Source organism: Vibrio cyclitrophicus (assembly GCA_023206055.1).
GTDB classification, from domain to species: Bacteria; Pseudomonadota; Gammaproteobacteria; order Enterobacterales; family Vibrionaceae; genus Vibrio; species Vibrio cyclitrophicus_A.
In genome coordinates, this window is record CP065366.1 from 519,043 (window position 1) to 634,385 (window position 115,343).

A 115,343-nucleotide genomic window follows, 5' to 3' on the forward strand; every position below is an offset into this window, starting at 1 on the left:
ATCGAACATTTAGATCGCAAGCATTACCGCACTAAAGTACTCCATGTAGTCAAAACAGAAAGTGGCGAGCTAAAGAGCATCATGATACCAGCTAAGACGAAGAACTCATGGCATGTGTCTAACTATGAATTGCTTATGCAAGCGCAAACATCACCTGTTATCGCCAAGCGTGACGTTATAGCTAAGGTTTACGAGGCGCATAAAGCAACAGGTATTACACCAATTGTTATTACCGATGAAGATGTACAGCAAGCTTACGCTAACGCATTCGGTCAATATGAAATTGCTGACCTCAATCACCCTGCACTAGTCGGAAAATTAAAAAACAGTCCAACGATTGACGCTGTCGACGAACCTGAGATTGAACTACTCGACGACACCGACGCGGTAGAGGCTAATTTGCCTAAATCTGGTTCCCTTGAAGAATTACAGGAGATTCAGCAGCCTGTCAGTTCAGTTAAAAATGAACTCGAACTTGAAGACATATACCTTGATGAGGATGAGCTAGAGTTTGAAGAGATTTCACTTGATGATATTGATATCAACGAAGAAGCGGCATGAATCATAGCTGCAAGACATTGCATTGAAGGTAAGCCACATGCTTACGTGCTATCAAGACAACTTAATGTCGCTCTGGCACGTAAGGTGGTTCCTCAACATGTAGTGCAACAAGTATCTGCATTCGGGGAAACAATCCCTTGTGCGGTACTGGTGAATATTAAACGGTATCTAGCTCATGTTAATCACCGTCCTGCAATTCGCATTGATGTTGATTACCTCAATCGAAAGATAGCGAAATACAGTAAGAAAAAGTCAAACCGAAGCCTAGCTCTAGTGAGTCAGCTAGTCGGATTTAAAGCTAGCCTGATTCATGATTTAAGCGGTGATTGGCACCGCCAAGTAGTGAATGTCTTCGGTACTAAAACAGGCAGAGATACCACATCAGGAAGTGCCTTAAATCTGATACCAAAACAGCATTGGCAAGGCTTACTGAGCCCCCAACAAGGATATTGTTATGTGCTCTTAGATTATGACCAACAAGAGCCAATGATAGCCGCGCAGAAAGCAAAGTGCATGAAATTACTTAACTTATATGAACAAGGCGATATTTATGAATTACTCATAGAAACAGTAACGGGCAATGCATTAACACGCACGGAATTAAAGACATTAATAGTCATGCAGCTTTACGGAGCGAGCATAAAGCGTATAGCGCACGAGCTATCTCAACCACAATCAAACGTCATGAACTGGCTGATGGTGCTTAAGAAAACCCTAAGCCCAATTGATTATTACCTTGACGGTGAAGCCTTAAAAGCCAAGCGGCAAGGCGAGATACGCTCATTAGATTGGCGCATGGGAATTACCCAAGAAATTAACACGCTAACAATACGCAATTGGCCTATACAGGCGACAGGTGCGGACATTATGCGGCGAGCTTGCTTCAACCTAGACAAGGCCAAGCTCCCCGTACTACTGACCAACCATGATTCATTCTTGGTGCAGTTAGAAACCGATAAATACGACTATCAACTTAGGCAAGCGAAAAAGGCGTTAACCGACGCCAGCGCCGAGGTATTGGATGGATTTAAATTAAATGTGCAGGTGGAAATGCAACTACCCGCGATGATCAGAGATGAATGAAATGAGTAAATCAAAAAACACAATATCAATGGACGACATTATTGAAGCCGTAAACCCAGAGCAAAACTTGTGTGTAGATGAGAAAGATCAAGTTTATATGTTGGTAAGAAAAGGTGCATCAACAGAGGCTATAAACATTAAGAGTAAGAAATTCAAGCCTGTACTTCGCAAGATTGCTCGTAACCTTGGAGCGCGCCTTAAGGCAGCAGATATTGATGAAATTATTGAAGAACTAGAGAGTATGGTATGGGACTATGAAAAAGCACCGATTACCATTGAAATTCGCAATGCACTGTCCAAAGATAAAGCGTCAGTAATAATCGACCTGTGTAATGATAAAGGTGAAATCATCAACCTTTCGGCAGGTAATGTAGAAGTACTGAGTAAACCTAATGCTAAAACAAAATCAGTGGTATTTAGTCGCCCTAAAGACATGAAACCTATGGTGACTCCTGAATTCACTTCGATTAAAAGTGGCATTGCACGGCTAAAACCGTTCATTAATACAGACCAAAACACATTCTTTCAGTTAGTGGCTTACATGACTTACATCTTGGCCCATCCGAAAGAATGCGGTGTCCCTTATCCAATATTGCTTATTCAAGGCGAAAAGGGCTCAGGCAAAAGTTTCTTCTCCAACAGTGTCACGCGTACTTTATTGGACCCAAGTAGCCTTGATGGATTGCGAATGCCAAGACGTGAACAAGACTTTGCCATTCAAGTTAACAGTATGTTTTTAGGTGTGTATGACAACTTACGTAAGCTCACGAAAGACCAAAGTGATATGCTCTGTACGACTGCAACTAAGGGTAATATTGCTTCTCGTACCTTGTATTCCGATGATGGATTAACTTCACTACTCTTACATGCTCCTTTATTGCTTAATGGTATTCATAATTTTGTGACCGAATCAGATTTGGCCTCACGTTGCTTTAAGGTCGCGCTTGTTCCTATGGAAGAGGACAAACGTAAGCCCGAAGGTTTACTAAAACAGGAGTTAGAAGCAGCATTACCTGAAATTTTTGGTTCACTGTTGACGTTGGCGTCGAAAACATTGGTTGAAGAGAAAAGTGCTAAAGTGAAGTATCCGGCTCGTATGATGGACTTTGCAAAGTGGCTTGCTGCGATTGAGAAAGTGCTGGGGTTAGGTGAGGGCAAGTTACAGAAAGCCTATAAGTTGAATGTGAGAAATATCATGGCCTCAGGTACAGAAGATGACAGCCTTACGGTTGCTATGCAAAAGCTCATCAAATCAGCAGCGAACGATAAAATTTGGAAAGCAACTCCATCTCGCTTATTGGAAACATTGCAGCATCATGAAAACCCGATGTACTTACCACGAGGCGCTGCTGCACTAACAAGCAAGCTTAAAGCTCAAGAAAGCAGTCTTAATGCCAACGGAATTTATTTTAAGATAGGTCGAGATACCGAGCGTTATGTGATGGTGTCAGGTAAGCCTCTAGCTGCTTAATCGTAACCTTGAACATCATATTGATTGAAGCCCATTCTAATGCTGAGTGGGCTTTTTTGTATCTGAATCGTGAGAGGTTTTTCCTGTCGACAACGACACGATTTATCAAATGATTTTTTATAATACTTAATTTATATGTTGGATTGCTGTCACGTATTGGTTGTGTGTACGGTTGTATATTGGTTTTTTAAATCAATATAGAGGTAATTATGGCAAGATATTATGTTAATAAAAATCAGCAAGCTAATGGCGACCATGAAGTTCATAAGCTAGGTTGTTCTCGTATGCCATTGGAGCACAATAGGCATTATTTGGGTGACTTTGTTTCGTGCAGTCCTGCAGTACAAGCTGCCAAAAGGATTTACCCAAAATCAAATGGTTGCTTTTATTGCTCGAACGCATGTCATACGAGTTAGCAAGTGCTATAAATAGGTAGTTTTAGGGATCAAGATAAAGATCCCTTTACAGGAGTTTCTATTAATTTACTACTCTTAGGGTCGGTTGAGTTGTATGACTTGAAATAGAAGCTTTTTGACTTTTAACTTTTGAGACAACCGTCTGAAGCATAAAAAATGGATTGTTGAATGTTAGAGCTGAGAGTTCATCCTGAGGCAGCTTTAGTTCACTCAATATTTCGTTGCGCGATACATTCTTTTCTCTCAATTTATTGAAAACCTTTTGAAGTACCAGAGAGGTTTCCCTGCTTTCTAGACCTTCGGGCTCTGATTTTCTCCCGTAAGAATTTGATAACTCGATATTTAGTTGACGATAATGCCATTCAGAAGATAGTCCCAAGTCGAAAGTTCTTCGAATGAGAGCTGCTAATGAAACCTTCCAATGCTTTTTTAACTTTAAAAGTTGGCTTAGCGAAGGGTATGAAGGGACTTTTGCCAGAATGCTTCCCTTAGGCATTAGAAATGCTGATGCGAATCGATCAGCTTGTTCTTCAGCTTGGCGTCCATTATTAGATGCATGCTTGTGTAGCACTAAATGCCCTAGCTCATGGGCTGCATCGAAACGACTGCGTTCTGGGGTTTTCATAGTATTAAGAAAGACAAAAGGCTTTTCGTCTAACCAAAATGAGAAAGCATCTACCTCGACACAGTTTTCTGTTAGAGAAAATACGCGAACTCCTTTCGACTCTAATAGGTGGATTATATTGGAAATCGATAGTTCACCTAACCCCCAATGTTCACGTAACAATTGGGCTGCGCTTTCTGGATCAGCAAAATCTTCGTTACTGCAATCTAAAATATCATGTTGTTTCAAATTGAACCGACTTTCTAACCATGTGTTAAATTCAACAGCTAATGTACCCGCACTTAGGGCTGCATCCCTTTTAGATGCACTCAGTTTAGTCATAGCGCGAAAGCTTACGCCTTCTTTTACTATTTGTTCAGGATTATCAGCATAGAAGAATTCAATAGGGTAATTGAGAATGTCTGCTATTCGATTTACTAAAGTTGAGTCTGTTGTATCTAGAAGGCCACTGTTTTCATATGTAGAAAGTGTTCTCGTTGTGATCCCTGTGAATTCGGCTAACGCCTTTTTTGTTAATCCTCTTCTTTCTCTAGCAATTTTTAGTCTTAATGAGTTAAACATTGTCGTTACTTACTTCTTCGATATCAAAGTCAATTTCATCATTAAAATCAACCTGTGAATCAACGATGTCTTCGTTGTCCATGTCAATAATTATACGATTTTCAAGATCAAATCCTGTCACGTAACCTCTCTTATTATAGGATACAGGTCTTACTAATTCAGCGGAAACCTTATTGTTATTTTTATCAAAATAATGAAGGAGGAACCAAACTTCACTATTTAGCTTATTATTTGGATTTGATTCAGGGAGTGTTTCTGGAAACAGATCATAGTTGAGACTTTCTTCGAACTTAAGGTTTAGTAGGTCAAGAGTAAAATCACCTTTGTCTGTAACAGATTGAGGGAAGCCTGCTGAGTTTCCTGTTTGATCACACGCACTGCAAAGGTAGATTGCAATCCCTTGCTCTTGATTGATAGTCAGCTCAACATTCCGAATTGATTCCCTAACATATCCATATGGTTTTAGCAGTTCGCGCAGAGCACGAATTGTATCCCCATAAAAATATTGGCCACCACTGGTAAGTGGGTTGTTTTCAGTCATTCTTTTTCGGGCACTTAAACCACGTAGCAAAGCTTCCTTTATGTGTAGGATGTTAGCTATTAAGTGCGATCGATTAGTATTTTCGACTTCAAGGGTCGGTTCGTTTTGAATGTTATTTGCTAGCGCTGAGTTCATATCGTTTCCTTTAATCTCATTTCCTATATTATAACCTCGATCGAGGTTGTAAAACAAGAAATGAAGTAATCCTGTCTTTCCACCCAACTTTAACCCCATAACCTCGTCGGCGTCGTCGTACTAAGTCATCCCCTCCAACCCCATAATCCCCGTCGTCGACGTCAGAGAAATCTTGCGGATAATCAGGTGATGTGATTCTGCTGGTGGATTTCAGAGTGATTCGGGGCAGGGTTACTATGTTGATTACAGGACTGAAGCTTGGCTCATAATCGTTCGGTCCCCAGTTCAAATCTGGGAGGGGCCACCAAATTCCGATAAGGCTCATGAAGAAATTCATGGGCCTTTATCTTTTCTAGTCCTTTCCATATCCGGTCTTTGATTACTTCCTGTAAGCACGATTCCATTAGCACCACTAAAACACTCCACCTAATCACCACAGAACCCATAAATCTACCTCAGGCTAATATCAACCATCAGTAACCTCTCTTATCTGTACGACACGATTCTGCGCTAGATACATACCACTCAACACCAGAACAGAACCCCAGAAAAATTTCCCGACTAAACCAACAAAAATATAACCAACATTCCGTTCCATTAGGTTCAGTAATTTATATAGATATAAATGAGATACCTAGATGGAGTTCTAGCTGAGATCAGTCAGGAGACTCAGCACCGAAGATTAGAACCAGATGACTGTTGAACAATGATGACCGATTACCCTCAGGGGTAATCGGTCTGATATCTCTTAAGTGATTTAGGTTAGTCGTCAGCAGCAGTGAACCACAGAACCAGAAACGAAGGCTAATCACTGGACTGGTATTTATACTGGAATCAGTAGTCTCAACGCTAGGAGTGGTTCTAGGGTGAATCTCGTATGTGTTAGGGGGAGAAGTTGGGTTGAGGGAATGGGTTAGTGGAATCAGATGAAAATCTAGTGTGGCTATCCCGTCGACGACGACGGCAAACTGGACAGAAAACCTAAATAGGAAATTTAAATAGGGTTGGTGTCCACTCTTTGGGTTCTAAAATCAGGGTGAAAGACCGGACTAGGACCGGACCGACGACGCCGTCAACAAAACCTAGGGAAAGTAATTACTGATGAAGTCAGGTAGAACAAGGGCTAGGGAGAGATTACAGGGCCAGTCTAGAGAGACCGACCCAGCGACTTAGGATTTTAGGTTGAGTGATGGGGAGGTTGGGGAAGTTAAATTTTCCAATCAGGTACTTGGCCAAATATTTCTTGTCCTGACCTAGATGTTCGTGGCAAGCCATGTAGAAACTCACTATCTACAGGTTGCGTTTTTAGATCAAAACTTCCTCTATGTTGGTAGATCTCATAAAAAGACACACCGTCAGTTCTCCCTTCTAGCGCAGCTATAACAGCATGCTTAACGCCGCTGGAACAACGTAACCCAAAAGTAATATCTTTGAGAGCCAATGGTGAATCTTGAATCCCTCGTTTACTCAATAGACGCCATTCTTCTTCGTAACTCCATGGCAGAGCTTTCCGTAAAAGTACATTTTTATCGAGTTCCTCCCTGTAGTCATTCCGACCTTCCACAATTGCTTTTAATATTAAGCTTGTATGAATAATTCTATTTCCACCGTAAGTTACTTTATGGAGGTTGGGCTTGGGAGTTCGATTCAAATCATACCCTACACAAATCCCATGGTGCTGATCCCCGTAATGGCTCCAAAGTAAAGGGTTTAAATCAGACGAAGAGAAACAACAAATCCCTCTATCGTATTCCTTTAGAAGTTCTCTCTGTATCGCAAAAGTCAGCAAGTTACATTCCGCTTCATATTGGCCATTAGTATAATCAGGGTTAGTTGCGTGATATCTAATGTCCTCTAACTCGCGTTCTACATACTGTTCAACAACACTTAAAGCATGTAAATGTGCACTTTTCCCTTCTAAATTAGCCTTTTTCAACGAAGCTAATGTCTCAGACTCAACTCGTTTCTCTAACTGTCTACGATAAATTAAGCGTAATTCATCAAGGTTAGAGTCAGACTCTACACATGGTTGGCAGTCTAAAGGATCGTTGAAAGCAGCAGGATCAGAGAAAAATAATTGGTCAAGACATAGAGCCTCTAAGCTCAATTCACTAAATTTTTGGTACCTGTATACTTTCTTGGGGGGCTCCAACATAAGTAAACCTCTATTAGTCGTTAAGATACATACGTTACCACACTGAACTTATCTATCATTGCCGAATCATCAATAAAATCAAGATCATATTAACCATATGTTACCCATAACATGGAGTTAATTATGCTCAAAATAACCAACCTTCAACAAATCATAACCCTACCAACCACTACAACTCTGCAAGAACAAATCAAATCCATACTCACCGAACCATTCCACGATGACGCTGAAACCCAACAGGCATGGGATGAACTGCAATGTGAACTCTGGTTCCTCACCTCGATTAATGAGCTAAACGCTGTCGTCGTCGACGATATCGAACTGCTGAAGCGAGCCCTAGCCTATACCGAATTCGAAGATGATCTAGATTACGGAGCTTCTATATCCCTAAGCATTGTCGAGGACAGTGGCAAGGGGCTCTACCTACTGATGCTTAAGACACTCCGCACTGAATTACACCAGCATTTCTCAATCTCAGATGAGTAAGGGGGATTGATGCAATCACGTAAGTTCAAATTCAATAAACGCCAACTTGATTCACTACCGCCGACGCCGTCGACAAGTCGAAGCAAAGAAACGGAGTACACGGATGAGCTCTGTAGTGGTCTAAAAATTATAATCAACAGACAAGGGAGGCGCAGGTTCCTATTCAGGTACACCTATTTTGGTAAAAAAAAATCTGTTCAATTAGGTGAATATCCTGCGTTAGATATCAACACTGCTAGGCAGATAGCTAATGACCACAAGCGAGATATCGCACTAGGCAATGACCCAAAGGCTATGAGGGATGAAAAATCCAATGTACTAACCTTCTTCGAGTTTGCGGAAGAGCACTACTTACCCTATGCCCGAATGAACAAACTCACTGCTAAGAATGATATTGGTAACTTAAAGCTTCATTTCTACCCCAAATGGGGCAAGAAAAGTATCACCGATATCAGCCAACAAGACATTCAAAAGCTACTCGATGGGGTCCTAGAAACAAGGAAACCATCAACAGTGAATAGATTACGTTCCTTAGCCCTTAGAATGTTCAGATTAGCGATGGAGTGGGGATTCGTGGACAAGAATCCGGGGCAATACGTAAGGAAGCTTAAGGAGAATAATTTAAGAAACAGATTCCTGAACCGCAAAGAGGTTTCATCCTTCATCAAGGCATGTAACGAAGAACCCAATCGTACCCAAGGGAATGCCTTAAAATTCGCACTGCTTACCGGGATGAGAATTGGTGAAATAACTAACTCTAAGTGGGACTGTCTTACCGTCGACGACGACGGCAATTGGAGCCTATTCCTACCCCACACTAAATCGGGGTTATCAAGGACGGTTTTACTCAATAATTTAGCTAAGGAGGTAATACATGACCAACGACGATTTCAGATACGTAAGAACCCCTACATCTTTGCCGGAGATGCACCCGGTAGACCTATCGCACATCCGAAGAAGGCATTCGCCCGAATCAAGAAAGCAGCAGGCATCTACGATGATTTCCGTATACACGACCTCAGGCACTCATTCGCTTCGATCCTTATAAACAGCGGAAATGCGACGCTCTATGATGTTCAGCATCTACTTGGGCACCAGAGCCCTCAAACTTCGACTAGGTATGCTCATTTGGCTAGTTCTAGGTTGAGAGAGGTAAGTGCTAATGTGTCAGAGTTGGTAGGGGATGTGAGTAGTTAGGAAAGAAAGCAGTGAACATTTAGGGCACTGCTTTTTTAAAACACCATTATTTTATACCACGTTTGGGATCTATTAATGATACCAATGGTTTAGTTGCATATTGTTTGAGAGTATAATCAGGTACATCTTTCTTTGAGGTTAAATATGAATATTCAACAAGTTATCTCTGAGTGGAATACGCCTTTGGGGTTTATTGCGGCACTTATAGCTATTGGAGGGCTTATTTGGGGAGTAGTGAGATTCTGCCTATATAAGTATAAAAAGTTTAAAGAACCAGTTGATGTTCACGGGTATTTGAAGTCACTTAAGTTAAGGAAAGAGTACAAGATCGCCATTGTTGATGATGAAATTGATGATTTTCCTATCCAGTATCTACGAAGCCTTGATTATAAAGTATCTACTTTTGAATCAATCTCACTCAACGAAGTAGATAAGTTACTCAACTTTGACATGATCTTCCTTGATGTAAAAGGTGTAGTACAAGAGGACATGGAAACAGGTGGCGCGAAGTTATTGAAGCTAATCAAGAAGGCAAAACCAAGTATCATGGTCATAGCTGTATCTTCAGGAAAATATCAATTAAACCTCAATTCCTTTTTTGAAAACTCTGATGACGTACTAAATAAACCCATTAGAGAAGAGAACATAGAACGATCTATCTCTGATTTGATTGATAGCAATATTGATGTGGATATGATGACCGAGAAGTTGTCGGATATGATTGCTTGTTCAAAATCCAAGCAAGAAAAATTGATAAACAAATGCTTAATTAAATTCTTTTCTGGTGCGGTTACTCATGAAGAGTTGTGCAACACAATTCACGTGAATACAAATCATAAGTATTCAGAAAAAATATCGACTATCGCAGATAAAATAGTGAAGAGGATAAATTTTGATTCGTGATTTCCTAAAGGATGGGTTGATTAGTCATAACTTCCCCATAATAGTTAATGGGAAGATTTATGACGGGAACAAAATTAAACGCAATGGTATTTGTACAGAGGATTGTTACAAAAATGAACACCTTAACATTATAAAGCCTGTAGTATGCACTCATGGATTTACCCACTATCTTAAAAAGGTCAATGGTCTAGATGTAGCTATCGTTGATGTCATCTCAGATAACAGTAGGCTATCAAAAAAATATCGTGGACGAAGTGTCACCTTAGAGTATGCACAAAAATGGTTTAGCTATCTAAATACTTTTAGTAACCGCCTCGATCAACTTGTCTTTCAAAAAGCTAGTGAAGACTTTGATAAATTTCATGAAGTAACTAAGTGGTGTGATCAAATACACCATTATTCAGATAAAATTCTTCGTAATTATGGTGATACCCCAAAAGACGCTGAAAAAAAAGCGCCAAAAAATGTAAAAAGCCTCTACAAATCTTCAGTAATGCTCAAAGATTCGTTGGAAACAACAGGGATTTACTTCAATCCTAATGCTGCAAAATACGGAAGAAAACGCTCTACTGATATCTATCGAATGATAGATAAGATTGTGCGTGTGGTTGAACACTCAGAGGCTAGTGCTTTTAACAAGAAAATCCGGCTAAGTGGCCGAGTAGATAAAAATTATGATATCTATGAGTCATTTAAGATCATCCCATTGTCATTTCTACAAAATGCGATTAAGTACTCGTCAAGTGATGAAATCAAGGTAAGGTTTGAAGAGTTTTCTAACTCACTAACCATAAACGTGATTTCTACAGGGAATTTCATCCCAAATACTCAATTAGAGAAGTTATTTGATAGAGGGTATAGAACTCCTTGGGCTCGAAAGACACACCATGATGGAAAAGGGTTAGGCCTTTACGTATCTAACATTGTAGCGGAGGCTCATAGTTTCGAGATTGGGGCTAAAAGCATGAAACTAAACTATGACTACAACGATCTACCTCAAGCTGAAAATCTATTTTTTTTGAAAATTACAGATAAATAACTCCCCATCACTCAACCTAAAATCCTAAGTCGCTGGGTCGGTCTCTCTAGACTGGCCCTGTAATCTCTCCCTAGCCCTTGTTCTACCTGACTTCATCAGTAATTACTTTCCCTAGGTTTTGTTGACGGCGTCGTCGGTCCGGTCCTAGTCCGGTCTTTCACCCTGATTTTAGAACCCAAAGAGTGGACACCAACCCTATTTAAATTTCCTATTTAGGTTTTCTGTCCAGTTTGCCGTCGTCGTCGACGGGATAGCCACACTAGATTTTCATCTGATTCCACTAACCCATTCCCTCAACCCAACTTCTCCCCCTAACACATACGAGATTCACCCTAGAACCACTCCTAGCGTTGAGACTACTGATTCCAGTATAAATACCAGTCCAGTGATTAGCCTTCGTTTCTGGTTCTGTGGTTCACTGCTGCTGACGACTAACCTAAATCACTTAAGAGATATCAGACCGATTACCCCTGAGGGTAATCGGTCATCATTGTTCAACAGTCATCTGGTTCTAATCTTCGGTGCTGAGTCTCCTGACTGATCTCAGCTAGAACTCCATCTAGGTATCTCATTTATATCTATATAAATTACTGAACCTAATGGAACGGAATGTTGGTTATATTTTTGTTGGTTTAGTCGGGAAATTTTTCTGGGGTTCTGTTCTGGTGTTGAGTGGTATGTATCTAGCGCAGAATCGTGTCGTACAGATAAGAGAGGTTACTGATGGTTGATATTAGCCTGAGGTAGATTTATGGGTTCTGTGGTGATTAGGTGGAGTGTTTTAGTGGTGCTAATGGAATCGTGCTTACAGGAAGTAATCAAAGACCGGATATGGAAAGGACTAGAAAAGATAAAGGCCCATGAATTTCTTCATGAGCCTTATCGGAATTTGGTGGCCCCTCCCAGATTTGAACTGGGGACCGAACGATTATGAGCGAAGTCCCGACCCCATACGCAGTGGAATCAACATAGCAACGCTGCCCCGAACCTAACCTGGAAACTCTCTCTAGCCTTACTTCGCAATCACTTATCGAAATTCAGAGCTTAATCTACTGTCGCCACCGTCGCGGAAATTCAGAAAATGATTGGGTTGAGAGTGTTCAGAAAGACCGGAGTGGGACCGGAAAAGACAGGAAGAATTCTTAGACGTAATAAGTGTCGATATGAACTTATATTATTGAATTGTAAGGCCCCTTGCTAGATTAGACTGGCGAGGGGCTTTCTTATTTCTAACTAAATAAGTTCAAGGAATCGCTATGAAGAAGCCAAAAATAAATGAGAAAAATACTCAGGTAGATAATAAAGATGATCCCGCAACAGATAATCCATTTTCTAACGTACTGAAATCAGGAGAAGTTCCCAAGTTGGGGGCGAGGTCTAAAGGCTCGGTGATTTATGAAATTGCTCAGACCAGTAAAGACCAACAACTTTATTTTCGTATTGCAGGGCAATCTGGTGGGGCAGGATTGCACTCTAAACACTGGATTCAATTATCTCAGCTACTAGCACTAATAGAGTCTCAAGGTGATAAGCCGTGGAAAAGCCAGTTGTATAAAGAATTGTATGAAAAAGGCTCAGCGAACAATCAAGGATTCTGCGCTGCTATAGTGCGTGGCCTTGGTCTAGCGACGAGAGCCGGAGCTTCTATGTATCAACATGTGGTATCTGAAAAGTACCAAGAGAACAGAGATGCGTTACTGCTCTTAGTGAAAGACCAACAAAGCTGACATGAGAGGAATCAGTAGAATTTTGGTCTTTGATGGCTTGTGTAGCAATCACATTTAATCAGGGCGAGATCAGCAGTGATATCGCCTTTTTTCATATCTGCAATATAGGAAAATACATGATGAAAAATAACGCACTTTCAGTTTATGACCCATCGGTAAAAAAGCCGAATAAGTACGAGGTTGAGTTTAGTGTCGAGGGGGCTAAACGGGGCTGTGTAATTGGAGGCATGATTGGCTCTAGAGTCCCTCATCCATTTGGTACACCTATTGGAGCAGTTGTTGGCGGAGTGTTAGGGGCCGTGTTTGGCAAGGTCGATTAGCACTAGAGAGAGTAGGGATAAACATCTCTACTTTTTTTGATGATAAGAAACAAAATGGAAAGGCTGAGTGTTAGTGAACAATATGGTGGGAGGTGTTGCGATTCTTGACCATATCAATGAGCATGTCGAAACTTAAATTACTAAATCAAGCTCTGTAAAAAATGCATCCGTATTATCGTTACTTGGTCCATTTACACTCTCAAACAAGCGACTACAACATAGGTTGTCTGTGTAAGGGGTACCAGTGCCGTATTTTTTCTCACTAGAGTAGCTAAGTGATGCGATACCTGCGGAAAGCAAGCTAGCCAGTTCCATATCTGCCAGTTCTAAAATATTTTCATCACATAGAGATTGGAACACTTCGCAAATACATGGGGGTAAACTAAATTGCTCCTCTGTGATAAAATCTATCGTTGATGTTGCTTCATAACTCAAGCGCAGCTCGCCTGAGATAGTCGCGATTTTATCAGCAAGCATAGGGTGGACATCTTTTAGTAACGCTAGGCTAAGTGAGGCTTTAACTGTTAAGTAAGTGTAATCAGGTGAGTCTAGATGCTCTGGATTAAGCCAACCGATGGATATTACTTCTACTTTGAAAGCAGCCATTAATTGGTTAGCTATCTCAATGGCATTAGGTGAAGCCGCACCTCCCCAACTTTCAGGAATAAAGATATCGGGGAAGTATTCATTTCCCATGTTGATGGTGTCTAGTCCCCCGCAATATTCATCATAATGTGAGTTGTTAATTTCGATGCATTTATTGATAGCAATATCATAGTTATTCGATTTCATTGTGTATCTCCTTAATAGTATAGATTTTTAAACGGTTGATTAACCAAGCATCTCGCAAACACGGCGGTTTGCTTCTTCTTGGTCGATTGGAGTATCAGATTCGTCATTTGGAATGTCGTCATTAGTGTCATCGTCAAATGAATCATCTTCAACATCGTCCCAAATATTTGGGCTTGGGATGTATGGTGATTCGCTAATGCTTTCACTATGAGCCTCGTCGGTGTCGATGATTTCTAGTGGTTGAACAATGAGCTTACGACCATTAGTGCCACGATTTCCGCCTGAAATAACCTCTACACCTTGCTTGGCTAGTTGGTCTACAAGGCGGTTTAGCTTGTTGGACATGGCAGATGCATTAAGAGGCCATTGTTTAGGTAAACGGCCTAATGTCTCTGCATAGCTCGTAAGTTGTTTATGTACCTCCGTGGGATTTCCTTCAAATTTGCCGTATTCGCCGACGATGGCGACGATAGTTGCAAGCACGTCATCATGGTCAAGCGCTTGATGTTTGATTGCATCTTGCTGTACTTGATGGACGTGTTTTTGAAGCTGTTGTTCTTCAATTCCTACAGCTGATTCAAAAGCAGCAAGCCAATGACAGAAATCACCGGCACGATGCTTCAGAATTGGTTCGACTAAGCCTTTGAGATTCATTGCGCTTGCCGATGTTTCTAGCAACCAACTTTGTGCTTCCGTTAACATAGAATCTAGAACGCGGAAAATTTCGGTATCGCTCGAATAGCTGATAGCGGGTTTATCTGCTTTTAAGAAGAGTGAACGAGTGGTTAAGTCGTACTGCTTTGCAAATTCAATTGATGTCAATATTAGAGGTTGGTGCAATTGCGTGTTAACTTCTTCGTTGTTTGTATGCAACCTACGGTCAGATACCGTATTTCCTGTAGCGACACCGCATAATGCGTTTGATAGTTCAGCATTGATTGAACCGCAGTTGTCAAAGCACAAAACGTAATTGTGCGCTGCACTAGCTACGAGATCTTTCGTTGATTTTGGTTGAGATTTAACGCTGGTTTCTCCCAAGCCGAGAAGCTTTGTGATCAGACGTGCGACTGTTGTTTTGCCTGTTCCAGCCTCACCATATAAGTAGAAGATAGGGAACGTTAGCCCGTTACTACGAGGGTGGGTTAGGATAAACGAAGCGTAGGCCATTGTGAGCATGAACTTTTCATACGATAGATTGCTGAATAGCTCATGCAGTTTTGTGGGTGTGTCTTTGGTACTAGCCTCCTTGTTATAAGTTAAAGCGCCATTATTCGGAGCCCATTTGAACGTGACCTCAGTCACTTCATTGACGTAATCAACACTGCCATTAGTGATAGATAGCGCAGTTCCATCGGGACAATTAGTATTTAGTATCACGCCTTGTTCTGGAAAATCGTCATTAATGTAACTATTGAACACTGAAATATGAGCTTCATCCCCCTGAATTGTGGCGTTCAGTTTGAGAGCATCAATGGCACTACTTAAATCGCGTTGAGTAAGAGAAATTGCACCCGAAGAACGGGCTGCTTGCAAAAAGATCCCTTGTGCTTCTTTACTATCAAGTGGAATGGCGTAGTTCACCGCATCGCCACCAATGAGTAATGCTCCTTGTCCGTCATGTAGTGCTATAGCGCAATGGTTACTTGCTTGCTCTAGTGCTTGTTCTACTGCCTCCCCTGAAATTTTGTTGCTGTTAGATTTGATGGTTTGCGTTAAATGGACACTAATGATTTTTGCTAGACGGCTAAATGGTGTCGTATTCGTTACGCTATTTTTCTTTTTGAATTTCATGATTGTTCTCTAATTCTAATGTGGTGTAGATACCTCATCTTCACGTTCACTGAGTAACTGGAAACCTGAGCCTAAGACAGATTCTGATACGTCAGCCATAGCTTGTTTTGCCATGATTTCAGTGTTCATATCGTCAATGTCGGCTTCGATACCTATTGCATCGTGAATAGCGAAAATGAGGGGAATGTGAAGTTGATTTAGCTTGATACAAAGCAGCCAGAGCATTCGTGCGCAGGTGGCCTGAACGAAGAAGTTGCGAATAGAAGTTTGCTTGGTGTCAGCCGTTATGGTTCGCTTAAAGCCTGTGACTTCGGCATACCCAAGGGAGCGAGCTTCATTTACTTTGTGGTCGAGGTATTGGTTGACCTTAAAGAAAATGCGTTTGAGTTCGTTATCCCAAACCGTCGCCACCGTCGGCGTTACCTGAAACTTTTTTGCTATTCCGTGTGGTGTGCAGCCATAGAGATGACTGATACACAGCACTTTAAACTGCTTTCGGTCTAGGTCCGAAAATAGCTTGGAACGGCGTTGAAGTTCGGTATAAAGATCGCCCTTGAGATAAGCATTCCAAAGTTCTGTGTCGCCAGCGAGTGCAGCGAGTGACGCAGGTTCTTGAGAGCACCAATCTAAGGTAATGATCTTTTTGCCTTTGAGTGGCTTTAACAAATAGTGGCGAGCATCTTTAGGTAGATAGATGAACGAACCACCTTTTGGGGCTTCTCGTCCACTGGATGCAGCGAATGGGTTAGGGTAGTCAAAGTGCATTCCCCGGTGATTTACATTAAAGCGAAGTAAACTCCGATATCTGTAAAAAGAGAGGGCGCGATATAACTTCTGAGCGAGTGCTACTGGTGCGTGTTGAAGCGGTTCCCTTTCGACACTTAACGAACCATTGTTAGACTTGGGCCATTTAGACCACTCAGAGGGCAACAGATAAGGGGTAGGGTCCTCAATTGTTATCTCCTGATGTTGGTTTATGTATATTAGCCCTAGTTCTAGCAGTTCATCGTGGTCTGCTTTGAAACGTTCAATACGGCTTTGGCACTTGAGCAAACGACCAATGTGTATTGGTATTCCACGTTGGTAGCGTTCTACACAGCTAAAAATATAAGCCTTGGCATCCTCATCAAATACATCTGATTTGTGCTTGGTGTATTCGCTCAACTGCTTCGTTAAAGTCGTTGATGGTATATCTTTGCAGTCATCGTATGAAGCAACGAGTCGGCATAACTCGTTTGCTAATGATGTATTTTCTGGTGGATGGCAGACAGAAAGATGTTTTGCGAGTGCGAACTTATACGCTGCTTGCTTTGCGCTGTTCAACTTCATAGAATTAGAGAACTCAGCATCGCAATGATACTGAGGTTCTTTAGCATGATTAGATTGCATTGAATCCTCTATAACTTCATTGGTTCTCGACGCCAATCATTAACCAATGAAGCATTATTCAGCCTTTCCAAATTGTTAAAGAGCTTTGGATTTTTAAGGGAGTTACAGCTCCCTTTTAAGTCCAATGTCTATGCATTTCTGCGTTGACGGATTAGATTATTTAACACTTATCTCTATTGGTCAAAGATAAAAATAGCCTTTAAAAACAGTGCCTTTTATCGATTGACACACGCCTTTTTTACGGCCGATAGCTCTAATACGCTCTAAAACCCCTTTAAACAGGGGGATGGGTGTAATGTGATTTTTTTTCGGGTATAAAATCAGGTAAACGCCCGTTTTAAGCCGTTTTAGAAAGCCTTAAATTACAGTAAATGTGATATATTTCTCGTTTTGGTATTTTGATTTGGTCCCACTCCGGTCTTTCTGAACACTCTCAACCCAATCATTTTCTGAATTTCCGCGACGGTGGCGACAGTAGATTAAGCTCTGAATTTCGATAAGTGATTGCGAAGTAAGGCTAGAGAGAGTTTCCAGGTTAGGTTCGGGGCAGCGTTGCTATGTTGATTCCACTGCGTATGGGGTCGGGACTTCGCTCATAATCGTTCGGTCCCCAGTTCAAATCTGGGAGGGGCCACCAAATTCCGATAAGGCTCATGGAGAAATCCATGGGCCTTTATCTTTTTTAGTCCTTTCCATATCCGGTCTTCGATTACTTCCTGTAAGCACCATTCCATTAGCACCAGTGAAACACTCCACCTAATCACCACAGAACCCGTAAATCTATCTCAGGCTGATATCAACCATCAGTAACCTCTCTTATCTGTACAGCAAGATTCTTCGCTAAATACATACCACTCAACACCAGAACAGAACCCCAGAAAAACTTCCCGACTAAACCAACAAAAATATAACCAACATTCCGTTCCATTAGGTTCAGTAATTTATATAGATATAAATGAGATACCTAAATGGAGTTCTAGCTGAGATCAGTCAGGAGACTCAGCACCGAAGATTAGAACCAGATGACTGTTGAACAATGATGACCAATTACCCTCAGTGGTAATTGGTCTGATATCTCTTAAGTGATTTAGGTTAGTAGTCAGCAGCAGTGAACCTCAGAGCTAGAAACGAAGGCTAATCACTGGACTGGTATTTATACTGGAATCGGTAATCTCAAGGCTAGGAGTGGTTCTAGGGCGAATCTCGTATGCATTAGGGTGAGAAGTTGGGGTAGTCGAATAGGATGTGAATCTGGCTGATTACTGTCCGGACTGTCAGAACCGTCGGCATTGTCATGACTGTCGCAACTGTCAGGGCAACATAAAAAAATACATCTACTGCCGCCGCCGTCAGGAGAAATGCACAACTCAAATAATCCTAAAATCAGGGTGAAAGACCGGACTAGGACCGGACCGACGACGCCGTCAACGAAACCTAGGAAAAGTAATTACTGAAGAAATCAGGTAGAGCAAGGGCTAGAGGAAGATTACAGGGCCAGTCTAGAGAGACCGACCCAGCGACTTAGGATTTTAGGTTGGTTGTTCTGGGGGGTTAAGAAATCTTCTCTCGTGGCGTTAGCAGCTTTTCAGTGAAGCCAGAATGATTCCAGCCCACAACATTCGCTCCGTAAAAATACTCATTGCAATACCTAATGGTATGCTTGGCTAAACCATCTAATGCAAATCTATAGGCAAGTTGATGGCCTTCATTTGAGAATGATTCTTTTACAAGCTCGGTCGATGGAAGCCAGTCATATATATATCTACATGTGTCAAACACTACTACATCCAGAAACATCTCTGTTTGTTTACCATCTGCGACATAAGAAAAACGCTTTGTTTGCTCGACGTTAAAATGAGACGGGTAAGAAAACTGAGATATAACAGAATATAGAGCTAATTCAGCAGACGGTACATCACAGAACATGTACATACTCTGCATATATTTATACCCTGATAGCAACTCACTGAACTCATCCAAACAGTAACTTTCATCGATTCTAATAACGTTGTAAGCGTCTAACGAAGTTTGCATATTGACACTTGGAGAAGGTAATCCACCTAGTTCACTAAACCATTTATCAACTAGTTTTGCTGACGCTTCATCTAAACTGGGGTAGTTTAGATCTGCAGTTTCTCTTTTTTCCATCGCAGTAGCCGTCCAACCCAAAGAAAACATGGTCGCATCACAGATGTAATCTCCTCCATTTCCTTCAGAATCAAAGTACTTAAGTGAAGAAGCATGTTTGGCTATATCTACTGCTCTCTCTTTAAAAAGAGACTTCCACATCTCAGAGTTTGCAAATCTACCCATGGGCGCTATGAATGAACTAATATCAAAGATTTGCCTAGTAATATATTGACCGTAGTAATTTCTGAAGTCAGCCCTGACTTGGTGAAAAAAAGATTCACTTTCCTTTTTTCCTTTAGGCTCAAAGCCCTTAGCAATCGCACCATCATCAAGATTCCAATCAAGATTTCCTGATTCAAGGCTTCTTTTGGAGTATAAATAGTTGGATACAAGGTCGCTGTATGAGTTAAGTTGTTCTTGTTTACTTGTGTCTGGCAAAGCAAAATTAGTTATTAACACGCCTAGTGGACTCAATCGCTGATAGCGGAATATGTTTAGAACCGTTCTTAAGGTTGCTTGAGAGTTACTTGGTAGAGGACCACAAGCATCAAAATAGATTATATCGAAAACAACGGGTACTGCCTGTAAATACTGTTCTAGCGACGTTTTGATTATTTTTAGTAATGGGTATTTATTGACCTTGACAGAGTGTAGAGCATCGTTAAATGTTTTTTTGTCAGACTCGAAAGCATAAATATTATGTGGATGTACACCTAGCTCCACTAATACGTTAAAGTCATTCAATGGATTCGGGCCTGCTAGATATGCTACGACTAAATCATTAGGAGATTTAATCCCATTCTTTCCTTGCCAAAAAGATTCCCAAAGCTTACACGTTTCCTCATTACAAATATCAGCAGCTTTATTGTCTGATATGATCTCTGACTTCTCTAGGTGCGTTTTTACTTTTCTAATATAGTTTTTAGGTACTACCGAGGCCTCTTCTCTTTTAGATGTCAGAATATCCACTGCGTGAGTAAGAGCTCTTTTTCTAGCTTCGATTTTCTGAGGTTGATCATACATATTTGTCTTTTCCATTTCACAGAAGGTTTTGAGGTAAGGTTTACTCCCCAATCATTGGGATATACTTTAGCAAAGCTATGGGTATCAATTTGTTACATCTACCTCACTTACTAACTACGGCATATTGGCCCCGCTTCCCCCTCGCCTCGTTGAAGTCAAATGAGCATACCTCGTATGTTTTGTGGCAATTGATGTGCTAACAAATGATGGACATCATAAAAAGTGATATTTTTAGTATGACTAACCTTACGATCTAGGATTTATTGGTGCGGCTTAAATGTGTAAAGTGGATAGCATATTATTTCTTTAAGTAGGTCCATTGAATCTTATAGTCATTAATAAAATCAGGATGGTTAGAGTCGAATTCCTCATCATCTTCGTTAAAATCATCATACTCATTATTTCCAGCAGAGAAATTCCTGCTTGCTTTAGAGGCTGTTTTAGGTGGTTTCCTATTTGGTTCGGTAAAATACCTTTCAAGCTCCCGATCGCAACGGTAATGTATTGGACCACCATGAGTGCCATTAGCATAGTACACAGACGAAGGGTAATAATTTTCAATGAACCACATCAGATAGTTTTTCATATCATCAGGGTTACAAACAAAGCACTCACTTTTTTCTCCAGTGCTAAAGTGATCAATCCCTTCATATTCTGTTTCCAACTCACTAAGCAAATGTTCTTCTATTTCATGAATTGACCCATGTTTTATCTGAAATGCAAAATAAATCACATATCGTGGATTTTGAGATGAAGTAGATCTTGTTGATAGCTTGTTTTTAGTCTTCCCTACTTTGGACCAATTCTTATCATTTATATCAGCCCCTACATAGATCCAGCTTTTCCCGTCATCTACAAAACATCCATCTTTGTCAATTTTCATATTTATACCTGTATTAAGTTATGACTTACATAAATCTAGCCGTAATAACGTTAAAAACAAAACCATATTAACTCCATGATATCAATACCATGGAGTTAATCATGCTCAAAATAACCAACCTTCAACAAATCATAACCCTACCAACCACTATAACTCTGCAAGACCAAGTCAAAGTTATACTCACTGAACCATTTCACGATGAAGCTGAGACCCAACAGGCATGGGATGAGTTGCAATGTGAACTCTGGTTCCTCACCTCAATTCATGAGCTAAACGCTGTCGTCGTCGACGATATCGAACTACTGAAACGAGCCCTAACCTATACCGAATTCGACGATGAGCTAGATTACGGATCTTCTATATCCCTAAGCATTGTCGAGGACAGTGGTAAAGGCCTCTACCTATTAATGTCTAAGACACTCCGCACTGAGTTACACCAGCATTTCTCAATCTCTGATGAGTAAGGAGGACTGATGCAATCACGTAAATTCAAATTCAATAAACGCCAACTTGATTCACTACCGCCAACGCCGTCGACAAGCCGAAGCAAAGAAACGGAGTACACGGATGAGCTCTGTAGTGGTCTAAAAATTATAATCAACAGACAAGGGAGACGCAGGTTCCTATTCAGGTACACCTATTTTGGCAAAAAAAAGTCTGTTCAATTAGGCGAATATCCTGCGTTAGATATCAACACCGCTAGACAGATAGCTAATGACCACAAGCGAGAGATAGCTCTAGGTAATGACCCCAAGGCTATGAGGGATGAGAAATCTAATGTACTCACGTTTCAAGAATTTGCGGAGCTGCATTATCTACCCTACGCCCGAATGAACAAACTCACCGCTAAGAATGATGTCGGTAACTTGAAGCTACATTTCTACCCTAAATGGGGCAAGAAAAGCATCACCGATATCAGCCAACAAGACATTCAAAAGCTACTCGATGGAGTCCTAGAAACAAGGAAACCATCAACAGTGAATAGATTGCGGTCCCTAGTTCTTAGGATCTTTAGATTAGCAATGGAGTGGGGATTCGTGGACAAGAATCCGGGGCAGTACATAAGGAAGCTTAAGGAGAATAATTTAAGAAACAGATTCCTGAATCGTAAAGAGGTTTCATCTTTCATCAAGGCATGTAACGAGGAACCTAATCGCACCCAAGGCAATGCTTTAAAATTCGCCCTGCTTACAGGGATGAGAATTGGTGAAATTACTAACTCTAAGTGGGACTGTCTTACCGTCGACGACGACGGCAATTGGAGCTTATTCCTACCGCATACAAAATCGGGGTTATCTAGGACGGTTCTGCTCAATAATTTAGCTAAGGAGGTAATACATGACCAACGACGATTTCAGATACGTAAGAACCCCTATATCTTTGCCGGAGATGCACCCGGTAGACCTATCGCACATCCAAAGAAAGCATTCGCTCGAATCAAGAAAGCAGCAGGGATCTATGATGATCTGCGCATTCATGACTTAAGGCATAGCTTTGCTTCAATTTTAATCAATAGTGGTAATGCCACGCTCTATGATGTTCAGCATTTGCTTGGGCACCAGTCCCCCCAAACTTCGACTCGTTATGCTCATTTAGCTAGCTCTAGGCTAAGAGAGGTAAGTGCTAATGTGTCTGCGTTGGTGGGAGATGTAAGTCGTTAGGAGAGAAAACAGCTGACTGGCTGTTTTCTTTTTCATTAATACGCCTTAACTCTAAACATAGATAGTTGTCTTATCAAAATTAGAATTCAAGTTTTCTTAAGCGACTGATAGTATGAACTAAATACTACAGGTGAGAGCTAATGCTTTGGATGCACGTTTAGAACAATACATAAACAGACTGGATGAAAAGTTAAAAGTAAAATTCAAGAAAAACAGGTTGTATTTTTATGTATCTGAAGACTTATGTGTTTATTACGGACAAAGGGGTTATACCCTTAATTTTCTGAGCAATATCGCATACACCATCTGGGAGTTAAAACAAAAAGTTCATATTGATCTGTCTAAGTGCTCAAAAATATCAGCATCCGCTTTGGTTATGCTTTTTGCAGAAGTTAGTCGGGCGAGAATGGGAAAAGAAGACGATGATGTGATCACGTTGACAATGTCTGATACTTTTAAGGATCCTAAATGGAAGGAAGCCATTGAGTTAGGCCACCGTCAATATTCGCGGCTCTTTGATGAAGATCATACATTTCAAACAGTAAGCGACCCAAATAAAGCTCTCGCGTCAATATTGAAGTTAATGCATAACTGTGGTGTTAAGCTTGCCCGGCCTGAATCTAAGATATTCACAAAAGGGATTAACGAAGCTATGCTAAATGTTATAAATCATGCTTATGATGATCAAGAGGATCCATTGGGTGGCATAGGAAGACGTTGGTGGCAAGCATGCTGGTTACAACCAACCGGAGGCGGTAAATATAGTTTAGTGTATATTATATATGACTTAGGTTGTGGAATGCTCAACTCTTTGCCAAAAGCGTCAGAACAAGAAACCATAGCCGAACATATTACTAGAGCAATGGCTCACGGTACAACTCGAACTGGTATCCCAGGTCGAGGGAAAGGTACGAAGAATATGGAAGATGCTGCGGAAATTAGAGCAAAATCGACTCTTTTCGTTGGTACAAATAGTGTGAGTTATTGTAAGGTAGAAGGTAAAGATGCAATTGTAGAGCCCTGTCTTCTTCCTTTTAACGGTACTTTGGTTGAATGGCAAATCTGCATATAAGTGAGATTAATATGATGCATACAATTGATTTAGCAAAAGACTTTTCAGAATTTCCATTTGGTCGAAGATCTCCAGAAGATGGGGAGTTTTCTGGGGCGAAGTTTAGAGACTCCATTCTAAAGCCTATTATCGAAAAGCTACAAGATGGTGATAAAATAAACGTGGATCTTAATGGAGTTCCTGTTGGTATCGGTTCCTCATTTCTTTCGGAGAGCTTTGGTGGTGTAGTTACTAAAGGGTACTTAACAAAAGAGAAATTTTTGGACGCCCTCATTATTACTTGTGACGATGATCTCTACGAAGAAGAAATAGTGGAATATATCAATGAGTCAGAGGCCGAAGTGGCGTGAGTGATGTTAGCAATGTATTAATATCTGCAGCTATATCATTTACTATTTCAGGGATTGGTTGGTACTTATTAGATAAGAGAGCGAATCGCTCATCTAAGAGAAGCGAAACGTTCTCGCTAATTACACCTACAATCTCATTACTTAATGACTTATCTGAAATGGCAGAAAATAGTTTTAATGAGAGAAAAGGCTGGGACCAAGAAAAGCAGCAGCTCTTTGAAGTCAAGTTTCATGCTAAATTTAGTTTACTTAGAACTAAATTAGAACAACTTCAAAGCAGAAAAGTACCTATATCTAATGCTAGGCTTATCGACTTAAGAAAAGCATATACTCTAGGTGCAATCAACTCGATCACAAGCTTCAACAATGCATTAAATGCCTCCCAAGCCATTGAGGTCGATTTATATTCAGCTTTTGAACGAGAGCATAATTCCAGATAAATACACTCCCCCAAATCCTCATCTCCCCAACCTAAAATCCTAAGTCGCTGGGTCGGTCTCTCTAGACTGGCCCTGTAATCTTCCTCTAGCCCTTGCTCTACCTGATTTCTTCAGTAATTACTTTTCCTAGGTTTCGTTGACGGCGTCGTCGGTCCGGTCCTAGTCCGGTCTTTCACCCTGATTTTAGGATTATTTGAGTTGTGCATTTCTCCTGACGGCGGCGGCAGTAGATGTATTTTTTTATGTTGCCCTGACAGTTGCGACAGTCATGACAATGCCGACGGTTCTGACAGTCCGGACAGTAATCAGCCAGATTCACATCCTATTCGACTACCCCAACTTCTCACCCTAATGCATACGAGATTCGCCCTAGAACCACTCCTAGCCTTGAGATTACCGATTCCAGTATAAATACCAGTCCAGTGATTAGCCTTCGTTTCTAGCTCTGAGGTTCACTGCTGCTGACTACTAACCTAAATCACTTAAGAGATATCAGACCAATTACCACTGAGGGTAATTGGTCATCATTGTTCAACAGTCATCTGGTTCTAATCTTCGGTGCTGAGTCTCCTGACTGATCTCAGCTAGAACTCCATTTAGGTATCTCATTTATATCTATATAAATTACTGAACCTAATGGAACGGAATGTTGGTTATATTTTTGTTGGTTTAGTCGGGAAGTTTTTCTGGGGTTCTGTTCTGGTGTTGAGTGGTATGTATTTAGCGAAGAATCTTGCTGTACAGATAAGAGAGGTTACTGATGGTTGATATCAGCCTGAGATAGATTTACGGGTTCTGTGGTGATTAGGTGGAGTGTTTCACTGGTGCTAATGGAATGGTGCTTACAGGAAGTAATCGAAGACCGGATATGGAAAGGACTAAAAAAGATAAAGGCCCATGGATTTCTCCATGAGCCTTATCGGAATTTGGTGGCCCCTCCCAGATTTGAACTGGGGACCGAACGATTATGAGTCGTGCGCTCTAACCACTGAGCTAAGGGGCCGTAGGGCATAGATTATAGGGGAAGCATTCAGTGGTGTCTAGACACTATAAGGGGCAATTCCGCTTACATCTTAGCCACTTAAATCACGCAGATACAAAAAAGGTGAGCCAACGCTCACCTTTTCTTACTTATGCTTAAAAGCTAACCACATTAAAGCGTGTGATTATTCGTCTAGGAAGCTACGCAGAGTTTCTGAGCGGCTTGGGTGACGAAGTTTACGTAGTGCTTTTGCTTCGATCTGACGGATACGTTCACGAGTTACGTCGAACTGTTTACCTACTTCTTCAAGAGTGTGGTCAGTGTTCATGTCGATACCGAAACGCATACGAAGTACTTTCGCTTCACGAGGAGTTAGGCCTGCAAGAACGTCTTTAGTTGCACCGCGTAGGCTTGTTGCCGTTGCAGAGTCTAGAGGTAGTTCTAGCGTTGTATCCTCGATGAAATCACCTAGGTGCGAATCTTCGTCGTCACCGATTGGTGTCTCCATTGAGATTGGCTCTTTAGCAATTTTCAGTACTTTGCGGATCTTGTCTTCAGGCATTTGCATGCGTTCAGCCAGTTCTTCCGGAAGTGGTTCACGACCCATCTCTTGTAACATTTGACGAGAGATACGGTTTAGTTTGTTGATCGTTTCGATCATGTGAACCGGGATACGGATAGTACGAGCTTGGTCGGCAATCGAACGAGTGATTGCTTGACGGATCCACCAAGTAGCGTAAGTAGAGAACTTGTAACCACGACGGTATTCAAATTTATCTACTGCTTTCATCAGACCGATATTACCTTCTTGGATTAGATCCAGGAATTGTAGACCACGGTTTGTGTACTTCTTAGCAATCGAGATTACTAGACGTAAGTTTGCTTCAACCATCTCTTTCTTCGCACGACGAGCTTTCGCTTCACCGATAGACATACGACGGCTGATATCTTTGATGCTTTGAACTGTAAGAGACGTTTCACGTTCGATTATATCCAGCTTTTGGATAGAGCGACGGATGTCGTGTTCGTTGCGTTTGATCTTTTCAGCGTATGGCTTGTCTGAAGCAAGAACTTCGTCCAACCATGCTTCGCTAGATTCATTGCCTGTAAATAGAGCAATGAACGATTTCTTCGGCATTTTGCCGTACTCAACGGTTTGACGCATGATTAGGCGTTCTTGAGTACGTACGCGATCCATTGAAGTGCGAAGTTCATTTACTAGGTAATCAAACTGTTTTGGTGTTAGACGGAACTCTTTGAACACGTCTTGCATCATAGTCGTTGCAAGCATTGCTTTCGGGCTTTCGTGGCCGTACTCGTTGATCGCTAGTTGACGATTCTGGTAGCTAGTACGAAGTGCTGTGAACTTCTCAAGAGCAAGTTCAGGATCAATACCTGTATCTTCTTCTTCCTCTTCCTCGTCGTCTTCAGCGTCTTCTTTGTCTTCGTCTTCCAGATCAGTTTCAGCAAGTTCTGAACCGATGTGAGTTGCCGTTGGCGCAGCAGTACCATCGTCATCTGGGTCAACAAAGCCATTGATTAGGTCTGTTAACCGAATCTCTTCTGCTTGTACGCGGTCAAACTGTTCCAAGATGTATGGAATAGTGCCTGGGTACTCAGCAACAGAAAGTTGAACCGTATTGATACCATCTTCAATACGTTTCGCAATGTCGATTTCGCCTTCACGAGTCAGTAGTTCAACCGTACCCATTTCACGCATGTACATACGAACTGGGTCAGTAGTACGGCCAATCTCGCTTTCTACGCTTGAAAGCGCAGCAGCTGCAGCTTCGGCTGCATCTTCATCTATATTGGCATCGTCATCATTAAGTGCTAGATCATCAGCATCAGGTGCAGTTTCAACTACCTTGATACCCATGTCGTTAATCATTTGAATGATGTCTTCTACCTGTTCAGAATCCACGATTTCTGCAGGTAGGTGGTCGTTTACTTCGGCGTAGGTCAGATAGCCTTGTTCCTTGCCTTTAATAACAAGTAATTTAAGCTGTGACTGCGGATTTTGATCCATAGATGATATCCAACTTCAGGTCTGGTGAAGGACGTTGCATTCTCAAATGCAAACCAATTATGTTAACAAATTTATTAAATGCTGACTAATCAAACAGGGTTACGCTTTTAGATCTAGCATTAAAGCTAGTAGCTCCCTTTTTTCTTCGGCTGATAAACCGACGCTTCTTGCTTTGGCCTGCAGGTTTTCAATTTGTTTTTCAACGCACTGGGCAAGTATGTTGTCCAATGAGTCTAAAAATATGTCTTCTTGATTGTCTTCGTCGAGGGGGATTTCCCAGCTCGCGAGACGAGACAGAAGAGCCTCATGTTTATTGTGTCGCCAATGCTCTAATAATTGGCCTGTGTTGATATGGGGATGCGCGTGGCATTTATCAAGTACTTCGACGAATAAACTTAGTCCAGGCAACTGTAAGCCTTTGACACTTGATAAATCCGGTACCATATCAGCATAGCTCGGATTTTGGATAAGCAAAGCGATAACTTCACGCATTGGAGTGCGCTTCAGCTCTTTATGCGGCTGAGGTGTCGGGTTCTGTGTATGAACACGTGCACGTCGCAATTGGTTATCAAATCCAGTTCGCTCATCGAGCAGTTTTTCGAGCAATTCTTGGAAGTAACTGTCAGGAATTTTGTTAATCAAGGCGCTGGCGTGTGCTCGCAGTGCTGATTTTCCTTCCGTTGTTCCCAAGTTCAACTTGTGTATTTCAATCAGGTTATCGAACAAATAAGTCGAAAGCGGCGTCGCATTATGAACAAGCTGTTCGAAAGCGGCTTTGCCGTGTTCTCTTATATAGCTATCTGGGTCTTCACCGTCTGGCAAGAATAGAAACTTAAGCGTGTTACCGGTTTTCAGGTACTCAAGCGCATTTTCTAGTGCGCGCCATGCCGCTTCTTTACCTGCTCGATCACCATCGTAACAACAAACCACAGTGCTGGTTTGACGGAACAACATTTGAACGTGGTCGCCAGTTGTCGAGGTGCCCAGTGATGCTACTGAGTAATCGACACCATATTGCGCGAGTGCCACGACATCCATGTAACCTTCAACCACAAGAATTTGCGGCGGTTCACGGTAGGCTTGCAGCACTTCATAAAGGCCGTAAAGCTCTTTACCTTTATGGAAGATAGGCGTTTCTGGTGAGTTGAGATATTTTGGAGTGCCGTCTTCTAATACACGACCACCAAAACCAATCACACGGCCACGACGATCGCGAATCGGGAACATTACGCGTCCACGGAATCGGTCGTATCGGTTACCTTTATCGTTCTCAATTAACATGCCGCCAGTCACGAGCATGTCTTGGGCATCTTTCTGTTGGCCAAAGTTCTTACGAACTAAGTCCCACTCATCGGCTACATAACCAATACCAAACTTCTGGACAATCTCGCCAGAAAGACCACGATTCTTTAGGTAATCAATCGCAGGTTTGTTGGCTGATATTTTCAGCTGAGAGCGGTAAAAATTACTGATGCCGCCCATCAAATCGTAGAGGTTACGTTTTTGTTCGCTGTTGGCTCTTGGTGCTGTTGATATCTCGCCGCTGCGTTGCTCTCTAGGAACATCGAGGCCTAAGAAAGAGGCAAGCTCTTCAATAGCTTCAACAAAATCGAGACGTTCGAACTCCATAATGAAATCGATAGCATTACCGTGTACGCCACAACCAAAGCAGTGATAAAACTGTTTTTCTTGGCTTACGCTAAAAGAAGGGGTCTTTTCGTTGTGGAATGGGCAACAAGCACCATAGTTTTTGCCTTTTTTCTTAAGTTTCACGCGTGCGTCCACAATGTCGACAATGTCGAGACGCGCTAGGAGATCATCGATGAAACTACGCGGGATGTGTCCTGCCATAAAACCTTAGAAAAATGCACTAACTGAGAGTGTGGATAATAATAGTTTGAATAGGTTACAGATACAAACAAGCCGTGCGTTCCGAAGGATTGCACGGCTTGTTGCAATTTGATTTGGGATTAAGCGAGTTTAGAACGAACTAAACCACTAACTTTACCCATATCTGCACGCCCTTGAATTTGTGGTTTCAAGATAGCCATTACTTTACCCATGTCTTGCATGCCCGCTGGTTGAGCTTCGGCGATTGCGCTATCAAGTAGTGCAATAACTTCTTCATCAGTTAGCGGTTGAGGCATAAAGCCTTCAAGTACCGTAATTTCTGCTTTTTCCACGTCAGCAAGATCTTGACGATTTGCTGATTCATATTGAGCAACAGAATCGCGACGTTGCTTAACCATTTTAACTAATATAGCAATTATGTCGTCGTCGTTCAGAGTGATCCGTTCGTCAACTTCACGTTGCTTAATTGCTGAAAGAGCTAAGCGGATAGTGCCAAGGCGCGGTTTGTCCTTGGCTTTCATCGCTAATTTTTGCTCTTCTTTGAGTTGTTCAATAAGAGCCATAACTCAGTCCTTATGGATTAAGTTATTAGTACAGGCGAACGCGACGTGCGTTTTCGCGAGCTAGCTTCTTAGCGTGACGCTTTTGAGCTGCTGCTTTAGCGCGTTTGCGAACTGTAGTTGGCTTTTCGTAATGCTCGCGACGGCGAACTTCAGAAAGGATACCTGCTTTTTCACAAGAGCGCTTGAAACGACGTAGTGCAACGTCGAACGGTTCGTTTTCACGTACTTTAACTATTGGCATATGCCTTTCACCTCAGGGGTTATTCATTATCGCTGGCCACTCAGTACCAAATCAGAGAAGTTACCCATCGAGCTAACTCTCTATTCGCGTTTGGCCATTAACCAGCTTGATCAAAAATGGTGCGGAATTTTAATCCGATCACAGTAGCTTTGTAAAGCACTTTGTCGATTATAGTCTGTACAATATTTGTTTGAAGAGCTTAGGCAGGGTAATATTGCGCTAATTTCCCATTTTAGACGAAAGCGTGCCGAGAAAATTATGCGCATTATTGGTATTGAAACCTCTTGTGATGAAACAGGAATCGCAATTTATGATGATGAGCAGGGGCTGCTTTCTCATCAACTATATAGCCAAGTAAAACTGCACGCCGATTATGGTGGTGTGGTACCTGAGCTTGCTTCACGTGACCACGTGAAAAAGACCATTCCACTGATTAAAGCAGCTTTAGCTGAAGCTAACCTAACGTCGAAGGATATTGATGGTGTGGCTTACACGGCTGGCCCAGGTTTGGTTGGTGCATTGCTGGTTGGTGCAACGATTGGCCGCAGTATTGCTTACGCTTGGGGCGTACCCGCTGTACCTGTTCACCACATGGAAGGTCACCTACTAGCGCCAATGCTAGAAGATAACCCACCACCATTCCCATTTGTTGCGCTGCTGGTTTCTGGCGGTCACACCATGATGGTTGAAGTGAAAGGGATTGGTGAATACAAGATCCTTGGCGAATCGATTGATGATGCGGCGGGTGAAGCCTTTGATAAAACGGCTAAGCTAATGGGCTTAGATTACCCAGGTGGCCCGTTGCTTTCTCGATTAGCAGAGAAAGGTACGCCAGGTCGCTTTAAGTTCCCTCGTCCTATGACCGATCGCCCAGGTCTCGACATGAGCTTTTCTGGTCTAAAAACATTTGCAGCGAATACGATTCGTGACAATGACAACGATGATCAAACTCGCGCGGACATTGCTTACGCATTCCAAGAAGCGGTTTGTGGCACCTTGGTAATAAAGTGTAAGCGTGCCTTGGAACAGACAGGCATGAAACGTATAGTGATTGCGGGTGGTGTAAGCGCAAACAAGCAACTGCGTGTTGAGCTTGAAGCGCTTGCTAAGAAAATTGGTGGTGAGGTGTACTACCCACGCACTGAGTTCTGTACTGATAACGGTGCAATGATCGCTTATGCGGGTATGCAGCGCCTGAAAAATGGTGAGACTGCTGACCTTTCAGTTCAAGCTACACCACGTTGGCCGATTGACCAATTAGAGCCAATTGCTTAATACATCAAGATGTTTCGATAAACGGTCGCCTAGTGCGGCCGTTTTTATATCCTAGCTTACCGACTATATGTCGCTAAATAATTGCTGATAGAGATTAGGGAAGAAAATGAACAAGTTCACAGTAGACAATCAATCGATGGTTTATCTAGATGAAGGTGAGGGCCCAGTTGTTGTATTGGGTCACAGCTATCTTTGGGATAGTGCGATGTGGAAGCCACAGATTGAGGCGTTGAAAACTCAGTACCGTTGTATTGTGCCTGAGCTTTGGTCTCATGGTGAATCTGAAGCGGCACCGAGCGCAATGCGTAACCTGAAAGATTACGCTCAACATGTTTTGGCACTGCTTGATCACCTAAACATCGATAAGTTTTCAGTGGTTGGTTTATCGGTTGGCGGGATGTGGGGCTCAGAGCTTGCCGAATTAGCACCTGCGCGAATTCAGTCATTGGTATTAATGGATACCTTTGTGGGTTTAGAGCCAGAAGTTGCGCACGCTAAATACTTCAACATGTTAGACACCATCACTCAAACTAAGATGGTTCCTCAACCGATTGTTGAAGCTGTGGTGCCACTGTTCTTCGCAAACGATGCTCAAACCAACACGCCAGATTTGGTAGAAGGCTTTACTCAGCAGTTATCAGAACTTAAGGGTGACAAAGCAGAAGAAGTGGCACGAATTGGCCGAATGGTGTTTGGACGTCGCGATATGATTGAATCGGTAGAGAACTTTGCTCTGCCTGTTTTGATTGCTGTAGGGCAAGAAGATAAGCCACGCCCAGTGCTTGAATCTTACCTAATGCACGACTGCATTACGGGCAGTGAGTTAGTGGTGATTCCAGGCGCTGGTCATATTAGCTCGCTTGAGCAACCAGAGTTTGTGAACACAATGCTGAAGACGTTTTTAGATAAACATCTGCTGTAAGTTCTAAAGACTAAATAGTATTGATCGACTGAGATTTGTGTCGGTTTGAGTTTATCTCGGTTTAAAAATGGTTCGGCTTAGACATGACAGTTTAAGCCGATTTTTTTTGTCCGAGTTTTGGCTCGCTGCCATCGAGAAGGCGGCGGATATTCTGGTGGTGACGCAGCACAATTAAGCAACACAACATGGCTACAGGCAGTGTGTATTGGGGTTTGACTAACCAAGCATAGAAAGGCGCAAGTAAGACGGTGACCAGTGCCGCTAACGAAGAGTAGCGAAACAAGAATGCCACAACCAACCAAGTCGCCATGATCATGCCTGTTAAATCGAATCCAATTGGGGCGATGGCTCCAAGTGCGGTTGCGACGCCTTTACCACCTTTGAAGTGAAAGAATATTGGGTACATATGACCAAGACACGCGGCAATCGCCACAACCCCTAGCATGATGGGATCGATCTTGAGGTAGTAGCCAAACCAGACTGGGATAGTACCTTTCAGCATGTCACACAGGAGGACGGCAGCTGCTGCGCCTTTACCGCCAACGCGTAGCACATTGGTAGCACCAGGGTTATTGGAGCCCACCGTTCTTGGATCAGGAAGTCTTAAAACTCGGCATATCAAGACCGCACTAGAGATTGAACCTAGTAAATAGGCTGCAATGATCATGATAAGTGCCAATGGGGTCATGTCTTTCCTTAAACGGTTATAAGCCTAACGATGGGAAAATAATGCTCAATCCAAGAGTAATTGATATCATATCCGGAATTACGCAAATAATACGTTTTTTTCCCCCATATGGGTATCCGACCTCTAAAAGGACAAGTCATGGCACTGGATAAAGTTTTCATTGAACAGCTAGAAGTAATTACAACGATCGGTGTTTACGATTGGGAACAAGAGATTAAACAAAAACTTGTGCTTGATATTGAAATGGCTCATGACAATCGCCCTGCAGGTAAGAGTGATGATGTAGTTGACGCTTTGGACTACTCGACAGTGAGTACTGCTGTGCTTGACCACATTGCGAATGGCCGATTCCTATTGGTTGAACGTGTGGCAGAAGAAGTCGCTGACTTGATCATGACTCAATTCTCTGTGCCGTGGATTAAAATCCGCTTAGCGAAACCTGGCGCAGTGCCACAAGCAAAAGCCGTTGGCGTGATCATTGAACGAGGTCAAGCATGACAGTAGCCTATGTTGGTGTTGGCACGAACATAGATCGCGACAAGCATGCAAAGGTGGCATGGACAGAGCTTCAATCGTTAGGGACTAATCTTAAATGCTCTAAAATCTATCACTGTGAGCCCGTGGGTTTTAATAGCCATCCGTTTTATAACTTTGTGATAGAACTCGACACATCACTCTCATTGACTGAATTTTCACAGCAACTGCGTAAAATTGAGTTTAAATGGGGTCGTTCTCAAGACGCTCATAAGCTTCAAGATCGAAAGCTCGATCTTGATATTGTGCTGTTTGGAGAGGTGGTTTCTGAGAGCGAACCAGAGTTACCACGCAGTGATATCTACAAATATCCTTTTGTAACACAACCGCTTTATGATCTTTGTCCTGCGAGAGTGATCCCGCAAGACGGAAGAACCGTCAGTGAAATATGGCAGAAGATGCAGCAATTAGACTCGCTCTCTGTTGTAGATATAAAACTATAATTTTTAAGGTAAGTAATGAGTTATTTTGAAGCGTTTATATTGGCGTTGGTGCAAGGCTTTACTGAGTTTTTACCTATTTCCAGCTCTGCACACTTAATCCTTCCTTCTGCTGTTTTAGGCTGGGAAGATCAAGGCTTGGCTTTTGATGTCGCGGTCCATGTTGGTACTTTGGCTGCTGTGGTTATCTATTTCCGCAAAGAAGTGGTGTCTCTTTTGAGTGCTTTCTTTGGTTCGGTATTTAAGGGCGATCGCAGCAAAGAAGCGAAGCTAGCGTGGATGATCATTCTCGCGACGATTCCTGCGTGTATCTTTGGCTTGCTAATGAAAGACATTGTTGAGATTTACCTGCGTAGCGCGTGGGTGATTGCGACAACCACTATCGTCTTTGGTTTGCTTTTATGGTGGGTGGACAAGAATTCAAGCCTACGTGATGACGAATACCAAGCGGGTTGGAAAAAAGCCTTGTTCATTGGTCTTGCTCAAGCAATGGCGATCATTCCGGGCACATCTCGTTCTGGCGCTACGATTACTGCAGCGCTTTACCTTGGCTTTACTCGTGAAGCGGCAGCTCGATTCTCTTTCTTGATGTCTATCCCAATCATCACTTTGGCTGGTGGCTACTTAGGTCTTAAGTTGGTGACAAGCGGTGACCCAATCCATGTTGGCACTCTGCTAACGGGCGTTGCGGTGTCTTTCATCAGTGCTTACATCTGTATTCACTTCTTCTTGAAGCTTATTTCTCGCATGGGTATGACACCATTTGTTATCTACCGCCTAATTCTAGGTTGTGGCCTGTTTGCTTTCTTAATGATGCAGTAACAGGCGCTGATAGCAGTCTCGTCGTACAGATTGAAATAAAAAGCCCGCTTAATCGCGGGCTTTTTCATGCGTGTTTATCAGCGCACTGAAGATTAATGATTAGTGAGTTCTGCGAGGGCGCTTTCAATTGCGGCAGCTCTGCGCTTCTCTTGCTCTTCTCGAATATCTTTGCCTTTAAAGCCATCGGCAATGATTGCTTTTACTTCAACTTGCAGCGCCGCTTGATAGGCCGCTTCAAAACGAGCCTTTTGAGGGTAAGGCTGATCTTCTAACCCTTTACGGCCTGCGTGGTCAGCTTGGCAGCAAAGCAAGATGTCGTTAAGGCGATCTGGTTTGCGCCAAACATCGAACTTGTTGAGAACTTTAAGGAAAGTTGTCGGCTTGAGCTCGCCTGCACGATGAATGTTTGAGTGCTGCTCACACACTAATAGTGCGAGGTCTCTGAATTCATTAGGCACTCTCACTCGTTCACACAGTTTTTTGATGATCTTAACACCTGTGTGGCAGTGCATCTTATGGCTTGGCCATTCAGCTTGTGGTGTCACGCCTTTACCTAAGTCATGCACTTGAGCGGCAAAGCGCACTGGTAGCGATGGGCTTAATAGTGCTGCTTGCTGAGCAACCATCAGAGTATGGATACCCGTGTCGATCTCAGGGTGCCACTTTTCCGGTTGAGGAACACCAAATAGAGCGTCAATCTCTGGCAAAACAACCGCTAATGCACCGCACTCTTTGAGCACTGAAAGGAACACTTCTGGGTGTGGAGTGCTAAGAGACTTATGCCACTCTTGCCAAACTCGCTCTGCCGTAAGGTGTGCGAGTTCACCAGATTGAACGATTTCACTCATCATCAGCATAGTTTCAGGTGCAATCGTAAAGTTTAGGTGGTGAAGCTTGGCTGCGAAACGGGCAACACGTAGCACACGAAGTGGATCTTCAACAAAGGCATCGGATACGTGTCTAAGAATACGATCTGAGAGATCTTGCTGGCCGTGATAAGGATCGTGCAGGTTGCCTTCGTCATCTTGAGCGATGGCATTGATCGTCAGATCGCGGCGCATCAGATCTTCTTCTAGGCTGACATCCGGAGCGAAGTAACATTCGAAGCCTGTGTAACCAGAGCCTGATTTTCTCTCAGTGCGAGCCAGTGCGTGCTCTTCCTTGGTTTTTGGGTGCAGGAATACCGGGAAGTCTTTACCCACCGCAGTGAAGCCAAGGCTTTCCATCTGTTGAGGGGTACTGCCGACCACGACCCAATCTTTATCATAGCTATCAATATTGAGTAGCTTATCGCGCACCGCCCCACCGACTAGATAGCGCTGTAGCCCATTCTCTTTTGGTAGGCTATCGTATATTTGCAACTTATCACCTCGAAATGTTTTATCACTGCTGGACTTTACGGCAAGCAATGGTACTTTCCATTAATCGTAATTATAGGGCAGCACATGTATAAGGAATATTTTGGCTTCGTAGAGATGCCATTTTCGATTGTACCAAATTCTCGTTATTTGTTTTTGAGTCAGCGTCATCAAGAAGCGATGCAGAACCTACAAGCCGGTTTAGGCGAGGGTGGGGGTTTTGCGATGCTTACTGGTGAGGTAGGTACAGGTAAAACAACTGTCGCCAAAGCGATGTTGTCTTCACTCGATAATCAGACTCAAGCTGGCCTTATACTCAACCCTACGTTTTCCAATACTGATTTGCTTGAAGCTATCTGTGATGAGTTTGAGGTCGACTACCCTGAACAAGCATCGCTGAAGCAGCTGAGTCAGGCTATTCATCATTTTCTGCTTGATAGCCATGCAGACGGTATTCAAACTTTATTGGTTATTGATGAAGCGCAACACCTCGCTGCCGATGTGTTGGAGCAGCTGCGCCTTCTAACCAATTTGGAAACCGACAGTCGTAAGCTGTTAAAAGTGCTGCTGGTTGGTCAACCCGAATTACAACAGCACCTACAGACCACGCAGCTACGTCAGCTCGCACAGCGCATTACTGGTCGTTATCACCTATTGCCTCTTAATACGGAAGAAACCGGCAAGTACATCGCGTTTCGTTTGGAAACGGCGGGGGGCGAGCAGATGCTGTTTTCGAATCGCTCCATTAAGCTGATCGCCCAATACACTCATGGTATTCCAAGGTTGATTAACTTGGTGTGTGATAAAGCACTGCAATTGGCTTTTCATGACGGAGAGCAGTTACCGAGTAATGAAACTGTCAACAGAGCCTGCCAACAGGTTATGGCTTTTCAGGCGGATGTCTATCATGTTGAGAAGCCTCGTGGCGTCGGTATTGCGCCAAAACTGTTCCAATACGCAGGCATTGCCACATTAAGTGTCGGTCTTGCCATTGCGACCTTTAATTTTGCGCCATCCTATATCGATTCATGGTTACCTGAAGAGGCAGAAAGTGAAGCTAAAATTGAAGTGCTGGCACACGCTCAGCGCTCACTAGTAGCCGATACTCCAAAGTTGGTTGCTGAACCTAAGCCAGCTAAGTTCGCGCTGCCACAACATATCCAACAACACTTGATGCAGGGAACCAACCGTTCTCTTGCGATTAAAGATCTCTACACCCTTTGGGGATATCAATCTTCTTTGCGTGATGGCTTGTGTTTAAGTGAGCCACAGAGTGTTTTTGTGTGCGAGCAGCAGCAGGCCAATTTAGATACATTGTTAGAACTTGGTGTGCCTGTGGTACTTAATCTCGACATAGACCAAAAGCCAGTGTTTGCTGTGCTGTATGGCGTGTCTGAGGATTCTGTCGAGTTACTGGTGAATGAAAAGCTCTTAGTGATGCCGACGCAATCCTTAGAGCAAATCTGGCAAGGCGATTATGTCGCTATTTGGAAACAGCCGTTACGAGAGACACTCAAAGAGGGCTATCAAGGTGAAGCGGTTGCTTTGCTTGACCTACTGCTTTCTGAAGTCTTGGGAGAGGTTGTTTCCGGTAGTGATGTATTTGATTATGAGTTAAAAATGAAAATCGAAGCATTTCAAACGTGGCAGGGTATGTCTGTTGATGGCATTGCAGGTAAGCGCACCTTGGCAAGATTGCAGAGATTAGCTCAACTCGATTCGCCTAAGTTGATGTCACTAGAAGGAGGAGAAAGCTAATGTCACGTATTATGCACGAGCTCAAACAGTCGCCTCACAAACCGTCTTCTATTAATAAACCCGCCTTCAAAGGCTACCAGAATCATCATGTTCCTAGTTCTGTAAAAGGGATGAGTAATAAACGAGGTTCATCGTTAGCGATGGGGTTGCTCTTAATCTTGGTTCCTTCTTTGTTGGTGGGTGGTGTCCTAGCTTATCAATCGTATAGTCAACAACAAGAACCTGTGATCAAAACTGTCAACGTAGCTCTGCCAGAATCAAACGTTGAGCCTGTAATTGCTGATATAGCAAGCATGGATGCCGTGCTTGAGGAAGAAGATACCTTGTTTGCTGTTCGTCCTGCACCGGCGAGTCAATCGTTGAAAGCACTGCCACGCCAAGAGATGTATGCACAGATTGATTCAGGCGCTAATAGTTCAAATACTGCTAGTGGCTCAGCAGTGATCTTAGCGAATGCTGATAACAACAATCAAATGACAACCAGTTCAGAGTCGTCACTTGCTCAGCCAAACACAAGCAATGAAATGAGCAATATGCAATCAAATAGTGACTTACAATCGGATAGTGATCTGCTGCAAGGGCTAGATCTCAGTGAGTTACCGCCTGATTTAGCATTGAAGCTTGAATCCATTATGGGTGAGCAACAAAGCGCTCCTGAGCCTATGGACTCTAGACCCGCAGGGCAAAGGGGTTCTCAGGTCATTGAGTTGGAAACGCACACCAATAGCTTATCAGGAGTATTACCTAAGTTAGACCTACAAACTCATATGTACTCGAGTAGCGAAACTAAGCGTTGGGTAAAAGTGAACGGTCAAGAAGTGGCGCAAGGAGATTGGATTGGACAAGACATTCAATTACTGGAGATTAAGCCACAATCGGTGATCATAGAGTTCAACCAGCAGAAGATAGAAATCCCAGCTCTGTACGAGTGGAAAGGTTAGCGAGTTCTATAAGTATTTAGATAGCAGACAAATAAAAAGGAGCACCTCGGTGCTCCTTTTTGATATTCGATACTGAATTTACTGTACCTGATACAAGCGTTAAGTCTACGCCCAACCGTTTGGTGATTTTCTGCGACGAGGCATGATGTGTGGCAGAACAAGGCCTAGAAGTAGACCAATACCCGCAACACCACCGCCGTACATGAAGTACTTCAATAGCAGGTCGTCTTTCTGAGTGTCTAGCTTAGCTCGCAGTTCACGGTTCTCGGTTTGAGAGCTCGTTAGCTGCTGGCTAATTTCACTGTAGTTCTGTTCAAGCTCAGCAATCTGTTTGTTACGAGAATCTAGAGAGCTCGCTAGGCCAGCTTTTTCACTGTCAGCACTTTGACGAGCGTTTGCGAGCTTGCCTTTAACTTCTGTCAGCTCTTTCTCTAGCTTAGGCATACGCAGTGCCATGCTCTCTTGAGTATTTACAAACTTGCTTTCAACCCAACCTTTACGGCCACGGTTGTCTTGAATTTGGGTGTAACCCGTACTCTTGTTAGTTTGTAGGTATGTAATCTTTTCACCAGCATCAACACTACCGATGATACGGAATGTGTTGTTTGGGCCAGAATGCATATAAGTAAATAGTTTGTCAGCAATATAACGGTCTTGTGCAAAGGCAGCTGGAGCCGCAAGCATTGCGAACAAAACTAAGCTAATCAGTTTTTTCACAGTAAATCCCTTAACGATTCAAATTGGGTAGGCGTATGAGTCAGCCTCAATGAGCAAATAATATTTAGTTTCTTTATGCGGTGCAACAAAGAAGGGAGGCAAAGCCTCCCTTTCTGTGCGTTTGAGTCAATAATGACATGGCATTTACATATCGTTACTGAAGCTCACATTATTCTGACGCTAGTATTCACTAGCGCAGTCGCGATTACATAGTAAACGCAGCTTGAATTGCGTAGAAGAACACAACAGCAAGTAGAGCACCTGCTGGTAGTGTCACAATCCAAGAAGCCACGATATTACGTACAACGCCTAAGTTTAGTGCTGCGATACCACGAGCAAAGCCAACGCCTAATACTGCACCAACGAGTGTTTGTGTAGTAGAGATTGGAAGACCAGTGCCTGAAGCTAGCACAACCGTACATGCAGTTGCAAGTTGTGCTGCAAAGCCACGGCTTGGTGTTAATTCTGTAATACCAGTACCAACGGTTGCCATTACTTTATGACCCATTGTTGCAAGGCCAACAACGATACCGAAGCCACCTAGAGGAAGAATCCACCATGCGATAGTGCTCTTACCTGTGATTTCACCCATGTGCTCAACGGTTGATACAACAGCCGACAGTGGACCAATCGCGTTAGCAACGTCGTTTGAACCGTGTGCAAATGCCATCGCACAAGCTGTGATAACCATTAGTACAGAGAAGATGCCTTCAACACCTGCAAAGCCGTGGTCTTCTTCGCGGTTAGCAAATTTCTTCTGGATGTATAGGTAACCACCGATCATAACAAGCGCAGAAACGGCAGCAGCCCAAACCCATGCTTCAGTGTTGCTTAGGTGAAGACCAACGTGCTTAAGACCTTTCTTGATGGTTACAAGTGCAATTACCATTGTTGTAATGAACATGTATACCGGTACAAAGCGCTTCGCGTTGAATAGCGGGTTCTCAGTATCAAAAATCAGTCGTTGAGCACTTACAAATATGACGTAAGCGAAGAAGCCGGAAATAACGGGTGTGATAATCCAACTGCCCACAATACCTTGAACACTGTTCCAGTCTACAGCTTCAGTACCTACAGAAATACAAGCAAAACCGATGATTGCACCGATGATTGAGTGAGTCGTTGATACCGGCCAGCCCATGTAAGAAGCGAGAAGCAGCCATGTACCTGCAGCAAGAAGTGCTGACATCATGCCGTACACAAGTACATCTGGTTGATGAGCGAATAGAGATGTTTCGATAACACCTTTACGGATCGTGTCTGTTACTTCGCCACCCGCAAGGTAAGCACCTGCGAATTCAAAGATCATTGCGATAATGATCGCTTGTTTAACGGTTAGAGCTTTAGAGCCTACTGAGGTGCCCATTGCGTTCGCAACGTCATTTGCACCAATACCAATAGCCATCAAGAAACCGAAAGCTGCTGCAACAATAATCAGGACAGTGCCGTAGTTAGCAAGGATATCCATCGTAATACCTAGTTGTTTGATAACAAGCGGAACAAATTTAGACGCAAAAAACCGCTCAGCGAGAGAAATACTCAGCGCATAAGTGGTTTGTTCAAAAAATGCTCTTCGTTATATGGTTAACGTATGATTTAAGATCGAGAAAGCATCACTTCAAGACGAGCGCCTACACGCTGTGCTTGATCTGCAATACCACCAACCCATTCAAGAATTTTGTATAAGAACATGATATCAACTGGATTCAGACCTTCTTCTATCGCCATAAGTTGTTGGCGTAGTTCGATCTGCATCGCGTCCGTGTCATCTTCAATTACATCTAATTGATGAATCATTTCAGCAACGAGTGTTACTTCACGGCCTTTAAAGCCAGTTTCAAGCAATTCGTCTAATTCATTGATTACGTTTTGTGCTTGGTTCGCTGCATCTAGACAACGTTTAACGTAAGCGATGAAGTTTTCTTGCATAGGAGCAGGAATGACAAGTTGACGACCATATACACGGCCAGCAATGTCTTTCGCTAGGTTTGCTAGTTTGTCTTGTTGCGTTAAAAGCTCCAACATGTCGGTGCGATCAACTGGCATAAACAAACCACGAGGAAGTTTAAGGCGAATTTCACGTTTTAGTACGTCAGCTTCTTTCTCGAGGTGAGAAATCTGAGCTCGAATTTCAGATGCTTTCTCCCAGTCACCTTTTGAAGAAACTTCAAAAAAATTAACTAGGTGAGAACAACATTCGTTCACGCATACTACGTGACGCTGCAAAGGTTTAATTGGGGACTTTGCAAATAACCCCATAATTGTATTTACTGGCATGGTCATCCAACCTAATAAATAATAACCTTAAAACAACATACACCATATTCATGGTGAAATGTTAAGCGATGGCTACAAAGTCGCGCATGTTAACCTAATCAATCTCTCATTAAAACTGTTTTAGATCATCATAAGGGCGATATTTCTGACTTGCCGACTTTTCAAATTGGCAATATCCTGTCCCTATCTTCACAGAAAGGTATAACTATGGAAACCGAGATAGAACTGAAGTTTTTTGTTTCTCCTGAATTTTCAGAGACTTTACGCAATAAAATTGCTGAAACTAAAGTACTTCAGCACAGTTGTCGTGAGCTAGGTAACATCTACTTTGACACCGCTGACAACTGGCTACGTAAGCACGATACAGGCTTACGCATTCGACGCTTTGATGACGTATTTGTACAAACCGTAAAGACTGCTGGTCGTGTGGTTGCTGGCTTGCATCAAAGGCCTGAATACAATGCAGAACACGATAGCAACGAACCTAAGTTAGCCCTGCACCCAGAGGATATCTGGCCAGCGGGTAAAGACATCGAAACGTTGCAAGCTGAGCTGACTCCTCTGTTCTCTACCAACTTCACGCGTGAGCAGTGGTTGATTGGTATGCCTGATGGCAGTCAAGTTGAGGTCGCATTTGATCAAGGCTACGTTGAATCAGGTGACTTGCAAGAGCCGATTTGCGAAGTCGAATTGGAACTTAAATCTGGTCAAACGGATGCGTTATTTACATTGTCTCGCCAATTCTGCGAACAAGGTGGCATGCGTTTGGGTAATCTAAGCAAAGCTGCTAAGGGTTACCGCCTTGCTCAAGGTTATCAAGGTTATCAAGGAGATGAAGTCACTCCTTTGACCTTAGTTGATACTGACAAAAGTGATACCGTTGAATCGTGTTTCATTCAATCTTTAGAGCATGCTCTCGCTCATTGGCACTATCACGAGCAGATATTCACCGAGCGTCAATCGATTGAAGCGCTGCATGAGATCAGTCACTCGCTGAGTTTTATTCGTCAAACCTTCACTATCTACGGTGGCATTGTCCCAAGGCGCGCGAGTGCTATTTTACGTCAAGAGTTGAAGTGGCTTGAGCAAGAGCTCGACTGGCTGAAAAGCTATGATCACTTCGAAGACTTACTGGAAGATAAAGGACACGTACTACGTAAACTCGACGCACGTAAGTTCTTAGTCGCTGAGCTTAAAGAGATGCAAGAGCAACTGCCAGATCGTGAAGATCTTCTCACCTTGCTAAGCTCTGCTCGTTATACCGGTTTATTGTTGGATCTGAGCCGTTGGATCTTGTCTCGTGGTTGGCAGCCTTTTTTAGATGAGAAAGCGCGTGAGCAAATGGGTCGTGGTATCGAATGGTTTTCTGTGCAGCAACTCGATCGTACATGGGCAGACTTGATGGAGGCTTTCCCGCCAGAGCGAGTGATGACCAGCCAAGCGTATATTGAGCAGCAATACCGTTTGATGCGAAATCTATATTCTGGCGTTGGTTTCGCGAGTTTGTATGATGACGCTGAACGAAACAGCTTCCGCTTGCCATGGGCTGATATGGTGCAAGGCATTGATGATTTGTTGGCACTTAAAACATTAGAGCCTTTGACTGATAAGTTGGAAGGTGATGAGAGAGTTCAGCTAGAGCGTTGGTTGGCTCGTCAAGAAGTGTCCATTCTGCATGCAATGGAACAGACACGTCAAATCAGTGTTGAGGTTGAGCCATACTGGCAAGACTAGATTCAATATCAGTATAAGTATGAATTTAAAAATAGGGCTCGGCCCTATTTTTTTGTTTGTTGCTCAAGCTTTTCGAGTCGTTCTAAGATCTTCTGTTGCTGCTCGATGATCTTCTCAAGGTGTTTCTCTTTGTTTTCCGCTCGTTGATTCTCATGATGAGTCGGGGAGGTGATCAAAGAAGTAATCAAGCCTGAAATCATACCAAACACACCCACACCGCAAATGATCACCAGAGAGGCGACTAATTTTCCTGAGCTCGTGACTGGATAATGATCGCCATATCCCACGGTACTGATGGTAACGAAAGCCCACCATAAAGCATCTTGCCCAGTGGTGATGTTGGCATTGGGATCTTTGTGCTCCAACAGCAGTATTGTTCCAGCCCCGATGGTCAGGAGAATGACCAGCAGCAATATAATTGAGGCGAGGGTGGTTTCTTTGCGATTGCGGAATAGCTCTCTGAAAACGCGTTTACCCGAACGGAGAACAAGAATGACACGCAGGATCTGAAAAATGCGAGCGAAACGAAGAGGCTCGATCATTGGGATGCTTGCTAAGAAATCGATCCAGTGTACTTTTAGATATTCTTTTTTGTTTTGTGATCTGAATAGATCAATTGTGAGCTGAAAAAGAAAAACACTACAGATTATAAAATCGAGGCCGATAAGGACTTGTTTCGATTCTTTATCGATCGGTACGAACAATAAGCCTGAGATCACAAATAGCGCTAAGAAAGAGAGAATCAGTGACAATAAGCTCATTGGCTTGGTGGTGTCTTTGGTATTATTCAACATTCATACGAGGCTCAAAATAAATCGCGAACTTTGACTGACATAGCCACCTCGCGGATATAGAAGCCATCAATATATAAGAATTAATGGAGAACTGACAATGACTAAACTGTCATTCAAGCCGTGGGAAAGGGTAATCTCTGACGTTCGTCTCGTTCCAAAAATGGTCATGCTGATGGTATTCAGCACTATCTTGATCATTTCGAAGCAGCTTTGGGACGCAAGTACGTTTTATGATTCATTGCTTGCTGTAACCAACAATGCGCAAGTCGCACAACAGCATTACGAGACTTACCTAGTTCAAGTGGCTTGGCAAACAGCCTTGATGATCATTGTGTTTGTGGTTCTTCTGTTAGCTGCGGCTCGCGTTATGCTGCGCCAAACTCAATACCTTAATGACGCCATTAAAACCATGGCCGACAAGAACCTATCAGTGCCGATTCAAATGGACTGTAAAGATGAATACGGCGATGTGGCACGTGAACTCGAAAAAACTCGCGTCCAACTGAATGACATGATCAAAACTCAGGTGGCCTCTTCTGATGAATTGTTTTCTTTGACGGAAGTGATGACCATCAGCATGTCAGAAACCAAAGACTCGGCTCAAGAAGAGTTCAATGAGATCGATCAGTTGGCAACAGCAATGAGTGAGATGACGTCAACGGTACAAACAGTAGCCGAACATGCGCAAAGTGCTTCTTCATTAACTGAACAGGCATCAGGCCAAGCTGTTACTGGTCAGAAGTTTGTTCAAGGGTCAGTATCTAAGATGAGTGAGCTATCTTCAGATATCGCAGCCTCTGCAGCAGCGGTAAATCAAGTAGAAGAGCGTGTTGACTCAATTGGCAGTGTGGTTGGTACTATCCAAGGCATTTCAGAGCAGACAAACCTATTAGCATTGAACGCTGCGATTGAAGCGGCACGTGCCGGCGAAGCGGGTCGTGGTTTTGCGGTTGTTGCCGATGAGGTTCGTAACCTTGCGCAGCGCACTCAGCAGGCGACGGTAGAGATTCAAGACATGATCAGTCATTTACAAAGCAGTGCTAATTCTGCCGTAGAGCTGATGGAGAAGAGTGTTGTTGAAGCGGCTGAAGGTGTTGATCTGGTGACTAATGCAGGAACTGAGCTTGACGGCATCGTAAGCCAAGTAAACCAGATTAATGATATGAACTTCCAGATCGCGACAGCCGCGGGACAACAAAGCAGTGTCGCAGAAGAGATGAGTGTCAACCTGACCAATGTTCGTGAGCTTGTTGAAGCGTCCGTTGTGGTGGTTGGTGAGCTGTTAGAGACCTCTCAGCTTATGGAAAGTAACGCGCAAGAACTCGACGGTAAGATTAAGCAATTTAAGGTATAGCTTTGAGCTCTAAATCCTTATTGCTAGAGCCTGTTTTCTAGAGAGAAAGGCCTAACTCGATAAGTTAATCGATAAAACGCCCACATTGCTAATGTGGGCGTTTTTTATTGGCGTAACTTTGGTATAACTTATCTTTAGTTATGAAAACTCGTTATTGAAGAACTGAATCGATAAACCGATTGTTCAGCGCGCAGCTTACACAAGGAAGAAACATGCCATTGCCTTCTCAACTCATCACTCACTCCCAGTCTGCTTTTGAGCAATTGTTAGAGCATCAAAGTGAAGCCATCAATACTTGGTCTGAGCCACTGACTGAAGATCTTAAACGTGTACTCGGTTTAAGCTGTTTTATTGGTGATTGCCTGCAGCGTGATACGGTTTTATGTGGTGACTTACCTGATATGTTGGCATGCGAAGAACGTGCTGAAGGGTACCGAGAGCGACTGGCTGAATTACTTTCTGGTTGCGCTGATGAAATGAGCGGCCAGCGCGTGCTGCGTCAATTCCGCAATCGTGAAATGACCTATATTGCTTGGCGTGATTTCATGAGTTCGTGGCAGCTAGAGCAGAGCCTAAACCATCTATCGATGTTGGCTGAGGCGATGATCTTCGAGACCTATCAATGGCAGTATGATATTTGTTGTAAAGAGTGGGGCACACCATGCAATGAGCAAGGTGAAGCACAGCCGATGCTGATCATTGGTATGGGCAAGCTAGGGGGCGGTGAGCTCAATTTCTCTTCTGATATCGACCTGATTTTTACCTATCCTGAAAATGGAGAAACCCAAGGTGCAAGACGCAGCATTGCTAATGCGCAGTTCTTTACCCGTCTAGGGCAACGTATTATCAAGGCGCTTGATCAGCAAACTTTCGATGGATTCTGTTATCGAGTCGACATGCGTCTGCGCCCGTTTGGTGAGAGCGGTCCACTTGTGATGAGCTATGCCGCACTTGAAGACTATTACCAAGAGCAGGGTCGAGATTGGGAACGCTACGCCATGGTAAAAGCGCGTGTGATGGGCAGCGAAATGTACCCGGAGTATCAAGAGCTTCGCCAAATGCTACGCCCGTTTGTGTTCCGCCGTTATATTGATTTTAGTGCGATTCAATCTCTGCGCCGAATGAAGTCTATGATCAGCAGCGAAGTACGTCGTCGCGGTTTATCAAACAACATTAAGCTTGGCTCTGGTGGTATTCGCGAAGTGGAATTTATCGCACAAGTATTCCAATTGATTCGTGGTGGCCGTGAACCGAGTCTTCGTGGGCGAGGATTACTGGAAACCTTAAGCGCTATTGAATCATTGCATCTACTAGAGGCTGAAGAGGTAGGGCACTTACGTGAGGCTTATCTGTTTCTACGCCGCCTTGAGAATCTGTTACAAGCAATGGCTGATAAGCAGACTCAAACCTTGCCTGACGGTGAGTTTGAACAGTTACAGCTTGCCGTTGCCATGCAATTTTCCGATTGGGATAGCTTGATTGTGGCAACTCGTGCTCATATGGCGAATGTACATACCGTGTTCGAAGACCTAATTGGCGTTGATGAAGATGACGCGAATCCGATCGCGAGTCACTTTAGTGAACTGTGGGATATGGCCCATAAGCCGGACGTGATTGAACATGTACTGGAGCATGATATTGCGGTTGCTAGCCCACCAGAAGCGGCGAAAACGATTATTCAGTTTAAAGCTGATCTAGCGAAGAAAACCCTTGGTCCGCGAGGGCGTGAAGTACTCAATCGACTAATGCCAAAAGTCTTTCAAGCACTGTATACCGCTAAGGATGCAGAGTTTGGTTTGTCGAGAGTGCTTCATCTGTTGCATAAAATCGTTACGCGTACCACTTACCTCGAACTACTAGATGAGCACCCTGCCGCGTTGACTCAGTTGGTTCGCTTATGTACCGCTAGTCCGATGATTTCGGAGCAGTTGGGTCGTTACCCCATTCTGTTAGATGAACTTATCGACCCTCAACAACTCTACAATCCAGTGCCTTTAGAGTCTTACAAGACCGAGCTGCGTGATTACCTAGCTCGTATCCCTGAAGATGATATGGAGCAACAGATGGAAGGCCTGCGCCAGTTTAAGCAGACCTGTATCTTAAGAATTGCCGCCGCGGATATTGCGGGGGCTCTACCTGTCATGAAGGTGAGTGATCACTTGACCTACTTAGCCGAAGCGATTGTTGAGGCGGGGGTCAATCAAGCTTGGTTGCAAGTATCGGCCAAGTTTGGTGAACCGACCCATGTCAAAGATCGCGAAGGTCGCGGTTTTGCTGTTGTTGGTTATGGCAAAGTCGGCGGTTGGGAGCTTGGCTATAACTCCGATCTTGATATCGTGTTCATGCACGACTGCCCGGTACACATCTATACTGACGGTAAGAAAGAGATCGATGGACGCCAATTCTACTTAAGACTGGCGCAGCGTATAATTCATATTTTCTCGACCAGAACGGCTTCTGGCATTCTGTACGAAGTCGACACTCGCCTACGCCCTTCTGGTGCATCTGGCCTGTTGGTGAGTCCAACCGATGCCTTTGACGAGTATCAGCACAATGACGCGTGGACTTGGGAACACCAAGCTCTAACTCGCGCTCGCATGATTTACGGTGATGACTTATTGGCTTCGGCATTTGACAAAACTCGCCATGATGTTCTGTGTTTGGCGCGTGATGAGGCAACACTCAAAAAGTCTGTTGTGGATATGCGTGAAAAAATGCGCGGTCATTTAGGCGGTAAAAAAGCCGATAGATTCATGCTCAAGCAAGATGCGGGTGGAATTACCGATATTGAGTTTTTAGCGCAATATTTAGTACTTCGATATAGCAATGAGAAGCCAAAGCTTACTCGTTGGTGTGACAATGTACGAATCTTTGAAAGCTTGTTGTCACAAGGGATTATGAATGAGCAGCAAGGCATGGCATTAACCCATGCTTATACAACATTAAGAGATGAAATCCACCACCGTAATCTACTCAATCTTGATGCGGATGTGGCGATTGAAAAGTTTGAAATGGAAAGAGAACATGTTGTTCAAGCATGGAAGCAGTGGATGGAAGCATAACCTAGTTACAGAGTAATGACGGATGTGTCTATCTTGATAGGCTTTTACTCATTTATCTATAGTTTAGCCTCTGTAATCAGTGTGCTAGACTCTAGCCAGATTCGATTTTTGGAGATCCATAATGAAACCAATTCTACCTGACTACAGCCAATCAGGCGTTCTTGTTGTCGGTGACGTCATGCTTGACCGTTACTGGTATGGCCCAACTGGCCGTATTTCACCAGAAGCACCTGTACCCGTTGTAAAAGTAGAAAATAACGAAGAGCGTCCTGGTGGTGCTGCCAACGTAGCAATGAATATTGCTTCTCTTGGTGGCCATGCTCATATCGTTGGTTTGACTGGTAAAGATGAACCTGCTGAGGTGTTAAAAAATACCTTAGGCGCACTAAAGGTTAAATGTGATTTCGTTGAGTTAGAAGATTACCCCACCATTACTAAACTGCGTGTAATGAGCCGTGGCCAGCAGCTAATTCGTCTTGATTTTGAAGACAAATTTGAGAATACGGATCCTGAGCTTGTTTTGTCTCGTATGGAACAAGCGCTTCCAAATGTGCGCTCGGTAATTCTATCTGATTATGCCAAAGGTGCTCTTGAGCACGTGCAGAGTTTTATCCAAAAAGCACGTGCAGCGAACGTACCAGTATTCATCGACCCGAAAGGCGCAGACTTTGAACGCTACCGTGGTGCAACCTTGCTTACGCCAAACATGGCTGAGTTCGAGTTGGTTGCTGGCAAAGTAAAATCTGAAGAAGAAATGATCGAAAAAGGACTCGCACTGATCGAAGAGTTTGATTTCGAAGCTTTGTTGGTAACTCGTAGTGAACATGGTATGACACTACTTCGCAAAGGTTTGGAACCATTCCATTTGCCGACTCAAGCGAAAGAAGTGTATGACGTGACGGGTGCTGGCGATACGGTTATCTCGGTACTGGCGGCTTCCGTTGCTGCTGGTAAGCCACTGGATGAGGCGTGTGCACTGGCGAACGCTGCTGCAGGTGTGGTAGTGGGTAAGCTTGGTACATCTACACTGTCTACTATTGAGTTAGCGGAAGCGATTCACGGTAGCCAAGATACAGACTACGGCGTTATCTCTGAAGCAGCATTGGTTGAAGCGGTGAAGCGTGCTCGTGCGAAAGGCGAGAAAGTGGTTATGACCAATGGTTGCTTTGATATTTTGCATGCCGGCCATGTTTCCTACATGAACCACGCGGCTGAGTTGGGCGATCGTTTGATCGTTGCGGTTAATACTGACGAATCAGTGAAGCGCTTGAAAGGCCCTGGTCGTCCTGTGAACCCAACTGATCGTCGTATGGCAGTATTGGCTGGCTTAGGGGCGGTTGATTGGGTTGTACCATTCTCTGAAGATACACCTCAACGTTTAATCTCTGAGGTATTGCCAAGCATTCTTGTGAAAGGTGGTGATTACAAACCTGAAGAGATCGCTGGCGGTGAGGAAGTGATTGCGGCTGGTGGTGAAGTGAAAGTACTTAACTTTGAAGATGGTTGCTCTACCACTGAAATCATCAAAGCGATTAAAGGTGGCCGAGGCTAAATTTTAGGTTCATCGCGGCTTTCCGGGGAAAGCCGCTTTTATCTTCAAGAAGAAGTAGTCTGTATCTCGATACCCATACCCCATTCGCTTGATTAGTTTTATCTTGTTGTTTATCCCTTCCAGTGTGCAGGTGTTTAACGGGTAACTTGCCGATGCGATAATGCCGTGAAGATAAGGACTCAGTTTTCCTGCAAACTCTTTCAATGGCTTAATTCCACTCTCTTGTACCTGTTCATACCACGCATCCCAAAGCCCCTTAGCGTGCCTTTCTGACTCACAATACCAAAGCTCTTTGAGTTGGGCTCCGAGTATATAAGTGGTCATCAAGTCCTTATTGATATTCAATATTTCGGCAAGATAGCTGTCTTGCCGAGTATTTAAGTTGCCTCTGTTCTTCAACAACACCCAGCGTGAGCGTTTGACCCATTGTCTCGCTTTTTTATCTTGCTTGAGTTTATTGGCTTGGTCGACTCTGACTCTATCCATTACCTCACGACCGAACTTAGCGACAACATGGAACAAGTCGTAAACGATTTTTGCGTTCGGGCAGTGCGCTTGAACTTCAAGGTCAAAAGCCGTATTCATGTCCATCGCGACTGCCTCGATATTATTGCCATGCTTGCCTAACTGCTCGAAGAACGGTCGTATGTCCTTTCGGCTACGGCCTAACCCTATCCAAATGACTTGGTGAGTCTTAGCATCAGCGATGACAGTGGCATACCGATGTCCTTTAAAGATGGCGAACTCATCCATGACGAGTTGTCTTAGTCCCTCCCATTTCACTGGCGGTACTACTTGTCTAAGTCGACGTTTATCTATCTCTTTAATGGTGTGCCAATGAACGCTAGTTAGCTGAGAAATATGCTTAATGGGAAGAAGGGGTAAAAGTTGTTCTATATAGCTTTTTAGGCGCTTCGTTATACGAGCATAAGGCTCTAACCAAGATAGCGACTCTGTTTTTATGCCGCAGTCACGACACTTAATCCTTCGTGTTTGAACGGAAAGTTCAACAGGAACACCGAGCAACATGGCCTCTTTCACATGGCGCCATTGATATTCATGGATAGCCTCTGCCTCGAGACCACAAAGGCATTTAGCCTCAGAGTTAGGTTTAAGAGTAAGGGTAATAAGTGATGCTGTCTGGTGAGACTTTACTATTTGAAAGCCTTCCCAGAATGAAGATAGGAAAGTATGATTCGGCATGGAAACGGTAGTTTGTGTATGATTTTTGTTTGGCGACTAAACCATATCACTTACTACCGTTTTTGTTTTTAGTTCCCGCTAATCCGCGATGAACCAAATTTTAGCGCTCTAATACCGAGGTTCGATAGATAATAAAAATGCCGCTCAAAATGAGCGGCATTTTTGTAACGGTAACTTGAGTGATTAAGAGTTACTTACTTGCTACTTTTAGACCTGCGTTTACATCAACAATGTCTTGTTCGCTTAGCGTGCCAACTGCTTGACGAAGCTGAAGTACACTTAGGATGTAGTTGTAACGAGCATCTGAAAGGTTTTTGTTCGCATCGTATAGACGACGAGTGGAATCTAGTACGTCAACGATAGTACGAGTACCTACATCAAAACCAGCTTCTGTTGCTTCCAGCGCAGATTGAGCAGAAACTACAGATTGTTCGTAAGCGCGCAGCGCACCAATCGAAGCACTGATGTTGTTGTTGAATGCACGTACGTCTTTTACAACGCTACGGTAAGTCGCTTCTAGGTCTTCACTTGCTGCTACGTAGTTGTATTCAGCCTGTTTAGTCAAAGAAGTTGTGCTACCACCCGTGTATAGAGGCACAACTAAGTTCAAGCCAATGTTTAAGTTGTCTTGGTCGTAATCTTGAGTGCTGTTTGATTGGTCTGAGAGAGCGTAACTACCATCTAGTGTTAAGCTTGGTAGGTGACCAGAGTTTGCTAGAGAGATATTGTCTTTAGCGATGTCTTGAGAAATACGCGATGCCAATAGGCTTAGGTTTTTCTGTTGAGCTTGTTCAACCAGTGCAACTGCAGACTCAGAAGATTTACTTGCTGAGAAACGATCAGTATCTAGGATGCTTAGGTTAGAGTGTTCCTGACCTGTAATCTCACGAAGACCTTCGTAGCTATTTGTTAGGTCGTTCTCTGCAAGAACTTCATCAGCCAAAACGCCATCGTACTGAGCTTGTGCATCGTGTACATCGGTAATTGCTGAAAGACCTACTTCGAAACGCTGCTTTGTTTGCTCTAGTTGACGAGCAACCGCTGCTTTCTCTGCACGAACAAATTCTAGGTTATCTTGAGCTCGAAGTACGTCGAAGTATGCTGTTGCTGTACGCAGGATCAAGGCTTGTTGTTCTGCCGCGTAAGCTGAATCAGATTGACGAGCAGTTTTCTCTGCCGTGTCTAGCGTAATCCAAGAAGAACGCTGGTAAAGCTCTTGACTGAAGCCAACCCCAACACCCCAATTATTGTTGTCAATATTTGAGTTGCCTGTCGAGTCATAATCACGTTCACCACGGTTAATGTCGTAGTTAGCCGTTAGGTTGATTTGCGGTAACAAAGAGCTACGGCTTGACGTTACTGCTTCAAAAGCGGCATCGCGCTGCGCTGCTGAACGAAGAAGTTGTGGATCGTTCTGTTTTGCTTGGTCGTAAACTTCAGCTAGCGTATCAGCAAAAGCTGACGAACTCAGGCTGCCAATTGCTGCACTGATAAATAGTGGAAGCAGTTTTTTCATTTTCCTATTCCTGCCTTTTATGGAATTTTCTTTAAAAGAGTTTAACCCAGTTTGGTGGTAATTTACTCGAAAATTTGCACTTTTTTACACTTAGCTGTCCACTTGTGCAATATTTATTTTTTAAAACTTAACTTTAATTATAAATTTTGTATAAAAAGTTGAACCTTATCCTTGGTAGTTAACTCGGACAATGAGTAAACTATAAAGATCACTTAGTGAGGTACCAAATGCAACAGTATGACAATCAACGACATGAGTTTACTCCGCAAGATGTGGAAATAGTCTCAAAAGAGACACTGTTTCGTGGTTTTTTCAAGATGGTTAAGTACACATTTAAACATAGACTGTTTGAGGGCGGCTGGAGCCAACCAATAGAGCGTGAGATGTTTGAGCGTGGACATGCTGCCGCTTTGCTACCCTATGATCCTGTGCGTGACGAAGTTGTGATCGTCGAACAGATCCGTGTCGGTGCTCTAGAGCATGAGAACCCATGGCAATACGAAATTGTTGCTGGGATCATTGATACCGATGAATCACCACAAGATGTCGCTCGTCGTGAGGCGATGGAAGAAGCTGGGGTCGAAGTCGGATCTGTATTGCCTATTACTTCGTATTACCCTTCATCTGGTGGTTGCTCAGAAAAGCTCGACGTCTTTGTTGGCTGTGTCGATGCAACGACCGCTAAAGGGGTACACGGATTGGACTACGAAGGTGAAGACATTCGTGTACAAGTGATGAGTCGCGAAGCCGCTTATCAGTTGGTAAAAGAGGGTGTGTTTGAAAATGGAGCCACGATCATTGCGCTACAGTGGCTACAATTGAACTACCAAGAATTACAGTCAGAGTGGATAGATTAACGTCATGCCAAATATCGCGGTCAAAAAACCGTATCATGTTGATCTTGCTGAATTGATGCGAGTTTACGAGACTAACTATGCCAAACTGAATGCTTTGTTACCGGTTGGGCATGAGGTTGGCGATGTTCGCTGTTACCAAGCCGTTAATATGGTGTATCAATTGACAGTGAATGAGGTCACAAAATACACCACATTAATAGATATATGTCAGAGTGATGCGATGCCAGTGTTTCCTTTGCCAAAAATGTCTGTCAGGCTATATCACGACGCTCGAGTTGCAGAAGTGTGCGCTAGCGGGGATTTTTCGCGAGTCAAAGCGAAATATGACTATCCCAACACTAAGCTTCTGCAAAAGGACGAGAAATTTCAATTGAATAAATTTCTTGGGGAATGGTTAACGTTTTGTTTAAAAACGGGTATCAGTCGAACCCCGATTGCCTTTTAATTGAACCTATTTATCAACACTTTTAAAGTCTAAACAGTAACGTATCTGGATTTGTTATTTTGGAATTATCACACACTTCAAAATTTGATGAGAGCACTATTAAGCTTGTGCAGCTAACGGACACGCATTTATTTGCGCCGAGCAATGGCAGCTTATTAAGCATCAACACTCAAGATAGCTTTCGTGCTGTAGTCGATGGCATAGTTAGTCAGGGCTTTGACTATCAAGCGATTTTAGCAACGGGTGATATCTCTCAAGATCACAGTGCTGAGTCGTACCATAAATTTGAGTCAGGGATTCAACCTTTGGAAAAGCCATGTTATTGGCTGCCAGGGAACCATGACTTTAAGCCTAATATGGGCAGTGTTTTACCATCACCACAAATACAGTGTGTTGAGCATGTCTTGTTAGGTGATAACTGGCAGATGGTGATGCTGGACTCTCAGGTGGTTGGTGTACCTCATGGTCGCCTCAGTGATCAGCAGCTTGATCTGTTAGAACAAAAGCTGACGGAATTCCCTGAACGTAATACCTTGGTTCTATTGCACCATCATCCATTATTGGTTGGCAGTGCATGGTTGGATCAACATAACCTAAAAGACGCCGATCAATTTTGGGACGTGGTTCAACAGCACACCAATGTTAAGGCCGTACTGTGTGGTCACGTTCATCAAGACATGAACCGAGATCATCATGGTGTACAGGTCATGGCAACACCGTCGACTTGTGTACAATTCAAACCTAACTCGAACGACTTTGCTGTTGATACAGTACCTCCAGGCTGGCGAGAGATAGAATTGCACCAAGATGGAACGGTTACGACAGAAGTTCGCCGTTTACCTCATGGGCAATTCCTACCTGATTTTGCTGCAGGAGGGTATTAATGACGGATTCTAATGAGCAAGCTGGCAAGCCATCACTTCTGCTCTATATTCACGGTTTTAACAGTTCATCACGTTCTCACAAAGCGAATGTGATGGCGGATTACTGTGCGGAGCATCGTGCTGATATTAAAGTCGTTACCCCTCAACTGCCGAGTTTTCCTCAGCAAGCGGCACTTCACTTGCAGCAGCTGGTGGAGCAATATAAAGATCAATATCAGATCGCGTTAGTCGGTAGCTCGTTGGGTGGCTATCTTTCAACATGGCTGAATAGTCACTATGGTTTTAAAGCGGTGGTTGTAAACCCAGCAGTGAAGCCGTATGAGCTTCTTGCTGACTATTTAGGTGAACAAGTAAACTCATACACAGATGAACGATATGTACTGGAAACAAAACATATTGATGAACTGAAGGCGTTAGAGGTTTCGGCTCTCGCTAAGCCGAGCGACTTCTGGTTACTTCAGCAAACGGAAGACGAAGTTCTGGATTACCGACAAGCGGTAGAGAAGTACCAAGGTGCAACACAGACAGTAGAAGAGGGCGGGGATCATAGTTTCATTGATTTTGAACGCTACCCACAACAAATCATCACCTTTCTAAACCTTTAACCTGTTTCACCAACAGAGTGATTTCTCTTGTTTGCCTGTTATTTCATCTATCAATGGTGAAATATCATAGTTTGATGTCTTAGTTTTTGAACTAGCTTGACATCATTACTCAGCTTCCAGACTATATTCCCCAATACTTCGCTCGTTCGCTCTACTATGACGGTTCATAGTAATGATTCTGCTTTAGTGAAACTAGAGCCAGCGAACTGACGCAAACTTTTTGAGTAAACTCCGTATTATGACTGAACAATATAATGCAAAAGACCTCGAGGTACTTGAAGGTCTCGATCCGGTGCGACACCGCCCGGGAATGTATACCGAGACAGAAAGACCCAACCACCTTGCCCAAGAAGTCATTGATAACTCGGTCGATGAAGCATTAGCGGGACACGCTAAGAAAATCAAAGTGGTACTTCATGCAGACCAATCGTTAGAAGTTACCGATGACGGCCGTGGTATGCCGGTTGATATCCACCCTGAAAAAGGGATCTCGGGTGTTGAGCTGATTTTAACTAAGCTCCACTCTGGCGGTAAATTCTCAAACAACAACTACAAATTTTCTGGTGGTTTGCACGGGGTAGGTATCTCGGTGGTAAACGCGCTGTCAAAACGTGTTGAAGTAACGGTTCGTCGTGATGGTCAAGTGCATGAGATCGCCCTTGAAGGTGGTCATGCTGTTACCGATCTGACAGTGACAGGGACTTGTGGTCACCGCAATACTGGTACTACGGTGCATTTCTGGCCTGACCCAAAATATTTCGATAGCTCTAAATTTTCGACACTTCGTCTTATCAACAACCTACGAGCAAAAGCGGTACTTTGCCCTGGTTTGGAAATTACCTTTGTCGATAAAGTGGGTGGTGAAGAACATAAATGGTTCTACGAAGACGGCCTAAAAGACTATCTAGCTGAGGGCGTAAAAGGTTACACCTTATTGCCTGAAGACCCGTATGTTGGCGAGTTCGTTGCTGAAACGGAAATGGCGAACTGGGCGATCATCTGGCAGCCAGAAGGCGGTGATATGATCACCGAGAGTTACGTGAACTTAGTACCAACCAAGCAAGGTGGTACACACGTAAACGGTCTTCGCCAAGGTCTGCTTGATGCGATGCGTGAGTTCTGTGAATTCCGTAACTTGCTGCCTCGTGGCGTTAAATTAACGGGTGATGACATCTTTGACCGTTGTTCTTACGTACTATCGGTGAAGATGCAAGATCCGCAGTTTGCTGGTCAAACAAAAGAGCGCCTCTCTTCTCGTCAAACCGCTGCGTTTGTTTCTGGTGTTGTAAAAGATGCCTTCAGCCTATGGTTGAATGAAAAACCGCAACTGGCAGAGCAATTGGCTGAAGCTTGTATTGCCAATGCTCACCGCCGTATGCGCGCGAGTAAGAAAGTTGTTCGTAAAAAGATCGCATCTGGCCCAGCGTTACCGGGTAAATTAACTGACTGCTCAGTTCAAGATTTAAGTCGCACCGAAATCTTCTTCGTGGAAGGGGATTCGGCGGGTGGTTCTGCTAAGCAAGCTCGTGATCGTGAGTTCCAAGCGGTAATGCCACTGCGTGGTAAAATCCTAAATACATGGGAAGTGTCAGCAGACCAAGTCTTGGCTTCACAAGAAGTACACGATATCTCGGTTGCTCTGGGTATCGACCCTGATAATGATGACTTGTCGGGCCTGCGTTACGGTAAGATCTGTATCCTTGCCGATGCGGACTCGGATGGTCTTCATATCGCGACACTGCTATGTGCACTGTTTACTCGCCATTTCCATGCTCTGGTTGAAGCGGGTCATATCTATGTGGCAATGCCTCCTCTGTATCGTATCGATTGCGGTAAAGAAGTGTTCTACGCACTCGATGACGCAGAGAAAGATGGTGTGCTTGAGCGACTATCGCAGAAGAAAGCCAAGATTAACGTGCAACGATTCAAAGGTCTGGGTGAAATGAACCCACTTCAGTTGCGTGAAACCACCATGGATCCAAACACTCGTCGCCTTGTTCAATTAACGATTGATGATAACGAAGCAACCAACGAGATGATGGACATGCTGCTTGGTAAGAAACGTGCAGATGATCGCCGTACATGGCTACAGACTAACGGTGATATGGCCGAGGTATAATGGATGTCTAACGAAATTACATATGATGGTGTTGAACAACTGCCGATGCGCAAGTTCACTGAAGACGCCTATTTAAATTACTCAATGTACGTGATCATGGATCGTGCATTGCCATATATCGGTGATGGCTTAAAGCCAGTACAGCGTCGTATTATCTATGCGATGTCAGAACTCGGCTTATCAGCTGCATCGAAATATAAAAAATCAGCTCGTACCGTTGGTGACGTGTTAGGTAAGTATCACCCACACGGTGATTCTGCTTGTTACGAAGCGATGGTATTGATGGCGCAGCCTTTCTCTTACCGCTACCCATTGGTAGATGGTCAAGGTAACTGGGGTGCTCCGGATGACCCGAAATCGTTCGCTGCGATGCGTTATACTGAAGCGAAATTATCTAAGTTTGCTGAGGTTCTTCTAGGTGAGCTAGGTCAAGGCACCGTTGATTGGCAACCCAACTTTGATGGCACGATGAAAGAGCCTCAAATGTTGCCAGCTCGCCTGCCTCATATCCTGCTTAACGGGATCACTGGTATTGCGGTTGGTATGGCGACCGACATCCCCCCTCACAATGTCCGTGAAGTGGCGGATGCAGCGATTCATTTGATTGACACGCCGAAAGCAGAGCTTCCTGATGTGATGGGTTTCATTCAAGGCCCTGATTACCCGACAGAGGCTGAAATTATTTCGCCAAAGTCGGACATCGAAAAGATCTATCGCACTGGACGTGGCAGCATTAAGATGCGCGCGGTTTGGCACAAGGAAGGCTCTGATATTGTTATCACGGCTCTTCCTCATCAAGTGTCAGGTGCTAAGTTACTTGAGCAAATTGCTAACCAGATGCGCGCTAAGAAGCTGCCAATGGTTGACGACTTGCGTGATGAATCTGATCACGAGAACCCAACGCGTATCGTCGTGGTTCCTCGTTCGAACCGTATCGACTGTGATCAACTGATGAGTCACTTGTTCGCTTCGACGGATCTAGAGAAGAACTTCCGCGTTAACTTGAACATGATTGGTTTAGACAGTCGCCCTCAAGTTAAAGGCCTGGTTCAAATTCTGAAAGAGTGGATTGAGTTCCGCCGTACAACGGTTCGCCGCCGTCTTCAGTACCGTTTAGATAAAGTACTGGCACGTTTGCACATCTTAGAAGGTTTGCTTGCTGCTTATCTTAATATCGATGAAGTCATTGAGATCATTCGTACAGAAGACGAACCATGTCCTGTATTGATGAGCCGTTTCAATATTTCTGAAATTCAAGCCAATGCGATTCTTGATATTAAACTTCGTAACTTAGCTAAGTTAGAAGAGTTTAAGATTCGAGCAGAGCAAGAAGAACTTGAAGCTGAACGTGAAAAGCTTGAAAAGCTACTCGGTTCAGAGCGTCGCTTGAATACGCTGATCAAAAAAGAAATCCAAGCCGATGCAGATAAATACGGCGATGATCGTCGTTCACCATTGATTGAGCGTGCTGAAGCGAAAGCGCTAACAGAACGTGACTTAGTACCAAGCGAACCAATTACGGTTGTGTTGTCTGAGAAAGGTTGGATTCGTCATGCCAAAGGGCATGAGGTTGATGCTGAAGGCTTGAACTACAAATCGGGTGATAAATTCTTAGCGAGTGCTAAGGGTAAGAGTAATCAGCAAGCGGTGTTCCTCGGCAGTGATGGCCGAAGTTACTCCCTTGAATCTCATTCATTACCGTCGGCTCGAAGCCAAGGAGAGCCTATTACAGGCCGCCTGAACGTCAGTCCGGGCACTTCGATTCGCCAAGTGGTGATGGGAGAGAATGAGCAGCTATGGTTAGTCGGTTCTGATGCCGGGTACGGTTTTGTTTGTAAAGGCAGTGATTTATTGTCTAAGAACAAGAGTGGTAAAGCGTTAGTTAACTTGCCACAAGCTTCTGAAGTGATGTTGCCAAGCCCGATTGCTGACTTGGACACTAACCAAATTCTGGCGATTACGAACCAAGGCCGTATGTTGTTGTTCCCGATTAAAGACTTACCTCAACTGAGTAAAGGTAAGGGTAACAAGATCATCAACATCCCTTCTGCGAAAGCAAAAGAGCGTGAAGAGTTTGTATCGCACTTGATGGCTATCCCAGAGAATGCAACGCTGACTATCTACGCGGGTAAGCGTAAGCTTGGTTTGAAACCATCGGATCTTGAAAACTTCCGTGGTGAACGTGGTCGTCGTGGTGGGTTACTGCCGAGAGGATTGCAACGAGTGACTCGTATTGACATCGATGAGCCAAGTGAATCATAGAGACGCTTGATACCACCTTCAGATAAAAGAAAACCCAGCCTGAGAGCTGGGTTTTTTGTATCTGTATACTTATGTATTAGTACTTTAGCGGTTTGAATCGCTAGCCTTTAGATTTACTCTACAAACGAGTATCTTCGGCAATGGTTACCTTTAGGGTTTGGTTTTCACCTTGGCGCAATATACCTACATCGATAACAGTACCTGGTCGCAGGTCAGTAACGATGTCCATTACGCTTTGTCGACCGTTAATTTGGGTGTTGTTGATGCTGACAATGATGTCTTGTGCTTCAAAGCCTGCATCCGCAGCAGGGCCGTTCGGATCTATTCCTAGTACAACAATACCACCGATGTTTTTATTGCCAAGTAAGCGTGACGTCACCGAGTTGATGTCTTGCCCGTCGATACCAATATAGCCACGAATTACACGACCATCGGCGATGATCTTCTCCATGATTTTATTTGCAAGCGGATAGGGGATAGCAAATGAGATCCCATAGGTTTCCATGTCGGTAGCTTGTTGGAAAGAAGCTGTATTAATGCCGACTAGTTCGCCTTGTGAGTTGACGAGTGCACCACCAGAGTTACCTTCATTGATTGCCGCATCTGTTTGGATAAAGGCTTGATGACCATCGGCACTGATTGAAGATCGACCGGTTGCCGAAATAATACCAAAGGTCGTCGTTTGGCCTAGATTGTATGGGTTACCGATAGCCAGTACTACATCGCCTACGTTTGCTTTGTAATCTTGGTTCAGTGGAATTACAGGTAAGTTGTCACCACTGACTCTGAGTATTGCTATATCGGTACGCTTGTCTGAACCGACAAGCTGCGCTGCAGCTACTCGTCCGTCTTGAAGTGCCACTACGATTTGGTCAGCCTGGGCTACAACGTGGAAGTTGGTAATGATGTAGCCTTTTTCGCTGACAATGACTCCTGACCCCAAGCCTTGAGTCAGCAGCTTGTTGCGATCGCTTTCTGCGTATTTACGGCTATAGATATTCACCACAGCAGGTGCCGCTCGCCGTACCGCTGGGTTAAATGAAATTTGAAGAGAGCCAATATTATCGACTTTAGGGCTGGTGACGTCTGAAACAATGCCCGATCTTAAGCTCGGAAATGCGAGAAGAATAAGCGCCGCTGAAACAAGTCCAAGGGAAATAGAACGAAGTAGAAAGGACAGCATGTTTCCCTCTTCAGCAAGTAAGGTGAGGGGTCATCTGTGAATGACCAGTTAATTACTAGTGAAGCATAGCATTTTGATTGATCTAAAGAAAAGGGAGACTGAGTAAGTTTAAAGCAAACTTACTCAGTCTCCCTGTTATTACGCTGACGTATGACTATCGAATAACGAGGTAGATAGTCCTGTCGCCGCGTTGGATATTCAGCGCCAATACGCCCGGTTGTTTCTCAAGAATCTCTCTAAATTCAGCAAGGTTCTTAACGGTTTGGCGATTTACTCCAATAATGATGTCATCTTGCATAAGTTGATAGGCTTCGGCTGGTGAGCCTTGAGCAACACTCGATACCTTGACGCCCGTTGCAGAATCACTTTCAGTTGTGTTGGTTAATTCAGCTCCGGCTAGCCCTTCATGGAGCTTCTCAGCCTGTGTTTTATTATTTGTGGATTCACCAAGCGTTACATCAAAGGTTTTGCTCTTGCCGTCACGAACCACGCCCAGTTCAATCTGTTTACCTGCGCCGAGTGTCGCGACCTTAGCTCTTAATTCACTAAAGGTATCAATACGTTTGCCATTAATTGAGACAATAATATCGCCCGCTTTCAGTCCTGCTTTATCTGCTGCACTGTCAGGGACTATTTGGCTGACAAAAGCACCCTTACTTGATTCATAACCGAGTGCTTCTGCCAATTCAGAGGTCACTTCCCCCCCTTGAACGCCAAGCATGCCACGTTTTACTTCACCGAAATCGAGAATTTGTTCTGTCAGGTTTGTCATCATATTGGATGGGATTGCAAAGCCGATACCGACATTGCCTCCGTTGGGGCCAAGGATGGCAGTGTTGATACCAATCAGTTCACCATTGAGGTTAACTAGCGCGCCGCCAGAGTTGCCGCTGTTGATAGCGGCATCGGTTTGAATAAAGTTTTCAAAGTTTTCTTGGTTGAGTCCACTACGGCCGAGCGCAGAAACGATACCTGAAGTGACGGTTTGGCCAAGCCCAAAAGGGTTACCGATCGCAACGCTAAAATCACCAACTCTTAGTTTGTCTGAGTCTGCGACTTTTATCTGGGTAAGGTTCTTGGCTTTTTCTAATTTAAGCAGTGCGATATCAGACATCTGGTCACCGCCGATAAGCTCAGCATCGTACTCTCGACCATCATGCAGTTTTACTTTGATATCGTCCGCGCCATTGATTACATGGTAATTGGTCACGATATGGCCTTTCTTGGCGTCAATGATGACGCCTGAGCCTAGCCCGCGGAATGGACGTTCTCGTGTTTGTTCTGGACCAAAAAAGAATTGAAATTGTTCAGGGATTTGCTGACGTTGTACCTGTTTGCCTTCTACGGCAATACTAACCACAGCGGGGGTCACTTGTTCAAGCATGGGTGCCAGGCTCGGTAATTGTTCATTACCCACACTTAATGGCAGTGCGGCTGTTGCTTGAATGGGGGTGATGATTGAACTTAAGCTTAAAGTTAGTACTGATAAAGCAAGCAAAGGTTTTTTCATCATAAACTCCTCTCTAGTTAAGGTCTTAATCCTCTTATACGTTTAATAAGTATGAGAAGTTTCAAATGACCTGAGTGAAAGTTATGACTCAAAAACCTTTGTAAAGTTCAAGAAGTGTTAAATGTTTACGATGCTTTTGCTGTGACTACATCGGGAGCATCCATGATTTCTTTCTTCTGCTCTGTGAATAAACCGGTCGCGCCATTAGCGTAATCTTTCGGTTGTTCCTCAAGTGTCGCCTCTTTTACTGAAGGCTTCTCTTGTGGCTTGTCCGAATGGGCAGCGGCTGTTTTCACAAATGGGTTATCTTGCTCTGGCAGGTTAGGAATCAGCTCTGAGCTTGTTTTTTCCATGTGTTGGTACAGTTTTGTGTAGTCTTTACCTAAGGTGTCCAACATTTCTGCTGATTTCGCAAAGTGATCAGCCAGCTCTTGTCGCTGCTGCTCAAGGGCAAACTTTGCGCTATCTAATTCTTTCTGTACGTTCTTTTGTTTTTTGTATTCAGGTGTCATGAGACGAGAAATAGCGACCCCTAAAATAACTCCGACTAGTAAACCGGCAACGGCATACATCCAAGGCATAACAGCTCCTTATTATTGTTTTTTAACATGTTTGTTACTGCTTAGTTACACGTGATACGGCTCCATGGTACTATGAGAAAGCCGCAGTATAAAGAGAAATGCGTGTGCGCTAGTTAGCAATTTGATGCTGCATTATTCACCACATCACGTTATTCCTAGTACTGTTTGGGCTCATTTTTAGTTGCTGTCTGATATTGCTTTCATTGTGGAAATGTCGTCATGAATCCCATTAAAAAATACGAACAAGATATAAAGGAACATGGATTTCAAAGAGATCCAGCACAAGAGCAAGCCGTTAAATCTTTAGATGAACTCTTTCATCAATTCCAAGATTACATGAATACGCCCATTCCTCAACTGACTCGATTCCAGAAATTACTGGGCAAAAAGCCAGAACTGCCACAGCCACCGAAAGGTCTCTATTTTTGGGGTGGCGTAGGTCGAGGAAAAACGTATTTAATGGATACGTTCTACGATGCCTTACCGACCACTAAAAAAATGCGTGTTCACTTTCACCGCTTTATGTATCGAGTTCATGATGAGCTAAAGGCGCTAGGTAATGTGAGTGATCCTTTGCCTTTAGTCGCCGACAAGTTGAAGGAAGAAGCAGACATTATCTGTTTCGATGAGTTCTTTGTTTCAGACATCACCGATGCGATGATCTTAGGAACCTTGTTCCAAGAGTTATTCGCTCGAAACGTTATCTTGGTTGCGACCTCTAATATTCCACCTGCGGATCTGTATCGCAATGGTTTGCAGCGCGCGCGATTCTTACCTGCAATCAAGCTGATTCAAGACAACTGCCATATCCTTAATGTCGATAGTGGCATTGATTATCGTCTACGTACCTTAGAACAGGCTGAGATTTACCATTACCCGCTGGATAGCCAAGCGACTATCAATCTCGAAAAGTATTACGCTCAGCTTGTTGGCGAAGATAAAGAGAAGCTTAAGCAGATAGAGGTTAATCACCGTCAATTAGATGTAGTCGAAGCGAGTGATGGTGTACTGCATGGTACCTTTGCTCAGCTTTGTCAGTCGGCTCGTAGCCAGAACGACTATATTGAGTTGTCTCGGGTTTATCACACGGTTCTATTGGCTGATGTGTTGCAAATGGGCGCGACTTCAGATGACGCTGCGAGGCGCTTCATTGCGTTAGTTGATGAGTTTTATGAGCGCCATGTGAAATTAATAATTTCAGCGGAAGTTGAGTTAGAGAAATTGTACACCAATGGCCAGCTAGAGTTTGAGTTTAAACGTTGTCAGTCGCGTTTAATCGAAATGCAGAGCCATGAATATTTGGCAAAAGAACACTTAATTTAGCTCTTATTATCTCGAATACGAAAGAGAATTAAAAAAATCGTGATTTTGTTCAAAAAGAGGTGATTTTTTCTTCGCTCTTCTCTATAATCCTGCGACCTACCGTTACTGCGGGCCTCTAGCGATGAGTAAAATCACGTTATGCCAAGAGTTTTCCAACACTCGAAGGGGTGATGAATGGTAACTCTTAGACAGTGGGAATACGCGAGTATTCCTTAAGTGTAAATTTTTTAAATAGGTAATTATTAGCATGAAAACTTTCGTTGCTAAACCAGAAACTGTAAAACGCGACTGGTATGTTGTAGACGCTGAAGGCAAAACTCTTGGCCGTCTAGCAAGTGAAATCGCTTCTCGCCTACGCGGCAAGCACAAAGCAGAATACACTCCTCACGTAGACACTGGTGATTACATCATCGTTGTTAACGCTGAGAAAGTTGCTGTAACTGGTAACAAAGCTAAGGGTAAGGTTTACTACCGTCACTCTGAGTTCCCAGGTGGTCTTAAGACTATCACTTTTGAAAAGCTAATTGCTAAGAAACCAGAAATGGTTCTTGAACTAGCAGTTAAAGGTATGCTTCCACGTGGTCCTCTAGGCCGCGCGATGTACCGTAAGCTTAAAGTATACGCTGGTACTGAGCACAACCATGTTGCTCAACAACCACAAGTACTAGACATCTAATTGGGGATTAAGACAATGGCAGAGAATCAATACTACGGCACTGGTCGTCGCAAAAGCTCAGCAGCTCGTGTTTTCATCAAACCAGGCTCTGGTGAGATCGTAATCAACAAGCGTAGCCTTGATGTTTACTTCGGTCGTCCAACTTCTCGTATGGTTGTTAAACAACCTCTTGAGCTAGTTGAACTAACTGAGAAACTTGACCTTTACATCACTGTTTCTGGTGGTGGTATTTCAGGTCAAGCTGGCGCAATCCGCCACGGTATCACTCGTGCTCTTATGGAATACGATGAAACTCTACGTCCTGCTCTACGTGCAGCTGGCTATGTTACGCGTGACGCTCGTTGCGTTGAACGTAAGAAAGTTGGTCTACGTAAAGCACGTCGTAAACCTCAATTCTCTAAGCGTTAATTTTTCTTTACGAAAAAGTACACGCTCCCAGTTTTACGACTGGAATTGTGGTTCAAAGCTCGGCTATATGCCGGGCTTTTTGTTTTTATACCCCCTCTAAACGCTTTCCCTCCCTCGCTTTATTTCCAAATTCTTATTATTAGAAAGCTTTTGTAACCCAATGTGCGCTTTGCCTCATGATTGTTACAAAAAGGTAGCTTTATCTTGTCAAAAAGTAGGGTTTTATTTATCATTTGCCGTCAATAAATAGAACTAAATACATATTTTGTTAGCCATGCTCTTTAATCGGAATTATATCAATCCACAAGGAGCAAATGGGAGAATGTTTGGATGAGCAACGCGCCTTTAAATAACGGTCGCAGGCGTTTCTTAACCGCAACAACAGCCGTTGTTGGTGGTTTAGGAGCAGCTGCTGTAGCCGTGCCTTTTATTAAATCATGGAATCCGAGTGCCAAGGCGAAAGCTGCGGGCGCGCCGGTGGAAGTGGAAGTCAGTAAGTTAGAACCGGGACAAATGGTTCGTGTCGAGTGGCAAGGTAAACCTGTATGGGTTGTACGCCGTGCTGAGTCGGTACTAGAGAACCTAAAAGCGATCGGTGGTCAACTTCGTGACCCTCAATCTGAAGCTGAACAACAACCAGAATACGCACAGAACGAGTTCCGTTCAATTAAGCCGGAATTCTTTGTTGCTGTTGGTTTCTGTACGCACTTAGGTTGTTCTCCAACTTACCTGCCGGATTCTTTTGCAGAACAAGTTCAGGGTGTTAAGTCTGGTTTCTTCTGTCCTTGTCATGGTTCAAAGTTTGATATGGCAGGTCGAGTATTCCAAGGCGTACCAGCTCCATTGAATCTTGTTGTACCAAAGCATATGTATTTGAGTGACACTAAGATCATGATCGGTGTGGACGAGGGAGACGCGTAATGCAAGGATTGCTTGATTGGGTAGAGAAACGTCTACCCGCGATGAATGCTTATAAAAAGCATTTATCTGAATACCCAATGCCTAAGAACTTTAACTTTTGGTACCTTTTCGGTTCTTTAGCAATGTTGGTACTGGTTAACCAAATCCTTACGGGTATCTGGTTAACAATGAATTACGTGCCGTCTGGTGAAGGTGCGTTTGCTTCTGTTGAATACATCATGCGTGATGTGGAATACGGCTGGCTACTACGTTACATGCACTCAACAGGTGCTTCGGCATTCTTCGTTGTTATCTACCTGCATATGTTCCGTGGTCTAATCTACGGTTCTTACCAAAAACCTCGTGAGCTACTTTGGATCTTCGGTATGTTGATCTTCTTAGTGCTTATGGCTGAGGCTTTCATGGGTTACCTACTACCATGGGGTCAAATGTCTTACTGGGGTGCTCAGGTAATCATTTCTCTGTTTGGTGCGATCCCTGTTATTGGTGATGACCTAACGCTTTGGATCCGTGGTGACTACATCATCTCTGGTGCAACGCTGAACCGTTTCTTCGCACTGCACGTTATCGCTCTACCAATCGTACTTCTGCTGCTTATCGTACTTCACGTACTAGCACTGCACGAAGTAGGTTCGAACAACCCAGACGGTATCGAGACGAAACTTCCTAAAGGCACAATGGGCGACGACTACCAAACTCAGTTCCCATTCCACAAGGATTACACCAAGAAATACGACATCATTGACTCTATTCCTTTCCACCCATATGGGACCGTGAAAGATATGGTTGGTGTGGCCGGTTTCCTATTCTTCTTCTGTTATGTGCTGTTCTTTAACCCAGAGATGGGTGGATTCTTCCTTGAGCCGCCAAACTTTGAAGCTGCCAACCCACTGAAAACACCAGAGCACATCGCTCCGGTATGGTACTTCACGCCGTTTTACGCGATTCTGCGTGCTGTTCCAGATAAGTTGCTTGGTGTTGTAGCGATGGGCGCATCTATTGTTGTGCTATTCCTACTACCATGGTTCGACCGTTGTAAAGTGCGTTCTTACCGTTACCGTAGCAAACTGCATTTGATTAACATCATCCAATTTACAATAAGCTTTATTGCGCTTGGTGTACTTGGTGCGCTTCCAGCAACGCCAACATACACGCTACTGGCTCAAATCTTTAGCTTAGGTTATTTCATGTTCTTTGTTCTACTGTGGTTCTACAGTAAAAATGAAGCGACGAAACCATTACCGGAAAGGGTGACATTCAAATGAAAAAGTGGATTGTAATTTTATTTGCTATGTTGCCGTCACTGGCAATGGCAGCGGGTGCAAACGTACCATTAGACAAAGTAAACAATGATTTAACAGACAAAGCTTCATTGCAAAATGGCGCTAAGATGTTCATGAACTACTGTTTCGCTTGTCACTCAACGCAGTACCAGCGCTATGAACGTGTTGCGAATGATTTAGAGATCCCAGTTGATCTTATGAAGGAAAATCTGATTTTCGACCCTGAAGCGAAAATCGGTGACTTGATGGTTAATGCTATGCCTTCTGATCAAGCGGCAAGTTGGTTTGGTGCTCCGCCTCCAGACCTAACATTGGTTGCTCGTGTTCGTGGCGCAGACTGGCTGTACACTTACCTTCGTACTTTCTATGAAGATCCGTCTCGTCCATTCGGCGTGAACAACATTGTTTTCCCAAGCGTAGGTATGCCGCACGTTCTTGAAGAACTGCAAGGTATCCCAACACCAATCTACGATACTCATATGGTAGATGGCGAGGAAGTGACGGTTATTGTTGGCACTGAGACTGATGGCTCTGGCGAATTAAGTGCTGGTGAATACGACGAAGCGGTTCGTGACCTTGTTAACTTTTTGGTTTACTCGGGCGACCCAGTTCAACTTGAGCGTCACGCTATGGGTTGGTGGGTAATGGCCTTCTTAGTAATCTTCACTATCATCGTGATTTTGCTGAAGAAAGAGTATTGGCGTGATGTGCACTAATTGTGCTATAATACCGTGCTAATTCCCAAATTATGTTAATGTTCAATGGAGGCTTTAGGCCTCCATTGTTTTTATTTAAAGTGTACTGGAGGGCTCCATGGCTGTAGCTGCCAATAAACGTTCTGTAATGACTCTTTTCTCAAGTGCTTCTGATATGTATAGCCATCAGGTGCGCATCGTTCTTGCTGAAAAAGGCGTAAGTGTTGAAGTTGAGTTGGTTGATGAAAAAAATCTACCAGCAGAGCTTGTTGAACTGAACCCGTACAAATCAGTACCTACTCTTGTTGATCGTGAGCTTGCTCTATATGACTCTAAGATCATCATGGAATACCTAGATGAGCGTTTCCCTCATCCACCGTTGATGCCTGTATACCCGGTTGCTCGTGGTAACAGTCGTTTAATGATGTACCGCATTGAGCGTAACTGGTATTCAGTTGCAGAGAAGATCGTTAAAGGCAATGCTGAAGAATCTGAAGCAGCTCGCGTTAAACTGCGCAACGACCTACTGACTCTTGCTCCTATCTTCGCTGAGTATGAATACTTCATGAGCGAAGAGTTTAGCCTAATTGATTGTTACTTAGCTCCGCTACTATGGCGTTTACCTGAGCTTGGTATCGAACTAATTGGTCCTGGTTCTAAAGAGCTTAAGATTTACATGAACCGCGTATTCGAACGTGATTCATTCCTAGCTTCTCTAACGGAAGCAGAGCGTGAGATGCGACTCGTTCGCTAAGCGTTTATGGATATTTCTAATATGACTCCACGCCGACCATACATGCTTCGTGCATTTTATGAATGGCTGGTTGATAACGAACTAACTCCTCACCTTGTTGTTGAAGCAACATTGCCGGGTGTGCGAGTTCCAGAAGAGTTTGTTCAAGATGGTCAGATTATTCTGAACATAGCGCCTCGTGCGGTTGGACAACTTGAACTGGGTAACGAAGCTGTGACGTTTAGTGCTCGCTTTAGTGGTCGTCCACACTCTGTGATCGTTCCGCTTTACGCAGTACAAGCGATTTATGCTCGTGAAAATGGTGCTGGTACCATGTTTGAACCTGAAGAGGCTTACATGGAAGCGTTTGAAGAAGGGATTGAAGAAAGTCCTTTTGAAGAACCAGAAAAAGGCCCATCTTTGAGCGTAGCAACGGCAGATGTAGATGCTGAAGAGCCTGACTCAGATCCTGAGCCACCTCGTCCAGCGAAAGGTCGCCCAAGCCTTCGTGTTATCAAATAACGTTAGTTAAATAACGAATTGTCTCGTCCTAAAATACGTTGACAGTATTTCTACTAAGCCAATAGCGCCAGCTGTTGGCTTTTTTCATGCACCTCATTTGGAGTTTTCATCCTAAGGCTAAGGTGCGGCCTCATGTTGTTATAGGTACTTATAGACTCTTTTACTAGTTGTTTAAGCTCTCCGAGGTTTCTACACTTATCAAGTAAGAACTCTTGTTTCAGTATTCCATTTACTCTCTCTGCTAATGCATTTTGGTAGCAGTCATAACCGTCTGTCATCGAGGGGATTATGCCGCTACTTTTCAACTTATCTTGATAAACGCCTGAGCAGTACTGGAGACCACGATCAGAGTGGTGGATACACGAACAATGATATTGACGTCCCTTAACAGCCATATCTAGCGCTTTCACAACATCCGTCGCCTTCATTTCGTTGCTCAGCTCGTAGCCCATAATTTTCCGACTAAACGCATCAGTTACCAATGAGAGATAGTGAACTCCTTCATCTGATTGGACATAGGTTATATCACTCACCAACACACTCTCTGGACTACATGGTTGGTAATCCTTTAATAAGTTCGGGTGTTTCTTCATCCAATGTCTACTGTTGGTCGTTTTTGTAAAACTACGTTTAGGTCTTACCAATAATCGTTCATCTCTTAAGTATTTGAAAAGCGCATCTCGACCTAGCTTTATACCCTGTGCTTGCAACTTTGGCTTTAGTAAAAAGTAGAGTTTTCTAGTACCTACCCGAGGCATATAACGTCTAATATCCAACACCATTTGTTTGATGGGTTTAAGTTCCAACTGGCGATTAACAGCTCGCTTTTCTCGTTGATAAACGCTTTGTCTCGTTATCCCGCATAGCTTACATACTCGAACTAAACTTAGTCCTTCCTGCTTTTGAAGGCTTCTTGCTCCTTGGCTAGATACTTTTTTCTGAGACTGGTTCCGTGCTCAGCATCAAGAATATCAACTACTCTATTTAAAAAGAGATTCTTGATTTTTTCGTCTTCTAACTCTTTCTCAAGACGTTTTATTTTCTGTGCAGGTGATTCTTCAGGTTTAGGTGATTTGTGCATGGCATTGATCCTTGGATTTTGCGCCCAATTCATCTTACCGTGCTTTCGAAGCCAGGTTAAAACGGTTGAGCGGCCTTGGATACCATAAATGGTTTGGGCTTGTTTATATGTCATATCGCCTCTTTCTACAGCGGCGACGACCTGTAATTTAAAGCCTAGTGTGTAATCACGCTGAGTGCGCTTAACGTAGGTATTATTTGAAGTAGTCATAATTCGTCCTCAATGTGTAAACACATTTCAGGACGGGACAAATCAAATAAAAAAGCAGCGACTCGTCGCTGCTTTTTCTTTTCTGTTAAATGACACTAATTGACTGGCTTAAGGCTAGTTAACAGCCGTCTCTTCTTCACCATATTCAAACGCTCGAATCACCTGCTTCACACCAGAGATATTACGTGCAACTTCTGTTGCGATATCAGCGTGTTCTCGAGAAACCAATCCAAGCAAAAACACTTCTGAATCTTCAGTAATTACTTTTACTTTAATGCCGTTAAGCTCAGCATTCGCAAGCAGAGCTGATTTCACTTTAGTGGTAATCCAGCTGTCTTTACTGATCGCGCTCACAGACAGAGGTTCTTTCACTCGAACCTGATTGTGGATGCTTTCAACGCCAGCTACTTCCTTAGCTTGGCTTTCAAAAGCGCGACGTTCTGAATCTGTGGTTGCTTGGCCCATCAGTACCACCGAACCTCGGTAAGAGCTTGCAGTGACACGCACGTTGCCACGGAATGGTTGCTTATTGGTAATCGCTGCAACTTCAAATTCGATGTTGTTGTCGTTCCAAATTTCTTTGGTGGTTCGCGTATCCGTGACTAGGTTTGCTGTGGTTGCCGCACCAGCAATGAAAATGCCAGCACAACCAGATAGGGACAGTGTAAGTAGCGAAACACTAATCAGCTTAAACAGCCTCATAGAGGTTAATGATTTCATTGTGAGGCTCCGTATATCACTCTTCGTGAGCAGGGAAGAGTACTTGATCGATTAGGTCACATAGGCAGTGTAGTGTCACCATGTGTACTTCATGAATGCGCGCTGTGCGGTGTGAAGGGATACGAATCTCTACATCGTGTTCACCAAGCAGACCTGCCATCTCGCCACCATCTTTACCAGTAAAGGCGATGATTGTCATGTCGCGAGTTACCGCCGCTTCCATTGCCTTGATGATGTTCTTGCTGTTACCGCTAGTAGAGATAGCCAACAGAATATCGCCAGTTTGACCAAACGCACGCACCTGCTTAGAGAAGATCTCTTCGTAGTGGTAGTCGTTAGCCACAGCCGTTAGCGTGGTGTTGTCTGCTGTGAGTGCCATCGCTGGAAGGCTAGGGCGCTCTGTTTCAAATCGGTTGAGTAGGCACGATACAAATTGCTGAGCATTCGACGCCGAACCACCATTACCACAACAAAGAATTTTGTTTCCGTTAAGCAAGGTCGCAACCATTGCTTGAGCGGCATGCGTGATTGCATCAGGCAGAGCTTCTGCAGCCGCAATTTGGATTTGAATACTTTCTGTGAAACTTTCTTTAATGCTGTCTAGCATGTTTATCCTTGGGTAATCGCGTTTTGAATCCAATTGATATTGTCATTCGGCCCTTCAATGGCAACGATATCAAATCTGAAATCTGTAGAGTGCACCGACAGGCCTTGTTGCATCAGCCAAATATTAGCCGTTTTGAGTAGCTTTTGTGACTTCTTGGCTGTCACCATTTCAGCGGCATGTCCGTAGCGGGTTTGCTTGCGGTATTTTACCTCAGCAAACACAATCGTGTTGTTATGGCGCATTATAAGATCAATCTCGCCACATTTTGCTATGAAGTTTTCTTGAATTAACGATAAACCGTGGTTAATCAGATAAGATTTTGCCACGGCCTCGTATTTATCGCCCACCTGTTTATGGGTGATAGTCGGTTTCGCTAAAAACGTTCGGCTAAAAAGCCCCATGCTCTGCCCAGCTGATTTCACGTTGAACAACACAGTTGTTGTCGATAGTGAGCACACCTGTTTCACCAGGAATGCTGTAACCCTGAACGGCCTTCATCTGTGGAAGAGCATCCATTAGGTAGTAAGCATCCATCCCTAACGCTTGTAGACGTTTTTGGCCATTTGAGTATGAAGGCCATAGGTCGTTTAGCTCTTTGTTAAGCTCGTTCTTATTCTCAACCAATAGTGGGATATCACTGTAGAACACACCAGTTAGGTCTTCATACTGCTTATCACCGCTGTTGCTTCGTGAGTTTGAGAAAAGAGCGGGTTGGCTAGCATCAGGGTTAATTGCGACTTCAATGAAGGGTTTGATTAGCGTTAGTTCTGAGTTCTTAGCCACAATGTAGACAGAATCGATATCACGACGGCTGCGTGGCTCTGTTTCTAGGTCTAGGTTCAGTAACCCGTCCATTTGAGCGATACGTTGTTGGCTCTCTTGCAAGCCGAATACCTGATTCACATTACGTTGCAGTTGGCGTTTGTCAGAAAATAAGCTGATAGCTACATCGTTGCTGCTGTATTTTTGCCACTCTTCTTTAAACGCTTGCTCAACACGCTCACCTAAACGTCCTCTTGGAGCAAGGATAAGCGGGTACTTATAACCTTGAGCAAATAGGTGTTTCGCTGCCTGAGCGACTTCTTGCTCTGGCGATAGAGCGAGATAACAAATATCGGTATCTGGTTCTAGTTGCGTTGGAATGTTCAAAGCTAAAGCTGGAATCGAGTTCTCGTGGTTTTTCTGCGCTTGTTGGAGCTTAGTGATGTTGCTCTTAATCAGCGGACCAACGATGAAATCAACGTTGTTCTCTTCCAGTGTCGCTTTAATCTCAGCGGCACTTTGCACGTTGGTATCCATTACCGTCAGCGTTGCATCTTCTTCGCGCTCTTTGTCATTCATCATCGCAAAGATGAAACCGTCACGCACAAGTTGTGCCTGCTTGCCGTACTTACCGGTTAGAGGCAGTAATAGTGCAGTGCTGGTTGGCTTGCTGATCTCTAGCGCCAAGATGTCGGTGATCGCTTGAGGTGTGTAAGTAGCAGCAGGGTGCTGAGGATTCTCGGCTAACCAATCAGACAGGGTTTCCTGTAGGTTTGGAAGGTTCGAGTTCAGCGTCTTCATGTAGATAGCCAGTTGTAACCAACCTGAAAGCACATCTTCTGTCGGCGATGTTTTCAGTTCTAGAATCTCGTATTGAGAGTAACTATTCAGGTTTTGCCAAATACGGTCGGCAGCTTGCTGTTGAAGCTCTTCGTCAGCCTCTAGGTATTCTGAATAGAGCACTAACTCACGGCTTGCCTCGAAATACTCACTCTTCATCTCTGAGATGTTTGCGCGTAGCTCGTGATAATCTTTCCACTGTTCGTCAGGTAGCTTCCACCAAGGCTGGAAGTTCAGTTGGCTATAAGCTTGTTCTGGCTGTGAGTTATTTACTAACAGTTGAGCGCGAGCTAGTTGCCATTCTGCTTGTTGCACTTCACTCAGCTCTTGTTTAGCTAAGCGTTTGATAAGCAATGTTGCTTGATCTGTTTTTCCAGCTTGCACAGAAGATTTAAGCGCCATGATTAACCAGTCGTTTTGTAGACTTCCTTTGCTACTATCCGCCTGCATCATGTAACTTTCAGTTGATTGCGCTGGATCTAGTGTAATATCAACGCTCGTTGGTGCTTGAGGGCCTGAAGAACAAGCCGCCAATGTAATTGCTAATGCAATTGGAGTTAGTAAGCGTGGTACACTGAGTCTCTTATGGTTCATCGTTGCCATGAGTTCTTTAAATTCCGTATAAATTTGTATCTATATTAATCGTTGAAGTGATGGTAAACAAATGACAGATAACAAAACCTTGCTCACAGAGAGCCCAACTCTCTACATTGTGCCAACCCCAATCGGAAATTTGGGAGATATCACTCAAAGAGCAATTGAAATTTTATCAAGTGTCGATGTTATTGCAGCCGAAGACACACGCCACACGGGTAAGCTGCTTGCTCACTTCAATATATCAACCAGAACGTTCGCTTTACATGATCATAATGAACAAACTAAAGCGCAAGTTCTAGTCGAAAGGTTATTAGAAGGTCAGTCTATCGCATTAGTCTCTGATGCGGGTACTCCTTTAATTAGTGATCCAGGTTACCATCTTGTCTCACAATGTCGTCAAGCGGGTGTGAGAGTTGTGCCACTTCCTGGTGCTTGTGCGGTGATTACGGCGTTAAGTGCTTCTGGTTTACCGTCAGATCGTTTCAGCTTTGAAGGCTTCTTGCCGCCCAAAAGCAAAGGTCGTAAAGACAAGTTCTTAGAGATCGCAAAAGCAGAGCGCACGTGCATCTTCTATGAATCACCGCACCGTATTTCAGATTCTCTACAAGATATGCTAGAGATCTTAGGTCCAGACCGTGAAGTGGTATTGGCGCGTGAACTAACCAAAACCTTCGAAACCATTCAAGGCCTGCCACTGGGTGAACTTATTGAGTGGATTGAAGAAGATGCGAACCGTAAGCGCGGTGAGATGGTGCTGTTGATTCACGGTCATCGTGAAGAAGCGAGCACAGAACTGCCAGACGAAGCGACTCGCACGCTGGGTATTCTAACTAAAGAATTACCTCTCAAAAAAGCGGCGGCAATGACGGCAGAGATCTACAATCTGAAAAAGAACGCTTTATATAAATGGGGCCTAGAGCATCTAGACAACTAGATACCTCTTTATAGAGTAGCTAACCTGTATTGAAAAGCTTGTGAGGAATGATGGTATTGCCGTCATTCCTCTTTTTTGTCTGGATTGTGTGAAATTCACGCAGTTGCTTAGAGGTTTGCAGCATATTTGTGATCTCGCTAGACACTGCACATTAATCTCTATACAATCCGCCCTCGGAGTTGAACGGGTAATCGCTGCTTTGCTGATGTCCTTCGGGAGACTGACGTTGAGGTCCTTCGGGAAACTGACGTTGAAGTCCTTCGGGAGACTGGTAGAGGGGAGGAACGTCCGGGCTCCATAGAGCAGGGTGCCAGATAACGTCTGGGGGGCGCGAGCCCACGACAAGTGCAGCAGAGAGAAGACCGCCGATGGCCTCATTTCTTCGGAAGAGGCACAGGTAAGGCTGAAAGGGTGCGGTAAGAGCGCACCGTGCGACTGGCAACAGTTCGTAGCAAGGTAAACTCCACCCGGAGCAAGATCAAATAGGCCCTCACATTGCGTTGCTCGCGTATGGGGGCGGGTAGATTGCTTGAGCCTGTGAGCGATTGCAGGCCTAGACGAATGGTTACCGCCGCGTAAGCGGAACAGAACCCGGCGTATGTGTCAACTCCACCTATATAAAGAACCCATCATTACTTAACGGTAGTGATGGGTTTTTTGCTTTATATTGACGTAAATTATTTAGATTTCCTTAGAATCCTTCACCCTGATATGAGCTTGGGTCAAAAATTCCCAAAGCCTATACACAATATGGTGGAGATACGGCGTGAAATCGGTACACTAAAACGTTAATAGAACAAATTATTGCCGAACTAATGGCTCAATCCACTCACTGAGAAGACTATGACAGAAGCATTCAAACATATTTCAGTATTGCTTAACGAATCTATTGACGGACTTGCGATCAAACCTGACGGTACCTACATTGATGGTACTTTTGGCCGTGGTGGTCACAGCCGTACAATCCTGTCTAAACTGGGCGAGAATGGAAGACTCTTTAGTATCGACCGCGATCCACAAGCGATTGCAGAAGCGCAAAAGATTGATGACCCTCGTTTTACTATTATTCATGGCCCTTTCTCAGGTATGGCTGAATATGCAGAGCGTTACAACTTAGTCGGTCAAGTGGATGGCGTTTTACTGGATTTAGGTGTTTCTTCACCACAGTTAGATGATGCTGAGCGTGGCTTTAGCTTTATGAAAGACGGCCCGCTTGATATGCGTATGGATCCAACATCTGGCATTCCTGTTTCTCAGTGGTTGGTTGAAGCGGATCTAGATGACATCACATGGGTTATTCGTGAGTTCGGTGAAGACAAACACGCTCGTCGTATCGCGAAAGGCATCATCGCTTATCAAGAGAATGAAGAGAACGAACCACTAACGCGTACTGGTCAGTTGGCTAAGCTTATCTCAGATGTTGCTCCAAAGAGCTTTAAAGAGAAAAAGCACCCAGCGACACGTGCATTCCAAGCGTTTCGTATCTACATTAACAGTGAACTTGAAGAGATCGATACCGCACTGAAAGGTGCAGCAAGCATTCTTGCTCCTCAAGGTCGTATCTCTGTTATCAGCTTCCACTCTCTTGAAGACCGTATGGTGAAGCGCTTTATCCGTAAAGAGAGCCAAGGGCCACAAGTTCCTCACGGTTTACCGCTAACAGAAGATCAAATTAAAGCTTTAGGCAGTGCCGATCTAAAACCAATTGGTAAAGCGATCAAGCCTTCTAAAGATGAAGTGGATGAGAATACTCGTTCACGCAGCTCAGTACTACGAATCGCAGAAAAGCTATAGTCAATGAAGACCTCCAAACCGAACTTAGCCAAGATAATATTTTTTGATTTGATCTCCGTGGGTAAAGTCCCGTTGGTGCTTCTTATCTGTATCTTCGCGAGTGCGATGGGGGTCGTTCTTACGACACATATGTCACGTCAGGCTATTACGCAAAAAGACACGGCATTAGTAGAACGAGAACAGCTTGATGATGAGTGGCGAAATTTAATGCTTGAAGAGACAGCTTTGGCTGAACACAGTCGCGTTCAAGCATCGGCAAAACGAGAGTTAGACATGAAACGTCCAGACTCTGATAAAGAAGTTGTGATCACACTGAAATGACCGGTAAAAAGGAAAAAGCACCCGCAAAAACCGTTAAGAAACCTACGAAAGAGCGTGTGAAGAGCGAAAAGGATTCGGATCCCATTCTGATTAAATGGCGTTTTAACGTTGTTATTGCTTTCGTGTTTCTTGCCTTTGCTGCACTCGTAGGTCGTGTGGCTTACATCCAAATCATTGAACCAGATAACTTAATTCGTCAGGGCGACCTTCGTTCGGTACGTGTTAAAGCAATTCCTTCCGCCCGCGGCATTATCTCAGACCGCAATGGCGAACCGCTTGCTGTGAGTGTTCCAGTTGAAGCGGTATGGGCCGACCCGAAAACCATTTTCGATAAAAACGGTATGGCTCAAATTGATCGTTGGTATGCATTAGCCGATGTACTTGGCTTAGAGCGAAAATCGATGATCGAAAAGATCTCTAGCAACAAATCCCGTCGATTTATTTACCTGCAAAGACAAGTTAGCCCTGCGATGGCTAAGTATATTCGTGAGCTGAAGCTGGTGGGCGTTGGCCTTAAAGCTGAATCTCGACGTTATTACCCAGCAGGCGAAGTCAGTGCGCATCTCATTGGTGTGACCGGAATCGATGGTCACGGTCTAGAGGGCGTTGAGCGTAGCTATGATAAATGGCTCACGGGCGAGGCGGGTAAGCGAACCATTCGTAAAGACCGTTACGGACGTGTTGTTGAAAACATTGCTCTAGAAGAACGTGAAGAGGGTAAGCCTCTTGAATTAACGATCGATCAACGATTACAAGCTATTGCTTATCGAGCAATTAAGCAGGCAGTAGCCGATCATAAGGCGACGTCTGGCTCAGCGATTTTGTTGGATGTAAAAACCGGCGCTGTGTTGGCTATGGTTAATGCCCCTTCTTACAATCCGAACAATCGTGCAGACTTACAAAGTTTTAAGATGCGTAACCGCGTGCTTACCGATGCGATGGAACCCGGCTCTACAGTAAAACCGTTTGTGGTTTTGGCAGCATTAGAGAACGGTACCGCAGACCCAGATATCGTTATTGATACTGGCAATGGCATCATGCAGATCGGTGGTAGCCGTGTACGAGACTCTTCTAAAGTGGGTAAGGCTGACTTAGCTTTGATCCTCAAGAAGTCGAGTAACATTGGTGTGGCGAAATTAGCACTTAACATGCCACTTGAAGCCTTACTTGGAATGTACAGCTCTGTTGGTTTGGGCGAGATGTCTGGTTTGAACTTAATCGGTGAAACGAGTGGTATTTTCCCGAATCGACGTCGTTGGTCTAAGTTTGAAATTGCTACCTTATCATTCGGTTATGGCTTGTCGGTTACGCCGATGCAGTTAGCGCATGCTTATGCGACATTGGCCAACAAAGGCATGTATGAACCGATTCATATTATTAAGAGTAACGACCAAGACTTTTCTAAGCAGATCATCAAACGCGAGAACGCTGAACTGGTGTTGAATATGCTAGAAGGGGTGACTCAAAAAGGCGGTACGGCAACAAGAGCTGCGGTACCAGGTTACCGAGTTGCAGCCAAAACGGGTACATCTCGTAAGGCCGAAGCGGGCGGATACAGTGATGAATACATTGCGATTACCGCAGGTTTTGCCCCAGTTAGTGACCCAAGAGTCGCGTTGGTTGTTGTGGTTAACGAGCCTCAAGGTGACCTTTACTATGGCGGTTCAGTCGCAGCCCCCGTTTTTTCTGAAATCATGAAGGGTGCACTGCAAATTCTCAATGTCCCTGCTGATGAAAACAAATTTCAAGAATAGAGCCAATCAGGATTCAATATGAGTAATAGCCTCACGCTGTCATCTTTACTTTCTCCATGGGGAGACTTCAGTTCTTCTGAGCTAGATGCGATTGCTGTTGAGCAGTTGGAGTTGGATAGCCGTGCGATCAAGGACGGTGATATCTTTGTTGCCATTGTTGGACATGCCGTTGATGGTCGTCGCTTTATCGACAAAGCGGTCGCTCAAGGTGCGAAAGCCGTTATTGCACAGGCTGGTGATGATAAAGCTCATGGCTTGGTTGAGTGGTTAAATGCAGTTCCTGTTGTTTATGTAGCAGAGCTAAATTCAATTCTCTCTGAGCTAGCGGGCCGAGTTTATTCTTCTCAAGCGACCAAACTGATTGGTGTTACTGGCACCAATGGCAAAACCACCATCACTCAATTGATTGCTCAATGGCTAGACCTAGTCGGTCAACGCTCTGCGGTAATGGGCACTACAGGTAATGGCTTTTTAGATAATCTAAAAACCGCGGCTAACACCACCGGCAGCGCGATTGAAATACAGCGCACGCTGAGTGAGTTGGCTGAAGAAAACGCGGCTTACACAGCAATGGAAATATCTTCTCATGGTTTGGTGCAAGGTCGAGTAAAAGCATTGGATTTTGAGGTTGGTGTATTTACTAACCTGAGCCGTGATCACCTGGATTACCACGGCACGATGGAAGAGTACGCATTGGCTAAGAAAAGCCTGTTTACTGAGCACACATGCAAGCACGCTGTCATAAACGTTGATGACGAAGTAGGCAAAGCTTGGATGACAGATTTATCGAATGCGATTGCTGTTTCATTACTTCCATTATCTGGCTACCAGCAGTCAGTATGGGCATCGGATGTCGCTTATGCCGAAACAGGTATTCAGATGTCTTTTGATGGTAACTGGGGACAAGGCGATCTTTCGGTTCCTTTAATTGGTCAGTTCAACGCATCAAACGTACTGGTTGCTTTTGCTACTTTGCTTTCTTTGGGCATCGACAAACAAATCTTGGTCGACACTGCGCCTCAGCTTCAACCTGTTATAGGTCGTATGGAGCTATTCCAAGTTCCGAGCAAAGCCAAGGTGGTTGTAGATTACGCGCATACACCAGACGCTTTAGAAAAAGCATTGGCCGCCTTGCGTGTACATTGCTCTGGAAAATTGTGGGCTATCTTCGGCTGTGGTGGTGACCGCGACACAGGTAAGCGCCCAATGATGGCGGTAACGGCTGAGCAGTTCGCCGACAAAATTATTATTTCAGATGACAACCCTCGCAGCGAAGATCCTGCTTTGATTGTTAAAGACATGCTAGCAGGCTTAAGCGAACCTGAATCTGCATTCGTCGAGCACGACCGCTATCAAGCGGTTAAGTTTGCTCTAGAACAGGCTAGCAGTAATGACATTATTCTTTTGGCTGGTAAAGGCCATGAGGATTACCAAGTATTGAAAGACAAAACGGTCCATTACTCAGATCGCGAGTCTGCGCTCCAACTTTTAGGTATTTCATAATGATTGATGTATCACTCGAGCAGATCTGCTCAGCGGTGAGCGGTCAGCTGATTGAGGCTGGCAAGTCGAGCAATAGTGTTATTAATGCGGTTTCTACTGACACTCGCACTGTTGAAGATGGTGCACTGTTTGTTGCTCTTGTTGGTGAACGTTTTGATGCGCATGACTTTTGTCATCAAGCGGTAGAGGCTAATGCCAGCGCGTTGTTAGTCGAACGAAAACTTGACCTAAATATTACTCAAGTTGTTGTTGAAGACACTAAACTTGCTTTAGGTCAGCTAAGTGCTTGGATCCACAAACAATGTAATGTCCCAACTATGGCGATTACAGGCAGTTGCGGTAAGACGACCGTTAAAGAGATGGTCGCGAGTATTCTACAGCAACGTGGCAAGGTGCTGTTTACGGCGGGTAACTTCAATAATGATATTGGTGTACCGCTAACCTTGTTACGCAGTGAGCCAAGCGATGACTATGCGGTGATCGAATTAGGCGCTAACCATATCGGTGAAATTGCCTACACCACTCAGCTCGTGAAACCACAGGTTGCTTTGGTGAACAATGTCGCGGCGGCGCACTTAGAAGGGTTTGGTTCTATTGATGGTGTGAAGCAAGCGAAAGGTGAAATCTTTCAGGGGCTTGCTGCCGGTGATACTGCTATTGTTAATTTAGAGAGCAACGGTGGTGATTTTTGGAATGAAGTACTCGTGGATAAAACGGTACTGACATTTTCTGAAAGTAACCATGAAGCCGATTATTTTGCTGAAAATATCGAAATCAACGACCAAGGCGAAGCTTGCTTTGATATGCAAACGCCACTAGGTGTTACAGCTGTTGAGCTTGGTATTATTGGTCAACATAACGTGGTGAACGCCTTGGCAGCGGCAGCGTTGAGCATTCAATTTGGTGCAACGCTTGATGAAATAAAAAGTGGTTTAGCGAATCTTATCTCAGTCAAAGGACGAGTTGAGGTCCAACAATTAAGTCAGAATATCAAGCTGATAGATGACAGTTATAACGCTAGCGTACCTGCAATGAAGGCGGCAGCTAAACTGCTGTCGAGCTTTAAAGGTCAACGTTGGTTGATTTTAGGCAATATGGCTGAATTAGGCGACGAAAGCCTTGCACTTCACCGTCAAGTCGGTGAATATGCTGCCCCATTCGCTTTTGAGCATGTACTCACTTACGGTAATGATACCAAGGTGATTAGTGAGGTCTGTAATGGAACTCACTTTGCAACGCATCAAGCGATGATTGCACACATAGAGCAGCACTTATGCTTGCCAAATAACGCGCCACACACCTTGTTGGTGAAAGGCGCAAACAGTGCAGGAATGAGTAAAATAGCCGCTGCTTTAAAGGAGAACTTTTCATGATAATTTGGCTTGCAGAGCTACTACAGCCATACTTTTCTTTTTTCCGTTTGTTCGAATACCTATCGTTTCGAGCAATCGCGAGTATTTTGACAGCTTTATGTCTATCGCTGTGGATGGGACCTCGTTTAATTGAGCGTCTGCAAATGCTACAAATTGGCCAAGTTGTTCGTAATGACGGCCCTGAATCTCACTTCAGTAAGCGTGGTACGCCAACCATGGGCGGTGTGATGATCCTTGCTGCGATCATTATTACGGTATTGATGTGGGCTGATCTTTCCAACCCTTACGTTTGGGCAGTATTGGCCGTGCTTGCTGGCTACGGCGCCGTTGGCTTTGTTGATGACTACCGTAAAGTGGTTCGTAAGAACACAGATGGCCTGATCGCTCGCTGGAAGTACTTCTGGCAATCCGCGATCGCATTGGTTGTGGCGTTTGCTCTATATGCTCACGGACATGATACTGCGGCAACTCAGTTGGTGGTTCCTTTCTTTAAAGATGTGATGCCACAGCTAGGTTTATTGTACGTCGTACTGACTTATTTTGTTATTGTTGGTACCAGTAATGCGGTAAACCTAACGGACGGCCTAGACGGTTTGGCTATTATGCCAACGGTTATGGTGGCGGCTGGTTTTGCTGTGATTGCTTGGGCGACAGGTAACGTTAACTTCGCGGCATACCTACACATTCCATACATCCCATACACCTCTGAACTGGTTGTGGTATGTACCGCTATCGTAGGTGCGGGCCTTGGTTTCCTATGGTTTAACACCTACCCAGCACAAGTATTCATGGGCGATGTTGGCTCTCTAGCATTGGGTGGTGCACTAGGTGTGATTGCTGTTTTGGTTCGCCAAGAACTGGTACTGGTTATCATGGGCGGTGTATTTGTAATGGAGACCTTGTCAGTTATTCTTCAAGTCGGCTCTTACAAATTGCGTGGTCAGCGTATTTTCCGCATGGCACCGATTCATCACCACTACGAACTTAAAGGTTGGCCAGAGCCGCGTGTAATCGTGCGTTTTTGGATCATCTCAATGGTATTAGTATTGGTTGGCCTAGCGACACTGAAAGTTCGTTAATCCTATATGAGCCTCTTGATGAGAGGCTCTTTAAAACTATTAAGAGCATCTTGTTTAAATGGAACGTTGGCAAAATATTCAAAATGTAGTGGTTGTAGGGCTCGGTATTACCGGGCTCTCTGTCGTTAAACATCTCGTAAAATATCAACCTCACACTCATGTGAAGGTGATTGATACTCGAGAACTACCACCAGGCCGAGAATCTTTGCCTGAATCGGTGGAACTGCATTCTGGAAGTTGGAATAGCCAATGGTTGGCGGAAGCTGATTTAGTGGTTGCTAACCCCGGTATCGCCTTAGCGACACCGGAAATTCAAGATGTGCTTCAAGCGGGAACTCCGGTTGTTGGCGATATTGAACTGTTTGGCTGGGCGGTAGACAAACCCGTCGTGGCAATAACAGGCTCCAATGGTAAAAGTACGGTGACCGATCTAACGGGTGTGCTTGCTAAAGCTGCCGGTCTTAACGTTGGCGTTGGTGGCAACATCGGTATTCCTGCCTTAGACCTGCTTGAGCTTGATGCCGACTTGTATGTCCTTGAGCTTTCAAGCTTTCAGCTAGAGACAACATCCAGCCTAAATCTTGCAGCGGCGGCCTTTTTGAACTTGTCAGAAGATCATATGGATCGCTATCAAGGCATGGCCGATTACCGTGACGCTAAATTAAGAATTTTTAATAATGCTCAGTACGCGATTGTAAACCGCGAAGACAAAGAGACTTATCCTGACCATACGATGTCATTGGTGACATTTGGACTTGATGACCAAGAGTTTGGTGTGTCAATGGTCGATGGCACCGAATGGCTAGTGGATAATGGTAAGTCAGTACTTGCTACCCAAGATTTAACATTGGTTGGACGTCATAACGTGGCGAATGCGTTAGTCTCGTTAGCATTGTTGAAGCAAGTCGGTATTGATTACAACAAAAGCCTCGAAGCTCTGAAAGCCTACAACGGTTTGACACATCGTTGCCAAGTAGTGGCTGACAAACGCGAAATTAAATGGGTTAACGACTCGAAAGCGACCAACGTAGCCAGTACATTAGCGGCTCTGTCGGGATTAGAATACCAAGGTACTTTATATCTCTTAGTTGGAGGTGTGGGTAAAGGTGCCGACTTTAGCGAGCTTAAACCTGTGTTGGCGCAACTAGACCGTGTTCAACTGTGTTGCTTTGGTGAAGATGCTGCGCAATTTATGCCATTACATCCATCGGCTAAGACGTTTGATACCATGAGTGACATCATCGAGAGTATCTCTGCTCAGTTGGTGTCGGGTGACATGGTGATGCTGTCTCCTGCGTGTGCAAGCTTTGATCAATTTAATAACTTCATGGCGAGAGGTGATGCTTTCACTGAACTTGCTCATGAGTACGCCTAACGTGTTGAAGGACTAACATTCAGTGCAAAGAGTGAAAGAGATCAATCAATCTATTTGGCAATGGCTTAACCGTGCCACACCAGAGGCGCTTTACGATCGTCAATTGGTATGGATTGCTCTTGGATTGATGCTAACGGGTTTGGTAATGGTAACGTCGGCTTCGTTCCCAATCAGTGCTCGTTTAACTGATCAGCCGTTTCACTTTATGTTCCGTCATGCCATTTTCTTGGTGTTAGCGTTAATCGTATCCAGCGTCATATTGCAAATTCCAATGAAGCGTTGGTTTCAATACAGCATGTATCTACTGGGTTTATCCTTCTTTTTACTGGTTGTGGTATTGGCTGTCGGTAAGTCGGTGAACGGTGCATCGCGCTGGATCCCTCTTGGGTTGTTTAACTTACAACCTGCCGAAGTCGCTAAATTATCGCTGTTTATCTTTATGGCGGGCTACTTGGTTCGAAAACAAGACGAAGTGAGGAAAACCTTCTTCGGTGGTTTTGGTAAGCCAATTATGGTGTTTGGTGCCTTTGCAGTATTACTCCTTGGCCAACCCGATTTAGGTACCGTTGTTGTAATGCTGGTTACTTTGTTTGGCATGCTATTTATCGCAGGTGCCAAGCTTTCACAGTTTATTGCATTGATGGTGGCGGGTATTGCTGCGGTCGTCGGCTTGATTGTTATTGAACCCTATCGTGTTCGACGTGTGACCTCATTCTGGGAACCATGGAATGACCCGTTTGGCAGTGGCTACCAGTTAACTCAATCACTGATGGCATTTGGCCGCGGTGACTGGATGGGGCAAGGCCTTGGTAACTCGGTTCAGAAGTTAGAATATTTACCAGAAGCACATACCGATTTTGTGTTTGCTGTATTGGCTGAAGAGTTGGGCTTTGTTGGCGTGACTTTAGTGCTGATCCTTATTTTTAGTTTGGTGCTCAAAGCGATTCTAATTGGTAAGAAAGCCTTCGAAAACGACCAGTTATTCAGTGGCTACCTTGCCTTTGGTATTGGTATTTGGTTTGCTTTTCAAACGCTTGTTAACGTAGGTGCCGCTTCAGGTATCGTTCCAACCAAGGGTCTGACATTGCCATTGATCAGTTACGGCGGGTCAAGTTTGATTGTGATGTCGGTGGCGGTTTCTATGCTACTACGTATCGATCACGAATGCCGAATACAACAAAAAGAACAAGCCGACAATCAAAACGAATTAGTAGAATAAGAATCTAACGTGATGAAAAAAAACAAAAAACTTTTAGTGATGGCTGGTGGTACTGGCGGTCACGTTTTCCCTGGCTTAGCTGTGGCTAAAAAGCTTCAACAACAAGGTTGGGAAATTCGCTGGTTAGGAACTGCGGACCGAATGGAAGCGGATCTGGTACCAAAGCATGGTATTGAGATCGACTTCATTAAGGTGAAAGGCCTGCGTGGTCAAGGCATTAGCAAGCTAATTAAAGCGCCATTCCAGATTATTAATGCCATACTTCAAGCAAAACAGCACATCAAAGCATGGCAGCCTGATGTAGTGCTTGGCATGGGTGGCTACGTGAGTGGTCCCGGTGGTATTGCGGCATGGTTATCCGGTATTCCAGTGGTTCTGCATGAACAAAATGCAGTGGCGGGTTTAACTAACCAATGGCTATCTAAAATTGCCAAAAAAGTATTCCAAGCTTTCCCTGGTGCTTTCCCTACTGCTGACGTTGTGGGTAACCCTGTTCGTGAAGATGTTGTTGCCTTAGCTGAACCCGAGCAACGCATGGCTGAACGTGATGGGGACATCCGCATCTTGGTCATGGGCGGTAGTCAGGGCGCCAAAATCCTGAATGATACCTTGCCAGTAACAATGGCGCAGCTTGGTGAGGGTTTCACTGTGATGCACCAAGCGGGTAAGAACAATCAACAGCAAGTCATTGAGCAATACAAATCACATTCTGTTGATAATGTTCAAGTGACTGAATTTATTGATGATGTGGCGCAAGCTTATGAGTGGGCAGATCTATTAGTGTGTCGCTCAGGTGCATTAACCGTATCTGAAGTCTCGGCGGCGGGTGTGGGTTCTATCTTCGTTCCGTTTATGCACAAAGACAGACAACAAGCGTTGAATGCCGACCATTTAGTTGAATGTGGCGCAGCGTTAATGATTGAACAGCCTCAACTAACGGCTGATAAGCTAGCGAACACTATCGCGCAGCTTGATAGAAATGAATTGAAAATGATGGCAACAAAAGCTCGTCAGGCAGCCAAGCTTGATGCGGATGTGACCGTCGCTGAAGCAATTAAAGCTTTAGCAAAATAATGAGATTGAATTGATGACGATTGAACATACCCAAGACTTAGCGCAAATCCGTGCAATGGTGCCAGAAATGCGCCGTGTTAAATCTATCCACTTCATTGGTATTGGTGGTGCTGGAATGAGCGGGATTGCTGAAGTCTTGCTAAATGAAGGCTACCAGATCACGGGTTCTGATATTGCTCAAAACCCAGTGACTGATCGTTTAGTTAGCAAGGGGGCGACAGTTTACATTGGCCACCAAGCAAGTAACGTTGCTGATGCAAGTGTAGTGGTGGTTTCAACCGCTATCAACGAAGAAAATCCAGAGATTGTTGCTGCTCGTGAAGCGCGTACACCGATTGTTCGTCGTGCAGAAATGCTGGCTGAGCTAATGCGTTTTCGTCACGGCATTGCTGTGGCAGGTACGCACGGTAAAACAACCACAACTGCGCTAGTGACACAGATTTACTCGGAAGCAGGTCTAGATCCAACCTTCGTAAACGGTGGTTTGGTGAAAAGCGCTGGCACTAACGCACGCTTAGGTTCAAGCCGTATTCTTATCGCTGAAGCCGATGAAAGTGATGCGTCATTCTTACATCTGCAACCAATGGTTAGTATCGTAACTAACATCGAAGCGGATCATATGGATACCTACGGCGGCGATTTTGAAACGCTAAAGCAGACGTTTATTGATTTCTTACACAACCTGCCATTCTATGGTCAGGCTGTGATGTGTGTTGACGATCCTGTTGTACGTGAGCTTATCCCTCAGGTGAGTCGCCAAGTGATTACTTACGGTTTCTCAGAAGATGCGGATATCCGTATTGAGAACTACGTACAAGAAGGGCAACAAGGTAAATTCACAGTTGTACGTGAAGGCAAAGCTAACCTTGATATCACATTGAACATTCCGGGCCGTCATAATGCGCTAAATGCATCAGCTGCAATTGCGGTTGCAACAGAAGATGACATCAGCGATGAAGCGATTCTCAAAGCGATGGCAGGAACCGAAGGCACGGGTCGCCGTTTCGATCACCTAGGTGAGTACGAAACCGGTAAAGGCGTGGCAATGTTGGTCGATGATTACGGTCATCACCCTACTGAAGTGGATGTCACTATTCAAGCTGCACGCAGTGGCTGGACTGACAAACGTCTTGTGATGATTTTCCAACCTCACCGTTATAGTCGTACTCGCGATCTGTATGATGACTTTGCTAACGTTCTTGAGCAGGTTGATGTTCTAATCTTATTAGATGTGTACTCGGCAGGTGAGAAACCTATTGCAGGTGCGGACGGGCGTTCGTTAAGTCGAACTATTCGTGGTCGTGGTAAGATAGATCCAATCTTTGTTGCTGATATCAACGCGCTGCCGTCGGCTCTTGCTAACGTAATTCAAGGTGGTGATCTTGTCTTAACGCAGGGTGCAGGTGATGTTGGCCGTGTAGCGAAGCAGCTTGAATCGTTACAATTAGACATTAATAAAATGCAGAACGCGTAACAGAATACTGTCTACAGACTGTGGTCAATCACTCACTTCTTGCGATTGACCTAAAATTGACCAAAAATCTTATTATCAACGTTTGATAGTTTGATTTTGCTCAGTATAATTCATAGGTTAAAGTAAGTGCTTTTACCTCTATTACGAAGATAGGGAATAGAATTGCGAACCAACGACAGGGAATGCGGGCTTTGGTAGAAAGTACTTTTAGCGAAAACCGCCACCTATTCAGTTTACCGTCGCTCAAGAAACACGCCTTAGGCGGGTCTTTTTTTGTCATGGTATTGCTATTCATTGGGTTTCTTTTCTATACCACACTGACTTGGATGTGGGACGATCAGCGATTGCCTCTCTCCAAAATAGTACTTCAAGGCGACTTAACTTACGTAACCGCTGGTGATGTTCAACATGCCTTTGGCGAGCTTGAGCATATTGGAACATTCATGTCGCAAGACATCGGTGTCTTGCAAGACAGTTTAGAAGCGTTACCTTGGGTTTCAGTGGTCTCCATTCGTAAGCAGTGGCCAGACACAATAAAAGTATTTTTGACTGAATATCATGCGGCAGCAATCTGGAACGGCAACATGCTGCTGAATGACGATGGTCAGGTGTTTAATGGTGATATCGGCTTGTTGAAGGGCGATAGAGTTAAGCTTTACGGCCCAGACGGCACCAGCCAAGAAGTGATAGAAAAATGGCGACAGATAACCCCGTTGATTAACAGTCTAGGGTTAACAGTTACCTCGCTCGTTCTCAATGAGCGTCGCGCTTGGCAAATAATCCTAGATAACGGTATCCGTTTAGAACTAGGTAAAGATTCTTTAGATGAGCGTGTTGAACGCTTCATTTCGCTTTACCACGAGTTAGGTAGTAAGGCGAATCAAGTGAGCTACATCGACCTCAGGTATGATACGGGAGCCGCTGTAGGCTGGTTTCCAGAGCAAGAGTTAGAAGAGAGCACAGATGACTAAGACCGCAGATGACAACATAATCGTTGGTCTTGATATAGGCACTGCGACCATATCAGCTCTGGTTGGTGAAATATTGCCTGATGGTCAAATCAATATCATTGGTTCTGGGCAAAGCCCATCCAGAGGTATGGATAAAGGTGGTGTAAACGACCTAGAGTCGGTAGTTAAGTCGGTTCAGCGAGCTATTGATCAAGCAGAGTTGATGGCGGAATGCCAAATCAGCAATGTGTTTATCTCGCTATCGGGCAAACATATCGCAAGCCGAATTGAAAAAGGCATGGGCACTATTTCTGATGAAGAGGTGTCTCAAGACGATATGGATCGAGCGATCCATACCGCGAAATCAATTAAAATAGGTGATGAGCAGAGAATTCTGCACGTGATTCCACAAGAATTTACCATTGATTATCAAGAAGGGATTAAGAACCCACTTGGCTTATCTGGTGTTCGAATGGAAGTCAGCGTTCACCTAATTTCTTGCCATAGCGACATGGCGAGAAACATTATTAAAGCTGTTGAACGATGTGGTCTCACAGTAGAACAAATCGTGTTTTCAGGACTTGCCTCAAGTAACGCGGTAATTACTGAAGACGAGAGAGAGCTTGGAGTGTGTGTGGTAGATATCGGTGCGGGTACGATGGATATTTCCATTTGGACTGGCGGCGCACTGCGACACACAGAAGTATTTTCTTACGCAGGAAATGCAGTAACCAGTGATATTGCCTTCGCTTTCGGCACGCCAGTGAGCGATGCTGAAGAGATAAAAGTAAACCATGGTTGCGCTCTGAGTGAACTCGTAAGCAAGGATGATTCTGTTAACGTCCCAAGTGTTGGTGGTCGCCCATCGAGAAGTTTGCAACGACAAACTTTGTCGGAAGTGATTGAACCACGTTACACTGAACTTATGGGCCTCGTTAACCAAACTATTGATACGGTTCAATTACAGCTACGAGATGAAGGTATTAAACACCACCTTGCAGCTGGCGTCGTTCTCACTGGTGGAGCGGCACAAATTGACGGATTGGTAGAGTGTGCGGAACGTGTTTTCCGCAATCAAGTTCGAGTTGGTAAGCCATTAGAAGTTAGTGGCTTAACTGACTATGTTAAAGAGCCGTATCATTCTACGGCGGTTGGTTTACTTCATTACGCAAGAGATTGTCAGATAAGTGATGAAGGTGATTACAGCGAACCTAAGCGTTCAGCACCTTCTATGTCAGGCTTGTTTGGCAAATTGCGTAATTGGATACAAAAAGAGTTTTAACCTGAGTTGCAGGAAAAAACGGAGATAACACATGTTTGAACCGATGATGGAAATGTCTGACGATGCAGTAATTAAAGTCGTTGGAGTTGGTGGCGGTGGCGGTAACGCTGTTGAGCACATGGTACGTGAATCAATCGAAGGCGTAGAATTCATCAGTGTTAACACTGATGCACAAGCACTTCGTAAAACAAGCGTGAGCAGCGTGATCCAAATTGGTGGTGATATCACTAAAGGTTTGGGCGCTGGTGCAAACCCACAAGTAGGCCGTGATGCAGCTCTCGAAGATCGAGAAAGAATTAAAGAAGTTCTAACTGGCGCCGATATGGTATTTATCGCAGCTGGTATGGGCGGTGGTACGGGTACAGGTGCTGCTCCAGTTATTGCTGAAGTTGCGAAAGAGCTAGGTGTGCTAACAGTTGCTGTTGTAACTAAGCCATTTAGCTTTGAAGGCAAAAAACGTTTAGCGTTTGCAGAGCAAGGTATTGAAGAGCTTTCTAAGCATGTGGATTCTTTAATTACGATTCCAAATGAAAAGCTACTTAAAGTACTTGGCCGTGGCGTAACACTGCTAGAAGCTTTCGCAAGTGCAAATGATGTGCTTAAAAATGCTGTACAAGGTATCGCAGAGCTGATTACTCGCCCTGGTATGATTAACGTCGATTTCGCGGATGTTCGCACCGTAATGTCTGAGATGGGTCATGCAATGATGGGTAGCGGTATCGCAAAAGGTGAAGACCGTGCTGAAGAAGCTGCTGAAACGGCAATTTCTAGCCCACTACTAGAAGACATCGACCTAGCTGGTGCACGTGGCGTTCTTGTGAACATCACTGCAGGCCTAGATATGCGTCTAGATGAATTCGAAACAGTAGGTAACACAGTTAAGGCATTCGCATCTGATAACGCAACAGTCGTGATTGGTACTTCTCTAGATCCTGATATGACGGATGAAATCCGCGTAACTGTTGTTGCAACAGGTATCGGTACAGAGAAAAAACCAGACATTACTTTAGTTGCTGGTGGTAAAGCTAAGGTTGCACCAACTCCTCAACCACAGGTAGCGGCTCAAACTGCACCAAGAGTGGAAGAGAAAGTGGCACAACCATTGCAAGAAAAAACTGAGGTTAAACCTCAAGTTAAACCACAGCCAACAACGTCACCTGTTTCTTCAGGTACAGGCGCTAGCCAAAGTGCTGCACCTAAAGCTGAGAAAGAGAGTGGATACTTAGATATTCCAGCATTCTTACGACGTCAGGCTGATTAACAAATACCCAAAATTTGACTATCGTCGAATTAATGGTAAAATTCGCGGTCAGTAAATACTGACCGTGATTTGTAGCACTGATAACGAGGCAAGCAGATGATCAGACAACGTACTCTGAAAGAAATTGTGAAAACAACTGGTGTGGGTCTCCACTCTGGTCGTAAAGTCACACTTACTCTTCGCCCGGCAGCTGCAAATACAGGTATTGTTTATCGTCGTACAGATGTAAATCCACCTGTAGATTTCCCAGCTGATCCAGCGTCAGTTCGTGACACTATGTTATGTACCGCTCTTGTTAATGATGAAGGCGTACGTATCTCTACAGTGGAACACCTTAACGCAGCTTTAGCGGGTATGGGCATCGACAACATTATTGTTGAAGTAGATGCTCCTGAGATCCCAATTATGGATGGTAGCGCAAGCCCATTCGTATACTTGCTACAGCAAGCGGGTGTAGAAACACTGAATGCAGCGAAGCGTTTTATTCGTATCAAAAAGCCTATCCGTTTTGAAGATGGCGATAAGTGGGCAGAATTTGTTCCATTTAACGGCTTCCGTATGGACTTTGAGATCGACTTTAACCACCCAGCAATTGAATCTGATGAGCAACGTTTGTTGTTTGATTTCTCTTCACAAGGTTTTGTGAAAGAAATTTCTCGCGCTCGTACTTTCGGTTTCATGCGTGACATTGAGTATCTACAATCTCAAAACCTAGTACTTGGTGGTAGCTTTGATAATGCTATTGTACTTGACGAGTACCGAATTCTTAATGAAGAAGGTCTACGTTTTGACAATGAGTTCGTAACTCATAAAGTATTGGATGCGATTGGTGACTTGTACATGTGTGGACACGCTATTATTGGTGAGTTCCGTGCATACAAATCAGGTCATGGCCTAAACAACCAACTACTACGTGCGGTACTTGCCGACGCAGAAGCTTGGGAATGGGCAACATTCGAAGAAGAAGTAGGCTCTCCTGTTGCATTTGCTGAACCAGGAATGGTTCTAGCGTAATTGTTGTTTACAACAATATAAGATTTCGAAAACCAGGTCATTGACCTGGTTTTTTTGTATCTATTTTCCAGATACAGTGTCGTCAACATCCGAAAGTTGTCTCCCAATGAGCTGCAGTCTGGCTAATCCATCAGCAATTAGAAAGAAAAGTTCCAAGCACATCAAACAAATGGGGTTATAAATGGTCGTTGGTGTGAAAATTACTTACACTAAAGGGCATTAATTTTAACTCAAGCCTTGAAAACTCTACTCTCAAGTACAATATCAAAGATACTAGATTTATCTCAGTATCCTTGGTTAGTAACTGAAGACTAGTTCATAACTAGTAGAGACACTGACGGCATTTAAAATAGATCGCGGACGATCTGAGAACGAAGAGATTCCAAGCACATGATTACTAAGCTGCTGACAAAGGTAATTGGCAGTCGCAATGACAGAACACTGCGCCGCCTTAGAAAAATTGTAAAAGAAATTAATAACTACGAACCAACGTTTGAAGCACTTTCAGACGAAGAGCTAAAAGCAAAAACGGTTGAGTTTCGTGAGCGCTTAGATAAAGGTGAATCGCTAGACCAACTTCTACCTGAAGCATTTGCTACGGTACGTGAAGCGTCTAAGCGTGTTTACGGCATGCGTCACTTTGACGTGCAAATGATTGGTGGCATGGTTCTAAATGCTGGCCAAATTGCAGAAATGCGTACTGGTGAAGGTAAGACTCTTACAGCAACCCTACCAGCTTATCTTAACGCCCTACCTAGCAAAGGTGTTCACGTAGTAACGGTGAACGACTACCTAGCGAAGCGTGATGCGGAAACAAACCGCCCATTATTTGAATTCCTTGGTATGACTGTTGGCGTGAACGTGCCAAATATGGCTCCACCAGAGAAGAAAGAAGCGTACCAAGCGGATATCCTATACGGAACAAACAACGAGTTTGGTTTTGATTACCTTCGTGACAACATGGCTTTCCGTGCTGAAGACCGAGTTCAACGTGAGCGCTTCTTTGCTGTAGTCGATGAGGTTGACTCAATCTTAATCGATGAAGCTCGTACTCCATTAATTATCTCTGGTCCTGCTGAAGATAGTTCAGATCTTTACACGCGCATTAACACTCTGATTCCTTCTCTAGAGCGCCAAGATAAAGAAGATTCAGAAGAGTACCGTGGTGAAGGTCACTACACCATGGACGAGAAATCGAAACAGGTTCACCTGACTGAAAACGGTCAAGAATTTGTAGAAGAACTAATGGTCAAAAACGGCCTGATGGAAGAGGGTGACACACTTTACTCTCCAACCAATATCAGTCTGTTGCACCATGTTAATGCAGCGCTGCGTGCACACGTATTGTTTGAGAAAGACGTCGACTACATCGTTACTGAAGAAGGCGAAGTGGTTATCGTTGATGAACATACTGGTCGTACTATGCCTGGTCGTCGTTGGTCTGAAGGTTTACACCAAGCTGTTGAAGCTAAAGAAGGTGTGAAGATTCAAAATGAAAACCAGACGCTAGCATCGATTACATTCCAGAACTTCTTCCGTCTGTACGAGAAACTGTCTGGTATGACAGGTACAGCCGATACAGAAGCTTTCGAATTCCAGTCTATCTACGGCCTAGAAACGGTGGTTATCCCAACCAACAAGCCTATGGTTCGTAACGATATGCCTGACGTGGTTTATCGTACTGAAGAAGACAAGTTCAATGCAATCATCGAAGACATTAAAGACCGTGTAGCAGCTGGTCAGCCATCATTGGTTGGTACAGTTTCTATCGAGAAGTCTGAACTGCTGTCTAATGCACTGAAAAAAGCAAAAATTAAGCACAGCGTTCTAAATGCTAAGTTCCACGAAATGGAAGCAGAGATCGTTGCACAAGCTGGTATGCCGAGTGCGGTAACTATCGCAACTAACATGGCTGGTCGTGGTACCGATATCGTGTTAGGTGGTAGCTGGCAGGCACAAGTTGAGAAGCTAGAGAATCCAACTAAAGAGCAGATCGAGAAGATCAAAGCTGACTGGAGAATCATCCACGATAAAGTGCTTGAGTCTGGTGGTCTGCACATCATTGGTACTGAGCGTCATGAATCTCGCCGTATCGATAACCAGCTACGTGGTCGTTCTGGTCGTCAAGGTGATGCGGGTTCTTCTCGTTTCTACCTATCAATGGAAGATTCTCTGCTACGTATCTTCACATCGGATCGTATGGCTGGTCTTATCCAAAGTGGTATGGACGAAGGCGAAGCGATTGAATCTAAGATGCTGTCTCGCTCAATTGAAAAAGCACAACGTAAAGTGGAAGGTCGTAACTTCGACATCCGTAAGCAGCTTCTTGAGTACGATGATGTAGCCAATGACCAACGTAAGGTTGTTTATGAGCTACGTGATGAGCTGATGAGTTCTGATGACATCAGTGAGATGATCGAACATAACCGTGAAGATGTACTGGCGTCAGTTATTGATGAATACATCGCTCCTCAGTCTCTTGAAGACATGTGGGATATCGCGGGTCTGCAAGATCGCCTGAAGAATGATTTCGATCTAGACTTCGATATTCAAGGTTGGTTAGACGAAGACGACAAGCTTTATGAAGAAGCATTACGTGAACGTATTCTTGGTATGGCGGTAGATTCGTACAAACAGAAAGAAGAAGTGGTTGGTGCTCAAGTACTGCGTAACTTCGAGAAGTCTGTGATGCTACAAACGCTAGACGGCCTTTGGAAAGAGCACTTGGCTGCGATGGATCACCTTCGTCAAGGTATCCACTTACGCGGTTATGCTCAGAAGAACCCGAAACAAGAGTACAAGCGCGAGTCGTTTGAACTGTTTGAAGGCCTACTAGATGTACTGAAAACAGACGTTGTTACCATCCTTTCTAAAGTTCGCGTTCAGCAACAAGAAGAAGTGGAAAAGATGGAAGCTCAACGTCAAGCTCAAGCTGAACAAGCGGCGCGTCGTGCACAAGCACAACATGCAACGGCTGAAAACCAGCTAGCTGACGATGAAGCGGATGCAGCATCTCCACAAACGGTAGTACGTGATGAGCGTAAAGTGGGTCGTAACGAACCATGCCCATGTGGAAGCGGTAAGAAGTACAAACAGTGTCACGGTAAAATTGACTAAGTTTGGTGAATCGTTGCTGTAACGGATGATTGCAATGTCGGAGGCACTCACTTACTAGCGTAAGCTACGCGCCTCCTCCTTGCACTCAATACGTCACAGCTTAGCTTCATAAAACTTACTGATATTAAAAAGAGTCGCTTAGGCGGCTCTTTTTGTATGTGAATAATAAGGTTTTGATAGCGTCATCCTCGAGAGTGAGGTACGAGCGAGTCGGGGATCTTTCGAACTAACAAAAGAGCAGATTCCCTATCTAATTCGTTCCTCATTGTAGGGAATGACGGTAGGGACATAGAAGGAACACCATCATATGAAAAGAATCCATATTGTAGCGGGCATTATCTTCAACCAAGATAAGTCACAAGTATTTATTACTAAGCGCCCAGACGACAAGCATAAAGGCGGTTTCTGGGAATTTCCTGGTGGCAAGGTTGAAGTAGGCGAAACCATTGAGCAAGCAATGACTCGTGAACTTGATGAAGAGATTGGCATTAAGGTGACAGAACAGTCTCTGTTTGAACACCTTGAATTTGATTACACCGATAAGTCGCTTAAGTTTGATTTCATCCTTGTGACCGATTTTGAAGAGCAGCCTTATGGCAAAGAAGGTCAACAAGGTGAATGGGTAAGCCTAGAATCATTGAATCAATACGCCTTCCCAGAGGCAAATGTGCCAATTTTAAAGCGAGTTGTAAAAGAGTTTTCGTAATTGCTAGCCTGAGTTTGAGATTGTTGTTAGTTTAAAGAGATTAATCGATTGAACGTTGCTGCAAGAGATAAGTGGTAACGGTAACCAAAACAATGGAGATATTCGCAGTGGTAAGAATTGCAATTGCAGGAGCAGCGGGCCGCATGGGTCGCAACTTGGTGAAAGCCGCTCATCATAATTCAGAAGCAAGTGTTGGAGCTGGTTCAGAGCGTCCAGAGTCATCTTTGGTTGGCGTAGATGTCGGCGAGTTATGCGGTGAAGGTCGTTTTGATGTTGCTCTAGTCGATGACCTGTCTAAAGCCATCGAAGAGTTTGACGTGATCGTCGATTTTACTGCCCCTGTTAGCACATTAGCGAATATTGAACTTTGTAAACGTCACGGTAAAAAACTGATCATTGGTACGACGGGTTTCTCTGAAGAAGAGAAACAGGTGATTGATGCGGCTTCAAAAGAGATGCCTATCGTAATGGCACCTAACTACAGTGTCGGTGTAAACCTTGTATTTAAGCTGCTAGAAAAGGCCGCTAAAGTGATGGGCGATTACTGTGATGTTGAGATCGTTGAGGCTCACCACCGTCATAAAGTCGATGCTCCTTCTGGTACAGCGATTGGCATGGGAGAAGCGATTGCTGGTGCAATGGGCAATGAGCTCAACGATGTCGCTGTATGGTCACGCGAAGGCATTACGGGTGAGCGTACCAAAGATGAGATCGGTTTTGCGACCATTCGTGCCGGTGACATCATTGGTGAGCATACCGCTATGTTTGCTGATATTGGCGAGCGCGTTGAAATTACCCATAAAGCAACGGATAGAATGACCTTTGCCAATGGTGCGATCAAGGCGGCTGTTTGGCTAAATGACAAGCCAGCAGGCTTTTATACCATGACTGATGTCCTTGGTTTGAAAGACCTATAAATAGATATTTATGCGCTGGCAATTGCCGGCGCTTTCTTTATTTGATACATTTTCCTTCGTAATATCCCTTTTACAAACCTCCCTCTAGTTTCTTCTTATCGTCGATTTTCTCTTATTTAACTGTGTTTTTTAATGCTTATAGTGTGTTTTTTGTTTTAGGTCTTTAAATTTCGATCTTTTCTCTTTGTATTTATCGATTGCGTTTTGTTGCTGATATTTTTGTCACTCTATAGTTGGCTAAAATGAGGGGTGAAAATTAGAAAATCGTAATATTCGGCCGAAATGAGCATGAAAGTTAAACTTTTGAAGCTTTGATGGCGTAAATTGAATTAGTCCTTACAAATGTTTGATTTCTTTTGCGTTAAATGTTGACACGTATCACGCAGATCACTAAAATACCGCCAATTTGTCTAATTTCCATAAACACGCAGTTTTTGGTGTTGCAGGAAGGTAGATTTGCAAATTAAATCAATTTTAATGCATTTTTATTTCTGGAGGTTGTCTTGAAGAAGTCAGCACTACTCGTCCTAGAAGATGGGACAGTATTTCACGGTGAAGCCATTGGCGCTGTAGGTTCTGCAGTTGGTGAAGTCGTTTTTAATACCTCGATGACGGGGTACCAAGAAATCCTCACTGATCCTTCCTATTCTCAACAAATCGTTACCCTTACTTACCCTCACATTGGCAATACCGGAACCAATTCCGAAGATGAAGAATCTTCTTCAATCCACGCTCAAGGCCTTGTGATTCGCGATCTCCCTCTAATCGCTTCTAACTTCCGTAATGAACAATCCCTTTCTGATTACCTTAAGTCGCAAAACGTTATTGGTATCGCTGATATCGATACTCGTAAGCTGACGCGTATTCTTCGTGAAAAAGGTGCTCAAAACGGTTGTATCGTAGCGGGTAACAACCTTGATGAGGCTCTAGCTCTGGCTAAAGCAAAAGAATTCCCTGGCCTGAAAGGTATGGACCTTGCGAAAGAAGTTACAACAAAAGAAGCGTATCAATGGAAACAAGGTTCGTGGACGCTTACGGGTGGACTTCCTGAAGCGAAAGCAGACTCTGAATTGCCATACCACGTTGTTGCTTATGACTTCGGCGCAAAACGAAACATCTTACGAATGCTTGTTGACCGCGGCTGCCGCCTAACGGTTGTGCCTGCTGAAACTTCAGCAGAAGAAGTACTCGCTCTGAACCCAGACGGTGTTTTCCTTTCAAATGGCCCTGGTGACCCAGAACCATGTACTTACGCAATTGAAGCGACAAAAGTGTTCCTAGAAAAAGGCTTACCAATCTTCGGTATCTGTCTAGGTCACCAGATTCTTGCTCTTGCGTCAGGCGCTAAGACAGTGAAGATGAAGTTTGGTCACCACGGTGCAAACCACCCGGTTAAAGATTTAGATCGTGATGTTGTGATGATTACTTCACAAAACCACGGCTTTGCTGCTGACGAAGATACACTTCCAGAGACATTACGAGCGACTCATAAGTCTCTATTTGATGGTTCTCTGCAGGGGATCCACCGTACAGATAAGCCAGCATTTAGCTTCCAAGGTCACCCAGAAGCAAGCCCAGGTCCAGAAGACGCAGCGCCGTTATTCGACCACTTTATTGAACTAATCAAACAGCACACAGCGTAATTCGGAGTAGTAGACAATGCCAAAACGTACTGACATTAAAAGTATTCTTATTCTAGGTGCTGGCCCGATCGTTATCGGCCAAGCATGTGAGTTCGATTACTCTGGTGCTCAAGCTTGTAAAGCTCTTCGCGAAGAAGGTTACCGAGTTATTCTTGTAAACTCGAACCCAGCGACTATCATGACTGACCCAGACATGGCTGATGCGACTTACATCGAACCTATCCAATGGGAAGTGGTTCGTAACATCATCGCTAAAGAGAAGCCAGATGCAGTTCTACCGACAATGGGCGGCCAAACTGCACTTAACTGTGCGTTAGATTTAGAAAAATACGGCGTACTTGAAGAGTTCGGCGTAGAGATGATTGGTGCAACTGCTGACGCTATCGACAAAGCTGAAGACCGCTCTCGTTTTGATAAAGCAATGAAATCGATTGGTCTTGAGTGTCCAACGGCTGATACAGCGAAAACGATGGAAGAAGCTTACAAAGTTCAAGAAATGGTTGGTTTCCCTTGTATCATTCGCCCATCGTTTACGATGGGTGGTACAGGCGGTGGTATCGCTTATAACAAAGAAGAATTTGAAGAAATCTGTCGTCGTGGTTTGGACTTGTCTCCAACCAACGAACTTCTAATCGATGAGTCACTTATCGGTTGGAAAGAGTACGAGATGGAAGTGGTTCGCGACAAGAACGACAACTGCATCATCGTATGTGCGATTGAAAACTTTGACCCAATGGGTATTCACACTGGTGACTCAATCACAGTGGCTCCAGCTCAAACGCTGACAGATAAAGAATACCAACTAATGCGTAACGCTTCTCTAGCGGTATTGCGTGAGATTGGTGTTGAAACGGGTGGCTCAAACGTACAGTTTGGTATCAACCCGAAAGATGGCCGTATGGTTATCATCGAGATGAACCCACGTGTATCTCGCTCTTCTGCACTAGCTTCTAAAGCAACAGGTTTCCCAATCGCTAAGATTGCAGCGAAGCTGGCTGTTGGTTTTACGCTAGACGAACTAATGAATGACATCACTGGCGGCGCAACGCCAGCTTCATTCGAACCAACAATCGACTACGTAGTAACTAAGATTCCTCGTTTTAACTTCGAGAAGTTTGCTGGTGCTAACGACCGTCTAACGACGCAAATGAAGTCGGTTGGTGAAGTTATGGCTATCGGCCGTAACCAACAAGAATCTCTACAGAAAGCACTTCGCGGTCTAGAAGTTGGCGCAACTGGTTTTGACGAAATGGTCGACCTAGATGCACCTGACGCTCTAACGACGATTCGCCATGAGCTTAAAGAAGCCGGTTCTGACCGTATTTGGTACATCGCAGACGCTTTCCGTGCTGGTATGTCAGTTGATGGTGTATTCAACCTAACGCAAATTGACCGCTGGTTCCTAGTTCAAATCGAAGACATCGTAAAACTAGAGCAAGAACTTAAAGCGAAAGGCTTTGCTGGTCTGAATAAAGACGAGCTAATGAAGCTTAAGCGTAAAGGTTTTGCTGATGCTCGCCTGTCTAAGATTCTAGGTGTGGCAGAAAGTGAAATTCGTCGTCTACGTGACCAATACGATATTCACCCAGTCTACAAGCGTGTAGATACGTGTGCGGCTGAGTTCTCTTCTGATACGGCTTACATGTACTCATCTTACGATGACGAATGTGAATCGAACCCAACAGACAAAGATAAAATCATGATCTTAGGCGGCGGTCCAAACCGTATCGGCCAAGGTATTGAATTCGATTACTGTTGTGTACATGCATCTCTAGCATTACGTGAAGATGGCTACGAAACAATCATGGTTAACTGTAACCCTGAGACAGTTTCGACAGACTACGATACGTCTGACCGTTTGTACTTTGAACCAGTAACTCTGGAAGACGTACTAGCAATCGTTCGTGTTGAGAAGCCAAAAGGCGTTATCGTTCAGTACGGTGGTCAAACACCACTGAAACTGGCTCGTGAGCTTGAAGCTGCTGGCGTACCAATCATTGGTACTAGCCCAGACGCAATCGACCGTGCAGAAGACCGTGAGCGTTTCCAAGTTGCTGTTGACCGTCTTGGTCTTCTACAGCCAGAAAACGCGACAGTAACAACAATGGAGCAAGCGGTAGAGAAATCTCGCGAAATCGGCTTCCCACTGGTTGTTCGTCCTTCTTATGTTCTTGGTGGTCGTGCGATGGAAATCGTATACGACGAGCAAGACTTACGTCGCTACTTCAACGAAGCTGTCAGTGTTTCAAACGAATCTCCAGTACTACTTGATAGCTTCCTAGACGACGCTGTTGAAGTAGACGTTGATGCGATTTGTGACGGTGAGCGCGTTGTTATTGCGGGTATCATGGAGCACATCGAGCAAGCGGGTGTTCACTCAGGTGACTCAGCATGTTCTCTTCCTGCTTACACGTTAAGCCAAGAAATCCAAGACGTAATGCGTGAGCAAGTTGAAAAGCTAGCGTTCGAGTTGGGTGTTCGTGGTCTAATGAATACGCAGTTTGCTGTTAAGAACAACGAAGTGTACCTAATCGAGGTTAACCCTCGTGCAGCACGTACAGTACCGTTCGTGTCGAAAGCAACAGGCGCAGCAGTTGCTAAGATTGCAGCACGTGTTATGGCGGGTCAATCGCTAGAGTCTCAAGGCTTTACGAAAGAAATCATCCCACCTTACTACTCAGTGAAAGAAGTTGTTCTTCCGTTCAACAAATTCCCTGGTGTAGACCCACTATTAGGCCCAGAAATGCGCTCTACTGGTGAAGTTATGGGTGTTGGTGCAACGTTTGCTGAAGCATACTCTAAAGCTGAATTGGGTTGTGGCAACATCTACCCAGAAGGCGGCCGTGCACTTCTTTCTGTTCGCGAAGGCGACAAAGAGCGCGTTGTTGACCTAGCATCTAAGCTATCTAAGCTTGGTTACCAGCTAGACGCAACACACGGCACTGCAGTTATCCTTGGCGAAGCGGGCATCAATCCACGTCTAGTGAACAAGGTACACGAAGGTCGTCCTCACATTCTTGACCGTATCAAGAACAACGAGTACACGTACATCGTGAACACTGCAGCTGGCCGTCAAGCGATTGAAGATTCAAAAGTTCTTCGTCGTGGTGCACTTGCTGAGAAAGTTAACTACACGACGACGCTAAACGCTGCATTCGCGACTTGTATGGCGCACACTGCAGACGCGAAAACGTCAGTAACTTCAGTTCAAGAGCTACACGCTCAGGTTAAAGCTTCTCAAGCTTAATCGCCTAAAGTGTATCGCTGATAAGCGGATATAAATGCTCAAAGCCCACTCCCTTCGGAGTGGGCTTTTTTATGTCTGTTATTCCGCGGTAACTTAATGATGAATATTTGGAATAGGTTAGAATCTTGTGTTTCGTTATTGCTCGTCTGCCGTGAGTGGTAACTTGTCGCTACACAGGACTTTAAGGCGTTGGGTATATGGAAATCACTCTAGAAATATTGGCTATCTTGTTTGTTGTTGCAACGGCAGCAGGCTTTATTGATGCAATGGCTGGCGGCGGTGGATTGTTGACTCTACCTGCATTGCTAGCGGCCGGAGTGCCACCAACGCAAGCACTGGCAACCAACAAACTTCAAAGCTCATTTGGTAGTTTTTCTGCCAGTTGGTATTTCGTTCGCAACGGCATCGTTAGTATTAAAGAGATGCGCCTCGCGATCTTTTGTACTTTTATTGGCTCTGCAATTGGCGCCGAATTAGTTCAGCACATTGATGCGAGTTTACTGACTAGTGTTATCCCACTGCTGCTTATCGCTATCTCTCTCTATTTCCTGTTGGCACCGCAAACTAGAGCATCTGAAGGAAAACAGAAGATCTCTGAAGCGATGTTTGCTCTGTGTATTGGTGGCGGCGTGGGTTTCTATGATGGCTTTTTTGGCCCAGGAACAGGTTCTATTTTCACCGTTTGTTTTGTCGCTATCGGCCATTTCTCTTTAGTGGATGCAACGGCACGCACCAAGATACTTAACTTCACATCGAATATAGCCGCATTGATCTTCTTTATTTTGGCTGGCTTGCCAATTTGGGAATTAGGGTTAGTGATGGCAGTTGGTGGCTTCATGGGCGCTCAGCTTGGCGCTAAAGTGGTGGTGACAAAAGGGCAGAAATGGATTCGCCCTCTTGTGATCGTGATGTCGATGCTAATGGCGTCTAAACTGCTTTGGGAACAGCATCAACAATGGATTCTATCAGTGTTTTAACTCGTGGAGACTGATAGCTATTTGGTCTGACACAGATATGAATCGGCCGAATCAAGCCTGCTAATTCGGTGAAGCTATACAGATATTGAGACTCAATATTGAGTGTTTTTACGATAGAAAGCGGGATCAACGCAGGCCCAGTCCCGCCCAATGCAAGTTGCGCCGCTGCGGTGTAGGCATCCATCTCCATCAAGGGCTTGATACCAAACTTCTCTAATACAGAAAGTTGATAAGAGTTCGCGGGGTTGGTCATATCGTTGGTAATCACCAGTGGAGGAAGCTCCGTTAGCGGTAGCTTACTCACTATGTAAAACGGCTCATCAAACAGGTGGAAGGTCATCAACCCATGATGCGGTGGCAATAAGCCAGCACACAGCCCCAAGGTCGCCTTGCCAGACTGCACTCGCTCTATGATTCTCGGCGTGTGGTTGGTGGTAATGGTGATGTATTTATCTTGCTGGATAAATTGGCCCATCATCTCACCTAAATAACCGGCTATCAGAGACTTAGAGCTGTCTAGGGTGATGAGAGTGGTATCTTCCAATTCTTGCTGTTCATAAATAAGCCCGCGAAGTTCGTTGAATGTAGGGCCAATACTCTCGATTAATGCAATCGCATCTGGCGTGAGTTTTATCTGTCGGCCACTCGGTTCAATGAGCTTTTTACCTAGCTTCTTTTCTAAATTCGCAATCCGTTTGCTGACCGCTGATTGGCTGATATAAAGCAAACTGCCTGTGCGGCTCATGGTCTTTGCTTTACTCAATACCAGTAGAGTTTCGATTCCTTCGAGTAGCATTGGGTTATATTCATGAAAGTTGGGAATGATTAAACCAAGTTACCTCAAACACTCTTCATTCTCTAGATTTGAAGCGAAAGGTTTGAACTCAGTTAGGTATTTTAAATTAAGAACGTAAAGTGTCACAAAAGATCATAAGAATGGATTGGAGAGTGAACCGGATTAAAAAAGGCTCCGTTGCGGAGCCTTCAATTTGTACCGATGGCCTATTTGATAGCAAAGGTTGGCAATGATAAATGCCAACGAATGGCGCCAAGCCTGATCAATAGTGTTGAGAACACGCCGGCCAAAAATGCAGTTTCTGAGTCGTGTCCCATGCTGATCGCTATAGTATGGAAAGCGCCACCAATGATACAAGCAGTCGCGTAGACTTCACTTCTTAGGATCATTGGGACCTCACGAGCAAGTACGTCACGGATAATGCCGCCACCACAGCCTGTGATCACACCCATGATAATAGCAACCAATGCAGAGTCTTGATAAATCAGTGCTTTCTCGACACCAATGCCAACAAATACCGCTAAGCCGATCGCATCACATACTGGAAGGATCCACCAAGCCAAACGCTTTGGGCGTCTTACTATAATCATGGTCAGCAAACAGGTGGTGATGATGACCCAAAGGTAGGTGGTATCGGTGATCCAAAATACGGGAGTTGCACCTAATGCCATGTCACGAATAGTGCCGCCGCCAATCGCGGTTACACTGCCTAGTACGGCGACGCCAAAGGGATCCATCTTAAGACGGCCTGCGACAAATACGCCTGAGACGGCAAAGATGGCAGTGCCAAATAAATCGATAATATAAAGCAGCATGGAGTCCATGATACTGGTGCTCTTATAGTTAAAATTGTAGGGATAGGTCGGTGGCGAATTGTACGAAAAAATGCAGCAAATAGTTAGTGATTTTGCCTAGCTCTATCGAAGAAATCGCACACTTGTTGGATCGCTTTCAAAGTTCTCGTTGTCGGGCGATTAATCCAGTCAGAATTGAGGGACCAAATCTGATTTTGAGCGACAGCTGGGATCTCATCTTCCCATGTTTGCCACATGGTTCCATTCTCAATCGCGTGCTGAGATGTGAAGATAACTTGCGGTTTTCTTAAGACAACTTGTTCAATTCCAACTTGCGGATAAGGGGATGCGCTGTCTTCAAAAATATTGTGCCCACCACAAAACTCAAACACCTCACTTGGCCAGTGCCCTTGAGCAACAGTGATGATAGGCTTCTCACTGAGTTGGTAGAAGTAGTTTACTGGTTCGGCATCTTTGTATTTTATTCTCAACGCCTTGAGCTGCTCTTTGTATTTCTGAGCGTTATTTTCGCCAATGCTTGGATCGCTAGCGTATTGGCTCAGTTGTTCAATATTGGTTGCGATACTGTCTAGGCTTTTGGTCTTGGAGTAGTAAATATTAAAACCAAATTGCTCCAGTTTCGCGAGTTCTCTGGGCGGGTTTCCCGCTGGCCACGCAAGAATCAAATCAGGCTGAAGTGCGATGATCTTCTCAACCTTGATGCCTTGATAATTCGCAACCTTCTCAAGCTGTTCAGCCTGTGGTGGATAATCACTTCGTTCACTTACGGCGACAAGGTTGTCGCCCAAACCTGCGCTGTAGGCGAGCTCAGTGGCATGAGGAGCAAGGCTGACCACGCGTTGAGCCGGCTGTACTTGTTCTTGAGTTAGTGGTGCTTCTTCTGCAAATGATAAAGGTAGCCATAAGCTGGAAGACAAAGTAGTAAGGCTTGTAACAAGTGCTGAAGGTTTCACTCTAAATCCCTTGGTGAATAAATAGTAAGGCGAGGCTTTGTAAAAATATCCAGATAGCGATGCGACCAAATAGTAGTTTCTGAACCTGAGACAGATGCAGAGCTGACGGTGCGACTCTTCCGCCTAATTTCGCGCGAATGGCTTTGGTGTTGTCGTAAATCGCAGGGCCACCTAATGATAACTCCAGCTTGTTGCCAACGGCCGTTATTAACCAGGCTGGGCCGGGCAGTGGCCAAGAGCGGCTTTGGATTAACATCATCTTAAATGTATGCGTTGCTTTATCACCACATACGATCATCAAGGCAAATAAACGCATCGGTATAAATTCTAGGATAGCGACGATCTTGATTGCCGTTGAGCCAAAAGGAGAGAACTGCTTACGGCTTGGTGACCAAGCTCGAGCTAACTCGACAATCAGGCGATACATCAATGCGGCGATACCACCACCGATGGCGTACCAGAACAGCACACAAACCACGTTACGAGCGTAGCCCATGATGATGGTTTCTGTGGCGGCTTTGCCTAGGCCAAGTGATGAAAGTGATTCGGTCTGACGATTGACAATTGGAGCCAGTAACTGACGAGCGGCGGCTTTATCTTCTCGACCAAGTGCTTTGATCAACTGATTAGCCAGCTTTTCATTATTACGCCAATCAATCGCGAGTAATAACAGCGCCAACTCAAATAGCTGAGATTGCCAAACCAAAGGCTGTAAGGCCAACAGAATAACCAGAGTCGGCAGCACCATTAATCCCCAGGCTAATGTGCCTGAGATTAAGCTTTGGGAATAGTTTTGGTTGTTATTAACCTTGCTTGCTAAAAGCTCAGCAAACTTATGCCATAAGGTCGTGGGGTGTGCGGCATGGGGGATAGGTAAAATTAAATGAAAAAGCAGTGCTCCCCACATCACAAGGAGCACGCCATTTGCAAATACCTGATCAAACAGTGTTTGCATGTCTAGTCGCTTACTTTAGTAGGGCAACCATCTTGATAACCATTTCAGAAGAGCTTTGTGCCGCTAGTGGCAGGAACTCTTCGAAGCTCATTGGTGATTCTTTGTCTGCAACGTCAGAGATTGCACGAACAACCACGAATGGTACTTGGAATTGGTGACAAGCTTGAGCGATAGCCGATGCTTCCATCTCTACAGCAACCACTGATGGGAAATGCTTACGGATGAACTCTTGGCGTTCAGCGGTACAAACAAATGCGTCGCCAGTACAGATAAGGCCACGAACAGCGTGCTTATCTTCCATTTGAGATAGCGCTTGTTCAGCAACTTGCATCAGTTTGTCGTCAGCTTTGAATGCTGCAGGTTGACCTGCCATTTGACCGATTTCGTAACCGAAAGCCGTAACGTCTGCATCGTGGTGACGAACTTCAGTCGAGATAACCACATCGCCAAGGTTAAGTGTTGAGTCAAAACCGCCAGCTGAGCCCGTGTTTAGAACGACATCTGGTTGGTATTCGCTTAGTAGGATTGAAGTACCAACAGCCGCTGCTACTTTACCAATGCCAGATTGAAGCAAAACAACGTCAACACCATTTAGCTGACCAGAGAAAAAGGTACAACCGCCTTTATTAACTTCAGTAATGTCTGAAATTGCTGCTTTTAGGATCGCAACTTCTTGCTCCATTGCGCCAATGATGCCGATTTTCATGTGTAGTCTCTTAATAAAAATTATTTAAACAGTAGAGCGAAATTGTAGCATGGAAGAGAAGTGTCGAGCGACTGCCCAGAAGCACTTCTCATCCGAATACAGACGATTTATCTTTGTATTCTTTTATCTATTTGATTAAGCCTTCGCTTTTCAAGCTAGCACGAAGTTGTTCAGCACGTTTTCGGTTTACGCCAAAGTCAGAATGGCCAGTGCGAGACTCTGAACGCACGATCAGTTTGCCATCAGTGATCTTAAGCTCTAAGTCATCGACAAAGCGCATGATACGCGAGGTACATTCAACACGTAGGTAGTCTTCCGTTTTACTGGCTGTTTTTGCGCCCGGTAAGGTCAGCGCAACCTGCTCAATCGCATCTAAGTTTGCTGAATCTGATAGCTCAAATGCGGCCAATGCATGCTGTTCACGGTCATCTTGAGTTGAAACGCAGTTTGGTTTGTCTCCACAAGGTGATGAAGTTCTGTCTTTCATGTCCGTGATTCCTTGGCTGCAAGCGGTTAGAGTTAAAAGAGATAGAGAAAGGAGAGCGGCTTTTTTCATAGTGTTTCCTATGGCTTGTTTTTAATTCTAATTGTAGTTATCGGTATTGGCTTATTTGTAATTGTTTTACGTATTTTCGTGATGCTTGTGATAAACGAATCTAATTCAAAAAAGGATCCATAGTTGGATCCTTTTTTATAGTAACGAACTGAGTAATAAAGGAAACCCAATCACACTTCTAGGTAGTCCAAGATCCCTTCTGCGGCTTTACGGCCTTCATCGATAGCGGTTACCACTAAGTCAGATCCTCGAACAGCATCGCCACCAGCGAATATCTTGCTGTTGGTGGTTTGGTATTGAAACTCTTGTTTGCTGGGAGCCTTGATGCGCCCCCATTGGTCGAGCTCTACACCAAATGGTTCTAGCCATTTCATTGCATGAGGTTGGAAACCAAATGCCATGATCACGGCATCAGCCTCAAGAACATGCTCACTGCCTTCAACCGGTTCAGGACGACGGCGGCCTGCATCATCCGGTTCACCCAAGGCCGTTTCCACCACTTTTACGCCAGTCACATGACCTGATGAATCGGTTTCCAGTGCTAATGGTTGAAGGTTGAACATGAACTTCACGCCTTCTTCTTTCGCATTCTTCACCTCACGGCGAGAGCCTGGCATGTTCGCTTCATCTCGGCGGTAAGCACAAACAACATTAGCAGCGTGTTGACGAATCGACGTTCGGACACAGTCCATCGCAGTATCACCACCACCAAGCACGACCACTTTCTTTCCTTTCATGTCGATGAATGGCGTTGGGTTATCCAGTTCCATTACCTTGTAGGTATTGGAAACAAGGAATGGTAGGGCATCATAAACGCCCGGTGCTTCTTCGTTGTCTAACCCAGCACGCATGTTTTTATAGGTACCGACGCCTAAGAAAACGGCATCATAGTCATCGACCAATTGTTGTAGCTGAACGTCTTTACCGACTTCGGTATTCATTTTGAATTCGACACCCATACCACTAAAGATACGGCGACGGTTTTCCATGATGCCTTTCTCAAGCTTGAACGATGGGATACCAAACGTCAGCAGGCCACCGATCTCTGGGTAGCGGTCAAATACCACGGCTTTTACACCGTTTCGAACTAAGATATCCGCTGCTGCGAGACCTGCTGGACCTGCGCCGATGATAGCGACCTTTTTGTCGGTCCATTCAACGTGAGACATGTCTGGCTTCCAGCCCATCTCAAACGCTTTGTCGTTAATGTACTTTTCAATATTGCCTATCGTTACTGCGCCGAAATCATCATTGAGGGTACAAGAGCCCTCGCACAGACGGTCTTGAGGGCAAACTCGTCCGCAAACCTCAGGTAAGCTGTTGGTTTGGTGAGACAGTTCAGCCGCTTCGATAATGCGCCCCTCATTGGCAAGCTTGAGCCACTGAGGGATGTAGTTATGAACTGGACACTTCCATTCACAGTAAGGGTTACCACAGTCTAAACAGCGGTCAGCTTGCGCCTTGGCTTGTTGCTTGGTGAAAGGTTCGTAGATCTCTACAAACTCAATCTTACGTATCTTGATTGGCTTCTTCGCTGGGTCTACGCGATTCACATCAATAAATTGGTATACATTCTGGCTCATGATTGGCTCCTTCCAATTATTGCGCTTGAACACGAAGTTCAGCAGAGCTACGGCTTTGGTGGCCGAGCAAGGTGTTGAGATCCGCCGTCTTTGGCTTCACTAGGTAGAACTTCGGAATCCATTCATCAAAGTTCGCCAGAATAGCTTCAGCGTGTACTGAGCCTGTTTCTTCTAAGTGTTCTGCAATTAAGCCACGCAGATGTTCTTGGTGGATAAATAAGTCAGACAGAGAAAGAGCCTCGACCGACTCGTTATTTACTCGGCCTTGGAAGTCTTCATTCTTATCCATGACATAAGCAAAACCACCTGTCATACCGGCGCCGAAGTTGACGCCAGTCGCGCCAAGAATCGCAACAATACCGCCTGTCATGTATTCACAAGCGTTGTCACCTGCACCTTCAATCACCGCAACCGTACCTGAGTTACGTACACCAAATCGTTCGCCAGCAGTACCTGCGGCAAATAGTTTGCCTCCAGTTGCGCCATACAGACAGGTGTTGCCTATGATGGTCGCTTCGTTACAAGTAAATGCAGTGCCTTGGTGAGGCTTGATAACCACTTTGCCGCCAGCCATGCCTTTGCCAACATAGTCATTGGCATCGCCTGTTAGGTAAAGCTCTACGCCACCTGCGTTCCAAACTGCAAAAGACTGACCTGCGGTACCGTCGAGATATAACTTGATTGGTGAACCTGCCATCCCTTGGTTGCCGTATCGCTTAGCAATTTCACCAGAGATACGAGCGCCAATCGAGCGGTCTGTGTTGATCACGTTGTAGTAAAGGCTGGTGGATTGACGTTTCTCAATTGCATCGAGTGCATCATCAAGGATCTGTTGGTTGAGTTGCGCCTTATCAAATGGTGCATTTGGCTCGGTCCAAAACAGTGGGTGACCTTCTGGAGAAACTGGAGCTTCGAGTATTGAAGATAGATCGAGTTTGCTCTGTTTCGCAGTGAGGCCTTGAACGGCTTCAAGCAAATCAGTACGGCCAATCAAGTCGGTAAGTTTTTCTACACCAAGCTCTGCAAGGTATTGGCGGACTTCATCGGCTAGGCCAGTAAAGTAGTTAACCACCATATCTGGTAGACCTTTGAAGTATTCGCGGCGCAGTGTTTCATCTTGAGTCGCCACACCCGTTGCACAGTTGTTTAGGTGACAAATTCGTAGGAACTTACAGCCCATTGCAACCATCGGCGCGGTACCAAAACCAAAGCTTTCAGCACCTAAAATCGCGCCTTTAATCACATCGAGACCGGTTTTCAGACCACCATCGACTTGTAGGCGGATCTTATGACGAAGCCCGTTAGCAACCAGTGCTTGCTGGGTTTCTGCTAGTCCAAGTTCCCAAGGACAACCTGCATATTTCACTGAGGTCAGTGGACTTGCTGCAGTACCGCCGTCGTAACCGGAGATCGTAATCAAGTCGGCATAAGCTTTCGCTACACCTGTGGCAATAGTGCCTACACCCGGTTCCGATACTAACTTCACTGAAACTAAGGCTTTAGGGTTCACTTGTTTAAGGTCGAAAATAAGCTGCGCCAGATCCTCGATAGAATAAATATCGTGATGCGGAGGAGGGGAGATCAGTGTTACCCCTTGAACGGAGTACCTCAGCTTAGCGATTTCTGCGGTGACTTTATGCCCTGGCAGTTGGCCACCTTCGCCCGGCTTCGCACCTTGTGCAACTTTGATTTGCAGAACATCCGCATTGGTTAAGTAATGTGGTGTCACACCAAAGCGACCGGAAGCTATCTGCTTGATACGAGAATTACGATCAGTGCCAAAGCGTCGTGGATCTTCACCACCTTCACCAGAGTTGGAGTAGCCTCCTAATCGGTTCATCGCCATGGCTAGTGCTTCATGAGCTTCTGGGCTCAAGGCACCAATCGACATCGCTGCAGAGTCGAAGCGTTTAAAGAGATCACTGCTTGGTTCGACTTTGTCTAATGCTAGAGGTTGAGCTGCTTTTTTAAGGCTCATTAAGTCACGCAGCATGGCAGCAGGGCGAGCATTAACTTGCTTCGCAAAAGATTGATAATCTGATGTTTCGCCTGTCTTTACGGCGGTTTGCAAGGTACTGACTACGTCTGGGTTATAGGCGTGGTATTCGCCGCCATGTACGTATTTCAGTAAACCACCGTGTTCCAGTGGTTTACGTTTTGTCCATGCTTTACGAGATAGGTTATAGATATCTTGCTGGAAGTCGCTAAAGCTAGCGCCTTGGATACGAGTAGTTACGCCACGGAAACACAGATCAACAACGTCAGAATGTAGGCCAACGGCTTCGAAAAGTTGCGAACAACGATATGAGGCAATCGTAGAAATACCCATCTTCGACATGATCTTATACAGACCTTTGTTGATGCCGTTTTGGTAATTTTGCAATGCAGTGCGATAGTCTTTATCTAATGAACCATCGTCCAACATTTTGCCCAGAGCTTCATAAGCGAGATACGGGTAAACCGCGGTGGCGCCAAAGCCAAGCAGCACTGCAAATTGGTGTGGGTCACGTGCGGTTGCTGTTTCAACCACGATGTTAGCATCACAACGCAGGTTGGTGTCTGCAAGTCGAGTTTGCACTGCACCGACCGCCATGGCTGCAGGAACGGGTAGCTTACCTTTCTCTAAACATTTGTCTGAAAGCACAACTAAAACGGCGCCGTCACGTACTTCTTGAACTGCACGATCACACAAGTCGTTGATGGCTTGTTCGAGCTCTTTTTCTGCTGGGTCATAGTGCATGCTAAGAATCGCATGACCATAATGCTTTTGATTTAATTGCAGAAGCTGCTGCATATCAGAGTAAAGCAGCACCGGTGAATCAAACGTCACGCGGTAAGCATGCCCATCGGTTTCGCAGAACACATTCATCTCTTGGCCGATACTGGTTGCCAGAGACATAACGTGTTTTTCACGCAAAGGGTCAATCGGTGGATTGGTTACTTGAGCAAACTTCTGACGGAAATAGTCGGTGATTAAGCGTTCTTTAGAAGACAGCACTGCCATTGGCGTATCGTCGCCCATCGAGCCGACCGCTTCTTGTCCCATGTCACCGAGTACACGCAGTACTTGGTCTGACTCTTCGTTGCTCATCGCAAACTGTTTTTGATAGGTCTTTAGAGTGTCATCATCAAAATTACGTTTACCGACTTGATCATCTGCTAGTGCGGAAAACGGTGTTAATTTGTGAACGTTCTTATCCATCCACTCTTTATATGGGTGACGGCCTTTCAGATCATTGTCGATCTCGTTCGATTGCCATAGTTTACCGCGACGAGTATCAATAACGAGCAATTCACCAGGGCCGACGCGTCCTTTCTCTGCCACTTCGTCTGGCGCATAATTCCAGATACCGACTTCGGATGCCAAGGTGATTAGGTTGTCTTTTGTGATGACATAGCGAGCAGGGCGTAAGCCGTTTCTGTCTAGGTTACACGCAGCATAACGGCCGTCAGATAGCACGATACCCGCAGGGCCATCCCATGGTTCCATATGTTTGGAGTTGAAGTCGTAAAAGGCACGAAGCTCAGGATCCATGTCTGGGTGGTTTTGCCAAGCGGGCGGCACAAGCATACGCATCGCGCGGAACACATCCATACCACCAGCAAGGAACAGGTCGAGCATGTTATCTAGGCTTGATGAATCTGATCCCGTCTCATTCACAAAAGGTGCGGCCGTTTGTAAATCTGGCAGCAGCGGTGAAGAGAATTTATAGGCGCGAGCCTTGGCCCACTGGCGGTTACCCTCGATGGTATTGATTTCACCATTGTGCGCCAAATAACGGAATGGTTGAGCCAATGGCCAACGCGGCTGTGTGTTGGTTGAGAAACGCTGGTGGAACAGACATATTGCTGATTCCATGCGTAAGTCAGCAAGATCGAGGTAAAATCGCGGTAGATCGGCAGGCATACATAGGCCTTTGTAGACCATTACCTGTGTTGAAAGGCTACAGATATAAAAATCTTTGTCTTCGGTGATCTGCTTTTCAATTCTACGGCGAGCAATATATAGGCGTCGTTCGATGTCGCGCTCACGCCAACCTGCAGGAGCTGAGATAAACACTTGTTGAATATTGGGAACCGAATCTTTGGCGATTGGACCTAATACATCTGTATTGGTCGGCACTACACGCCAACCCGCAATAGTTAAGGTCTCTTGAGCGAGCTCTTTATTGACGATGTCTTGTGCGGATTGCGCTTTGATTGGGTCTTGGCTGAAGAAAATCATGCCGACAGCGTATTGCTTGCCGAGGTTGAAGTTATTCTCTTCTGCAATAATTCTGAGGTAGGAGTCTGGTTTCTGTAGTAATAAGCCACAGCCATCTCCGGTTTTACCATCCGCGGCGATACCACCACGGTGTGTCATGCGATCTAGGGCTGAAATAGCAGTTCTTACCAACTTATGGCTAGGTTGGCCTTCCATTTGCGCTATTAAACCAAATCCACAGTTGTCTTTTTCAAGACTAGGATCATATAGAGCCATTGCAATTCTCCCTTTTGCTTCTCTGTCATCCAGACAGTAAATGACTAACTATTCATGTACTTGTTGTTTTTTGTAAACTGATAGTTTGCTTTAGCCAGTTAAAACGTTATTGGTTGTGTTAACAAAACCGATTGATTTTATTTTCATCAGCTTTACAACGTATAGCTAATTGTGTTTAAGGTCAAGTTCATGGTTAATTATCATGCATAAACGCGATTAGCCACTTAATAATCTAAAATAGTCGATGGATATCAATGAGATATGCAAGATGAATGTTAATGATATTTAACATATACA

At 44.4% G+C, this 115,343-nt stretch carries 95 protein-coding genes, 1 tRNA gene, 1 other RNA gene and 1 pseudogene (1 of these 98 running past the window's edge); 61 read left to right on the plus strand and 37 right to left on the minus strand.

All coding sequences use genetic code 11. The features are described from left to right. The 3 genes in view from ITG09_02355 to ITG09_02365 are tightly spaced (at most 45 nt apart) and all read left to right on the plus strand, a layout consistent with a single transcriptional unit that may run on beyond the window. Positions 1 to 561, plus strand: partial view of a hypothetical protein gene (locus tag ITG09_02355; GenBank protein UPR52515.1) — the 3' portion only. 210 nt of this gene lie to the left of the window's left edge; only the last 561 of its 771 coding nucleotides appear in the window; its start codon lies beyond the left edge, outside the window; its stop codon occupies positions 559 to 561. Between the two features lie 45 nt (positions 562 to 606). After that, positions 607 to 1,644, plus strand: a complete 1,038-nt coding sequence (locus tag ITG09_02360) for a DNA polymerase I (GenBank protein UPR52516.1) — start codon at positions 607 to 609, stop codon at positions 1,642 to 1,644. Between the two features lie 28 nt (positions 1,645 to 1,672). Then, complete coding sequence (locus ITG09_02365) at positions 1,673 to 3,115, plus strand: ATP-binding protein (protein UPR53570.1); 1,443 nt, start codon at positions 1,673 to 1,675, stop codon at positions 3,113 to 3,115. Between the two features lie 477 nt (positions 3,116 to 3,592). Here ITG09_02365 and ITG09_02370 read toward each other — a convergent pair whose 3' ends face one another. The 3 genes and pseudogenes from ITG09_02370 to ITG09_02380 all read right to left on the minus strand — a co-directional run bounded on the left by ITG09_02370 (position 3,593) and on the right by ITG09_02380 (position 7,548). Beyond that, a complete protein-coding gene (locus ITG09_02370) occupies positions 3,593 to 4,717 on the minus strand; it encodes an ImmA/IrrE family metallo-endopeptidase (protein UPR52517.1) in 1,125 nt (374 codons plus the stop codon). Beyond that, positions 4,710 to 5,492 (minus strand): annotated as a pseudogene (locus ITG09_02375) (hypothetical protein). Before ITG09_02375 ends, ITG09_02370 begins: the two are co-directional and overlap by 8 nt. A 1,108-nt stretch (positions 5,493 to 6,600) precedes the next feature. Further along, complete coding sequence (locus ITG09_02380) at positions 6,601 to 7,548, minus strand: DUF2971 domain-containing protein (GenBank protein UPR52518.1); 948 nt, start codon at positions 7,546 to 7,548, stop codon at positions 6,601 to 6,603. A gap of 123 nt (positions 7,549 to 7,671) precedes the next feature. On the opposite strand from ITG09_02380, the gene ITG09_02385 reads away from it, so the two are divergent. The 6 genes from ITG09_02385 (at position 7,672) to ITG09_02410 (ending at position 13,220) form a co-directional block, all read left to right on the plus strand. Continuing rightward, positions 7,672 to 8,034, plus strand: coding sequence for a hypothetical protein (locus tag ITG09_02385; GenBank protein ID UPR52519.1), 363 nt, complete (start codon positions 7,672 to 7,674; stop codon positions 8,032 to 8,034). 9 nt (positions 8,035 to 8,043) lie between these two features. Next, the gene (locus tag ITG09_02390) at positions 8,044 to 9,231 is read left to right on the plus strand and encodes a site-specific integrase (protein ID UPR52520.1); all 1,188 of its coding nucleotides are present in this window, start codon (positions 8,044 to 8,046) and stop codon (positions 9,229 to 9,231) included. Positions 9,232 to 9,375: 144 nt separating this feature from the next. Next, a complete protein-coding gene (locus ITG09_02395; protein ID UPR52521.1) occupies positions 9,376 to 10,134 on the plus strand; it encodes a hypothetical protein in 759 nt (252 codons plus the stop codon). Continuing rightward, positions 10,124 to 11,173 carry a sensor histidine kinase gene (locus ITG09_02400; GenBank protein ID UPR52522.1) on the plus strand — a complete coding sequence of 350 codons (1,050 nt, stop codon included), beginning with the start codon at positions 10,124 to 10,126 and terminating at the stop codon, positions 11,171 to 11,173. Before ITG09_02395 ends, ITG09_02400 begins: the two co-directional genes overlap by 11 nt. A 1,256-nt stretch (positions 11,174 to 12,429) precedes the next feature. Next, complete coding sequence (locus ITG09_02405; GenBank protein ID UPR52523.1) at positions 12,430 to 12,900, plus strand: hypothetical protein; 471 nt, start codon at positions 12,430 to 12,432, stop codon at positions 12,898 to 12,900. A 119-nt stretch (positions 12,901 to 13,019) separates the two neighbouring features. Beyond that, the gene (locus ITG09_02410) at positions 13,020 to 13,220 is read left to right on the plus strand and encodes a hypothetical protein (GenBank protein ID UPR53571.1); all 201 of its coding nucleotides are present in this window, start codon (positions 13,020 to 13,022) and stop codon (positions 13,218 to 13,220) included. A 132-nt stretch (positions 13,221 to 13,352) separates the two neighbouring features. Here the strand turns inward: ITG09_02410 and ITG09_02415 are convergent, their stop codons facing one another. The 5 genes from ITG09_02415 to ITG09_02435 form a co-directional block, all read right to left on the minus strand. Continuing rightward, positions 13,353 to 14,012, minus strand: coding sequence for a hypothetical protein (locus ITG09_02415; GenBank protein ID UPR52524.1), 660 nt, complete (start codon positions 14,010 to 14,012; stop codon positions 13,353 to 13,355). A gap of 39 nt (positions 14,013 to 14,051) precedes the next feature. After that, positions 14,052 to 15,803, minus strand: coding sequence for an ATP-binding protein (locus ITG09_02420; GenBank protein ID UPR52525.1), 1,752 nt, complete (start codon positions 15,801 to 15,803; stop codon positions 14,052 to 14,054). A gap of 15 nt (positions 15,804 to 15,818) precedes the next feature. Continuing rightward, complete coding sequence (locus ITG09_02425) at positions 15,819 to 17,192, minus strand: hypothetical protein (protein ID UPR52526.1); 1,374 nt, start codon at positions 17,190 to 17,192, stop codon at positions 15,819 to 15,821. 1,551 nt (positions 17,193 to 18,743) lie between these two features. Then, positions 18,744 to 20,345 (minus strand): hypothetical protein, encoded by a 1,602-nt coding sequence (locus ITG09_02430; protein UPR52527.1) that lies wholly within the window; start codon positions 20,343 to 20,345, stop codon positions 18,744 to 18,746. A 298-nt stretch (positions 20,346 to 20,643) separates the two neighbouring features. Then, positions 20,644 to 21,228: a hypothetical protein gene (locus tag ITG09_02435; protein ID UPR52528.1), complete on the minus strand. Its 585-nt coding sequence runs from the start codon at positions 21,226 to 21,228 to the stop codon at positions 20,644 to 20,646. A 101-nt stretch (positions 21,229 to 21,329) separates the two neighbouring features. On the opposite strand from ITG09_02435, the gene ITG09_02440 reads away from it, so the two are divergent. The 5 genes from ITG09_02440 (at position 21,330) to ITG09_02460 (ending at position 24,751) form a co-directional block, all read left to right on the plus strand. After that, the gene (locus tag ITG09_02440; GenBank protein ID UPR52529.1) at positions 21,330 to 21,692 is read left to right on the plus strand and encodes a hypothetical protein; all 363 of its coding nucleotides are present in this window, start codon (positions 21,330 to 21,332) and stop codon (positions 21,690 to 21,692) included. A 9-nt stretch (positions 21,693 to 21,701) separates the two neighbouring features. Next, positions 21,702 to 22,889, plus strand: a complete 1,188-nt coding sequence (locus tag ITG09_02445) for a site-specific integrase (GenBank protein ID UPR52530.1) — start codon at positions 21,702 to 21,704, stop codon at positions 22,887 to 22,889. A 217-nt stretch (positions 22,890 to 23,106) separates the two neighbouring features. Beyond that, positions 23,107 to 23,961 (plus strand): hypothetical protein, encoded by an 855-nt coding sequence (locus ITG09_02450; protein ID UPR53572.1) that lies wholly within the window; start codon positions 23,107 to 23,109, stop codon positions 23,959 to 23,961. A gap of 11 nt (positions 23,962 to 23,972) precedes the next feature. Beyond that, the gene (locus tag ITG09_02455; GenBank protein UPR52531.1) at positions 23,973 to 24,311 is read left to right on the plus strand and encodes an STAS-like domain-containing protein; all 339 of its coding nucleotides are present in this window, start codon (positions 23,973 to 23,975) and stop codon (positions 24,309 to 24,311) included. Beyond that, on the plus strand, positions 24,308 to 24,751 hold the full coding sequence (locus tag ITG09_02460; protein UPR52532.1) for a hypothetical protein: 444 nt from the start codon (positions 24,308 to 24,310) through the stop codon (positions 24,749 to 24,751). Before ITG09_02455 ends, ITG09_02460 begins: the two co-directional genes overlap by 4 nt. 927 nt (positions 24,752 to 25,678) lie before the next feature. Here the strand turns inward: ITG09_02460 and ITG09_02465 are convergent. The 5 genes from ITG09_02465 to rpsU form a co-directional block, all read right to left on the minus strand. Further along, positions 25,679 to 25,754: transfer RNA gene (locus tag ITG09_02465), tRNA-Ile, on the minus strand. 163 nt (positions 25,755 to 25,917) lie between these two features. Beyond that, on the minus strand, positions 25,918 to 27,762 hold the full coding sequence (rpoD, locus tag ITG09_02470; protein UPR52533.1) for an RNA polymerase sigma factor RpoD: 1,845 nt from the start codon (positions 27,760 to 27,762) through the stop codon (positions 25,918 to 25,920). Between the two features lie 99 nt (positions 27,763 to 27,861). Beyond that, the gene (dnaG, locus tag ITG09_02475; GenBank protein UPR52534.1) at positions 27,862 to 29,613 is read right to left on the minus strand and encodes a DNA primase; all 1,752 of its coding nucleotides are present in this window, start codon (positions 29,611 to 29,613) and stop codon (positions 27,862 to 27,864) included. A 119-nt stretch (positions 29,614 to 29,732) separates the two neighbouring features. Next, entirely contained in the window at positions 29,733 to 30,176 is a 444-nt protein-coding gene (locus ITG09_02480) for a GatB/YqeY domain-containing protein (GenBank protein ID UPR52535.1), read from the minus strand. Between the two features lie 25 nt (positions 30,177 to 30,201). Beyond that, positions 30,202 to 30,417 (minus strand): 30S ribosomal protein S21, encoded by a 216-nt coding sequence (rpsU, locus tag ITG09_02485; protein UPR52536.1) that lies wholly within the window; start codon positions 30,415 to 30,417, stop codon positions 30,202 to 30,204. 258 nt (positions 30,418 to 30,675) lie between these two features. On the opposite strand from rpsU, the gene tsaD reads away from it, so the two are divergent. Both tsaD and ITG09_02495 read left to right on the plus strand, forming a co-directional pair. Next, a complete protein-coding gene (gene tsaD, locus ITG09_02490; protein UPR52537.1) occupies positions 30,676 to 31,692 on the plus strand; it encodes a tRNA (adenosine(37)-N6)-threonylcarbamoyltransferase complex transferase subunit TsaD in 1,017 nt (338 codons plus the stop codon). A 106-nt stretch (positions 31,693 to 31,798) separates the two neighbouring features. Next, a complete protein-coding gene (locus ITG09_02495; GenBank protein UPR52538.1) occupies positions 31,799 to 32,614 on the plus strand; it encodes an alpha/beta hydrolase in 816 nt (271 codons plus the stop codon). A gap of 91 nt (positions 32,615 to 32,705) precedes the next feature. On the opposite strand, the gene plsY is transcribed toward ITG09_02495, so the two are convergent. Further along, complete coding sequence (plsY, locus tag ITG09_02500) at positions 32,706 to 33,302, minus strand: glycerol-3-phosphate 1-O-acyltransferase PlsY (GenBank protein UPR52539.1); 597 nt, start codon at positions 33,300 to 33,302, stop codon at positions 32,706 to 32,708. A gap of 138 nt (positions 33,303 to 33,440) precedes the next feature. Here plsY and folB point away from each other — a divergent pair, with 138 nt between their 5' ends. From folB to ITG09_02515, 3 genes are read left to right on the plus strand one after another with little or no spacing between them, the layout of a single operon-like run. Then, positions 33,441 to 33,800, plus strand: coding sequence for a dihydroneopterin aldolase (gene folB / locus ITG09_02505; protein ID UPR52540.1), 360 nt, complete (start codon positions 33,441 to 33,443; stop codon positions 33,798 to 33,800). Beyond that, on the plus strand, positions 33,797 to 34,279 hold the full coding sequence (gene folK / locus ITG09_02510; GenBank protein UPR52541.1) for a 2-amino-4-hydroxy-6-hydroxymethyldihydropteridine diphosphokinase: 483 nt from the start codon (positions 33,797 to 33,799) through the stop codon (positions 34,277 to 34,279). The genes folB and folK overlap by 4 nt, the downstream gene beginning before the upstream one ends. 15 nt (positions 34,280 to 34,294) lie before the next feature. Continuing rightward, positions 34,295 to 35,098, plus strand: a complete 804-nt coding sequence (locus tag ITG09_02515) for an undecaprenyl-diphosphate phosphatase (GenBank protein ID UPR52542.1) — start codon at positions 34,295 to 34,297, stop codon at positions 35,096 to 35,098. A 92-nt stretch (positions 35,099 to 35,190) separates the two neighbouring features. On the opposite strand, the gene ITG09_02520 is transcribed toward ITG09_02515, so the two are convergent. After that, positions 35,191 to 36,507, minus strand: a complete 1,317-nt coding sequence (locus ITG09_02520) for a multifunctional CCA addition/repair protein (GenBank protein UPR52543.1) — start codon at positions 36,505 to 36,507, stop codon at positions 35,191 to 35,193. Between the two features lie 36 nt (positions 36,508 to 36,543). On the opposite strand from ITG09_02520, the gene ITG09_02525 reads away from it, so the two are divergent. Continuing rightward, positions 36,544 to 38,214, plus strand: a complete 1,671-nt coding sequence (locus ITG09_02525; protein UPR52544.1) for an AAA family ATPase — start codon at positions 36,544 to 36,546, stop codon at positions 38,212 to 38,214. Beyond that, positions 38,214 to 39,155, plus strand: coding sequence for a general secretion pathway protein GspB (locus tag ITG09_02530; protein UPR52545.1), 942 nt, complete (start codon positions 38,214 to 38,216; stop codon positions 39,153 to 39,155). The genes ITG09_02525 and ITG09_02530 overlap by 1 nt, the downstream gene beginning before the upstream one ends. Positions 39,156 to 39,260: 105 nt before the next feature. On the opposite strand, the gene ITG09_02535 is transcribed toward ITG09_02530, so the two are convergent. The 3 genes from ITG09_02535 to ITG09_02545 all read right to left on the minus strand — a co-directional run bounded on the left by ITG09_02535 (position 39,261) and on the right by ITG09_02545 (position 42,149). After that, entirely contained in the window at positions 39,261 to 39,872 is a 612-nt protein-coding gene (locus ITG09_02535; protein ID UPR52546.1) for an SH3 domain-containing protein, read from the minus strand. A 205-nt stretch (positions 39,873 to 40,077) separates the two neighbouring features. After that, the gene (locus ITG09_02540) at positions 40,078 to 41,340 is read right to left on the minus strand and encodes an inorganic phosphate transporter (protein ID UPR52547.1); all 1,263 of its coding nucleotides are present in this window, start codon (positions 41,338 to 41,340) and stop codon (positions 40,078 to 40,080) included. 128 nt (positions 41,341 to 41,468) lie between these two features. Then, positions 41,469 to 42,149: a TIGR00153 family protein gene (locus ITG09_02545; protein ID UPR52548.1), complete on the minus strand. Its 681-nt coding sequence runs from the start codon at positions 42,147 to 42,149 to the stop codon at positions 41,469 to 41,471. A 207-nt stretch (positions 42,150 to 42,356) separates the two neighbouring features. On the opposite strand from ITG09_02545, the gene ITG09_02550 reads away from it, so the two are divergent. Further along, positions 42,357 to 43,883 carry an inorganic triphosphatase gene (locus ITG09_02550; GenBank protein UPR52549.1) on the plus strand — a complete coding sequence of 509 codons (1,527 nt, stop codon included), beginning with the start codon at positions 42,357 to 42,359 and terminating at the stop codon, positions 43,881 to 43,883. A 44-nt stretch (positions 43,884 to 43,927) separates the two neighbouring features. On the opposite strand, the gene ITG09_02555 is transcribed toward ITG09_02550, so the two are convergent. Next, positions 43,928 to 44,677, minus strand: coding sequence for an ion transporter (locus ITG09_02555; GenBank protein UPR52550.1), 750 nt, complete (start codon positions 44,675 to 44,677; stop codon positions 43,928 to 43,930). 97 nt (positions 44,678 to 44,774) lie between these two features. On the opposite strand from ITG09_02555, the gene ITG09_02560 reads away from it, so the two are divergent. From ITG09_02560 to hldE, 3 genes are all read left to right on the plus strand, one after another. Next, complete coding sequence (locus ITG09_02560) at positions 44,775 to 46,031, plus strand: methyl-accepting chemotaxis protein (protein UPR52551.1); 1,257 nt, start codon at positions 44,775 to 44,777, stop codon at positions 46,029 to 46,031. Positions 46,032 to 46,243: 212 nt separating this feature from the next. After that, positions 46,244 to 49,093, plus strand: coding sequence for a bifunctional [glutamate--ammonia ligase]-adenylyl-L-tyrosine phosphorylase/[glutamate--ammonia-ligase] adenylyltransferase (gene glnE, locus ITG09_02565; protein UPR52552.1), 2,850 nt, complete (start codon positions 46,244 to 46,246; stop codon positions 49,091 to 49,093). 121 nt (positions 49,094 to 49,214) lie between these two features. Then, positions 49,215 to 50,645, plus strand: coding sequence for a bifunctional D-glycero-beta-D-manno-heptose-7-phosphate kinase/D-glycero-beta-D-manno-heptose 1-phosphate adenylyltransferase HldE (gene hldE / locus ITG09_02570; protein ID UPR52553.1), 1,431 nt, complete (start codon positions 49,215 to 49,217; stop codon positions 50,643 to 50,645). 9 nt (positions 50,646 to 50,654) lie between these two features. Here the strand turns inward: hldE and ITG09_02575 are convergent, their stop codons facing one another. After that, the gene (locus ITG09_02575) at positions 50,655 to 51,848 is read right to left on the minus strand and encodes an ISL3 family transposase (protein UPR52554.1); all 1,194 of its coding nucleotides are present in this window, start codon (positions 51,846 to 51,848) and stop codon (positions 50,655 to 50,657) included. A gap of 190 nt (positions 51,849 to 52,038) precedes the next feature. Continuing rightward, a complete protein-coding gene (gene tolC / locus ITG09_02580; protein ID UPR52555.1) occupies positions 52,039 to 53,364 on the minus strand; it encodes an outer membrane channel protein TolC in 1,326 nt (441 codons plus the stop codon). 227 nt (positions 53,365 to 53,591) lie between these two features. Between tolC and nudF the strand changes: the two genes are divergently transcribed. From nudF to parC, 6 genes are all read left to right on the plus strand, one after another. After that, a complete protein-coding gene (gene nudF / locus ITG09_02585) occupies positions 53,592 to 54,221 on the plus strand; it encodes an ADP-ribose diphosphatase (GenBank protein ID UPR52556.1) in 630 nt (209 codons plus the stop codon). Positions 54,222 to 54,225: 4 nt separating this feature from the next. After that, the gene (locus ITG09_02590) at positions 54,226 to 54,666 is read left to right on the plus strand and encodes a DUF1249 family protein (protein UPR52557.1); all 441 of its coding nucleotides are present in this window, start codon (positions 54,226 to 54,228) and stop codon (positions 54,664 to 54,666) included. Positions 54,667 to 54,725: 59 nt separating this feature from the next. After that, positions 54,726 to 55,550: a 3',5'-cyclic-AMP phosphodiesterase gene (cpdA, locus tag ITG09_02595; protein ID UPR52558.1), complete on the plus strand. Its 825-nt coding sequence runs from the start codon at positions 54,726 to 54,728 to the stop codon at positions 55,548 to 55,550. Further along, entirely contained in the window at positions 55,550 to 56,155 is a 606-nt protein-coding gene (yqiA, locus tag ITG09_02600) for an esterase YqiA (GenBank protein ID UPR52559.1), read from the plus strand. Before cpdA ends, yqiA begins: the two co-directional genes overlap by 1 nt. A gap of 238 nt (positions 56,156 to 56,393) precedes the next feature. After that, positions 56,394 to 58,274, plus strand: a complete 1,881-nt coding sequence (gene parE, locus ITG09_02605; protein ID UPR52560.1) for a DNA topoisomerase IV subunit B — start codon at positions 56,394 to 56,396, stop codon at positions 58,272 to 58,274. Positions 58,275 to 58,277: 3 nt separating this feature from the next. After that, positions 58,278 to 60,536 carry a DNA topoisomerase IV subunit A gene (gene parC, locus ITG09_02610; GenBank protein UPR52561.1) on the plus strand — a complete coding sequence of 753 codons (2,259 nt, stop codon included), beginning with the start codon at positions 58,278 to 58,280 and terminating at the stop codon, positions 60,534 to 60,536. A gap of 118 nt (positions 60,537 to 60,654) precedes the next feature. On the opposite strand, the gene degS is transcribed toward parC, so the two are convergent. The 3 genes from degS to ITG09_02625 form a co-directional block, all read right to left on the minus strand. Then, the gene (gene degS, locus ITG09_02615; protein ID UPR52562.1) at positions 60,655 to 61,719 is read right to left on the minus strand and encodes an outer membrane-stress sensor serine endopeptidase DegS; all 1,065 of its coding nucleotides are present in this window, start codon (positions 61,717 to 61,719) and stop codon (positions 60,655 to 60,657) included. 154 nt (positions 61,720 to 61,873) lie between these two features. Beyond that, entirely contained in the window at positions 61,874 to 63,229 is a 1,356-nt protein-coding gene (locus ITG09_02620) for a Do family serine endopeptidase (protein ID UPR53573.1), read from the minus strand. Positions 63,230 to 63,354: 125 nt separating this feature from the next. Then, entirely contained in the window at positions 63,355 to 63,810 is a 456-nt protein-coding gene (locus ITG09_02625) for a DUF1043 family protein (protein ID UPR52563.1), read from the minus strand. A gap of 219 nt (positions 63,811 to 64,029) precedes the next feature. Between ITG09_02625 and ITG09_02630 the strand changes: the two genes are divergently transcribed. From ITG09_02630 to sspB, 8 genes are all read left to right on the plus strand, one after another. Then, on the plus strand, positions 64,030 to 65,133 hold the full coding sequence (locus ITG09_02630) for a cell division protein ZapE (protein ID UPR52564.1): 1,104 nt from the start codon (positions 64,030 to 64,032) through the stop codon (positions 65,131 to 65,133). A 247-nt stretch (positions 65,134 to 65,380) separates the two neighbouring features. After that, complete coding sequence (gene rplM / locus ITG09_02635; protein UPR52565.1) at positions 65,381 to 65,809, plus strand: 50S ribosomal protein L13; 429 nt, start codon at positions 65,381 to 65,383, stop codon at positions 65,807 to 65,809. Positions 65,810 to 65,824: 15 nt separating this feature from the next. Further along, positions 65,825 to 66,217, plus strand: coding sequence for a 30S ribosomal protein S9 (gene rpsI, locus ITG09_02640; GenBank protein ID UPR52566.1), 393 nt, complete (start codon positions 65,825 to 65,827; stop codon positions 66,215 to 66,217). Between the two features lie 330 nt (positions 66,218 to 66,547). Next, a complete protein-coding gene (petA, locus tag ITG09_02645; protein ID UPR52567.1) occupies positions 66,548 to 67,138 on the plus strand; it encodes a ubiquinol-cytochrome c reductase iron-sulfur subunit in 591 nt (196 codons plus the stop codon). Continuing rightward, positions 67,138 to 68,403 carry a cytochrome bc complex cytochrome b subunit gene (locus tag ITG09_02650; GenBank protein ID UPR52568.1) on the plus strand — a complete coding sequence of 422 codons (1,266 nt, stop codon included), beginning with the start codon at positions 67,138 to 67,140 and terminating at the stop codon, positions 68,401 to 68,403. Before petA ends, ITG09_02650 begins: the two co-directional genes overlap by 1 nt. Continuing rightward, positions 68,400 to 69,137: a cytochrome c1 gene (locus ITG09_02655; protein ID UPR52569.1), complete on the plus strand. Its 738-nt coding sequence runs from the start codon at positions 68,400 to 68,402 to the stop codon at positions 69,135 to 69,137. Before ITG09_02650 ends, ITG09_02655 begins: the two co-directional genes overlap by 4 nt. Positions 69,138 to 69,234: 97 nt before the next feature. Further along, positions 69,235 to 69,870: a stringent starvation protein A gene (sspA, locus tag ITG09_02660; GenBank protein ID UPR52570.1), complete on the plus strand. Its 636-nt coding sequence runs from the start codon at positions 69,235 to 69,237 to the stop codon at positions 69,868 to 69,870. A gap of 21 nt (positions 69,871 to 69,891) precedes the next feature. Beyond that, positions 69,892 to 70,371 (plus strand): ClpXP protease specificity-enhancing factor, encoded by a 480-nt coding sequence (sspB, locus tag ITG09_02665; GenBank protein UPR52571.1) that lies wholly within the window; start codon positions 69,892 to 69,894, stop codon positions 70,369 to 70,371. A 53-nt stretch (positions 70,372 to 70,424) separates the two neighbouring features. Here the strand turns inward: sspB and ITG09_02670 are convergent. The 5 genes from ITG09_02670 to ITG09_02690 form a co-directional block, all read right to left on the minus strand. Further along, positions 70,425 to 71,662, minus strand: a protein-coding gene (locus ITG09_02670) for an IS3 family transposase (protein ID UPR52572.1) whose coding sequence is annotated in 2 segments (ribosomal slippage) — positions 70,425 to 71,290 and positions 71,290 to 71,662 — 1,239 coding nt in all. Because the reading frame shifts where the segments join, the coding sequence is not laid out codon by codon here. Between the two features lie 114 nt (positions 71,663 to 71,776). Beyond that, a complete protein-coding gene (locus ITG09_02675) occupies positions 71,777 to 72,382 on the minus strand; it encodes a BON domain-containing protein (protein ID UPR52573.1) in 606 nt (201 codons plus the stop codon). A gap of 16 nt (positions 72,383 to 72,398) precedes the next feature. Continuing rightward, the gene (locus ITG09_02680) at positions 72,399 to 72,989 is read right to left on the minus strand and encodes a phosphoheptose isomerase (protein UPR52574.1); all 591 of its coding nucleotides are present in this window, start codon (positions 72,987 to 72,989) and stop codon (positions 72,399 to 72,401) included. Positions 72,990 to 72,991: 2 nt separating this feature from the next. Further along, positions 72,992 to 73,390, minus strand: coding sequence for a YraN family protein (locus ITG09_02685; GenBank protein ID UPR52575.1), 399 nt, complete (start codon positions 73,388 to 73,390; stop codon positions 72,992 to 72,994). Continuing rightward, a complete protein-coding gene (locus ITG09_02690) occupies positions 73,377 to 75,194 on the minus strand; it encodes a penicillin-binding protein activator (protein UPR52576.1) in 1,818 nt (605 codons plus the stop codon). Before ITG09_02690 ends, ITG09_02685 begins: the two co-directional genes overlap by 14 nt. A gap of 61 nt (positions 75,195 to 75,255) precedes the next feature. Here ITG09_02690 and rsmI point away from each other — a divergent pair, with 61 nt between their 5' ends. The 22 genes from rsmI to ITG09_02800 all read left to right on the plus strand — a co-directional run bounded on the left by rsmI (position 75,256) and on the right by ITG09_02800 (position 104,202). Then, positions 75,256 to 76,122, plus strand: a complete 867-nt coding sequence (gene rsmI / locus ITG09_02695; protein UPR52577.1) for a 16S rRNA (cytidine(1402)-2'-O)-methyltransferase — start codon at positions 75,256 to 75,258, stop codon at positions 76,120 to 76,122. 175 nt (positions 76,123 to 76,297) lie between these two features. Beyond that, positions 76,298 to 76,737, plus strand: an RNA gene (gene rnpB, locus ITG09_02700) — RNase P RNA component class A. Positions 76,738 to 76,965: 228 nt separating this feature from the next. Next, entirely contained in the window at positions 76,966 to 77,916 is a 951-nt protein-coding gene (gene rsmH / locus ITG09_02705; protein UPR52578.1) for a 16S rRNA (cytosine(1402)-N(4))-methyltransferase RsmH, read from the plus strand. A 3-nt stretch (positions 77,917 to 77,919) separates the two neighbouring features. Next, positions 77,920 to 78,237, plus strand: a complete 318-nt coding sequence (ftsL, locus tag ITG09_02710; protein ID UPR52579.1) for a cell division protein FtsL — start codon at positions 77,920 to 77,922, stop codon at positions 78,235 to 78,237. Then, entirely contained in the window at positions 78,234 to 79,991 is a 1,758-nt protein-coding gene (locus tag ITG09_02715; protein ID UPR52580.1) for a peptidoglycan glycosyltransferase FtsI, read from the plus strand. Before ftsL ends, ITG09_02715 begins: the two co-directional genes overlap by 4 nt. 18 nt (positions 79,992 to 80,009) lie before the next feature. Further along, positions 80,010 to 81,494, plus strand: coding sequence for a UDP-N-acetylmuramoyl-L-alanyl-D-glutamate--2,6-diaminopimelate ligase (gene murE, locus ITG09_02720; protein UPR52581.1), 1,485 nt, complete (start codon positions 80,010 to 80,012; stop codon positions 81,492 to 81,494). After that, positions 81,494 to 82,867: a UDP-N-acetylmuramoyl-tripeptide--D-alanyl-D-alanine ligase gene (gene murF, locus ITG09_02725; GenBank protein UPR52582.1), complete on the plus strand. Its 1,374-nt coding sequence runs from the start codon at positions 81,494 to 81,496 to the stop codon at positions 82,865 to 82,867. Before murE ends, murF begins: the two co-directional genes overlap by 1 nt. Then, the gene (gene mraY / locus ITG09_02730; GenBank protein ID UPR52583.1) at positions 82,864 to 83,946 is read left to right on the plus strand and encodes a phospho-N-acetylmuramoyl-pentapeptide-transferase; all 1,083 of its coding nucleotides are present in this window, start codon (positions 82,864 to 82,866) and stop codon (positions 83,944 to 83,946) included. The genes murF and mraY overlap by 4 nt, the downstream gene beginning before the upstream one ends. Before the next feature lie 58 nt (positions 83,947 to 84,004). Further along, a complete protein-coding gene (locus ITG09_02735; protein UPR52584.1) occupies positions 84,005 to 85,321 on the plus strand; it encodes a UDP-N-acetylmuramoyl-L-alanine--D-glutamate ligase in 1,317 nt (438 codons plus the stop codon). 22 nt (positions 85,322 to 85,343) lie between these two features. After that, positions 85,344 to 86,540: a cell division protein FtsW gene (gene ftsW / locus ITG09_02740; protein ID UPR52585.1), complete on the plus strand. Its 1,197-nt coding sequence runs from the start codon at positions 85,344 to 85,346 to the stop codon at positions 86,538 to 86,540. A gap of 12 nt (positions 86,541 to 86,552) precedes the next feature. After that, positions 86,553 to 87,614, plus strand: coding sequence for an undecaprenyldiphospho-muramoylpentapeptide beta-N-acetylglucosaminyltransferase (murG, locus tag ITG09_02745; GenBank protein UPR52586.1), 1,062 nt, complete (start codon positions 86,553 to 86,555; stop codon positions 87,612 to 87,614). Between the two features lie 13 nt (positions 87,615 to 87,627). Beyond that, the gene (gene murC, locus ITG09_02750) at positions 87,628 to 89,088 is read left to right on the plus strand and encodes a UDP-N-acetylmuramate--L-alanine ligase (protein UPR52587.1); all 1,461 of its coding nucleotides are present in this window, start codon (positions 87,628 to 87,630) and stop codon (positions 89,086 to 89,088) included. A gap of 191 nt (positions 89,089 to 89,279) precedes the next feature. Then, the gene (locus ITG09_02755) at positions 89,280 to 90,059 is read left to right on the plus strand and encodes a cell division protein FtsQ/DivIB (GenBank protein UPR52588.1); all 780 of its coding nucleotides are present in this window, start codon (positions 89,280 to 89,282) and stop codon (positions 90,057 to 90,059) included. Beyond that, positions 90,052 to 91,320 (plus strand): cell division protein FtsA, encoded by a 1,269-nt coding sequence (gene ftsA, locus ITG09_02760; GenBank protein UPR52589.1) that lies wholly within the window; start codon positions 90,052 to 90,054, stop codon positions 91,318 to 91,320. Before ITG09_02755 ends, ftsA begins: the two co-directional genes overlap by 8 nt. A 31-nt stretch (positions 91,321 to 91,351) precedes the next feature. Further along, positions 91,352 to 92,581, plus strand: coding sequence for a cell division protein FtsZ (gene ftsZ / locus ITG09_02765; GenBank protein ID UPR52590.1), 1,230 nt, complete (start codon positions 91,352 to 91,354; stop codon positions 92,579 to 92,581). A 96-nt stretch (positions 92,582 to 92,677) separates the two neighbouring features. Continuing rightward, positions 92,678 to 93,595, plus strand: a complete 918-nt coding sequence (lpxC, locus tag ITG09_02770; protein UPR52591.1) for a UDP-3-O-acyl-N-acetylglucosamine deacetylase — start codon at positions 92,678 to 92,680, stop codon at positions 93,593 to 93,595. A gap of 390 nt (positions 93,596 to 93,985) precedes the next feature. Next, on the plus strand, positions 93,986 to 96,712 hold the full coding sequence (secA, locus tag ITG09_02775; protein UPR52592.1) for a preprotein translocase subunit SecA: 2,727 nt from the start codon (positions 93,986 to 93,988) through the stop codon (positions 96,710 to 96,712). A 307-nt stretch (positions 96,713 to 97,019) separates the two neighbouring features. Beyond that, positions 97,020 to 97,418, plus strand: a complete 399-nt coding sequence (gene mutT, locus ITG09_02780) for an 8-oxo-dGTP diphosphatase MutT (protein ID UPR52593.1) — start codon at positions 97,020 to 97,022, stop codon at positions 97,416 to 97,418. Positions 97,419 to 97,510: 92 nt separating this feature from the next. Continuing rightward, positions 97,511 to 98,335, plus strand: a complete 825-nt coding sequence (gene dapB, locus ITG09_02785; protein ID UPR52594.1) for a 4-hydroxy-tetrahydrodipicolinate reductase — start codon at positions 97,511 to 97,513, stop codon at positions 98,333 to 98,335. A 503-nt stretch (positions 98,336 to 98,838) separates the two neighbouring features. Beyond that, the gene (gene carA / locus ITG09_02790; GenBank protein ID UPR52595.1) at positions 98,839 to 99,978 is read left to right on the plus strand and encodes a glutamine-hydrolyzing carbamoyl-phosphate synthase small subunit; all 1,140 of its coding nucleotides are present in this window, start codon (positions 98,839 to 98,841) and stop codon (positions 99,976 to 99,978) included. Positions 99,979 to 99,994: 16 nt separating this feature from the next. Continuing rightward, on the plus strand, positions 99,995 to 103,225 hold the full coding sequence (gene carB / locus ITG09_02795) for a carbamoyl-phosphate synthase large subunit (protein UPR52596.1): 3,231 nt from the start codon (positions 99,995 to 99,997) through the stop codon (positions 103,223 to 103,225). Positions 103,226 to 103,422: 197 nt separating this feature from the next. Continuing rightward, complete coding sequence (locus tag ITG09_02800) at positions 103,423 to 104,202, plus strand: TSUP family transporter (GenBank protein UPR52597.1); 780 nt, start codon at positions 103,423 to 103,425, stop codon at positions 104,200 to 104,202. On the opposite strand, the gene ITG09_02805 is transcribed toward ITG09_02800, so the two are convergent. The 8 genes from ITG09_02805 to gltB form a co-directional block, all read right to left on the minus strand. After that, positions 104,153 to 104,998 (minus strand): LysR family transcriptional regulator, encoded by an 846-nt coding sequence (locus tag ITG09_02805; GenBank protein UPR52598.1) that lies wholly within the window; start codon positions 104,996 to 104,998, stop codon positions 104,153 to 104,155. The genes ITG09_02800 and ITG09_02805 overlap by 50 nt on opposite strands. Before the next feature lie 206 nt (positions 104,999 to 105,204). Continuing rightward, positions 105,205 to 105,822, minus strand: coding sequence for a TRIC cation channel family protein (locus tag ITG09_02810; protein UPR52599.1), 618 nt, complete (start codon positions 105,820 to 105,822; stop codon positions 105,205 to 105,207). Positions 105,823 to 105,896: 74 nt separating this feature from the next. Then, positions 105,897 to 106,766 carry a vitamin B12 ABC transporter substrate-binding protein BtuF gene (gene btuF, locus ITG09_02815; GenBank protein ID UPR52600.1) on the minus strand — a complete coding sequence of 290 codons (870 nt, stop codon included), beginning with the start codon at positions 106,764 to 106,766 and terminating at the stop codon, positions 105,897 to 105,899. 1 nt (position 106,767) lies between these two features. After that, a complete protein-coding gene (locus tag ITG09_02820; protein ID UPR52601.1) occupies positions 106,768 to 107,721 on the minus strand; it encodes a cobalamin biosynthesis family protein in 954 nt (317 codons plus the stop codon). Positions 107,722 to 107,731: 10 nt separating this feature from the next. After that, positions 107,732 to 108,427 carry a 5'-methylthioadenosine/S-adenosylhomocysteine nucleosidase gene (mtnN, locus tag ITG09_02825; protein ID UPR52602.1) on the minus strand — a complete coding sequence of 232 codons (696 nt, stop codon included), beginning with the start codon at positions 108,425 to 108,427 and terminating at the stop codon, positions 107,732 to 107,734. A gap of 127 nt (positions 108,428 to 108,554) precedes the next feature. Further along, on the minus strand, positions 108,555 to 108,983 hold the full coding sequence (locus ITG09_02830; GenBank protein UPR52603.1) for a DUF1499 domain-containing protein: 429 nt from the start codon (positions 108,981 to 108,983) through the stop codon (positions 108,555 to 108,557). Between the two features lie 170 nt (positions 108,984 to 109,153). Then, positions 109,154 to 110,566: an FAD-dependent oxidoreductase gene (locus ITG09_02835; protein UPR52604.1), complete on the minus strand. Its 1,413-nt coding sequence runs from the start codon at positions 110,564 to 110,566 to the stop codon at positions 109,154 to 109,156. Between the two features lie 16 nt (positions 110,567 to 110,582). After that, positions 110,583 to 115,046 carry a glutamate synthase large subunit gene (gene gltB, locus ITG09_02840; GenBank protein UPR52605.1) on the minus strand — a complete coding sequence of 1,488 codons (4,464 nt, stop codon included), beginning with the start codon at positions 115,044 to 115,046 and terminating at the stop codon, positions 110,583 to 110,585. Positions 115,047 to 115,343 lie beyond the last annotated feature (297 nt).

Coding starts and splice junctions, on each gene's coding strand:
- ITG09_02545 (UPR52548.1), bottom strand. CDS start 42,149: ATGCCAGTAAATACAATTATGGGGTTATTTGCAAAGTCCCCAATTAAA.
- murC (UPR52587.1), top strand. CDS start 87,628: ATGACGATTGAACATACCCAAGACTTAGCGCAAATCCGTGCAATGGTG.
- ITG09_02405 (UPR52523.1), top strand. CDS start 12,430: ATGAAGAAGCCAAAAATAAATGAGAAAAATACTCAGGTAGATAATAAA.
- ITG09_02735 (UPR52584.1), top strand. CDS start 84,005: ATGGAACGTTGGCAAAATATTCAAAATGTAGTGGTTGTAGGGCTCGGT.
- gltB (UPR52605.1), bottom strand. CDS start 115,046: ATGGCTCTATATGATCCTAGTCTTGAAAAAGACAACTGTGGATTTGGT.
- rpsU (UPR52536.1), bottom strand. CDS start 30,417: ATGCCAATAGTTAAAGTACGTGAAAACGAACCGTTCGACGTTGCACTA.
- ITG09_02810 (UPR52599.1), bottom strand. CDS start 105,822: ATGGACTCCATGCTGCTTTATATTATCGATTTATTTGGCACTGCCATC.
- ITG09_02830 (UPR52603.1), bottom strand. CDS start 108,983: ATGAAAAAAGCCGCTCTCCTTTCTCTATCTCTTTTAACTCTAACCGCT.
- ITG09_02630 (UPR52564.1), top strand. CDS start 64,030: ATGAATCCCATTAAAAAATACGAACAAGATATAAAGGAACATGGATTT.
- dnaG (UPR52534.1), bottom strand. CDS start 29,613: ATGGCAGGACACATCCCGCGTAGTTTCATCGATGATCTCCTAGCGCGT.
- ftsL (UPR52579.1), top strand. CDS start 77,920: ATGAAGACCTCCAAACCGAACTTAGCCAAGATAATATTTTTTGATTTG.
- mutT (UPR52593.1), top strand. CDS start 97,020: ATGAAAAGAATCCATATTGTAGCGGGCATTATCTTCAACCAAGATAAG.
- ITG09_02620 (UPR53573.1), bottom strand. CDS start 63,229: ATGAAAAAACCTTTGCTTGCTTTATCAGTACTAACTTTAAGCTTAAGT.
- parE (UPR52560.1), top strand. CDS start 56,394: ATGACTGAACAATATAATGCAAAAGACCTCGAGGTACTTGAAGGTCTC.
- ITG09_02415 (UPR52524.1), bottom strand. CDS start 14,012: ATGAAATCGAATAACTATGATATTGCTATCAATAAATGCATCGAAATT.
- ITG09_02445 (UPR52530.1), top strand. CDS start 21,702: ATGCAATCACGTAAATTCAAATTCAATAAACGCCAACTTGATTCACTA.
- ITG09_02690 (UPR52576.1), bottom strand. CDS start 75,194: ATGGCAACGATGAACCATAAGAGACTCAGTGTACCACGCTTACTAACT.
- murG (UPR52586.1), top strand. CDS start 86,553: ATGAAAAAAAACAAAAAACTTTTAGTGATGGCTGGTGGTACTGGCGGT.
- ITG09_02455 (UPR52531.1), top strand. CDS start 23,973: ATGATGCATACAATTGATTTAGCAAAAGACTTTTCAGAATTTCCATTT.
- sspB (UPR52571.1), top strand. CDS start 69,892: ATGACTCCACGCCGACCATACATGCTTCGTGCATTTTATGAATGGCTG.
- hldE (UPR52553.1), top strand. CDS start 49,215: ATGAAACCAATTCTACCTGACTACAGCCAATCAGGCGTTCTTGTTGTC.
- glnE (UPR52552.1), top strand. CDS start 46,244: ATGCCATTGCCTTCTCAACTCATCACTCACTCCCAGTCTGCTTTTGAG.
- ITG09_02410 (UPR53571.1), top strand. CDS start 13,020: ATGAAAAATAACGCACTTTCAGTTTATGACCCATCGGTAAAAAAGCCG.
- ITG09_02515 (UPR52542.1), top strand. CDS start 34,295: ATGAGTTATTTTGAAGCGTTTATATTGGCGTTGGTGCAAGGCTTTACT.
- petA (UPR52567.1), top strand. CDS start 66,548: ATGAGCAACGCGCCTTTAAATAACGGTCGCAGGCGTTTCTTAACCGCA.
- ITG09_02680 (UPR52574.1), bottom strand. CDS start 72,989: ATGCTAGACAGCATTAAAGAAAGTTTCACAGAAAGTATTCAAATCCAA.
- ITG09_02380 (UPR52518.1), bottom strand. CDS start 7,548: ATGTTGGAGCCCCCCAAGAAAGTATACAGGTACCAAAAATTTAGTGAA.
- plsY (UPR52539.1), bottom strand. CDS start 33,302: ATGACCCCATTGGCACTTATCATGATCATTGCAGCCTATTTACTAGGT.
- ITG09_02800 (UPR52597.1), top strand. CDS start 103,423: ATGGAAATCACTCTAGAAATATTGGCTATCTTGTTTGTTGTTGCAACG.
- rsmH (UPR52578.1), top strand. CDS start 76,966: ATGACAGAAGCATTCAAACATATTTCAGTATTGCTTAACGAATCTATT.
- tsaD (UPR52537.1), top strand. CDS start 30,676: ATGCGCATTATTGGTATTGAAACCTCTTGTGATGAAACAGGAATCGCA.
- ITG09_02625 (UPR52563.1), bottom strand. CDS start 63,810: ATGCCTTGGATGTATGCCGTTGCCGGTTTACTAGTCGGAGTTATTTTA.
- ITG09_02385 (UPR52519.1), top strand. CDS start 7,672: ATGCTCAAAATAACCAACCTTCAACAAATCATAACCCTACCAACCACT.
- murE (UPR52581.1), top strand. CDS start 80,010: ATGAGTAATAGCCTCACGCTGTCATCTTTACTTTCTCCATGGGGAGAC.
- ITG09_02395 (UPR52521.1), top strand. CDS start 9,376: ATGAATATTCAACAAGTTATCTCTGAGTGGAATACGCCTTTGGGGTTT.
- ITG09_02495 (UPR52538.1), top strand. CDS start 31,799: ATGAACAAGTTCACAGTAGACAATCAATCGATGGTTTATCTAGATGAA.
- mraY (UPR52583.1), top strand. CDS start 82,864: ATGATAATTTGGCTTGCAGAGCTACTACAGCCATACTTTTCTTTTTTC.
- ITG09_02560 (UPR52551.1), top strand. CDS start 44,775: ATGACTAAACTGTCATTCAAGCCGTGGGAAAGGGTAATCTCTGACGTT.
- lpxC (UPR52591.1), top strand. CDS start 92,678: ATGATCAGACAACGTACTCTGAAAGAAATTGTGAAAACAACTGGTGTG.
- ITG09_02835 (UPR52604.1), bottom strand. CDS start 110,566: ATGAGCCAGAATGTATACCAATTTATTGATGTGAATCGCGTAGACCCA.
- tolC (UPR52555.1), bottom strand. CDS start 53,364: ATGAAAAAACTGCTTCCACTATTTATCAGTGCAGCAATTGGCAGCCTG.
- ftsZ (UPR52590.1), top strand. CDS start 91,352: ATGTTTGAACCGATGATGGAAATGTCTGACGATGCAGTAATTAAAGTC.
- dapB (UPR52594.1), top strand. CDS start 97,511: ATGGAGATATTCGCAGTGGTAAGAATTGCAATTGCAGGAGCAGCGGGC.
- parC (UPR52561.1), top strand. CDS start 58,278: ATGTCTAACGAAATTACATATGATGGTGTTGAACAACTGCCGATGCGC.
- ITG09_02820 (UPR52601.1), bottom strand. CDS start 107,721: ATGCAAACACTGTTTGATCAGGTATTTGCAAATGGCGTGCTCCTTGTG.
- rpsI (UPR52566.1), top strand. CDS start 65,825: ATGGCAGAGAATCAATACTACGGCACTGGTCGTCGCAAAAGCTCAGCA.
- nudF (UPR52556.1), top strand. CDS start 53,592: ATGCAACAGTATGACAATCAACGACATGAGTTTACTCCGCAAGATGTG.
- ITG09_02430 (UPR52527.1), bottom strand. CDS start 20,345: ATGTATGATCAACCTCAGAAAATCGAAGCTAGAAAAAGAGCTCTTACT.
- ITG09_02555 (UPR52550.1), bottom strand. CDS start 44,677: ATGTTGAATAATACCAAAGACACCACCAAGCCAATGAGCTTATTGTCA.
- mtnN (UPR52602.1), bottom strand. CDS start 108,427: ATGAAAATCGGCATCATTGGCGCAATGGAGCAAGAAGTTGCGATCCTA.
- carB (UPR52596.1), top strand. CDS start 99,995: ATGCCAAAACGTACTGACATTAAAAGTATTCTTATTCTAGGTGCTGGC.
- ITG09_02420 (UPR52525.1), bottom strand. CDS start 15,803: ATGAAATTCAAAAAGAAAAATAGCGTAACGAATACGACACCATTTAGC.
- rpoD (UPR52533.1), bottom strand. CDS start 27,762: ATGGATCAAAATCCGCAGTCACAGCTTAAATTACTTGTTATTAAAGGC.
- ITG09_02575 (UPR52554.1), bottom strand. CDS start 51,848: ATGCCGAATCATACTTTCCTATCTTCATTCTGGGAAGGCTTTCAAATA.
- ITG09_02550 (UPR52549.1), top strand. CDS start 42,357: ATGGAAACCGAGATAGAACTGAAGTTTTTTGTTTCTCCTGAATTTTCA.
- yqiA (UPR52559.1), top strand. CDS start 55,550: ATGACGGATTCTAATGAGCAAGCTGGCAAGCCATCACTTCTGCTCTAT.
- ftsA (UPR52589.1), top strand. CDS start 90,052: ATGACTAAGACCGCAGATGACAACATAATCGTTGGTCTTGATATAGGC.
- ITG09_02655 (UPR52569.1), top strand. CDS start 68,400: ATGAAAAAGTGGATTGTAATTTTATTTGCTATGTTGCCGTCACTGGCA.
- ITG09_02530 (UPR52545.1), top strand. CDS start 38,214: ATGTCACGTATTATGCACGAGCTCAAACAGTCGCCTCACAAACCGTCT.
- ITG09_02390 (UPR52520.1), top strand. CDS start 8,044: ATGCAATCACGTAAGTTCAAATTCAATAAACGCCAACTTGATTCACTA.
- secA (UPR52592.1), top strand. CDS start 93,986: ATGATTACTAAGCTGCTGACAAAGGTAATTGGCAGTCGCAATGACAGA.
- ITG09_02370 (UPR52517.1), bottom strand. CDS start 4,717: ATGTTTAACTCATTAAGACTAAAAATTGCTAGAGAAAGAAGAGGATTA.
- ITG09_02365 (UPR53570.1), top strand. CDS start 1,673: ATGGACGACATTATTGAAGCCGTAAACCCAGAGCAAAACTTGTGTGTA.
- ITG09_02805 (UPR52598.1), bottom strand. CDS start 104,998: ATGCTACTCGAAGGAATCGAAACTCTACTGGTATTGAGTAAAGCAAAG.
- ITG09_02425 (UPR52526.1), bottom strand. CDS start 17,192: ATGCAATCTAATCATGCTAAAGAACCTCAGTATCATTGCGATGCTGAG.
- ITG09_02675 (UPR52573.1), bottom strand. CDS start 72,382: ATGAAATCATTAACCTCTATGAGGCTGTTTAAGCTGATTAGTGTTTCG.
- sspA (UPR52570.1), top strand. CDS start 69,235: ATGGCTGTAGCTGCCAATAAACGTTCTGTAATGACTCTTTTCTCAAGT.
- ITG09_02480 (UPR52535.1), bottom strand. CDS start 30,176: ATGGCTCTTATTGAACAACTCAAAGAAGAGCAAAAATTAGCGATGAAA.
- ITG09_02650 (UPR52568.1), top strand. CDS start 67,138: ATGCAAGGATTGCTTGATTGGGTAGAGAAACGTCTACCCGCGATGAAT.
- ITG09_02435 (UPR52528.1), bottom strand. CDS start 21,228: ATGAAAATTGACAAAGATGGATGTTTTGTAGATGACGGGAAAAGCTGG.
- folK (UPR52541.1), top strand. CDS start 33,797: ATGACAGTAGCCTATGTTGGTGTTGGCACGAACATAGATCGCGACAAG.
- ITG09_02590 (UPR52557.1), top strand. CDS start 54,226: ATGCCAAATATCGCGGTCAAAAAACCGTATCATGTTGATCTTGCTGAA.
- ITG09_02525 (UPR52544.1), top strand. CDS start 36,544: ATGTATAAGGAATATTTTGGCTTCGTAGAGATGCCATTTTCGATTGTA.
- ITG09_02715 (UPR52580.1), top strand. CDS start 78,234: ATGACCGGTAAAAAGGAAAAAGCACCCGCAAAAACCGTTAAGAAACCT.
- rsmI (UPR52577.1), top strand. CDS start 75,256: ATGACAGATAACAAAACCTTGCTCACAGAGAGCCCAACTCTCTACATT.
- murF (UPR52582.1), top strand. CDS start 81,494: ATGATTGATGTATCACTCGAGCAGATCTGCTCAGCGGTGAGCGGTCAG.
- folB (UPR52540.1), top strand. CDS start 33,441: ATGGCACTGGATAAAGTTTTCATTGAACAGCTAGAAGTAATTACAACG.
- ITG09_02440 (UPR52529.1), top strand. CDS start 21,330: ATGCTCAAAATAACCAACCTTCAACAAATCATAACCCTACCAACCACT.
- ITG09_02540 (UPR52547.1), bottom strand. CDS start 41,340: ATGGATATCCTTGCTAACTACGGCACTGTCCTGATTATTGTTGCAGCA.
- degS (UPR52562.1), bottom strand. CDS start 61,719: ATGCTGTCCTTTCTACTTCGTTCTATTTCCCTTGGACTTGTTTCAGCG.
- rplM (UPR52565.1), top strand. CDS start 65,381: ATGAAAACTTTCGTTGCTAAACCAGAAACTGTAAAACGCGACTGGTAT.
- ITG09_02685 (UPR52575.1), bottom strand. CDS start 73,390: ATGGGGCTTTTTAGCCGAACGTTTTTAGCGAAACCGACTATCACCCAT.